At 67.8% G+C, this 92,917-nt stretch carries 78 protein-coding genes; 37 read left to right on the plus strand and 41 right to left on the minus strand.

The window, feature by feature from the left end; translation table 11 throughout:
- Positions 1–244 precede the first annotated feature (244 nt).
- Positions 245–3,271 (plus strand): autotransporter family protein, encoded by a 3,027-nt coding sequence (locus BLS66_RS19460; protein WP_074726587.1) that lies wholly within the window; start codon positions 245–247, stop codon positions 3,269–3,271.
- An 88-nt stretch (positions 3,272–3,359) separates the two neighbouring features.
- Here the strand turns inward: BLS66_RS19460 and BLS66_RS19465 are convergent, their stop codons facing one another.
- Positions 3,360–3,794 carry a hypothetical protein gene (locus BLS66_RS19465; protein WP_049466433.1) on the minus strand — a complete coding sequence of 145 codons (435 nt, stop codon included), beginning with the start codon at positions 3,792–3,794 and terminating at the stop codon, positions 3,360–3,362.
- Between the two features lie 415 nt (positions 3,795–4,209).
- Here BLS66_RS19465 and BLS66_RS19470 point away from each other — a divergent pair, with 415 nt between their 5' ends.
- From BLS66_RS19470 to BLS66_RS19490, 5 genes are all read left to right on the plus strand, one after another.
- Positions 4,210–5,253 (plus strand): S41 family peptidase, encoded by a 1,044-nt coding sequence (locus BLS66_RS19470; protein WP_074726588.1) that lies wholly within the window; start codon positions 4,210–4,212, stop codon positions 5,251–5,253.
- Positions 5,250–5,588, plus strand: a complete 339-nt coding sequence (locus tag BLS66_RS19475; RefSeq protein WP_074726589.1) for a hypothetical protein — start codon at positions 5,250–5,252, stop codon at positions 5,586–5,588. Before BLS66_RS19470 ends, BLS66_RS19475 begins: the two co-directional genes overlap by 4 nt.
- A gap of 49 nt (positions 5,589–5,637) precedes the next feature.
- Positions 5,638–5,940, plus strand: a complete 303-nt coding sequence (locus tag BLS66_RS19480) for a type II toxin-antitoxin system HigB family toxin (protein WP_064239187.1) — start codon at positions 5,638–5,640, stop codon at positions 5,938–5,940.
- Positions 5,937–6,296, plus strand: a complete 360-nt coding sequence (locus BLS66_RS19485; RefSeq protein WP_064239186.1) for a helix-turn-helix domain-containing protein — start codon at positions 5,937–5,939, stop codon at positions 6,294–6,296. Before BLS66_RS19480 ends, BLS66_RS19485 begins: the two co-directional genes overlap by 4 nt.
- An 84-nt stretch (positions 6,297–6,380) precedes the next feature.
- Entirely contained in the window at positions 6,381–6,815 is a 435-nt protein-coding gene (locus BLS66_RS19490) for an SseB family protein (RefSeq protein ID WP_005419309.1), read from the plus strand.
- Positions 6,816–6,894: 79 nt separating this feature from the next.
- On the opposite strand, the gene BLS66_RS19495 is transcribed toward BLS66_RS19490, so the two are convergent.
- Together BLS66_RS19495 and BLS66_RS19500 are read right to left on the minus strand one after the other, a co-directional pair.
- On the minus strand, positions 6,895–8,115 hold the full coding sequence (locus BLS66_RS19495; protein ID WP_074726590.1) for a multifunctional CCA addition/repair protein: 1,221 nt from the start codon (positions 8,113–8,115) through the stop codon (positions 6,895–6,897).
- Positions 8,116–8,321: 206 nt separating this feature from the next.
- A complete protein-coding gene (locus BLS66_RS19500) occupies positions 8,322–10,307 on the minus strand; it encodes a transglycosylase SLT domain-containing protein (protein ID WP_074726591.1) in 1,986 nt (661 codons plus the stop codon).
- A 151-nt stretch (positions 10,308–10,458) separates the two neighbouring features.
- Between BLS66_RS19500 and BLS66_RS19505 the strand changes: the two genes are divergently transcribed.
- The gene (locus tag BLS66_RS19505; RefSeq protein WP_049466446.1) at positions 10,459–10,866 is read left to right on the plus strand and encodes an ExbD/TolR family protein; all 408 of its coding nucleotides are present in this window, start codon (positions 10,459–10,461) and stop codon (positions 10,864–10,866) included.
- Between the two features lie 53 nt (positions 10,867–10,919).
- On the opposite strand, the gene BLS66_RS20685 is transcribed toward BLS66_RS19505, so the two are convergent.
- Complete coding sequence (locus tag BLS66_RS20685) at positions 10,920–11,807, minus strand: hypothetical protein (RefSeq protein WP_130768659.1); 888 nt, start codon at positions 11,805–11,807, stop codon at positions 10,920–10,922.
- Positions 11,808–12,116: 309 nt separating this feature from the next.
- Between BLS66_RS20685 and BLS66_RS19515 the strand changes: the two genes are divergently transcribed.
- Complete coding sequence (locus BLS66_RS19515; RefSeq protein WP_425513298.1) at positions 12,117–14,927, plus strand: TonB-dependent receptor; 2,811 nt, start codon at positions 12,117–12,119, stop codon at positions 14,925–14,927.
- A gap of 103 nt (positions 14,928–15,030) precedes the next feature.
- On the opposite strand, the gene fhuE is transcribed toward BLS66_RS19515, so the two are convergent.
- From fhuE to BLS66_RS19530, 3 genes are all read right to left on the minus strand, one after another.
- Positions 15,031–17,169, minus strand: a complete 2,139-nt coding sequence (gene fhuE / locus BLS66_RS19520; protein WP_074726592.1) for a ferric-rhodotorulic acid/ferric-coprogen receptor FhuE — start codon at positions 17,167–17,169, stop codon at positions 15,031–15,033.
- Between the two features lie 184 nt (positions 17,170–17,353).
- The gene (locus BLS66_RS19525) at positions 17,354–17,911 is read right to left on the minus strand and encodes a M23 family metallopeptidase (RefSeq protein WP_064239180.1); all 558 of its coding nucleotides are present in this window, start codon (positions 17,909–17,911) and stop codon (positions 17,354–17,356) included.
- The gene (locus tag BLS66_RS19530) at positions 17,908–18,381 is read right to left on the minus strand and encodes an Lrp/AsnC family transcriptional regulator (protein WP_053461375.1); all 474 of its coding nucleotides are present in this window, start codon (positions 18,379–18,381) and stop codon (positions 17,908–17,910) included. Before BLS66_RS19530 ends, BLS66_RS19525 begins: the two co-directional genes overlap by 4 nt.
- 72 nt (positions 18,382–18,453) lie before the next feature.
- Here BLS66_RS19530 and BLS66_RS19535 point away from each other — a divergent pair, with 72 nt between their 5' ends.
- Positions 18,454–19,323 carry an EamA family transporter gene (locus BLS66_RS19535; protein ID WP_049466456.1) on the plus strand — a complete coding sequence of 290 codons (870 nt, stop codon included), beginning with the start codon at positions 18,454–18,456 and terminating at the stop codon, positions 19,321–19,323.
- Positions 19,324–19,433: 110 nt separating this feature from the next.
- Here the strand turns inward: BLS66_RS19535 and BLS66_RS19540 are convergent, their stop codons facing one another.
- From BLS66_RS19540 to BLS66_RS19555, 4 genes are all read right to left on the minus strand, one after another.
- Positions 19,434–20,171 (minus strand): endonuclease/exonuclease/phosphatase family protein, encoded by a 738-nt coding sequence (locus tag BLS66_RS19540; RefSeq protein WP_180995892.1) that lies wholly within the window; start codon positions 20,169–20,171, stop codon positions 19,434–19,436.
- 53 nt (positions 20,172–20,224) lie between these two features.
- Complete coding sequence (locus tag BLS66_RS19545) at positions 20,225–21,058, minus strand: thiol:disulfide interchange protein DsbA/DsbL (RefSeq protein ID WP_057495004.1); 834 nt, start codon at positions 21,056–21,058, stop codon at positions 20,225–20,227.
- 106 nt (positions 21,059–21,164) lie between these two features.
- Positions 21,165–21,815, minus strand: a complete 651-nt coding sequence (locus BLS66_RS19550) for a thiol:disulfide interchange protein DsbA/DsbL (protein WP_049466462.1) — start codon at positions 21,813–21,815, stop codon at positions 21,165–21,167.
- A 106-nt stretch (positions 21,816–21,921) separates the two neighbouring features.
- On the minus strand, positions 21,922–22,722 hold the full coding sequence (locus BLS66_RS19555; RefSeq protein ID WP_049466465.1) for a c-type cytochrome: 801 nt from the start codon (positions 22,720–22,722) through the stop codon (positions 21,922–21,924).
- A gap of 157 nt (positions 22,723–22,879) precedes the next feature.
- On the opposite strand from BLS66_RS19555, the gene yihA reads away from it, so the two are divergent.
- Complete coding sequence (yihA, locus tag BLS66_RS19560; protein ID WP_049466467.1) at positions 22,880–23,482, plus strand: ribosome biogenesis GTP-binding protein YihA/YsxC; 603 nt, start codon at positions 22,880–22,882, stop codon at positions 23,480–23,482.
- A 72-nt stretch (positions 23,483–23,554) separates the two neighbouring features.
- Here yihA and BLS66_RS19565 read toward each other — a convergent pair whose 3' ends face one another.
- The 3 genes from BLS66_RS19565 to BLS66_RS19575 form a co-directional block, all read right to left on the minus strand.
- Positions 23,555–24,526, minus strand: coding sequence for an MBL fold metallo-hydrolase (locus BLS66_RS19565; protein ID WP_074726593.1), 972 nt, complete (start codon positions 24,524–24,526; stop codon positions 23,555–23,557).
- Positions 24,527–24,917: 391 nt separating this feature from the next.
- Positions 24,918–25,742 carry a helix-turn-helix transcriptional regulator gene (locus tag BLS66_RS19570; protein WP_049470390.1) on the minus strand — a complete coding sequence of 275 codons (825 nt, stop codon included), beginning with the start codon at positions 25,740–25,742 and terminating at the stop codon, positions 24,918–24,920.
- The gene (locus tag BLS66_RS19575; RefSeq protein ID WP_074726594.1) at positions 25,739–26,443 is read right to left on the minus strand and encodes a VIT1/CCC1 transporter family protein; all 705 of its coding nucleotides are present in this window, start codon (positions 26,441–26,443) and stop codon (positions 25,739–25,741) included. Before BLS66_RS19575 ends, BLS66_RS19570 begins: the two co-directional genes overlap by 4 nt.
- A gap of 151 nt (positions 26,444–26,594) precedes the next feature.
- Between BLS66_RS19575 and BLS66_RS19580 the strand changes: the two genes are divergently transcribed.
- Positions 26,595–27,959 (plus strand): glutamate--cysteine ligase, encoded by a 1,365-nt coding sequence (locus tag BLS66_RS19580; RefSeq protein ID WP_049470395.1) that lies wholly within the window; start codon positions 26,595–26,597, stop codon positions 27,957–27,959.
- A 91-nt stretch (positions 27,960–28,050) separates the two neighbouring features.
- Here BLS66_RS19580 and BLS66_RS19585 read toward each other — a convergent pair whose 3' ends face one another.
- Positions 28,051–29,109, minus strand: a complete 1,059-nt coding sequence (locus BLS66_RS19585) for an NAD(P)-dependent alcohol dehydrogenase (RefSeq protein ID WP_049470398.1) — start codon at positions 29,107–29,109, stop codon at positions 28,051–28,053.
- A gap of 104 nt (positions 29,110–29,213) precedes the next feature.
- Here BLS66_RS19585 and BLS66_RS19590 point away from each other — a divergent pair, with 104 nt between their 5' ends.
- Positions 29,214–30,098 (plus strand): LysR family transcriptional regulator, encoded by an 885-nt coding sequence (locus BLS66_RS19590; RefSeq protein ID WP_049470402.1) that lies wholly within the window; start codon positions 29,214–29,216, stop codon positions 30,096–30,098.
- A 51-nt stretch (positions 30,099–30,149) separates the two neighbouring features.
- Here the strand turns inward: BLS66_RS19590 and BLS66_RS19595 are convergent, their stop codons facing one another.
- Together BLS66_RS19595 and BLS66_RS19600 are read right to left on the minus strand one after the other, a co-directional pair.
- Entirely contained in the window at positions 30,150–30,566 is a 417-nt protein-coding gene (locus BLS66_RS19595; protein ID WP_074726595.1) for a VOC family protein, read from the minus strand.
- 59 nt (positions 30,567–30,625) lie between these two features.
- Entirely contained in the window at positions 30,626–31,729 is a 1,104-nt protein-coding gene (locus BLS66_RS19600; RefSeq protein WP_074726616.1) for an alkene reductase, read from the minus strand.
- Between the two features lie 131 nt (positions 31,730–31,860).
- Between BLS66_RS19600 and BLS66_RS19605 the strand changes: the two genes are divergently transcribed.
- Positions 31,861–32,766 (plus strand): LysR family transcriptional regulator, encoded by a 906-nt coding sequence (locus BLS66_RS19605; protein ID WP_049470409.1) that lies wholly within the window; start codon positions 31,861–31,863, stop codon positions 32,764–32,766.
- On the opposite strand, the gene BLS66_RS19610 is transcribed toward BLS66_RS19605, so the two are convergent.
- Positions 32,748–33,788, minus strand: coding sequence for a hypothetical protein (locus BLS66_RS19610; protein ID WP_049470412.1), 1,041 nt, complete (start codon positions 33,786–33,788; stop codon positions 32,748–32,750). The two genes, BLS66_RS19605 and BLS66_RS19610, sit on opposite strands and share 19 nt — an antisense overlap.
- A 177-nt stretch (positions 33,789–33,965) precedes the next feature.
- Here BLS66_RS19610 and frmR point away from each other — a divergent pair, with 177 nt between their 5' ends.
- The 5 genes from frmR to BLS66_RS19635 all read left to right on the plus strand — a co-directional run bounded on the left by frmR (position 33,966) and on the right by BLS66_RS19635 (position 39,283).
- A complete protein-coding gene (gene frmR / locus BLS66_RS19615) occupies positions 33,966–34,241 on the plus strand; it encodes a formaldehyde-responsive transcriptional repressor FrmR (protein WP_049470415.1) in 276 nt (91 codons plus the stop codon).
- A gap of 58 nt (positions 34,242–34,299) precedes the next feature.
- Entirely contained in the window at positions 34,300–35,409 is a 1,110-nt protein-coding gene (locus BLS66_RS19620) for an S-(hydroxymethyl)glutathione dehydrogenase/class III alcohol dehydrogenase (protein ID WP_074726596.1), read from the plus strand.
- An 8-nt stretch (positions 35,410–35,417) separates the two neighbouring features.
- Positions 35,418–35,798, plus strand: coding sequence for a YqcC family protein (locus tag BLS66_RS19625; protein WP_074726597.1), 381 nt, complete (start codon positions 35,418–35,420; stop codon positions 35,796–35,798).
- Positions 35,785–36,615 carry an S-formylglutathione hydrolase gene (gene fghA, locus BLS66_RS19630; RefSeq protein WP_074726617.1) on the plus strand — a complete coding sequence of 277 codons (831 nt, stop codon included), beginning with the start codon at positions 35,785–35,787 and terminating at the stop codon, positions 36,613–36,615. The genes BLS66_RS19625 and fghA overlap by 14 nt, the downstream gene beginning before the upstream one ends.
- Before the next feature lie 1,222 nt (positions 36,616–37,837).
- The gene (locus BLS66_RS19635; protein ID WP_074726598.1) at positions 37,838–39,283 is read left to right on the plus strand and encodes a GGDEF domain-containing protein; all 1,446 of its coding nucleotides are present in this window, start codon (positions 37,838–37,840) and stop codon (positions 39,281–39,283) included.
- Between the two features lie 277 nt (positions 39,284–39,560).
- Here BLS66_RS19635 and BLS66_RS19640 read toward each other — a convergent pair whose 3' ends face one another.
- The 6 genes from BLS66_RS19640 to BLS66_RS19665 form a co-directional block, all read right to left on the minus strand.
- A complete protein-coding gene (locus tag BLS66_RS19640) occupies positions 39,561–40,127 on the minus strand; it encodes a DUF3916 domain-containing protein (RefSeq protein ID WP_083348187.1) in 567 nt (188 codons plus the stop codon).
- Positions 40,128–40,374: 247 nt separating this feature from the next.
- Positions 40,375–40,713, minus strand: a complete 339-nt coding sequence (locus tag BLS66_RS19645; RefSeq protein WP_049469108.1) for a hypothetical protein — start codon at positions 40,711–40,713, stop codon at positions 40,375–40,377.
- A gap of 77 nt (positions 40,714–40,790) precedes the next feature.
- The gene (locus BLS66_RS19650; RefSeq protein ID WP_074726599.1) at positions 40,791–41,732 is read right to left on the minus strand and encodes a DegV family protein; all 942 of its coding nucleotides are present in this window, start codon (positions 41,730–41,732) and stop codon (positions 40,791–40,793) included.
- A 95-nt stretch (positions 41,733–41,827) separates the two neighbouring features.
- Positions 41,828–42,460, minus strand: a complete 633-nt coding sequence (locus BLS66_RS19655; protein ID WP_074726600.1) for a 2-hydroxychromene-2-carboxylate isomerase — start codon at positions 42,458–42,460, stop codon at positions 41,828–41,830.
- Positions 42,461–42,480: 20 nt separating this feature from the next.
- Positions 42,481–43,764 (minus strand): amidohydrolase family protein, encoded by a 1,284-nt coding sequence (locus tag BLS66_RS19660; protein ID WP_074726601.1) that lies wholly within the window; start codon positions 43,762–43,764, stop codon positions 42,481–42,483.
- On the minus strand, positions 43,764–45,173 hold the full coding sequence (locus BLS66_RS19665; protein WP_074726602.1) for an amidohydrolase: 1,410 nt from the start codon (positions 45,171–45,173) through the stop codon (positions 43,764–43,766). The genes BLS66_RS19660 and BLS66_RS19665 overlap by 1 nt, the downstream gene beginning before the upstream one ends.
- A gap of 152 nt (positions 45,174–45,325) precedes the next feature.
- Between BLS66_RS19665 and BLS66_RS19670 the strand changes: the two genes are divergently transcribed.
- Both BLS66_RS19670 and BLS66_RS19675 read left to right on the plus strand, forming a co-directional pair.
- Positions 45,326–46,102 carry an AMP nucleosidase gene (locus tag BLS66_RS19670; RefSeq protein WP_005419211.1) on the plus strand — a complete coding sequence of 259 codons (777 nt, stop codon included), beginning with the start codon at positions 45,326–45,328 and terminating at the stop codon, positions 46,100–46,102.
- 43 nt (positions 46,103–46,145) lie between these two features.
- Positions 46,146–46,685, plus strand: a complete 540-nt coding sequence (locus tag BLS66_RS19675) for a DUF924 family protein (protein ID WP_049469087.1) — start codon at positions 46,146–46,148, stop codon at positions 46,683–46,685.
- Positions 46,686–46,803: 118 nt separating this feature from the next.
- Here the strand turns inward: BLS66_RS19675 and grxD are convergent, their stop codons facing one another.
- Positions 46,804–47,730 (minus strand): Grx4 family monothiol glutaredoxin, encoded by a 927-nt coding sequence (gene grxD, locus BLS66_RS19680; RefSeq protein WP_074726603.1) that lies wholly within the window; start codon positions 47,728–47,730, stop codon positions 46,804–46,806.
- Positions 47,731–47,789: 59 nt separating this feature from the next.
- Between grxD and BLS66_RS19685 the strand changes: the two genes are divergently transcribed.
- On the plus strand, positions 47,790–48,569 hold the full coding sequence (locus tag BLS66_RS19685) for a polysaccharide deacetylase family protein (RefSeq protein WP_074726604.1): 780 nt from the start codon (positions 47,790–47,792) through the stop codon (positions 48,567–48,569).
- 98 nt (positions 48,570–48,667) lie between these two features.
- On the opposite strand, the gene BLS66_RS19690 is transcribed toward BLS66_RS19685, so the two are convergent.
- From BLS66_RS19690 to BLS66_RS19700, 3 genes are read right to left on the minus strand one after another with little or no spacing between them, the layout of a single operon-like run.
- Entirely contained in the window at positions 48,668–49,387 is a 720-nt protein-coding gene (locus BLS66_RS19690; protein ID WP_074726605.1) for a class I SAM-dependent methyltransferase, read from the minus strand.
- Between the two features lie 4 nt (positions 49,388–49,391).
- Positions 49,392–50,009, minus strand: coding sequence for an SGNH/GDSL hydrolase family protein (locus BLS66_RS19695; RefSeq protein ID WP_074726606.1), 618 nt, complete (start codon positions 50,007–50,009; stop codon positions 49,392–49,394).
- A gap of 3 nt (positions 50,010–50,012) precedes the next feature.
- Positions 50,013–51,287 (minus strand): pyridoxal phosphate-dependent aminotransferase, encoded by a 1,275-nt coding sequence (locus BLS66_RS19700; protein ID WP_049469076.1) that lies wholly within the window; start codon positions 51,285–51,287, stop codon positions 50,013–50,015.
- A 112-nt stretch (positions 51,288–51,399) separates the two neighbouring features.
- On the opposite strand from BLS66_RS19700, the gene rsgA reads away from it, so the two are divergent.
- The gene (gene rsgA / locus BLS66_RS19705; RefSeq protein WP_049469074.1) at positions 51,400–52,509 is read left to right on the plus strand and encodes a ribosome small subunit-dependent GTPase A; all 1,110 of its coding nucleotides are present in this window, start codon (positions 51,400–51,402) and stop codon (positions 52,507–52,509) included.
- Positions 52,510–52,646: 137 nt separating this feature from the next.
- The gene (locus tag BLS66_RS19710; RefSeq protein WP_049469072.1) at positions 52,647–53,900 is read left to right on the plus strand and encodes a flavohemoglobin expression-modulating QEGLA motif protein; all 1,254 of its coding nucleotides are present in this window, start codon (positions 52,647–52,649) and stop codon (positions 53,898–53,900) included.
- 438 nt (positions 53,901–54,338) lie between these two features.
- On the opposite strand, the gene BLS66_RS19715 is transcribed toward BLS66_RS19710, so the two are convergent.
- The 4 genes from BLS66_RS19715 to BLS66_RS19730 form a co-directional block, all read right to left on the minus strand.
- On the minus strand, positions 54,339–56,636 hold the full coding sequence (locus BLS66_RS19715) for a TonB-dependent receptor (RefSeq protein ID WP_074726607.1): 2,298 nt from the start codon (positions 56,634–56,636) through the stop codon (positions 54,339–54,341).
- A gap of 227 nt (positions 56,637–56,863) precedes the next feature.
- The gene (gene phbB, locus BLS66_RS19720) at positions 56,864–57,604 is read right to left on the minus strand and encodes an acetoacetyl-CoA reductase (RefSeq protein WP_005419193.1); all 741 of its coding nucleotides are present in this window, start codon (positions 57,602–57,604) and stop codon (positions 56,864–56,866) included.
- 24 nt (positions 57,605–57,628) lie between these two features.
- Positions 57,629–58,957, minus strand: coding sequence for a CitMHS family transporter (locus tag BLS66_RS19725; RefSeq protein WP_005419191.1), 1,329 nt, complete (start codon positions 58,955–58,957; stop codon positions 57,629–57,631).
- Between the two features lie 75 nt (positions 58,958–59,032).
- Entirely contained in the window at positions 59,033–60,172 is a 1,140-nt protein-coding gene (locus BLS66_RS19730) for an OprO/OprP family phosphate-selective porin (protein ID WP_057494592.1), read from the minus strand.
- A 242-nt stretch (positions 60,173–60,414) separates the two neighbouring features.
- Between BLS66_RS19730 and BLS66_RS19735 the strand changes: the two genes are divergently transcribed.
- Genes BLS66_RS19735 through BLS66_RS19750 form a run of 4 tightly spaced genes read left to right on the plus strand, consistent with a single transcriptional unit; the run spans position 60,415 to position 64,225 of the window.
- Positions 60,415–61,104, plus strand: coding sequence for a response regulator transcription factor (locus BLS66_RS19735; protein ID WP_049469990.1), 690 nt, complete (start codon positions 60,415–60,417; stop codon positions 61,102–61,104).
- Entirely contained in the window at positions 61,079–62,488 is a 1,410-nt protein-coding gene (locus tag BLS66_RS19740; RefSeq protein WP_074726608.1) for a sensor histidine kinase, read from the plus strand. The genes BLS66_RS19735 and BLS66_RS19740 overlap by 26 nt, the downstream gene beginning before the upstream one ends.
- Positions 62,485–63,540 (plus strand): ABC transporter substrate-binding protein, encoded by a 1,056-nt coding sequence (locus BLS66_RS19745; protein ID WP_074726609.1) that lies wholly within the window; start codon positions 62,485–62,487, stop codon positions 63,538–63,540. The genes BLS66_RS19740 and BLS66_RS19745 overlap by 4 nt, the downstream gene beginning before the upstream one ends.
- Positions 63,541–63,568: 28 nt before the next feature.
- Positions 63,569–64,225 carry a response regulator gene (locus BLS66_RS19750; RefSeq protein ID WP_049469997.1) on the plus strand — a complete coding sequence of 219 codons (657 nt, stop codon included), beginning with the start codon at positions 63,569–63,571 and terminating at the stop codon, positions 64,223–64,225.
- Between the two features lie 90 nt (positions 64,226–64,315).
- Here BLS66_RS19750 and BLS66_RS19755 read toward each other — a convergent pair whose 3' ends face one another.
- The 3 genes from BLS66_RS19755 to BLS66_RS19765 all read right to left on the minus strand — a co-directional run bounded on the left by BLS66_RS19755 (position 64,316) and on the right by BLS66_RS19765 (position 68,900).
- Entirely contained in the window at positions 64,316–64,582 is a 267-nt protein-coding gene (locus BLS66_RS19755) for a hypothetical protein (protein WP_141098713.1), read from the minus strand.
- A 433-nt stretch (positions 64,583–65,015) separates the two neighbouring features.
- The gene (locus tag BLS66_RS19760; RefSeq protein ID WP_074726610.1) at positions 65,016–67,664 is read right to left on the minus strand and encodes a hybrid sensor histidine kinase/response regulator; all 2,649 of its coding nucleotides are present in this window, start codon (positions 67,662–67,664) and stop codon (positions 65,016–65,018) included.
- A 66-nt stretch (positions 67,665–67,730) separates the two neighbouring features.
- Positions 67,731–68,900, minus strand: coding sequence for an OprO/OprP family phosphate-selective porin (locus BLS66_RS19765; protein WP_049469977.1), 1,170 nt, complete (start codon positions 68,898–68,900; stop codon positions 67,731–67,733).
- A 331-nt stretch (positions 68,901–69,231) separates the two neighbouring features.
- On the opposite strand from BLS66_RS19765, the gene BLS66_RS19770 reads away from it, so the two are divergent.
- Both BLS66_RS19770 and BLS66_RS19775 read left to right on the plus strand, forming a co-directional pair.
- Complete coding sequence (locus BLS66_RS19770) at positions 69,232–70,575, plus strand: dicarboxylate/amino acid:cation symporter (protein WP_006468434.1); 1,344 nt, start codon at positions 69,232–69,234, stop codon at positions 70,573–70,575.
- Positions 70,576–70,804: 229 nt separating this feature from the next.
- Positions 70,805–73,096: an NADP-dependent malic enzyme gene (locus BLS66_RS19775; protein ID WP_049469974.1), complete on the plus strand. Its 2,292-nt coding sequence runs from the start codon at positions 70,805–70,807 to the stop codon at positions 73,094–73,096.
- Positions 73,097–73,517: 421 nt separating this feature from the next.
- Here BLS66_RS19775 and BLS66_RS19780 read toward each other — a convergent pair whose 3' ends face one another.
- Both BLS66_RS19780 and BLS66_RS19785 read right to left on the minus strand, forming a co-directional pair.
- Positions 73,518–74,261 carry a basic secretory protein-like protein gene (locus BLS66_RS19780; RefSeq protein ID WP_057494590.1) on the minus strand — a complete coding sequence of 248 codons (744 nt, stop codon included), beginning with the start codon at positions 74,259–74,261 and terminating at the stop codon, positions 73,518–73,520.
- A complete protein-coding gene (locus tag BLS66_RS19785) occupies positions 74,258–77,602 on the minus strand; it encodes a GH92 family glycosyl hydrolase (protein WP_074726611.1) in 3,345 nt (1,114 codons plus the stop codon). The genes BLS66_RS19780 and BLS66_RS19785 overlap by 4 nt, the downstream gene beginning before the upstream one ends.
- A 418-nt stretch (positions 77,603–78,020) precedes the next feature.
- On the opposite strand from BLS66_RS19785, the gene BLS66_RS19790 reads away from it, so the two are divergent.
- From BLS66_RS19790 to BLS66_RS19805, 4 genes are all read left to right on the plus strand, one after another.
- A complete protein-coding gene (locus BLS66_RS19790) occupies positions 78,021–78,218 on the plus strand; it encodes a zinc-finger domain-containing protein (protein WP_005410967.1) in 198 nt (65 codons plus the stop codon).
- Between the two features lie 15 nt (positions 78,219–78,233).
- Positions 78,234–79,349 carry a glycosyltransferase gene (locus tag BLS66_RS19795; RefSeq protein WP_049469969.1) on the plus strand — a complete coding sequence of 372 codons (1,116 nt, stop codon included), beginning with the start codon at positions 78,234–78,236 and terminating at the stop codon, positions 79,347–79,349.
- Positions 79,330–80,661 (plus strand): O-antigen ligase family protein, encoded by a 1,332-nt coding sequence (locus BLS66_RS19800; protein WP_057494586.1) that lies wholly within the window; start codon positions 79,330–79,332, stop codon positions 80,659–80,661. Before BLS66_RS19795 ends, BLS66_RS19800 begins: the two co-directional genes overlap by 20 nt.
- A gap of 150 nt (positions 80,662–80,811) precedes the next feature.
- On the plus strand, positions 80,812–81,261 hold the full coding sequence (locus BLS66_RS19805) for an REP-associated tyrosine transposase (RefSeq protein WP_074726612.1): 450 nt from the start codon (positions 80,812–80,814) through the stop codon (positions 81,259–81,261).
- Between the two features lie 74 nt (positions 81,262–81,335).
- Here the strand turns inward: BLS66_RS19805 and BLS66_RS19810 are convergent, their stop codons facing one another.
- Positions 81,336–82,253, minus strand: a complete 918-nt coding sequence (locus BLS66_RS19810) for an LpxL/LpxP family Kdo(2)-lipid IV(A) lauroyl/palmitoleoyl acyltransferase (RefSeq protein WP_049469961.1) — start codon at positions 82,251–82,253, stop codon at positions 81,336–81,338.
- A 60-nt stretch (positions 82,254–82,313) separates the two neighbouring features.
- On the opposite strand from BLS66_RS19810, the gene waaA reads away from it, so the two are divergent.
- Positions 82,314–83,612 (plus strand): lipid IV(A) 3-deoxy-D-manno-octulosonic acid transferase, encoded by a 1,299-nt coding sequence (waaA, locus tag BLS66_RS19815; RefSeq protein ID WP_074726613.1) that lies wholly within the window; start codon positions 82,314–82,316, stop codon positions 83,610–83,612.
- A gap of 223 nt (positions 83,613–83,835) precedes the next feature.
- Positions 83,836–85,080, plus strand: a complete 1,245-nt coding sequence (locus BLS66_RS19820; protein WP_074726614.1) for an amino acid transporter — start codon at positions 83,836–83,838, stop codon at positions 85,078–85,080.
- Between the two features lie 99 nt (positions 85,081–85,179).
- Here BLS66_RS19820 and BLS66_RS19825 read toward each other — a convergent pair whose 3' ends face one another.
- The 3 genes from BLS66_RS19825 to BLS66_RS19835 form a co-directional block, all read right to left on the minus strand.
- Positions 85,180–86,538, minus strand: a complete 1,359-nt coding sequence (locus BLS66_RS19825) for a TolC family outer membrane protein (protein WP_049469956.1) — start codon at positions 86,536–86,538, stop codon at positions 85,180–85,182.
- 16 nt (positions 86,539–86,554) lie between these two features.
- Positions 86,555–87,202: a protein-L-isoaspartate O-methyltransferase family protein gene (locus BLS66_RS19830; RefSeq protein WP_049469955.1), complete on the minus strand. Its 648-nt coding sequence runs from the start codon at positions 87,200–87,202 to the stop codon at positions 86,555–86,557.
- A 140-nt stretch (positions 87,203–87,342) separates the two neighbouring features.
- Positions 87,343–88,020 carry a TetR/AcrR family transcriptional regulator gene (locus BLS66_RS19835; RefSeq protein ID WP_049469953.1) on the minus strand — a complete coding sequence of 226 codons (678 nt, stop codon included), beginning with the start codon at positions 88,018–88,020 and terminating at the stop codon, positions 87,343–87,345.
- 118 nt (positions 88,021–88,138) lie between these two features.
- Between BLS66_RS19835 and BLS66_RS19840 the strand changes: the two genes are divergently transcribed.
- Both BLS66_RS19840 and BLS66_RS19845 read left to right on the plus strand, forming a co-directional pair.
- Positions 88,139–89,266, plus strand: a complete 1,128-nt coding sequence (locus tag BLS66_RS19840; RefSeq protein WP_057494582.1) for an efflux RND transporter periplasmic adaptor subunit — start codon at positions 88,139–88,141, stop codon at positions 89,264–89,266.
- 4 nt (positions 89,267–89,270) lie between these two features.
- The gene (locus tag BLS66_RS19845) at positions 89,271–92,432 is read left to right on the plus strand and encodes an efflux RND transporter permease subunit (protein WP_057494580.1); all 3,162 of its coding nucleotides are present in this window, start codon (positions 89,271–89,273) and stop codon (positions 92,430–92,432) included.
- Positions 92,433–92,917 lie beyond the last annotated feature (485 nt).

A 92,917-nucleotide genomic window follows, 5' to 3' on the forward strand; every position in this document is an offset into this window, starting at 1 on the left:
CCAAGGTGCCAGATCGGCAAGAGATAAGATCCACGCCATGCGTGGATGCTCTCCGCGTGGCGTGTGATTGCCGCAAAAATGAACGATTTCAGGCACGTAGAGGCCAGGTGATGCCCGATCAAGTTCGCATCTGAACTGTGATGAGCGGCACGCAAATTCACCTGACGAAACCATTCACCACGGCGCAGACTGCGCTCGCAGTACCGCATATCCGCAGTTCCTGATCCCTTGCCAGGAGTGCTGTATGTCCCGTGCCGTTCCGCGCGCAGTGCGTATGCGCCGCCTCACTGTTTCCGTACTGCAGGCCATGGCTGTTCCGTCGGTCATGTTGTTGACCGCCAGCGCCGCCTGGGCCGGCTGTGACAGCGTCGCCCCCGTCGCCGGCCAGACGGTCACCTGCGATGCCAACGCGCCGAACCCGCAGACCGTGCCCGTCACCGCCAATGGCGCCGCCGGCATCACCGTCACTGTCGCCAACACGGTACAACTGCAGCAGGGCGGTGGCAGCAGCGCGATTTCGCTTGTCGGGGCCGGTGGGCACCTGCTGTCCAACCTGGGCACGATCAGTTCGGTGGGCGGCGTGGCGGTCCAGCTCGGTGGCGGCAGCCGCGTCGAAAATGCGGGAAGCATCAGTACCGGCAACAACACCGCGCTGCAGTTCGTCGGCGCGGGCGACAGCGTGCTGGTCAACCGCGGAACGATCAGCGGGCGCACCGGCGTGCAGTTCGGTGCCGGCAATGACCGCCTGGACATGCAGGCCGGCAGCATCAGCGGCGGCGTCCTGCAGGGCGATGGCAACGACGTGCTGGTGCTGGGCAACGGTACGATCGACAGCGTCGACCAGGGCAGTGGCGATGACCAGATGACCGTCACCGGTGGCACCGTCACCGGCGTGGTGGCGCAGGGCAGTGGCCGCGATGATTTCGTCATGAGTGGCGGCACGATCGGCGCGCTGCAGCAGGGCGACAACATCGATACCTTCCGCATGAGCGGTGGCCGCATCATCGGTGCGTTCGAGGATGGTGACCAGGCCTGGATGACCGCAGGCCGCATCGGCCGCGTCAACATGAAGCTGGACAAGAACCTGTGGGACCAGTCCGGCGGTACCGTGGATGGCAACGTGGTGACCGGCTTCGACACCGACACCATCATCATTTCTGGCACGGCCTATATCGGCGGCAACATCAGCGTCAGCGGCGGCAACGACAGCGTGACCATCACCGACGGCACCGTGCGCGGGCAGGTGCTGCTCAGTACCGGCGATGACACCTTCAACTGGAATGGCGGTGGCATCGTCTACGGTGCGATCGACATGGGGCCGGACAACGACGTCGCCACCCTCGGCAACCTCAACCAGGGCAACCTGGGGGCGGTGCCGCTGTTCGACGGTGGCAGCGGCATCGACCAGCTCGACCTCAGCAACGTCAAGACGGCGGGCGTGGGCCGTTTCCAGAACTGGGAGACGGTGCGCCTGGCCAACAGCACCGAGCTGACCTTCGATGGCGATCTGGTGCTGGGCGACAGCAGTACCGGCACCGGCACGCTCACGGTGGATGACACGAGCACCGTCTATGCAGGCAGTGGCGGCCATTCTATCCGTCCGTTCAACAGTGGTGCACTGGTGGAGATGGTCAATGCCGGGCGCATCGACCTGACCGGCACCGGCGCAGGCGACGTGTTCACCGTGCGCGGCAATTATCGCGGCGACGGCGGTGGCCTGTACCTGCGCACCGTGCTGGGCGCAGACAATTCCACCAGCGACCGCCTGGTGATCGATGGCGGTTCCGCCACCGGCACCACCGGCATCGGCGTGCTCAATGCGGGCGGCAGCGGTGCCGCCACGCTGGCCGATGGCATCCTGGTGGTGCAGGCCTTGAATGGTGGCCGCACCGCGCCGGGCGCATTCTCGCTGTTTGCGCCGGTCGCGGCCGGTGCCTACGAGTACTTCCTGTTCAAGGGCGGTGTCAGCGCCGGCACCAGCGAGAACTGGTACCTGCGATCGACGCTGGTGACCGGGCCAACGCCGGCACCCAACGGTGATGGCAGCGCCGCGCCACCGCCGCTGACGCCGCCGGTCGCACCGCCGCCGGCGATCACCCCGGCACCGCCGCCGCCACCGGAAGGCGCCACCGATCCTGACCTGACCGCCGGCGAGACCGCGCCGCCACCGCCGCCACCGGAACCGGCGCCGGTGGCGCCGCCCAGCGACCCGGCGGTGCCGGACGTGCCAGTGGCCGGCGGTGCGCTGCCCGGAACCGGTACGCCGCCAACGCCGGGTGCACGCCCTGCCGAAGGCGCGGTGGTGCCGCTGTACCGCGTGGAGACCGCCGCCTACGCGGTGGTGCCACCGCTGCTGCGCGAGACCTCGCTGGCCAGTCTCGGCACGTTCCACGAGCGGCAGGGCGAGCAGCGCCTGCTGTACAACCAGGGCGCATTCCGCACCGCCTGGGGCCGGTTGGTGGGGCAGAGCAGCGAGATCCACTGGAAGGGGGATGCGCAGCCGGGCTTCGATGGCGATGTGATGGGCCTGCAGGCCGGCCTCGACGTGTGGGCTGCGGCGTCTTACAACCACCGCAACCAGATCGGCGTATTCGTTGGCCGCACCCGCGCGCAGGGCAAGACCACCGGCCTGGCCCTGGGCTGGGAGAACGTGCAGGTAGGCCAGAACCGCCTGGATGACAAGCACGTGGGCCTGTACTGGACGTTCACCGACAGCAGTGGCGGCTACATCGACGCCGTGGCGATGCAGAGCCGCTACGACGGCCGCGTGCGTTCCTCGCGTGGGCTCGGCTTCGGCCTGAGCGGCGACGGTACCAGCGTGTCGGTGGAGGCGGGCAAGCCGCTGCTGCACTTCGGGCAGTCCGCATGGTGGCTGGAACCGCAGGTGCAGGTGATCTGGCAGCGCACTTCGCTGGATGACCGTCGCGATGAAGTATCGAGTGTGCGCTTCGACAACGACAACGCCTGGACCGGCCGCATCGGCCTGCGCCTGGTCGGCGACTACCAGCTGGCAGACAACGGCTGGCAGCCGTACTTCAAGCTCAACTACTGGCACGGTGGTTCCGATGAAGACCGTATCCGCTTCGACGACGACGTGATCGTCAATTCGCAGCGCTCACGCGCGCTGGAAGCTGGTCTGGGTGTGGTCGGGCGCTTCAACCGCACCATCAGTGCGTACGCCGTCGCCGACTACACGCGCGAGCTGGGCGGCGACCGCAACGAGAAGCGCCGCATCATCGAAGGCAACATCGGCCTGCGCGCGGACTGGTGACAACCGCAACCTTGGGTAGGTGCCGACCTTGGTCGGCACGAATCCCACCCACGCCATGACCTCTGCGCAGCCGGGCATAGGCGCAGCTCTATAGCAGCGGTGCGCACGCATCCGGTTCCACCAACGCTCCGGCATGATCGGCCAATACCACCACTGCGTGCAGCAAGCCTTCCTCCACCTGCGGCGGACACTGCGCCTGCGCATCATCCATCTCGCGTGCCGACTGCGCCGCCAGCAACACGCCCCCACACGCAGACACTGCCGCCAGGCAGCGCGTTGCCTCCGCCAGGTCCCGGCCGCGCGCCTCGCTGAGTTGCCGCTCGCGCCACGCCTGGCCGTCGGCTGCGTGGCTGTGCGCGATGCCGCGCAACCGGGCAAAGAACGCCGACGGCGGCGCCTGTTCGTTGGCTTCGGCGAGAGCATCTTCCAACGCTTCGGCGACGGCAGTGGACAGCTGCAGGCCGGGCAGTGCAGCGCCGAGCAATGCCTGCAGGCGTGGATAGGTGGGGTGGGGCGTGTTCATGGCGGCAACCTCACGAGGCAAGGCCACCTGCAAAGCGCAAGGTGGCGGGCGGTGCGGGTTGGCGTGCCGGTGAAGCTACCGAAAGGAAACGAAGCCGGCGGATCGGGAGGATCCCCACGCACCGCCCGCCGCAGAACGACAGACGGTGCAGTATTCGAGCCCGCGACATGGCCGCAAGCCCGCCTTTCGGTAGCTTCATTCAGGACGCCAATCCCGGTCAGCGCAGGAAGCGCCGACGGGGCCACCTTGGCGCGTTGTGCGCCGCGATGACATGGGCAAAGTTGCAATGTGTTGACCGCACGTAAGCCGCCTTGCTGCAACCCGCGACCGGGCCGGATACGACAGTTCGCGCGTGGCGCAAGCTATTATGCCCCGGTTATGCTGCGGTCCTGATTCAACGACAAGGAAGCGTCGCATGCAGGTTCGCAAGGGAGTGCGTCGCATCGGCGCGCTGATGCTCGTGTTGCTGGCGACCGGCGCCATGGCCGATACGCCGGGCGCGGTCGAGATGCCCTCGCCGGAGGCCCAGGCCGAGATCCTCAACCTGCTTGAACGCCAGGCGCTGTATCGCGACCGGGTGGACTGGCCCGCCATCCGCATCCGCCTGCAATCGGCGCAGGGGGATCCCGGGCAACGGCTGGCCGTTCTGCGCGAAGTCATTGCGCTCAGCACCGGCCACCATGGTGCGTGGACCACGACCCAGCGTCAGCGCGAATCCCTCGCGCGTGCGCAGCAGGCCGGTGCCGCCGCCGTGGACCGGGCCAAGGCCGCTGATGCGGTGGATGCGCGCATCGGCTGGGTGGTCATCGAGGGCTATGCCTCCTCGCCGGGCGCGACGCCGCAGGAAAAATTCCGCCAGGACATCCAGCGTGCCGCGCGGTGGCAGCAGGTCATCCGCAGCAAGGACGACGGCGCGCGCTGTGGCTGGATCGTCGACCTGCGGGACAACGGTGGCGGCTCCATGTGGCCGATGCTGCTGGGCATGGCACCGCTGCTGCGCACCTCGGTGGTGAACAACGAGGACGTCGGCGCGTTCGAAACCGCGCAAGGACCGCAGCGCTGGACGTTGACGGCGACTGCCGTGCAGCTGGCGGGCAAGCCGCTGCTGGACTTCGGCCAGTCGGGTCACGCGCTGCGGCAGCCTGGTGCGCCGGTGGCGGTGCTGTTCGGGCCCCGCACTGCCAGTTCGGGCGAGGCCTCGGTGCTGGCGTGGCGTGGCCGGCCGCAGGCGCGGAGCTTCGGCCAGCCGACCGCGGGCGTCTCCACCGGCAATGTCGTGCACACGCTTGCCGATGGCAGTCGCCTGCTGCTGACCACCAGCGTGATGCGGGATCGCAATGATCGTGGCGATGGCTTGAAGATCGAGCCCGACCAGCGCGTGGAGGGTGACGCGGCCACCGTCGCCGCCGCCCAGGCTTGGCTGCTGGCCCAGCCCACCTGCCGGGGCAACCGGTCATGATCCTGATCGGCCAACAGGAACGGGTGCTGATCGTCGGCCCCACCGAAGCGCACCACTGCCTGCGCTGCCAGACGGAAACCGAGTTCGCCCCGCAGCTGCGCTACAGGATGGCGCGCATCGACCTGCTGTTCGGGTTCACCTACCAGCGCCGCTACGAACTGGCTTGCACCCGGTGCGAGCACGGCTGGGTGCTCGATACCGAGACCATGGACCAGCAGCTGGGCGGGGTGCCGATCCCGTGGCGGCACCGCTTCGGCCTGCCGTTGATGCTGGTGGGCGTGGCCGGGTTGGCCGCGCTGGGCTGGCTATGGCGGCACGGCTATATCGGCCGCTGATGAAGATGAAACGGTTGCTTATGTCCCATATTGGGACTAGGATGTGCGGATGAAGGTGGTTGCTTTGGCGACGCTGAAACGATTCTGGGAACGTCACCCTGATTCGGAAGCAGTGCTCAGGTCCTGGTACGACGAAGTCAGGCACGCCGTATGGGACACGCCGCACGACGTACGCCAACGTTATGCAAGCGCAAGTTTCGTGGCGAACAGTCGTGTGGTGTTCAACATAAAGGGCAACAGCTACCGGCTCATCGTCGCTGTGAGTTACAGGTTTCAGGTGGTCTACATCAAGTTCATTGGCACCCACGCCGAGTACGACCGGATCGACGCCGACACTGTGGAGCTTCTATGAACATCCAGCCCATCCGTACGGAAAACGACTACGAAAATGCGCTGCGCGAGATTTCGGCCTATGTGGACAACGAGCCGGAGCCGGGCAGCGAGGAGGGCGATCGATTCGAAATTCTCGTAACGCTGGTTGAAGCCTACGAAGCGAAGCACTACCCGATCGAACCGCCAGATCCCATCGACGCAATCCGCTTCCGCATGGAGCAGGGCGGTCTGACCGTGAAGGATCTGGTGCCGTCCATCGGCCAGCTCAACCGTGTCTATGAGGTGTTGAATCGCAAGCGCGGTCTGACTCTGGAAATGATCCGGAAGCTTCACCGCAACCTGGGCATTCCCGCGGAAAGCCTCATCGGCCGCTGAAGCCGGTGTCCCTGCCGAGGCGCTGCCGTGCCTCGTGCCCGGCCTGCTAAAGTTGCAGCCTGCAACCACGTACCGGAACCGACCATGGACCACGACACCCCGTTCGAACCCCTCAACGACCTCGAGGTGCGCCTGCTGCAGGCCCAGGACGGCACGCTGACCGCAGCGCAGTTCCTCGACGGCCTGCTGACCTCGACGGCGTTCGTGCTGCTGGACAAGGCCATTGGTGAGGATGGCGCCTGGGACGAAAGCATCTCGCCGCTGGTGCTGACCAGCGAGAGCGGCGAGCCGATGTTCGCGGTGTTCACTGCCCCCGAGCGTGCCGGCCTGTGGCACGAGCAGCTGCCGCAGTTTGCGCATGCCATGCCGATCGCGGTGCACGCGCTGCTGGCCGGTATCGGCGACGGCGTCGGCCTGGTGCTGAACCCGGGCCTGGACGTGGGCATGGAGATGATTCCCGATGCCGTGGCCCAGCTGAAGCAGCGTGCGGCGGCGATCACCCGCGGCATGGCGCACTGAAGCCAGTGATATAGGGGTGCCGGCCAGCGGCCGGCACTACCCATGGGAGTCGGTGCGCGGCCGCCACGGCGGTTGCGGATCAGCGGGCGGCGGCGATGGCTTTCACCCGCGCCTTGGCCAGTGCTTCACCGATGGCCGGGCCCTTCAGGTGCGTGGTATCCAGGTCCCGCGCCTGCACTGACAGCGCCGCCTGGTGCAGGCGCTTGAGCGTTTCGCCCTGGGGGTAGTCGGCGTCCTCGAAGCCGAGCCGGCCGCGCTTGTCGGCCTCGCAGCACAGTGCGATGCGGACCACGCGTTCCGGCCGGCGCAGCGCATCGCAGCGGCCCAGCAGTTCCAGCACGGTGGCATCGCGCAGTTCGTCGATGCGGTGCACGTTCAAGTGCTCGCGACACACCGCTTCAGCCAGCTGCTGGTGTTCGGCGGGAATCTTCAACCGCGCACACAGTGCCTTCAGCGGCTTGATGCCGCGCTGCTCGTGCATGATGTGGCGCGGCCATTCCTCCGGCGGGGTCAGGCCCTTGCCGAGGTCGTGGGTGAGGGCCGCGAAACCGACCAGGTCGTCGCCCGGCGCCAGCCTGGCAGCCATGTCGCTGACCATTTCCTGGTGGATGCCGGTATCGACCTCGGGGTGGAATTCGGCACGTTGTGGCACGCCATACAGCGCTTCCAGCTCGGGCAGGATCGGGCCCAGTGCATGCGCACCGTGCAATGTGCGCAGGAACGCGGATGGCCGCTCACTGACCAGCGCCTTGCGCAGCTCCTGCCAGACGCGCTCGGGCACCAGCGCGTCCAGCTCGCCACTGGCGGCGACCTCGCGCATCAGTGCCATGGTCTCTTCGGCGACGGTGAAGCCCAGTGGCGCGAAGCGCGCCATGAAGCGCGCCGCGCGCAGCACGCGCAGCGGATCTTCCACGAACGCAGGGCCGACATGGCGCAGCACGCGTTGCTCGATATCGCGCACACCGCCGTAGGGATCGACCAGCGTGCCGGTGTCTTCGTCGCAGGCAATCGCGTTGATGGTGAAGTCGCGGCGCTGCAGGTCCTCCTCCAGCGTCACCGCCGGATCGGCATCGACCACGAAGCCGCGGTAGCCACGACCGGATTTGCGCTCGGTGCGCGCCAGCGCGTATTCCTCGCCGGTCTTCGGGTGCAGGAACACCGGGAAATCGCGGCCAACGGCGGTGTAGCCCTGCGCTTCCATCTGCGCGGGCGTGGCACCGACCACCACCCAGTCGTGGTCGCCGGCAGGTCGCTGCAGCAGGCGGTCACGCACGGCGCCGCCGACAAGATAGATCTTCATGGCGGGAATCATCGCATGCCCGGCGCAGATGCACCGGTAGTGCCGGCCGCTGGCCGGCAACCGCAGTCACCCCGAAGCTGCCGGCCAGCGGCCGGCACTACCGATACAGCGGCCAGCCTGATCCAGGCCAGCAGGCTCATCGTTTCACTCCCCAGGGCGTGGACACCGGGGAATGCCGGCCAGCGGCCGGCAGTACCGTGTTGCGATCAATCGCCGCCCTGCTCGGCGTCGGCCGCGCAGCTGAAGCGCTTGCGCTTGTCCACCAGGCGGCCCATCAGGCGGTCGCTCAGCGGCAGTGCATCACCGTTGAGGCGCCAGTCGTAGATCACGCTGAAGGCCAGCACGCGGGCGACGTACTCGCGGGTTTCCTTGTAGCTGATGGTCTCGATCCACAGATCCGGATCGAAGCCCGGGCGTTGGCCCTGCCAGCGTGCCGTCGGCGTCGGCCCCGCGTTGTACGCGGCGATGGTCACGTACGGCAGGCCATCGTACTTGTTCATCAGCTGGCGCAGGTAGGCGGTGCCGATCGCGATGTTGGTGTCCGGGTCGTACAGGCTGTCGGCGCCGCCGTAGCCGGTCAGGCCGATCGACTTGGCCACGCTGGCACCGGTGGCCGGCAGCACCTGCATCAGGCCCATGGCGTTGGCAGGCGAGCGCGCGCGCGGGGTGAACGTGCTCTCGGCGCGGATCTCCGCCGCCACCCAGGCCGGATCGATCGCGTTGCGTGCCGACTCGCGGCGGATGGTGGCGTCGTGGTGCAGCGGGAAGCGCAGGTCGTACAGGCGCTGTTCCTGCGGCTGCTTGCCGAGCGCGAACACGGCACGGTCGAACCAGCCGTTGTCCTGCGCCACGCGCACGGCGAGGCGGCGCTGGGTGTCATCGAAGCGCGACAGCGCGCTGTTCCATTCGGCCACGGCCCAACCGGCGCGGTCGATCTGGTACAGCGCCATCGCCCGCTGGATGGCCGGGTCGCGCGCGATCACGGCCTGTGCCTGCGCGCTGTCGTTGGGCTTCCACGGGCACAGGGTATAGCCCTGCTGCAGCTTGTCGGCGGCAAGGAAACCGTGGAAGGTCGGTGCGCGTGCGGCTTCGCGGAACAGCGGCTGCGCCTGCTGGGCCTGGCCGGTCTTCTCCAGCATGCGGCCTTCGAAGTAGCGCCAGCGCGGGTCGCTGCGCTGCTTGCTGCCCATCTTGCGGATGGCGGTCAGCGCCGCCGGCCAGTCGCCGCGCGACATCGCTTCGCGCACGCGCCACTCGTGCAGGCGTTCGTCATAGGCCGACTCCGGCACCGCGTTGAGGCGGCGTGCCGAATCGGGCAGGTAGGACGCCACCGTCCACAGCGCGATCTGGTACAGCACCTGGCCCTGCTGGTCGGCACTCAGCCCCAGTGCCTGCGCGTACTGCGGCAGCTGCTGTTCGGTGGCGGCCGGGTCGGCCTTGGCCAGCTTGGCCAGGCCATCGGTGGCGATGCGCCGGCTGCGCTCGTTGCGCGGCCAGTTCAGGGCGCTGGCATTGGGCTTGTCGACGAAGGCGGCGTAAGTGTTGGCCAGTGCCAGATCGGTGGCAGGCAGGCCGCGGGCCGCGCTGCGCATCACGGCGGGCTGCTGCGCGTCGGCGGCGGCATCGATCCGTTCCCAGCGCAGGGCGTCGCTCAGGCCGCCTTGGGCCTGCAGCACGGTGAACACCGCATCGCAGCTGTCCGGCAGCGGCTTGCCGTTCTTGCGCCACAGCTCCTGCGCTTCGCTGATCCACTGCGGATCGACTTTGCCGGTCACCTGGCGCGCGGTCAGTTGCGCACAGCGCAGGCCGGCGTTGTCGGTGGGCGCCCAGTTGGCCAGCAGGGTCGGCCAGTCCTGGCGGCGGGCGAGCGAGGGCAGCCACACGCTGCGGAACGTGCTGGCCACGGCCTGGCCCTCATAGCGCTTGAGGAAGGCCTGTGCCTGCGCGGTATCGACGGTGTCGATGTTGCGGCGCAGGTTGGCGTACTCCAGCCAACCGTACGCCGGGTGGCGACTGAGCGCAGCGGCCTGGCCAGGATCGAACTGGCCGCGTTCGGCGGCCGCGATCGCGGCTTTCAACTGCGCGTTCTGGGCGTCGAGGGACTGGGCATTGGCGCAGCCGATCAGCAGCGTGGTGGCCAAGGGCAGCAGGGACAGGGCGGTCGGAGATCGTCGGGTCATGGCATGCAGCATAGCGGGCGGTGGCTGAATTCAGTTTCGCATTGCGTGCACGCCGGGCGTCGGCAACGACAGCTGAATGAATCCGTAGAAGCCCCTGCCGCAGCGAGTGACAGTCGTCGTAACGTCGGCCTTGGGCGAACGGCCCGGCTGCAGGGAGCGGCACATGGCGTTCAGTAGCGCAGGAAGAAGCGGCCCGCTGGCGGACATCAATGTCACGCCACTGGTGGATGTAATGCTGGTGCTGTTGATCATCTTCATCGTGACCGCGCCGATCGTGGCCCGGCCAATCGCCGTGCAGTTGCCACAGGCCACCGATCGCGTGGTTGACCGTCCCGAACCGCCCCCGCCGATCGAGCTACGCCTGGACGCTGGCAACCAGCTCAGCTGGAATGGCCAGCCGATGGCGATCAGTGAGCTGCAGGCGCGCCTGCAGGCACAGGTGGGCGAACATGCCGGCAACCTGCCGGAGCTGCGCATCGCCACCGATCCGGCGGCCGAGTACGAAGGCATGGCGCGGATATTGGCTGCGGCCGAGGCGACCGGCATGGAGCGGATTGCCTTCGTGCGGTGAGATGGATGGGGCGCTGTTGGGGGGCGGTGTGCCTCAACAGCGTCCACCTTTAGTCAGTATTGCTGGCAATAGACTGTGCGGCCGTCCCAGCTGCAGGAAATCCGACTGCTGGACCCGCGTTGGACCGGCACACCATACATCTGAGCAGTGCGGACCCATTTGTCGACGTCGCCGTCGTGGCGGAAGTAGTACTGTCCAGCGTAAGAAGGAGCCGTGACAGGGTCTGCAATGGTCTCATCTGGGACCTTGTTTCCAGTGCCGTCCCGGCTCTCACCTTTCTGGTATTTGGCCTCTGCTACGTTATCAGGGGTGATTCGATAGAGGGTTTTTGATCCGTCTCTCCAAGTAATTACTATATTGACTGATCCGCCCCCTTTTATGCTTGCCCAGTTGAGCGAAAATTGCTGTATGGAAAGCGCGAAGCTGTTCCACGCTGGGTTGCTTGTATTGGCCCCTGCGATTTCTAGGGCCAAATACTGGCCTAGTCGCGTCCTCATGGTCGCCGAGCTGACGATCTCGAACGCGTCGGACGATTTGTATGACTCTGGAAATCGCATCCCATTGGAATTCCCCGGATTGTCGGGGTGGAGGGGAACCATTGCGCCTCCCCCCGCATCTGGAAAAGCGTGGCTCGGCTGATCACTAACGCCAGATACGCTTTCCACAATCCGGAGAAATGCCATTTGGATCTGGCTGGGTACGGGGGTTGGAAGGGCTCTCCATTTTCTCATTTCCCGATCATATTCAACATCGAATGCAGTCAGTTGTGCTTTTTCGAAGTCAATTATCACTGTGAGTCCAGATCCAGACTGTAGAGCGACGGATTTGGGCGATACGCAATTGTTGCATTCGATGAGGCCGCCTGCTTCGGATTCACCTGCAAATGAAAAGAAGACAAGTGCGATGATCGCTGCTTGCAGTCTGGCAGTAGTTGCTTTCACGATTGGACCTCGCTTTGAGTGTCGGAGGTCCCAGTCTCTGCCCGATTCGTGGTTCAAGCTGGCAAAAGTCTGGAATTTAAAATAATTCCTAGATATTGAACCAATTGCGGATGCCGATGGTTCATTCGTCAGGGTTGCGTGAAAAGGTGTCGCCGGTCACGTCGCGATTTTTACCACTTGTTTACAAAGGAGACGCTGCCGCCATGCAGGGGGGAGCGCGGCAGTCCATGTCCCGACATTCCTTTGGAGAGAGAGCGAATGAATCACCTGCACCACCGCCCGTTGGCGGTTGCCGTCGCGCTGTGCGTGATGGCCCTGGCCCCGTTGGGTGCCGCTGCACAATCCACCACCAACCTGGATGCGGTGGAAGTCACCGGTACCCGCATCAAGCGCGCTGAAGTCGAGGGCCAGGTCCCGATCCAGACCCTGACCCGCGGTGACATCGAACGCACCGGCCTGAACTCGATCAGCGAGGTGCTGCAGCAACTGACCGGCTCGGGTTCGGCGCTCAATGCCAAGTTCAATTCGTCCGGCAACTTCGGCTTCCCGCCGGATGGCAGCGGCGTGGGTGCCGGCTCGGCGCAGGTCGACCTGCGCCACCTCGGTGCCAAACGCGTGCTGGTGCTGGTCGACGGCATCCGCTGGGTCAACGAGTCGTCCGCATCGGGTGTGGGTGCCGCCACCGACCTCAACACCATCCCGCTGGCCATCGTCGAACGCATCGAGGTGCTGGAAGACGGCGCATCGTCGCTGTACGGCTCCGATGCCATCGCCGGCGTGGTCAACATCATCACCCGCCGCGACTTCGACGGCGGCCAGGTGACGCTGAACTATGGTGAGTACAGCAAGGGCGACGGCACGCAGAAGGGCGTGGATCTGGCCTGGGGCAAGAGCGGCGACCGCTTCAGCCTGTTCCTGGGCGCCAGCTGGACCAAGCAGGATCCGGTGTTCGCCAAGGACCGCGAACAGTCGCGCTTCCCGATTCCCGGCACCGGCCTGGCTTTCGGCAGCGGTGGCATCCCGCAGGGCCGCTTCATGTTCACCGATCCGAACACCGGCGCGGTGCAGAACATCGTGCCCAACAGCGGTGTCAGCAATCCACGGTACGACGGCAGCGCCGGCTGCAACCGCAGCGATGACTACCATTGCTTCACCACCGCCGACCGCTTCAACTTCGCCGAATACAACATGGTACTCACGCCGTCGGAGCGCAAAGGCCTGTTCGGCCAGTTCCGTTTCGACATCACCGACAACGTGCAGTGGTACATCAAGGCGCTGGGCAACCGCCGCGAGTCGACCAACCAGGCCGGACCGGAGCCGTTGTTCTTCGGTCCTGACGGCGCCACCGGCAACCCGCTGGCCGACAACATCGTGGTCTCGCGCCTGAACCCGTACAACCCGTTCGGTTTCGATCTGGTGTCCGGCGACAACATGAGCCTGATCGGCCGCCGTCCGGTGGAGGGCGGGGCACGCGTGTTCAAGCAGGAGGTCAACACCACCTACGTGGCCACCGGCCTGGTCGGCAACTTCCATGCCGCCGACCGCAGCTGGTACTGGGACGTCAACGGCATGTACAGCAAGAACAAGGCCGAACAGACCAACTACGGCAGCTACAACATCTACAACGTCAACCTGGCATTGGGCGATCCGGCGGTGTGTGCGGCAACCCCGGGCTGCGTGCCGCTGAACATCTTCGGTGGCGCCGGCTCGATCACCCCGGACATGCTGAAGTGGATCCAGCCGGTGGTGCGCGACCGCAGCCAGAACGAGCTGAGCCTGTTCACCGCCAACCTGTCCAGCGACCTGTTCACCCTGCCGGCGGGTCCGGTATCGTTCGCCAGCGGCTACGAATATCGCAAGTACAAGGGCTGGTACCAGCCCGACCCGCTGACGGTGATCGGCCACTACAACGGTGTGCCGTCGCAGCCGACGTCCGGTTCGTATGACGTCAACGAAGCGTATCTGGAGTTGAGCGTTCCGATCTTCGCCGACTCGCCGCTGGGCAAGAAGCTGGACCTGAGCCTGGCCGGCCGCTACTCGGACTACTCCACCTTCGGTGGCGAGTTCACCCCGAAGTACGGCCTGCGCTGGCAGGTGACCGACGACTTCGTGCTGCGCACCACCTACGCCGAGGGCTTCCGGGCGCCATCGATCGGCGAGCTGTACGGCTCGGCCGCACGCGCCGACCTGCAGCTGTTCGATCCGTGCTCGGTGGGCCTCGGCGGTACGCCGCCGCGCGGCAGCGCCGCCAACTGCGCCGCGCTGGGCGTCCCGGCCGGCTTCCAGCAGGCCAACTCGCAGATCTCGGTGACCACCGGCGGTAACCGCGAGCTGGAACCGGAGCGCTCGCGCAGCTTCAGCGCCGGCTTCGTGTGGAGTCCGTGGTTCGGCAACAACGCGTCCTGGTCGGAGCGCTTCGATGTGGAAGTGACCTTCTACCGCCATGCCATCGATGGTGCGATCCAGGCCATCAACGCCCAGACCCAGCTGGACCTGTGCGTGGACACGCTTGACCCGCTGTATTGCGGTGGCATCACCCGCGCCAGCACCGGCGCGGTCAGCAGCTTCAACAACCGCCTGACCAACCTGGGCTCGATCAAGACCGATGGCTGGGACGTGGACCTGTTCTGGACCTTGCCGCAGACCTCGGTCGGCCAGTTCAAGCTGGCCTGGAAGAACACCTTCGTCGGTCGATACGAAGCCACCGGCGCGGCCGGGCAGAAGCAGCCGCAGAAGCCGGGCGTGGAAGTGGCCGACAGCTCCATTCCAGAGTGGACCAGCAACGCCAGCATCGGCTGGACGCTGGACCGCTGGAGTGCGAACTGGACGGTGCGGCACATCTCCGAGCTGACCGAGAACTGTGGCGATGCGGTGGCATTCCCGGTCTGCAGCAACCAGGCCGCCGGTACCAACACGCTCTCGGCCACCACCTTCCACGACGTGCAGGTGGGCTACAAGATCGACTGGATGAAGGGGCTGCAGCTGACCGCGGGCCTGAACAACGTGTTCGACAAGGATCCGCCGATCTGCCTGTCGTGTTCGTTGAACGGGTATGACGCCTCGACCTACGACATCCCGCGTGGCCGCTACTGGTACCTGCGCGCGGACCTGCGGTTCTGATGTGACGGTGGCAGCGCCGGTCAGTTCCGGCGCTGCCTTGCGGGCGTAGAGCCGAGCCCGCGCTCGGCTCAACAGGCGCGGGGTGGTCGTACCCCGCGTCTGATCAGAACGCCCAGGTGAACGTCAGCGAGCCATTGCGGCCATCGCCGTACGCACCGTAGCCGGTGATCTGCGAGTAGTACTTCTTGTCCAGCAGGTTGTTGAGGTTGGCCTGCACGCTGAACTCCGGCGAGATGCGGTAGCGCACGAAGGCGCTGACCAGTGCGTAACCTTCCTGCTCGAAGCGACCCACCACCGGCGCGGCGTAATAGATGCGGTTCTGCCAGTTGGCACCGCCACCGACGGTCAGTTCCTGCAGCGACTGCGGGGTGTAGCTGGTGAACAGCTTCAATGCGGTCTGCGGCAGGTTGGTGTTGATGTCGGCACCGTTGATGTCCTTGGCCACATAGCGCGAAGCGCCGAAGGTCGCGTTCCAGCCCGGTGCCAGTTCGCCGTTCACTTCGAATTCGAAGCCACGGCTGACGGTGCCGCGTGCGGCGATCGAGGCGAACTCACCCGGACGGCCGATGATCGGCTCGCTGGTGATCTGGGCGACGTTGTCCTGCTCGATGCGGAACACCGCCAGCGAGGCGTTCAGCCGGTTGTCGAACCAGGCACCCTTGACGCCCACCTCGTAGCTCTTGCCGTCGACCGGGTCGAGATAACGGTCGTTGCGGTCGCGGGCGGTCTGCGGCTGGAAGATCTCGGTGTAGCTGGCGTACGCGGAGTAGGTATCGTTGATGTCATACACTAGGCCGGCGTACGGGGTGGTCACCTTGTGTTCGCGGTCGTCGTTCTCGCCTTCGCTCTTCCAGTTGGTGTAGCGCGCACCGAGGATCAGCTTCAGCGGATCAGCCAGCGACAGACGGGTGGCGGCATAGCCGGCCTTCTGGGTGATGGTGCCCTGGCTGGCCAGCGCCAGCGGGTTCCAGTTCGGCTGGGCGATGTTGCCGGTCCAGTCGAGATAGGAGCTGAAGGGATTCCAGCCGGTGCCGGGGCCACCCATCTGGAAGTCACCGTAGTTGGCGAATTCGCGTTTGTTGTAGCTCAGGCCGGCCATGAACTGGTGCTCGCGGCCGAACAGCTGGAACGGGCCGTCGATGTAGCCATCGATGCCATCGACCTTGCGCTCGGTGTTGTAGAAGCCGGCCATCGGCGTGACGCCGGTGCCGGTGGCCTTGTCGAACGCGGTGTAGGACGGATAGAACAGCTTGTCGTCGGCGTTGGTGCGGTCGTGGGTGGCGCCGATCCTGAACTTCCAGCCGTTGCTGAAGGCGTGCTGCAGGGTGGCGAACGCACGCTTGCTGGTAGTGTCCCAGTAGGTCCAGTCCGGCGACGGATTGAACGAGGTCGGGTAGTTGGTCGGGCTGCCATCGGCGTACCACATCGGGAAACCGCCCCAGGTCGCACCATTGGCGCGCTTCTGCTGGTAGTCGTAGCCCACGCTCAGCTGGGTGTCCGGAGTCAGGTCGGCATCGATGACCGCATAGCCCAGCGTCTTGCGCTGGTTGTAGCGGTCCATCTGGCCATCGGTATCCAGATAGCTGCCGATCACGCGCCCACGCACGCTGCCGCTGGCATTGAGCGCGCTGCCCACATCCACGGTGGTGCGGGTGCGGCCCCAGCTGCCCACGTTCACCGACACGCTGCCGGCCAGCTCGGCGCTGTCGGCGTGCTTGCGGATCAGGTTCACCGACGCGGACGGGTTGCCGGCGCCGCTGAGCAGGCCGGTGGCACCTCGCACCACTTCCACACGGTCATACAGCGCCAGGTCCAGCCCGGAGTCACCGTAGCTCCAGTTCTGCACCATCTGCGTGGGCAGGCCATCGAACTGGTAGGCATCGATGTAGAAGCCACGCGCGTAGAACTCGGTGCGCTCGCTGTCGGACTGGGTGCTGGTCACGCCGGTGGTGTTGGCCAGCACGTCGATGATGTCGTCCAGCTTCTGATCTTCGATGCGCTGGTGGCTGATGATGCTGAGCGACTGCGGGATCTCGCGCGGCGCCAGGTCGAAGCGGGTACCGGCCGAGGTGCGGCGCACCGAATAGCCTTCGGCGCGTTCGCCCTTGACCACGACCTTGTCCAGCGTGGTCGGGTCGGCGGCGGTGTCGGCGAAGGCGGCCGGGGCCACGCTGCAGAGCACGGCGAGCACGGCAACGGACAGCCGCTGCGGCTGCGGGATACGGAGGGCGGAACGGGTCATGGAGGTCCTGGGCGAGCACGCGCGCTCGGCCGGCATCCAGGAGGCGAGGCGCTACGGGTAGGGGAAGGGCGGGCAGGCCGTCCTGGCACCACCGGAAACGAAAGAAATGTTAATACGAACTATTCCTATTTACAAATCCTGAACGAGGAAGGCGCTTGGGCAGGGCCCGACGCAACAGTTGGGGTCAGCGCAGCAGTGGCAGCGGATCGCGGGCACCGTCGGTGCCGTAGACGCCCCAGTGCAGGTGCGGGGGCGTGCCCTTGGCATTGCCGCTGTCGCCGACGTGGCCGAGCAGGTCGCCGGCCTGGACCACCTGGCCGCGCGCCAGGCCCTCAGCCCAGTCTTCGAGATGCGCGTAGTAGTAGCGTTCGCGACCGGGCCCGATCACCCACACCTGGCGCCCGCCGAGGCCACCCTCACGGACGTCGGCGATGACGCCAGGCGTGGCGCTGCGCACCGGGGTGCCACGCCTGGCGAAGATGTCGATGCCGGCGTGGGAGCGGTCGCGACCGCGCGGTGCGCCGAACGTATCGGCGATCTGCCCGGGTCTGACGCCGTCCACGGGCACCGGCAGTCCGGTGGCCGGCGGCATCCGCGAGAGTGTCCACAGCATCTTCGGTGCGGCCGCCCACGGGCTGTTCCACACCGCCATCACCGCAACAAGGGCCACGGCCAGCCACAGGCCGCGCAGCAGCCAGCGGCGCAGGCGGCGGGCCGCGGAAGGGGAATCAGCGGATGTCATGCCAGCGGCACCTCGAAACTGCGCTTCAACGTGCCCAGCGCCACCGATGTGCGGAAGCGCTCGATGTTGTCATCTGCGCTGAACAGCCGCTCGGTGATCGCCTCGTACTCTTCCATCGACGCGGCCGACACCAGCAGCAGGAAATCGCCATCGCCGGTGATCGAGTAGCACTGCTGCACCGCCGGGTCGTCCTGCACGCGGCGCTTGAACGGTGCCACGCGGTCGCGCTGCTCGCTGACCACGCGCACCTCGACGATGATGGTCAGCGGTCGCCCGACCCTGGCCGCGTCGACCACCGCCACGTTGGCGGCGATCACGCCGCCGTCCTGCAGGCGCTTGATGCGGCGCTGCACGGCCGGCGCGGACAGGTGCACAGCCTCGGCGATTTCGCGTTGCGGCAGGGTGTTGTCCCGCTGCAGCAGGTCGAGGATGGCGCGGTCGAAGCTGTCGAGCACGGGGGCGGTGGCCATGGCGAGCAGAAGTTGCACGAACGGGCCGTCAATTGAGCCAAGTGCTCGGCGCCGGCGCAATAGACTTTGCCCATGCAGACCCCACGACTCGCGCCGATGTTACCGGCGCTGGCGGTGCTTGGCTCGGTCACCTCGCTGGCCATCGGCACCTCCTATGCAAAAAACCTGTTCCCGCTGATCGGCGCGCAGGGCACCAGCGCGCTGCGCGTGGGCTTCTCGGCCCTGTTGCTGCTGCTGTTCTGGCGGCCGTGGCGCTGGAAGACCGGCCGCGCGGATGCGATCACCATCCTGCGCTACGGGCTCACCCTGGGCCTGATGAACCTGCTGTTCTACATGGCCCTGCGTACGATTCCCTTCGGCATCGCGGTGGCCATCGAGTTCACCGGGCCGCTGACGGTGGCGATGCTGTCGTCACGACGACCGATCGATTTCCTCTGGGTGGGCTGTGCGGCGGTGGGATTGCTGTTGCTGCTGCCGATCGGCGGCGGCCCGGCGCTGGATCCGGCCGGCGTGCTGTATGCGATGGGTGCTGCGGCGTGCTGGGGCCTGTACATCGTGTTCGGCAAGCGTGCCGGGCACCTGCACGCCGGGCATTCGGTGTCGCTGGGGCTGCTGGCGGCGTCGCTGGTGGTGGTGCCGGTGGGCGTGGTGCACGCCGGCGCGGCGCTGCTGGACCCGAAGATCCTGGCCGCCGGCCTGCTGGTGGCGCTGGTCTCCAGCGCGATCCCGATGTCGCTGGAAATGATGGCGCTCAAGCGCCTGCCGAAGGAGACGTTCGGCATCCTGATCAGCATGGAGCCGGCGGTGGCCGCACTGTGGGCGATGCTGCTGCTGCACGAACACCTGCATGGGCTGCAGTGGCTGGCGATCGGCTGCACGGTGCTGGCCTCGGTGGGCAGCACGATGACCGCGCGGCGCCTGAAGGCACCCGTCACCGCCTGAAAAAAGGGGACGGAGGGGATTAAGTCGTTTATGCCCTGATTTAGGGGGCGCCCGGCGGCGGCCGGCGCGAAGCGTGCGGACCAACGGTCCGCACCTACCAGGGCGGCGGTTCAGCGCAGGGCGTCAGTCGGGACGTCGATCTGCATCGCCAGGGCGAGGTGATCGGAGAACGCGGCCGGTACGGCTTCCACGGTGCGGGTCAGCAGTCCGCTGCTGACCAGGATGTGGTCGATGGCGCGATCGGGGCGCCAGCTGGGGAAGGTCGGCACGATGCAGTCGGGCGGCTGCAGCCGGGTCTTCTGGTACAGCACCTGCATTTCCGGGCGTTCGGCCAGGCAGTTGAAGTCGCCCATCAGCACCGCGTTGGGGTGGTCGGACAGCAGTTCGGCGATGAAGCCCAGCTGCGACATCCGCGAGCCCGCACCCAATGACAGATGCGCCACCGCCACCGCCAGGCCATCGGTACCGTCGCCGAACTTGGCCAGCAGCACGCCACGCCCGCCGATGCGGCCGGGCAGGGCATGGTCCTGCACTTCCACCGGTTCCAGCTTGCTCAGCAGGCCATTGGCACTGGACGCCACGCCGCCCATGCGCCGGTTCGGCTGGTGGCTCCAGTAGTTGAAGCCGGCGCGCTGGGCCAGGTAGTGGGTCTGGTTGGTGAAGCCCGAGCGCAGGCTGCCCGGGTCGGCCTCCTGCAGGCCGACGATGTCATGGTCGCGCGCCAGGGTGGCGATCGCGTCCAGGCTGCTGCGCTTGCGACCCGCCGGCAGCGCATGTGACCAGCTGCGGGTCACATAGTCGCTGTAGCGGCGGGTACTTGAGCCGGCCTGGATGTTGGCCGTCAGCAAGCGCAGGGTCCGTGTACGGGGGGAATTCACGGCCGGGAAATGCGTCTCTTGGATCAGTGAGCCTGGGCCGCACCGCGTTCGCGGGCGATCAGGTGGTCGGCGATGCGCAGCATGTCCGGGAAGCTCTTCCCCTTCACCAGGTACTTGCCGTTGACGATGATCGACGGGGTGCCGCTGATCTGGCTGCGCTGGGCGAACTGCTTGGCCGAGTTGGTCTTGGCGTTCACTGCGAAGCTGCCCATGGTGGCGGCGAACTGCTTCGGATCCACGCCATAGGCGGCGTAGAACTTGGCGATGTCTTCCACCGAATCACGGCCGCGCTCACCCTTCAGGGTCTTCTGCGAGTGGATGGCGGCATACAGCGCTTCGTGGGTCTTTTCCTGCACGCCCAGGGTCTGCGCGGCGTAGAACGCACGGGCATAGTCATCCCAGGTGCCGCCGAACATGGCCGGCACGTAGACGAAGTTGACGTCGCTCGGCAGGCCGGCCTTCCACGGGCCGACCAGCGGCTGGAACGCGGCGCAGGCCGGGCAGACGTAGCCGAAGATCTCGGTCACTTCGATCTTGCCGGCGGCCGGCTGGAACGGCTGGCCGTTCGGGATCACCTGGTAATCGGCGCCTTCCACCGGGGCCGGACCGGTCAGCGCGGCGGTGGTCGGGGCCGGCGCGGCGGCCGGAGTCGCTTCGGCCGGGGCCTTGTCGCCTTCGGCGGCAGCCGGCGCGGCGCCTTCGCTGCCCGCCGCCGGCGCAGCGGCCGGTTCGGGGGTGGCCGGGGCGGCGGCCGGTGCGGCCGGGGCCGCGGTGGTGTTGGTGCTGCCGTCATCAGCCTTGCAGGCAGCCAGGATCGGCAGCAGCGCTGCGAGGGCGAGGGCGTAACGGATCTTCATGGAAACGTCTCCAGCATCTGGAAAGGTGGGGCCGGCGCCAGGCGCCAGCCAGGGGGAAATGATGACATGCGGCGGCGACAGCGCCGTGTCGAGGGTGGGCGTTGGTTCAGCGGCCGCGGGCGGCGCGGGCCTGGGCGATCAGCGCCGAGGCGATGCGCAGCTGGTCGTCGAAGCTGTTGCCGCGCACCAGGTACTGGCCGTTGATGATGATGGCCGGGGTGCCCGGCACCTTGGTGCGCTGGGCGAACGCGCGCGCGGCCTCGACCTTCTTCTGCACGGCATCGCCGCGCAGCGCCTGGAGGTAGCGGTCCGGGGTCACGCCGTAGGCCTTGTAGAACGTGGCGAGCTCATCGGCCGAGACGTTCTGCATCGGCAGCGATCCCTGCTCGTGCAGGGCCTTGAACACGGCAGCGTGGCTGCGCTTGGCCACGCCGACTTCGTCGGCGGCGTAGTAGGCCAGTGCCCAGGCATCCCAGGCGCCACCGAAGGCCGCCGGGACCGGCGTGAAGCGCACGTCGGCCGGCAGCTTGGCCGCCCAGGCTTCCAGCTGCGGTTCGAAATGGGCGCAGTGCGGGCAGGTGTAGCCGAAGACCTCGACCACCTCGATCTTGCCGGCCAGCGGCTGGAACGGGCCCGGCTGGGCGATGCGCTCGTAGTCTTTGCCCTCGACCAGCGGGGCATTGGCGGGGGTGGCGGCGCAGGCTGCCAGCGGCAGCAGCACCAGCACGGACAACAGCAGGCGGGAAATCAACCTCATCGACACGCATCTCCGTTGAAAAAAGCAACGCCGGCGCAGCCGCCGGCGTGAAGGAAACATACCGCAGCCGTGGGCCGACGTCGCGGCCCCGGCCGACCAGTGGTGCTCAGGGGGCGGCAGCCGGTTGTGTCGGCGCGGCCGCAGCGGCCACATCGTCGGCCTTGTTGTGCAGGCCCTGCAGGTAGCTCGACAGGGCCTGCACCTCCTGCTCGCTGAGCTTCTGCGCGACCGTGGCCATGATCTGGAAGTGCGCCTTGTCGGTCTCGTTGGTCTGGCCGGCCTGGTACTCCTGCAGGCGGCGCGCGACATAGCTGGCGTGCTGCCCACCCAGGTGTGGATAGGCCGGGCCGGGATTGCCGGCACCGCTGGGGCCGTGGCAGGCCATGCAGGCCGGCAGGCCACGCTTGGCATCGCCGCCACGGTAGAGCTGCTGGCCGATCTCGTAGAACTTCATGCCCTTGTAGGGGCCGTCGGTGACCGCCGTGTCATCGGCGATGCCCGCGTTGGCCTTCTGCGTGGCGAAGTAGGCGCCGATATCGCGCATGTCCTGCGGGGTGAGGTTCTGCACGAACGGCACCATCGCCACCGCGGCGCCGGAACTGCGCTGGCCATTGGCGATCAGGGCCATCTGCTGGGCCACGTAGCGTTCGCTCTGGCCGGCGATGGACGGATACATCTCCACCGTGGAGTTGCCGTCGGCGCCATGGCAGGCCGCACAGGCCGTCGCCTTGGTCTGGCCGGCCTTGGCATCACCCCAGTGGGTCTTGCTGAAGTCCACCTCCAGCGACGCGGTGCGGATCGGCCCGTTGTCGGGCAGCGGAGTCAACGTGGTCTGCGCGAACGCAGCGGCGGCAACGACTACGGCAGTGGCAAGGGCGGATACGGCAAGAACGCGAGCGTGGCGCATGCTGAAGCTCCGTATGGACCGGGCCGGGCGATGGCGGCCGGCATCGCCCGGATTATCAACGCCGTTTCCGCGCACGGTCAACGCAGCAGTGCAGCAAAAATGCCGGCACGGGCCGCCGGCACGGGCGCGCGGCGCCGCAACATGCGATCCTAGGCATATGTCATTGCTCATCGAACGCGCCCGTTACCACCTCTCGGCCCACAATGTGCGGCAGCTGCCGCCCGATGAAGGGGCCGAAGTGGCCTTCGCCGGCCGCTCCAACGCCGGCAAGTCCAGTGCGCTCAACGCGCTGACCCGCCAGAACGCCCTGGCCCGTGTCTCCAAGACTCCCGGCCGCACCCAGCAGCTGGTGTTCTTCCAGATCACTCCGGACGCGCACCTGGTCGATCTGCCCGGTTATGGCTACGCCAAGGTGCCGCTGGACCTGCAGGCGCACTGGCAGGCCTTCATCGACAGGTATTTCCGCACCCGGGAGGCCCTGAAGGGGCTGGTGGTGGTGATGGACATCCGCCATCCGCTGAAGGACTACGACCGGCAGATGCTGGCTTATGCCGTGCAGCGCGGCCTGCCGGCGCACGCGCTGCTGACCAAGGCCGACAAGCTCAGCCGCAGCCAGCAGATGCAGACGCTGCAGAAGGTGCGCAAGGAGCTGCACTCGGCCTATGGCGACAGCGTCAGCGTGCAGGTGTTCTCCGGCGAAGACCGCACCGGCGTGGACGAAGCCCGCGGCGTGATCGGCGGCTGGCTGGGGCTGGAATAAGGCTCTCCGGTCGCCCGGCTGGCAGCCGGGCGCTACCCGATCGGGTGGGTGCCGACCTTGGTCGGCACACCCTCACAACGGCGAATACTCCGCCGGCACCCACGCATAGGCCTGGCCTTCGCTGCGCACGTGGCCCAGGCCCGGGAACGGCAGGTGTGCACCGGCCACCCACCAGCCGCGGGTGGTGGCCTGCTGCAGCAGGCTCCGGCGGCTGGCGATGGCCGCCTTGCGGTCCGAGTCGGCCTCGAACGCCGCCTCCGGATGCGCGAACTGCACCGCGTGGAAGTGCAGCACATCGCCCCACACCAGCAGTGACTGGCCCTGGCTGTCGAACCGGTAGGAGACATGGCCGGGGGTATGGCCATGGGTATCCATCGCTACCGCGCCACCGGGCAGGGCATCGCCGGGGCTGAAGGTGCGCAGGTGGCCGCTGGCCTGATACGGCGCCACCGCGTTGCGTGCCAGCGGGAAGGCGAAGCGCACGCCCTTCGGCGCGGTGGCCTCGCTGGCCGGGTTGAGCCAGTAATCGGCATCCGCCTTGGACAACCACACCGTGGCATTCGGGTAGGCCGGCTTGCCCTGTGCGTCGAGTACGCCGCACAGGTGGTCCGGATGGGCGTGGGTCAGCAGCACCTCATCCACCTCGGACGGGTCCACGCCGGAGGCACGCAGATTGCCCAGCACCTGGCCCAGGCCGGGGCCGAAGCACTGCGCCGTGCCGGTGTCGACCAGGGTGAGGTGGTTGCCCTGACGCACCAGGAAGGCGTTGATCGCGGTCTGCAGGCCTTTCTTGTCTTCCGGTACGTAGCGGCCTTCCAGCAGGCGGCTGACCAGCGTCGCTGGCACATCCACCACTTCCTGGCGGCCCAGCGCGACCACGCCATCGAACAGCGCGGTGACCTGCAAGGTGCCGACGCGCTGGTGGTAGACGCCGGGTACCTGCTGGGTGGGCGCGGGCGAGGTGGCTTCGGCCAGCGCAGCCAGCGGCAGGGAGGACAGGGCCAGCAGCAGGGCGCCGCGCAGCGGCAGGGGGTGCAGGGTCATGGCGGTTCTCGGTGAACGGGTGATTCCGTGGTGCCAGCGTGCCGTGACGGGCGTATGCGCGGCGCTCAATCCGCTGCGCGGAATGCTCAGGGAAGGGGTGTTGTCTGCAGGGCTGCGCCCTGCACCCGCAGAGGCAACGGCAATGGCCGAAGCAACAGCAACAGCAACAGCGGGCTATCCGTGGGATGGCGGGGTGGGTCCGGTTGCGGGGGACGCCGCAAGTCCCACTCCGGGGCCCAGCCGCCAGCGGCTGGGCCGGACCGCGGAGCGGGGTTTACGGCGTGTCCTGCCCACCCACACCTCCCCGCCATCCCACGGAATGCACGCTGTTGCTGTTGCCGGCCAGCGGCCGGCACTACCGAAGCAGGGCTGCAAGCCCTGCCGAACCCCCTCAAATGTCGGTCGGAGCCAGTCCGTACTGCTCGGCGAAGCGCTTGCTGAAACTCGCCGCAGACCGGTAACCCGCGCGTGCGGCGACGGTCTTCAGTGGCAGGTCGGTGGTGTAGAGCAGCTGCATGCCATGCGCCAACCGCGCCTCGGTGAGCAGCTGGCGCAGGCTGGTGGCTTCGGCGGCGAGGCGGCGGCGCAGGGTGGCGCCGCTCAGCGCGAACTGCGCTTCCACATCACGTGATTGCCAGTCGCGTGCCGGTTCGGCGGCGATGCGGTCGCGGATCTGTTCGCTCAGGCTCGGCGCCTGCGGCAGCAGCAGGTTGCCATGACCCTGGCGGCACAGGGTCAGCACCAGCGAGGCCAGGGCCAGTCGCGCTTCGCTGTAACGCCCGTCCTGCAGTGATTGCCGCCACTGGCGCAGCACCACGGCATGTTCGATCAACGGCAGCCGCGCCATCGCCGGACCCTGCGCGGGAAGCTCTTCGTTCCAGAGCGTACGCGCCGCCGCCAGCACTTCGGCGCAGAGTGGCACGATGGCACTGAGGTAGCGGCCGCTGCAGGGATCAGGGGTGTTGACCACGTCGATGCGGCACCGCTGGGTCAGCAGCAGGATGTCGCCGGGAACGAACGTCAGCGACTGGTGTGCAGTGCGCACCTGCTTGCGGCCTTCCAGCAGGATCGCGAACTGCGGCTGCGGAACCTCTACCGAACTGGCGCCATGCTCGCGGCGCGCGGTGATGCAGGCGTAGCCCTCGGCGCGCCCGCAGCCGGCCAGACTGGCCATCTCGGCCAGCACTGCGGTGGCCGGTGGCAGCATGCCGGTCATGACACCTGGGCACCGAACAGGCGACCGACGCCGGCCGCCGCAGCCATCGCCAACGCGCCCCAGAACATCACCCGGATCGCGCCGCGCACAGGCGGTGCACCCCCGGCCCGGGCTGCCACCGCGCCGGTCAGGCACAGGCCGAGCAGGGTGCTGGCAGTGGTCATCAATGCGACCTTGTCGACCGGCGCCAGCAGGGCGGTCAGCACCGGCAGTGCTGCTCCGCAGGTGAACGCACCGGCCGAGGCCAGCGCCGCCTGCAGCGCGCGCGCGCGCAGGGTGTCGGTGATGCCCAGCTCATCGCGGGCGTGGGCACCCAGTGCATCGTGGGCGGTCAGCTGTTCGGCCACCTGCCGGGCCAATGCAGGCTCCAGGCCGCGGTGGCGATAGATCGCAGCCAGTTCCTCCAGCTCGCTGTGCGGGTCTTCGCGCAGTTCGCGCGTTTCCATGGCCAGGTCGGCCGCTTCGGTGTCGGCCTGGGTCTGCACCGAGACATACTCGCCGGCGGCCATCGACATCGCGCCGGCCACGGTGCCGGCCACGCCGGTGGCGAGGAGGGTGGCAGCGGAGGCGCCGCTGGCCGCCACGCCGACCACCAGGCCGGCCACCGAGACGATGCCATCGTTGGCGCCCAGCACGGCGGCACGCAGCCAGCCGACGCGCTCGGAGCGGTGCAGTTCGGGGTGTCGCGAATGGCGGCTCATGCGCTGAGTGTACGAGGGTCAAGAGGGCGTCGGTAGGATGCTGAAACCCGTCACCGTCGCATGACGCAACGGGGTGCCACGCTATAGTGCGCCCTTGCGATGGAAGGCCGCGAGCCCCACATCCCCCGCCACCGTCCAGCGAGCCTTCCCCTTGTCGAGCCCCAGCCACGTCGCCGATACCCCCATTACCGACCGCTCGCAGCTGGTGGAGGTGATCGCCTCCGGCGAGAAGCCCCGCGCGCAGTGGCGCATCGGCACCGAGCACGAGAAGTTCGGGTTCCGCCTGGATGACCTGCGCCCGCCCACGTTCGAGGGCGAGCGCGGCATCGAAGCGTTGCTCAACGGTTTGGTCCGCTTCGGCTGGGAGCCGGTGCAGGAAAACGGCAACACGATCGCGCTGCTGCGCGACGGTGCCTCGGTGACGCTGGAACCGGCCGGACAGCTGGAACTGTCCGGCGCGGCGCTGGAGACCATCCACCAGACCTGCGTGGAGACCGGCACCCACCTCAACGAAGTGGCACAGGTGGCCGGCGAACTGCAGCTGGGTTTCCTCGGCATGGGCTTCCAGCCGAAGTGGAAGCGCGATGAAATGCCGTGGATGCCGAAGGGGCGCTACAAGATCATGCGCTCGTACATGCCCAAGGTCGGCTCGCTGGGCCTGGACATGATGACCCGCACCTGCACCGTGCAGGTGAACCTGGACTACGCCACCGAAGCGGACATGGTAAAGAAGTTCCGCGTGTCGCTGGCGCTGCAGCCGATCGCCACCGCGCTGTTCGCCGACTCGCCGTTCACCGAAGGCAAGCCGAACGGCTACCTGAGCTACCGCTCGCACATCTGGACCGACACCGACGCCGACCGCACCGGCATGCTCGACTTCGTGTTCGAGGATGGCTTCGGTTACGAGCGCTATGTCGACTACCTGCTCGACGTGCCGATGTATTTCTCCTACCGCGATGGCATCTACCACGACGCCAGCGGGCAGAGCTTCCGCGACTTCATGCAGGGCAGGCTGCCGGTGTTGCCGGGTGCGCTGCCGACCCTGCGCGACTGGTCGGACCACATGACCACCGCGTTCCCCGAAGTGCGCCTGAAGAAGTACCTGGAAATGCGTGGCGCCGATGGCGGCCCGTGGAGCCGCCTGTGTGCGCTGCCCGCGTTCTGGGTCGGCCTGCTGTACGACGACACCGCACTCGATGCTGCCTGGGACCTGGTGCATGACTTCACCCTGGCCGAGCGCCATGCGCTGCGCGATGGCGTGCCCAAGCATGCGATGAACCTGCCGTTCCGCAATGGCACGGTTCGCGACCTGGCCCGGGAAGCGGTGAAGATTTCGGTGGAAGGCCTCAGGCGCCGCGCGGCGCGCAATGCCGACGGCCAGGACGAGAGCAAGTTCCTGGACGTGCTGCAGGAGATCGTCGAATCCGGCCTGACCCCGGCCGAGCGCAAGCTGGCGCTGTTCCATGGCCGCTGGCACGGCGACGTCGATCCGGTGTTCCGCGAATTCGCGTACTGATCGCCATGCGGGGGTGCCGGCCAGCGGCCGGCACTACCAGAAGAAAAACCCCGGCATTGCCGGGGTTTTTCATTTCCACATCTGTGTTGGATCAGGCGGCGTCCTTCATCGTCGCCATGTCGATCACGAAGCGGTAGCGCACATCGTTCTTCGCCATGCGTTCCCAGGCCTCGTTGACGTTCTTGATGTCGATGATCTCGACATCGCTGACGATGCCGTGCTCGGCGCAGAAGTCCATCATTTCCTGGGTTTCGGCCATGCCGCCGATCGCCGAGCCGGTCAGGTGCTTGCGGCCGAAGATCACGCTGCCACCGGTCAGCGGCGGGTCCAGTTCGGTCAGTACGCCGACCAGGCACATGGTGGCCTCGCGCTTGAGCAGGCCCATGTACGGGTTGGTGTCATGGCCGACCGGGATGGTGTTGAGCAGGAAGTCGAAGCTGCCGGCGTGCGCCTTCATCTGCGCGGCATCGCGCGAGACCAGTACCTCATCGGCGCCCAGGCGCTTGGCATCGGCACCCTTTTCCGGCGTGGTGGTGATCATCACCACGTGCGCGCCCAGTGCCTTGGCGAACTTCACGCCCATGTGGCCGAGGCCACCGAGACCGATCACGCCCACCTTCTGCCCCGGACCGACCTTCCAGTGGCGCAGCGGCGACCAGGTGGTGATGCCGGCGCACAGCAGCGGTGCGGCCGCCTTCAGGTCGAGGGTGTCGGACACCTTCACCACGAAGCGCTGCTCGACCACCACGTGGTCGGAATAGCCGCCGTAGGTCGGCGCGCCGGTTTCGCGTTCACGGCCGTTGTAGGTCCAGGTCGCACCCTCGGCGCAGTACTGCTCCAGGTCGTGCTGGCAGGCGTCGCAGTGGCGGCAGGAATCGACCATGCAGCCGACGCCGGCGTGGTCGCCGACCTTGAAGCGGGTGACGTTGCTGCCGACTTCGGTCACCCGGCCGATGATCTCGTGGCCCGGCACCATCGGGTAGATCGAGCCACCCCAGTCATCGCGGGCCTGGTGCAGGTCGGAGTGGCAGATGCCGCTGTAGAGGATCTCGATGCGCACGTCGTCTGGGCCGACCGCGCGACGTTCGAACGCGTAGGGCACCAGCGGGGCGGTATGTGAATGGGCGGCGTAACCACGGGCGAGGGACATGGGGAATCCTTGGCAGGGTTTATCGAAAGGCGCTTTACAATACGCCCCATGCCCAGTGGCAAGAAGCGCGGATATCGGCATGATTCATCAAGTGAAACTGCACAATGGCCACTGACAACCTGACCCATCTGGCCGCGTTCGCCGCAGTTGCCCGCCATCGCAGCTTCCGCCGCGCCGGTGCCGAACTGGCATTGTCGACCTCGGCGGTGAGCTATGCGATCCGCGCGCTGGAGGAGCGGCTGGGCGTGGGCCTGTTCCATCGCACCACCCGCAGCGTGGCCCTGACCGAAGCCGGGCAGCGCCTGCTGGAGCGCTTGCAGCCGGCGTTGGGGCAAGTGCACGACGCACTGGAAGAAATGAACCACTTCCGCGCCGCCCCGGCCGGCTTGCTGCGCATCAACGCCACCCGCGCGGCGGTGCCGACCCAGTTGGGGCCGCGGCTGGCGCGCTTCCTGCACGCCCATCCCGACGTGCGGGTGGAGCTGACCGAGAACGATGGCCTGGTCGACATAGTCGCCGAAGGCTACGACGCCGGTGTGCGCCTGCACGAGTTCGTACCCGAGGACATGGTGGCGGTGCCGATGGGCCCACCGCTGCGTGGCTTGATTGTCGGCTCGCCGGACTACCTGCGGCGGCGCCCGGCGCCACAGCATCCGCGCGACCTGGCCGCGCACGAATGTATCCGCTTCCGCTTCGCCAGCGGGCACCTGTACAAGTGGCAGTTCGAGCGCGGTGGGCAGGCGCTGGAGATCGATGTACCGGGGCGGCTGACCCTGTGCGAGCAGGGCACGATCGTGCGCGCCGTTCTGGATGGCATCGGCCTGGCGTACGTGCTGGAAGACACGGCAAGGCCGTACATCGACTCGGGGCAGATGGTGGCAGTGCTTGAAGACTGGAGCGAACCGTTCGCCGGATTCGCGCTGTACTACCCGAAGCAGCGGCAGATGCCGGGCGCGCTTCGGGCGTTCGTGGATATGCTGCGGGCGTAGTGGCGGTAAGGGATGCAGTGCCGACCCACGGCCGGCACCCACCCCAATCGCTCATGTCACCAGCGCGTCGTAGCCTTCGCCACTGAACTGGATCAGGCAGAAGCCGTGCCCGAACGGATCGGCCAGCACGGCGATGTGCCCCCAGCGGCGTTCGCGCACCGGCTGTTCAACGGTTGCCCCGGCTGCAACCGCACGTGCCAGCGCGGCTTCGATGTCATCCACCACCCAGTCGAGGTGCAGCGGCGTCCAATGGCGCTCGTAGTCGCGCACGTCGCCGTCTTCGGTGGCGGCGCTGCCGGCGTCGTTGTGCAGCAGGTAGAGCGGCGTGGGTCCACCGAGCAGTTCCACCGCGCCCGGGCCGAGACGGCGGCCGGTGCGCAGGCCGAAGGCTTCCGTGTAGAAGGCTTCGGCGGCGGCGAGATCGGGGACGTCGAGGTTGACGATGAATGATGCGGTGGGCGTATCCATGGGCAGATCCGGTGGATGCGGGCGGGCAGTGTACGCCCGCATCCATGCGGGGCGTGGATCTATCGTGCGCGCGGGTAGTCGAGGTAACCCGCTTCGCCGCCCCCGTAGTAGGTGGTGCGGTCCGGAGTGGCCAACGCAATGTCGCGCTGCAGGCGCTCGACCAGGTCCGGGTTGGCGATGAACGGTTGGCCGAACGCGGCCAGGTCGATGGTGCCCGCCTCGACCAGCTGCAGCGCGCGTTCGCGGGTCATGCCACCGGCCACGATCAGGGTGTCGCCGTAGGCCTGCTTGAACTGCTGCAGGAAGGCCTCGCCCAGCACCGACTGGCCCGCCTGCAGGTTGTCGTTGAGATGCACGTAGGCCAGGCCGCGTTTGCCCAGTTCCCCGGCCAGGTACAGATAGGTGGCTTCGTTGTCGGGGTAGAACGGCATGTCGAAGGTGAGGTTGTTCGGTGCCAGGCGCACGCCGATACGGTGGGCACCGATGCGCTGCGCCATCGCATCGACGGTGTCCAGGATCAGGCGCGCACGATTGGGCAGCGAGCCGCCATACCGGTCCTCACGCTGGTTGATGAGCGGGTTGAGGAACTGTTCGAACAGGTAGCCGTTGGCAGCATGCAGCTCGATGCCGTCGAAGCCGGCCGCGATGGCGTTCTCCGCGCCGCGCACGAAGTCGTCGACGATGCCGGGGATCTCTTCGGTGGCCAGCGCACGCGCCGAAGTGGGATCGGCATGGCCGCGGCTGCCGTCGTCCAGGTAGACGAACGAGGTGTTCTTCGGTGCGCTGGCGACCGGGCGAGTGCCAGCGCTGACCGGTTGTCCGCCATCGGGCTGCAGCGAGGAATGCGACATGCGGCCCACATGCCAGAGCTGGGCGAAGATCGTGCCCTGTTCGGCATGCACGGCCTCGGTCACCTGCTTCCAGCCCGCCACCTGCTCGGCCGACCAGATGCCCGGCACGTCGATGTACCCCTGGCCCTGCGGCGAGACCGGGGTGCCTTCACTGATGATCAGGCCAGCGCTGGCGCGTTGCTGGTAGTACTGCGCGGTGAGCGCATTGGCGACCGAGCCGGGGTTGCGGGCACGGGTCATCGGGGCCATCACGATGCGATTGCGCAGGAGGGTGCCTGACAGGTCGAAGGGGCGGAACAGAGTGGCGGTCATGTCGGTCATCTCGGTGCGGGGGGAGGAGCGCCAGCGGCGCGATGCCCACAGGATGGAGTTGACATGCGGGCGCATAAAGCGCTTCGATCTCCCTGAGTGTGGGACTATTTGTCCCCAATGTGGGGGAAAGAATGCTGCCGCTGGAATCATTGAATGGCCTGGTGACCTTCGTTACCGCGGCCCGCTCGGGCAGCTTCACCGAAGCGGCCGATGCACTGGGCGTCTCACGCTCGGCGGTGGGCAAGGCCATCGCCCGGCTGGAAACGCGGCTGGGCGTGCGCCTGTTCCACCGCACCACGCGCCGCATCGCGCTGACCACCGACGGCGAGGCGTACTACGCGTCGTGTGCGGCGGCGCTGGAAGAAATCTCCGCCGCCGAGGCCTGCCTGGGTTCGGCCGGCCTGCCCAGCGGGCGGCTGCGCATCGACATGCCGTCCTCGTTCGGGCGGCTGGTGGTGTTGCCGGTGCTGCTGCGGTTGTGCCGGCAGTACCCGGACCTGCAGCTGACGATGACCTTCACCGATCACTTCGTTGATCCGGTCGAAGAGGGCATCGACCTGCTGATCCGTTTCGGTGGGCTGCACCACGCAGAGCACCTGGTCGCGCGCCGGCTGGGTCGCCAGCGCCTGGTCACCTGTGCATCGCCGGAGTACCTGCAGGCGCATGGTGTGCCTGCGACCGTGGAGGAACTGGCACAGCACCGCAGCATCGTCGGCTTCCGCCACGGGCAACCGGTGGCGTGGCGGATTGGCAGTGATGATGCCGAAGGAACGTTCATCCCGAATGCGGCCTACCAGCTCAACGACGGCGATGCAGTGATCGACGGCGCCATTGCTGGGCTGGGTATCTGCCAGATGCCGGAGTCACTGGTGCGCCGGCACCTGGAATCCGGCGCGCTGCAATCGGTGCTGGATGCGCACATGCAGCGGCATATCGACATCCATGCGCTGTGGCCGCCAACCCGCCACCTGCGGCCGAAGGTGCGTTATGTGGTGGATGAGCTGGCGCGGCTGGCGGCTCAGGGATTGTTTGACTGAGCCGGGGCTGCCACGTCGGGTGCGCCATCGAGCGTGTTGCGGGGCGGGAACGCCATCATCCCTGCCAACTGGCAGTACGCGGCAGCATCCAGGAAGGTGGTGGGCACATGGTCCTCAAGCTGGCGGACTTTGCGCAGTCCTTCGATCGGTTCGAGGATGGCCGGAAAATTCTTGTCCTGCTCGTCCAGGACGCGGTCAAGCCGGTCTTTCAGCGGGCTCTTGTAGAAGAAGTCCGGCAGCACGATGCACATCTGGGTGCCGGGCCGCGAGGCGATCTCGCGCATCGCCGTTTCGAATGCGTCGGCATGTTCGGCATCGTCGATGCGCAGCTGCAGGTCCTCCGCCTCGCCGACCGGGCGGTAGTACACGCTGCCCGGGCGGAACAGGAAGGTATACAGATGCGTTCCTTCCACCTTGTACGTCTTTGGTGAGCGTTGCCGCTGCAACTCGGTGGGGAGTGGCACTGAGCGCCCGTCGGCCAGCAGCAGCCTGGCGTTCATGCCGCAACTGCTGCCGTCGGTACCGAACGATACTTCGTAGTCCAGGCCGGGTTCCGGCGTCAGCAGGAGCGAGGGCGGCAGCGTGAAGCGCAGGTCGCGAACCCTTTCGCCCGCGGGAACGCAGCGGCGATTGCCCTCGAAGTTGGCCATCACATTGACCAGCTGGCCCGGCACCAGTGCGAATTCGCGATAGAAGGGCTTGCGGATACCGCCCAGCGTACCGGTGGCGAATGACTCGGGCATGCCGATCGAGGTGCTTTCATTGCCGGTGGCCAACGAGGCGAGCGTGCTGAACACACCCTTGGACGCCTTGCTCTCCACCCTGACCACCTCGGCTTCGGCGCCGCTGCGCGTGTGGTTCTTGCGCATCGCCAGATACTGGCCATTGGCACTGAACAGGCGGATGCGCGCCGGTTGCTGCAGATCCACCTGGGCCGTCGCGTCAGTGGGGGCCTGCTCGGCCAGTGCGGGGAATGCCAAGGCCATGGCCAGGCAGGCGGGCAGCAGGAGGCGCACCATCATCAGAACTCCGTGTCATTGCCGGCGACTCATTCGCCATCAGGCACCGGGTAGCGGCTGCGTGGCGGCGTTCTTTAGCCCGGCTCTGCCGGCGGATCACGATGACGGCAGGGCGCGTCGGTGACACTGGCAGGGTGGCCGTGTATACTATCCCCCAGTATAGTTCCGAAGTGGCCCGCCATGCCGCACTCCCCCGAAGAGAAGAAGAAGGTCCTGGCCCGCGTGCGCCGCATCCGCGGCCAGTGCGATGCGCTGGATCGCGCGCTCGAAGCTGGCGCCGACTGCGGGCCGGTGCTGCAGCAGATCGCCGCCATCCGTGGCGCGGTCAACGGCCTGATGTCCGAGGTGATGGAAGCCCATCTGCGCGAGGAGTTCGGCCAGCCCGCCGCCTCCGACGCACAACGCGCCGAACGCGTGCGCGACATGAGCGCGTTGATCCGCTCGTACCTGAAATAAACGACGGCGCAACAGTGCGCCGCCCATCCTGTTACTGCCTGCCCTTGGAGAAGCCACCATGAAGTCCCGTGCCGCCGTCGCCTTTGGTCCCGGCCAGCCGCTGCAGATCGTCGAGATCGACGTCGCCCCGCCGAAGAAGGGCGAAGTGCTGGTGAAGATCACCCATACCGGTGTCTGCCACACCGATGCGTTCACGCTGTCCGGCGATGACCCGGAAGGCCTGTTCCCGGTGGTGCTGGGCCATGAAGGCGCCGGCATCGTGGTTGAAGTGGGCGAGGGCGTGACCAGCGTCAAGCCGGGCGACCACGTGATTCCGCTGTACACCGCCGAGTGCGGCGAGTGCCTGTTCTGCAAGAGCGGCAAGACCAACCTGTGCGTGTCGGTGCGCGCCACCCAGGGCAAGGGCGTGATGCCCGATGGCACCAGCCGCTTCAGCTACAACGGCGAGCCGCTGTACCACTACATGGGTTGCTCGACCTTCAGCGAGTACACCGTGGTGGCCGAAGTCTCGCTGGCCAAGATCAACCCGGACGCCAACCCGGAGCACGTCTGCCTGCTCGGCTGCGGCGTCACCACCGGCATCGGCGCGGTGCATAACACCGCCAAGGTGCAGGAGGGCGACAGCGTAGCGGTGTTCGGCCTGGGGGGCATCGGCCTGGCGGTGATCCAGGGTGCGCGCCAGGCCAAGGCCGGCCGCATCATCGCGGTGGACACCAATCCGTCCAAGTTCGAACTGGCGCGCGAATTCGGCGCCACCGACTGCATCAACCCGAAGGACTTCGACACGCCGATCCAGCAGGTCATCGTTGAAATGACCACCTGGGGCGTAGACCACAGCTTCGAGTGCATCGGCAACGTCAACGTGATGCGCGCGGCGCTGGAATGCGCGCACCGTGGCTGGGGCCAGAGCGTGGTGATCGGCGTGGCCGGTGCCGGGCAGGAGATCTCCACCCGCCCGTTCCAGCTGGTGACCGGCCGCAAGTGGATGGGCACTGCCTTCGGCGGCGTGAAGGGCCGCAGCCAGCTGCCGGGCATGGTCGAAGACGCGATGAAGGGTGATATCGAACTGGCGCCGTTCGTCTCCCACACCATGGACCTGGACAAGATCAACGATGCCTTCGACCTGATGCATGAAGGCAAGTCGATCCGTTCGGTGGTCCATTACTGAGCCGCGTCATGGGCTGGCTGGATGCCCTGCGCCGGCCGCGTGCGGAAGACCCGCGCGCGGCCCTGGTCGACCCGATCGAGCAGGCGCTGCGCGCGCTGGGCTGGGTCGACGGCGACGTGGGGCCACCGCGTGCGGTGGATTCACCTTTCGGTATCGACGAGATGCCGTTCGAGCACTGGCTGGCACAGGTGTTCCTGCCGCGCCTGCACGAAGCCCGCGCCGACGGCCAGTGGCCACCGCGCAGCGACGTGGCGGTGGCGGCGTACCGCAACCTCGACGGCCAGCCCGGTGTCGAGCCGCTTCTGCACCTGCTTTCGCAGCTGGATGAACTGATCAATAGACGTGCCGGCCGAGGCCGGTGCGCAGGAGAGCCTGATGGAACGCATTGAACACCGCGCCTGTTTCGGTGGCTGGCAGGACGTCTACCGCCATCATTCGACCACGCTGGGCTGCGACATGCAGTTCGCCGTGTACCTGCCGCCGCAGGCGGAAACGCAGACGCTGCCGGTGCTGTACTGGCTGAGTGGGCTGACCTGCACCGAGCAGAATTTCATCACCAAGGCGGGCGCGCAGCGTTATGCGGCCGAACACGGCGTGATCATCGTCGCGCCGGATACCAGCCCGCGCGGTGATGACGTGGCCGATGCCGAAGGCTACGACCTCGGCAAGGGCGCGGGGTTCTACCTCAACGCCGCCCGCGCGCCCTGGGCGAAGCACTACCACATGCATGACTACGTAGTGCACGAGCTGCCGGCGCTGATCGAAGCGGAGTTCCCGGCGACCCGCGCACGCGCCATCAGCGGTCACTCGATGGGCGGCCACGGTGCGTTGGTGATCGCGCTGCGCAACCCGGGGCGCTACCGCAGCGTGTCGGCGTTCTCGCCGATCGTCGCGCCCAGCCATGTCCCGTGGGGGCAGAAGGCGTTCACTGCCTATCTGGGTGACAACCCGGCCGACTGGGCGCAATGGGACGCCTGCGCACTGATTGCCGCGGCCAGCGAGCGGCTGCCGTTGTTGGTCGACCAGGGTGAGGCGGACGAATTCCTGCAGACCCAGCTGCAGCCGCAGCGCCTGCAGGAGGCCTGCGCGTCGGCCGGCCATCCGCTGACCCTGCGCCTGCAGCCGGGCTACGACCACAGCTACTACTTCATCGCCAGCTTCATCGGCGAGCACATCGCCCACCACGCCCGCGCCCTGCACGGCTGACGCCTTGCCGGTAGTGCCGGCCGCTGGCCGGCAACCTGCCGGCCCGTGATTCCCTCGGATGCCCGCCAGCGGCCGGCACTACCGTGGCGGTGCCCGCGGCGTGTTGTTTTGCCGCAGTGGATCACGCCGCTGTGGCGTGCCGGCCCATCACGCCTACGCGCTCGACGCCTGGGGGCCTTTCCGGTAGTGCCGGCCGCTGGCCGGCAACCCCCCGCCGCCCCGTGATTTCCTCGGATGCCGGCCAGCGGCCGGCACTACCCTTGCGGTGCACGCGGCGTGTTGTTTTGCCGCAGTGGATCACAGTGGTGGCATGCCAGCCCCACCACTCCCACGCGCTCCGCGCCCGGGGGGCCTTCCGGTAGTGCCGGCCGCTGGCCGGCAAACTGCCGCCGCGTGATTCCCTCGGATGCCGGCCAGCGGCCGGCACTACCGTGGCGGTCCACGCGGAGCGTCGTTTCGCCGCAGTGGATCACGCGGTGGTGGCGTGCCAGCCCCACCACGCCCACACGCTGCACGCCTGAGGGTTTTCCGGTAGTGCCGGCCGCTGGCCGGCAACCTGCCGCCCCGTGATTCCCTCGGATGCCGGCCAGCGGCCGGCACGACCTTGGCGGTGCACGCGGAGTATCGTTTTACCGCAGTGGATCACGCCGCTGTGGCGTACCGGTCCATCACCCCCACGCGCTCCACGCCTGAGGCCTTTCCGGTAGTGCCGGCCGCTGGCCGGCAACCTGCCGCCGCGTGATTCCCTCGGATGCCGGCCAGCGGCCGGCACGACCGTGGCGGTGCACGCGGCGTGTTGTTTTGCCGCAGTGGATCACGCCGCTGTGGCGTACCGGCCCATCACCCCCACGCGCTGCACGCCTGGGGGCCTTCCGGTAGTGCCGGCCGCTGGCCGGCAACCTGCCGCCGCGTGATTCCCTCGAATGCCGGCCAGCGGCCGGCACTACCCTGGCGGTGCCCGCGGCGTGTTGTTTTGCCTCAGTGGATCACGCCGCCGTGGCGTGCCGACCCATCACACCCACACGCTGTACGCCTGAGGGCTTTCGGTAGTGCCGGCCGCTGGCCGGCAACCTGCCGCCGCGTGATTCCCCCGGATGCCGGCCAGCGGCCGGCACTACCGTGGCGGTGCGCGCAGCGTGTTGTTTTGCCGCAGTGGATCACGCCGCTGTGGCGTGCCGGCGCGCTATCGTGCGCCCATACGGCCTTGCGGATGGGGGAAGGCATGCCGGTAGTGCTGGCGCTGCTGTATGTGCTGTGCCATGGGCTGGTGCTGGCCCTGTGGCCCGGTCCCGCCGGGGCGGGTTCCTTCGTTTTCCTGACCGGCGCCCCGCTGCTGGCTGCGATCGCCTGCCTGTGGCGGGCCCGCCGCGACCGCGCGGCACTGGGGTGGCGCGCCACGGCGCTGGCCCTGCTGCTGTGGGCCGGCGGCATGGCGTTCAACATGATTGACGCCCTGGGCGCCGGGCGTGCCGATTTCACCCCGCGCGCAAGCCTGTTCCTTTATGTGCTTTACGGTGTGCCCCTGGTGTTCATCCTGGCCCGGGCGCGCCGGGAACGGGTCAGCATCAGCCTGATCGATGCGGCGATGGCGGCGCTGCTGGGCGTGCTGTTCTTCGTGCACGCGCAGTCGTTTGCCGCCCGCGTTGACATCGACGACCACGCGCTGGCCAACATGCAACGCATGTTCGATATCCAGAACCTGTGCATCGCTGTGTTCGCGGTGGTGCGCTGGCTGGCCGGCGACGTTCCCGAGCGGCGCACCTTTTTCCGCGCGCTGGCGATGTATGCGGTGACCTACCTGTTGGTGGCGTACTACATCAACCACTACACCTCCGGCGATGCGTTCGGTGCCTATGCCGACCTGCTGATCGATCTGCCGTTCCTGCTGCTGGCGCTGCTCGCACTCAGCCAGGCACCGGCGCGGGTCCTGGCGCCGCATCCGCGGATGGCGCGCACGGTGCAGGCGGCCGGCCCGATGATCCTGCCGCTGCTGCTGCTGGTGGTAGGCACGCTGGTGGTCGACCACGCCCGGCCTCTGGCCGTGAGCGGGTTCGTGGTGGCGACGCTGGGGTTCGGCCTGCGCAGCATCCTGCTGCAGGTGGACCTGATGGAACGGCAGGCCTCGCTGGACCAGTTGGCGCGCCAGGATGGCCTGACCGGCGTGGCCAACCGGCGCGAGTTCGACGCGCTGCTGCTGGCCGAGTGGAACCGCGCACGGCGCAGTGGCACCGAGCTGGGCCTGCTGCTGTTGGATATCGATCATTTCAAGGCCTTCAACGACCGCCACGGCCATCCCGCCGGCGACCGCTGCCTGCAGGCCGTGGCAGCGGTCCTGAAGGCGAGCGCCGGCCGCGCCGGTGACCGTGTTGCGCGCTACGGCGGCGAGGAATTCGCGGTGATCGTGCCCGGAACCGCGCTGTCGGGCGTGCTGGCACTGGCCGAGCGCCTGCGCGAGGCGGTGGCGGCGCTGCCGCTGCCGGAAGGGGCGGTCAGCATCAGCATCGGCGTGGGCTATTTGCATCCGCCAGCGATGGCCAGCGCCGATCAGCTGCTGGCCGACGCCGATGCCGGCCTGTATGCCGCCAAGCGTGCCGGCCGCAACCAGGTGGTCCTGCATGCGCACGTGCTGGATGACGAGGGCAACGCGCACGGAACCATGGACTGTTGAGCGGACCAGCCCGTCACGCGCTGCTGCCCGTCGCCGCCAAACCGCCTCATCCTGTTCGGCCAGGCCAATCCGGCTCGCCGCTGGTCGTACAGAACCAGCCTGTTTGGGGTTCCGGCCATCCAAGGACATCGCGCTGTACAGTCAGGCCGGGGCTGCGATCGTGCGCATAGCGCTGTACCGCGCGCTGGGTAGCGGCCGCCACTACCCGGCGGTTCGGTAGTTGCCAACCTTGGTTGGCAGCGCTTCCCGGAAGCGCCGACCGAGCTTGCGTCCTCGTTCACCAACGCCTGTCGGCGACCTCGCCGTAAAACCAGTATTCCTGTTCCAGACCGTCATCGTGGTCGGTGGGAGGAATGCTGACCTGCACACCTCGCTCCTCAACGCCTCGAGGTAGGACGAGCTGCCATTCGGCGGAAAGGCTGCGCGAGGTGATGGCGGTGACCTGGCCATCCGCTGTCGAGGCGACGTGGCCCTGGAAGTACGCTTCGTCCAGGTAAAGGCAAATCTCGCTGGAGAACATCCCCGGCTGGGCGATGCAGCAGGTTACCCGCACAGTAGCCTGTGAAGCGGGCCGCGACTGGATTAGATTTGCGCAGGCGCTGATGAGCGATTGGGCGCAGGCACGCTGGATTCTCAGGGTGGTGGCCGGGCCTTCGATCAGACCTGCTCGGGTCGGAACCTTGTAGTTCCAGTAGCGAGCTTGACTGCCCAGCTCCTCCGACGAGGGAAACGCACCGCTGAAGCAGTCAGCCCAATGCTGCAGGTCGCGTAGTCGGCGTGGGGCATCGCGCAGCTTCTTCTCGCCGCGCGTACCCGGCCGGGTGATGGCATCTCTGTTTCTCATTCCCATAGTGTGCCAGCCACATACGCGGCGGGTTGGAAAGCGCCAACCAAGGTTGGCGCCTACCGGAGCAGGCTTCAGTAGCGCCGGGCCATGTCCGACGGTGCATCAGTAATTGCCACCCTTGGTTGGCAGTCGTTTGTGCAAGCGCCGCACAAGGTTGGCGTCCACCCAAGCATGGTCATCGGCACCGGGTCGATCACGACACGGGCACGTTAGCGCCGCGCCGTGCCCGGCGGGGTAGGGTGCCTCAACGCACGTCGCGCAGTTCCCAGTGGCTGCCGGCCAGCAGGCGCAGGCGCTGCTTGAACACATCGCTGTCGATGCGGGTGGTGGCCACCAGGTTGATGCGCAGGTCCTTCTGCTCACCGGTCACGGTGGCCTCGGGATCGGTTGCGCCCCACTGCGGCTCCACTGCATCCGGGTCGGGCTGCTTGGCCTTCCAGCGTTCGAACAACGTGCCGCTGCGCAGGGCATCCTGCAGCTCCTCGGCGAAGCCGGCGGCGCCCTGCGAATGGAAGGACAGGTCAGGGTCGTTGCCGCGTGCCTTGGACGGGTCGGGCAGGCTGATGTGGTACTGCGCAGGCATGGTGTTCTCCTTGAAGTGCGGCAAGGCTGGCACAACCGCGGTGGAATCGATGTGCAGAGTTCCGTGGGGGTTGGCCTTCATTCAAACCGATGCGGTCCATCGGCAAAGCCCACGGTGACCGCGCCCTTGCCGACGTTGACCATGCCGGTCAGGCTCATCACCGTTTCGTACACGGTTACGCCGTGGCCGGCGCAGACGTCCTTCATCTGGGCGTAGCCGGGCAGGGCGCGCAGTTCGTCCAGTTCACCGCCGTAGCTGATGCACACCGTCGGCGTCATCAGCCCGGCGCGCACGCGCTGGCCGACCACCGCAAACAGCTTCTGCACGGCGTTGTCAAAACCCTTGATCTTGGCCACCGGCCCGGTCTCGCCGCGGTAACCGTGCAGCACCGGCTTGATGTCCAGCGCACTGCCCAGCGCCGCGCTGAGCAGGCCGACACTGCGGTCACCCTTGTGCCGCGCACGTGCGCGCATGTAGTACAGGTCGCGGGTGACCATGTAGCCGTGCACGTTGCCGGCCAGTTCTTCCAGGCGTTCGCGGATCTGCTGCACGCTGGCGCCACTGGCGCGCAGGCATACCGCTTCCACCGCAGTCACCGCCTGCGCGGCGAACAGGTTCTGGGTGTCGAGCACGCGCAGCGCGAACGGCGAGTTGTGGCCGGCCGCCTGCCGCACCGGCTTGTAGTCGTTGAGGATGGCGAAGCTGGCCTGCAGCGCGTTGTCGTGGATCGGGCTGCGGGTCTTGGTGATGGTCATGCAGAACACGTGGTCGTAGTCGATCACCAGTTGCTGCAGGAACAGGTCGCGGATCTGGTTGACGCTGAAGGGAATGGTCTCCGCCTCGGCGCCGTGCTCGGCCACGTGCGCGTGCAGGAAGCTCAGGGTGGCCTGCTCATCGCGATGATCGGCCAGCACGGCTTCGCCGATCCGCACGGTGATCGGCAGCAGCACGATGTTGTGCTCGGCAATGAAGTCCTGCGGCAGGTCGCAGGCCGAGTCGACGACGATTCCGATGCGCATCCGCGGCTCCCCCTCCAGGGCGGTTGTAGGTTCGGAAACGTGAAATCTATCTCAAAATCTGGCGTGGCGCGCGCGGCAAATGCGCCACGCCCTGTTCAGCGACTGCGCTGCACCGCCACCGGAAGCTCGGCCAGGCGCTGCCATTCGGGCTGCCGCAGCAGGTCCGGGTCGGCCAGCACCGCCGCCATCAGCGGGTGGGCATCGTTGCCCCAGAACAACTCGCTATCGATGGCCAGGGTGGGGACGCCGAACACGCCGGTGGCAATGGCGGCCTCGGTGTTGCGGCGCAGCTGCTCCTTGACCGCCGGCGCGGCGATGGCACTGGCGACATCCTCGATCCCCAGCCGCGCAGCCGGTTCGCGCAGGGCCTCGGCACTGTCGCCCGCGTGCCCCTCGCGCCAGATCCAGTCGAACAGTACGTCCACCGCTTGCGTGCCGGCGCCAGCAGCCAGGCACAGCCGCAGGGCGGACAGCGGGTTGAACGGATGGCCCGGCGGGAAGTGCAGCGGCGTGCCCTCGGCCTGCGCGGTCCACAGCAGCTGGCGGTACATGAAGCGGCGCTTGGCCGGAATCTCGGCCGGCCCGAGATTGCCCAGGTGGTGCAGCACGGCGCCAAAGGCGATCGGCACCGGCTGGATCCGCGGGAACTGGGGCAGCTGCTTCAGCTTTTGCCAATGCAGGTAGGAGTACGGCGAAACGAAGTCGAAATACCAGCGCAGGGTGGCCATGGTGGTGTCCTTCAATGCGGTCAGGGCTGCGCGTTGCGCTGCAGGTAGCGGTCACGCAGTTCGGTCTGGCGCGAGCGCATCGGCATCGCCCGGCCGCCCAGCCAGACGTGTTCGGCATAGTGCGCCACGTCCAGCGGGTCGCCCTCCCACAGCACCAGGTCGGCACGCTTGCCCGGCTCGATGCTGCCGATCTGGTCGGCCACGCCGAACGCCTGCGCCGGCACCCGGGTCAGCCCGGCCAGGCCGTCGGCCCAGGGCAAGCCGTTGGCCACGGCATTTCCGGCCAGCTGGCGCATCTTGCGTGCGTTGTGCGAAGCATCACCACGCTGCACGAACGACACGGCCACGCCGGCCCGTTGCAGGCGTGCCGCGTTTTCCAGCGTGGCGCCGATCTGGTCGAAGCTGGCCGGCAGGTTGGACAGCACGTCGACGAATACCGGCACCTGCGCGGCTGCCAGCTCCGGTGCCAGCTGCCAGGCTTCGCTGCCACCGGCAATGGCGATCTTCACCTTTTCGCGGGACGCCCAACGCAGCAGCTGGCGGATGTCCGCGGCGCGGTCCACCTCCACCACGATGCGGCCCTGGCCGGCCAGGTAACGGCCCAGCGTGCGGCGCCCGGCCGGCGTCAGCAGCGCGTGCGGCGAGTCGGCGGCAACCTGGCCGCGCGCCTCGTCCACCATCTGCTGCAGCAGCATCCACTGCGCAGCGCGCGAGTGTCCGGTCAACTCCACCGCAGCCGACCCCAGGCGCAGGAACAGCGCGCGCGGGCCGAGCGGGTCGGCGCCGCCGTCCAGCCGCATCACACCGCCCTGGCCAGCAACGAAGCCGCCACCGGTGGCGGCCCCCAGCGCAGTGAAGCCGATGCCATCCAGGCGCGCCACCGGGATCAGCACCGAGGCCGGGTTGTAGGCCAGGGTGACATCGAATTCGGGGCGCAACGGTTGTTCGCCGATCTTCAGCGTGCTGTCGACCGTGCTCGCTTCGCCGGAGACTTCTTCGATGCCGATCTCGGTGATGCCCCCGAACAGCGCCGGCGTCAGCGGACGCCCATCGGCGTCGACCACGGTTGTGCCGGCCGGGGCGGACAGGCCGCGGCCGACCGCGCGGATGATGCCGCCCTGCACCAGTACGTCCGCGCCCTGCAGGCTGCCGCGCGCGCTGGCCGTGTGCACGGTCGCGTTGCGCACCAGCAGGTCCTGCGCCTGTGCGGATGCGGAGAGGCAGGCCAGCACCATGACCGTCGCGCCGAGCCATGCCCGGCGGCCCTTCGCCGCAGACCGCACCAACTGCTTGAGCGCCACCATCAGTGCACCTCCTGGCCAAGCTGGAAATCGGAACGTGGCGTGGCCGCAGGTACGCTGCGGTCGTACAGCCGGCGGCCGTCGATGAAGACCTGCTCGGCCAGCGCGTAGGAGCTGAAGGGGTTGCCGTTCCACACCACCACGTCGGCCATCTTGCCGGCCTCCAGGGTGCCGGTCTGGCCTTCGATGCCCAGCGCCTTGGCGGCGTTGGCGGTCATCCAGGTGATGGCGTGTTCGGGGGCGATCTCCGGCATGTGCGCACGGCGCGCGGCCGCGATCACCTTGGCCGCTTCCTGGTTCAGCCGCTGGATGCCTTCGGGTGAATCGGAATGGACGATGGCGCAGCTGTTCTTCGGCCGGTCGACCAGTGCGATGTTCTCCGGGATGCCATCGAAGGCTTCCATCTTGAAGCCCCACCAGTCGGCCCACAGCGCACCGCAGACGCCGTCGGCGGCCAGCCGGTCGGCCAGCTTGTAGGCCTCCACGCCGTGGTGGAAGGCCGACACCTTGAAGCCGAATTCCTTGGCCAGGTCGAGCATGGTGGCCATCTCGTCGGCGCGGTAGCAGTGGATGTGCACGCGGATGTCGCCTTCGATCGCGCCGGCCAGCGTGTCCAGCTTGAGATCGCGCTTGCCGCCGGCATCACCGGCGCTGTCGCCCTTGTCGCTGCCGAACCAGCCCTTGCGCTTGGCCGGCTTCGGTTTGTTCTTGGCGATGTAGTCGGCGGCATCGATGAAGGCGGCACGATAGCCGGCGACGTTGCCCATCCGCGTGGCCGGGGTCACGCCCTTGCCTTCGCCGTAGACCCGCTTGGGGTTCTCGCCACAGGCCATCTTCAGTCCCCACGGTGCGCCGGGAAACTTCATCGCCTGGTAGGTGATGGCGGGGACGTTCTTCAGGGTCACGCCGCGGCCACCGACCAGGTTGGCCGAGCCCGGCAGCACCTGCATGCTGGTCACGCCGCCGGCCAGCGCGGTGGCAAAACCCGGGTCCTGCGGCCAGACCGAGTGCTCGGCCCAGACGTTGGCGGTGACCGGCGCGGTCATCTCGTTGCCGTCGCTGTGCGCGCCGACGCCCGGGCTGGGGTACACGCCCAGGTGCGAGTGCACGTCGATCAGGCCGGGGGTGACCCACTTGCCCTGCGCATCGATGCGGGTGACGCCGGCGTCGGCCTGCAGCTGGCGGCCCACGGCGGCGATCCGGCCCTCGCGCAGCAGCACGTCGGCGTTGTCCAGGCGCTGGCCGGTGCCGGTCAGCACGGTGGCGTTCTGGATCAGCACCGGCGCATCGGGATGCGCCTGGTAGGTGCTGGGGTAGGGATCGGCGACGAAGCGCGAGGCACCTGTCGCGGGTGCGGTTGCCAGTGAGAGCAGCGCCAGCCCCAGGCTGGTGCGCAACAACGGTGATGCCATGCAGTTCCCCTCGCAGCGTGATCCAGCCGCCGACGCTAGCCGGGCGATGGCGGGCTTGCCAAGTGACCTTCTTCACAGGCCTGCCGACGGTCGCTCGACGGCACCGGCCGGGTGGCTGAAACTATGCGGTCCCCCGCCGTACCGGACTGCCCATGAAGAGCAAGCAGGAAATCGTCGACAACTGGCTGCCGCGTTACACCGGCGTGCCGCTGGACCAGTTCGGCCAGCACATCCTGCTGACCAATTTCGGCGGCTACCTGCACACCTTCTCCGCGCTGACCGGGGCCCCGGTCATCGGGCTGGACCGGCCGATGGCCAGCGCCACCATCGATGGCATCACCATGATCAACTTCGGCATGGGCAGCCCCAATGCCGCGATCATCATGGACCTGCTGTCGGCGGTGATGCCCAAGGCGGTGCTGTTCCTGGGCAAGTGCGGTGGCCTGAAGCGCAAGAACCAGCTGGGTGACCTGGTGCTGCCGATCGCGGCGATCCGCGGCGAGGGTACTTCGGGTGACTACCTGCCGCCGGAAGTGCCGGCGCTGCCCGCCTTCGCGCTGCAGCGTGCGGTCTCGACCATGATCCGCGACCTTGGCCACGACTACTGGACCGGTACCGTCTACACCACCAACCGCCGGGTCTGGGAGCACGACGAGGCCTTCAAGGAGCGGCTGCGGGCGATGCGCTGCATGGCCATCGACATGGAAACCGCCACCGTGTTCGCCGCTGGCTTCGCCAACCACATTCCCAGCGGCGCACTGCTGCTGGTGTCGGACCAGCCGATGATCCCCGACGGGGTCAAGACCGAGGCCTCCGATGCCAAGGTCAGCTCCCAGTTCGTGGAAAACCATATCCAGATCGGTATCGAGGCGCTTAAGCTTATCCGGCGCAACGGCAAGTCGGTCCGCCACCTGCGCTTCGACGAATGATGATGATGGCCTGGCGCGGCGCGCGGGCCCTGGGGAGTAGGTAATGGACGTTGCCGCGCACGTGGTGGAATTCTGGAAAGAGGCGGGCCCTGCGAAGTGGTTCGCCCGCGACGACGCGTTCGACGCGCAGTTCCGCCAGTTGTTCCTGGATGAGCATTACGCTGCGGCATCGCGCGCGCGCGAGCATTGGCTGGGCAGTGCCGAGGGCGCGCTGGCGCTGATGCTGCTGCTGGACCAGTTCCCGCGCAACTGCTTCCGCGGTACCGCCCACTCCTACGCCACCGATGGCCTGGCCCGGCACTACGCCATGCGCGCCATCGAGGAAGGCCTGGACCTGCAGCTGGTGCCGAAGCTGCGCGCCTTCATCTACCTGCCGTTCGAGCATTCCGAGGACCCGCTGGACCAGGACCGCTCGGTGGCGATGTTCGACGTGCTGGGCGACAAGGAATACCTGCAGTACGCCGAACTGCACCGCGACATCATCCGCCGCTTCGGTCGCTTCCCGCACCGCAACGCCGTGCTGGGGCGCATCCCCTCGCCGGAGGAACTGGACTACCTGGCCGAGGGCGGATTCGCCGGCTGAAAAAAGGGGACGGAGGGGATTAAGTCGTTTATGCCACAAACGACTTAATCCCCTCCGTCCCCTTTTTAGGGGTCAGATCGCCTTTCCGCAGGAAAGGGCTCTGACCCCGGGCCTTCAATCAGTACTTCGGCACGCCGTTGTCGACGTCTTCCGACCAGGCGTTGATGCCGCCGGTGACGTTGAACACCTTGGTGAAGCCCAGGGCGCGGAACTGCTCGGCGGCCTGCGCGCTACGGCCACCGTGGTGGCACAGGAAGGCCAGCGCGGTGTCCTTGGGCAGGGCCTCCAGCGCGGCGCGGCCGTTGCCGTCGAAGGTCTTGAACGGCACGCCCACGGCAGCGATCTCGCGCTCATCGGCCGGGCGCACGTCCACCAGGATGATGGTGCCGGCGCGCACCAGGTCGTCGGCATCGCGCACGCTGATTTCCTGCACCGGCTTGGGCGCATTCGGGTTGTCGATGGCCAGGCCCTTGCCGCGGATGTCGTCCACCCAGTCGATGGTGATGCCGTTGGCGCGACGGGCGCTGGCCAGGTCGAACTGCACGCGCAGGCCGTTGGACTCGGCGGCAATGGCGCCTTCGTCGTGCGGGGCCAGCTGGAAGTTCGGCTGGAAGCGCGCGTCGATGGTCAGCTGCAGCGCAGCGCCCGGGGCATCGGCGAGCGCGCCCTTGAGCATTTCCACGGCGGCCGGGGTGACGGTGATGCTCGGCGGGGTGCGATCCGGCGCGGCCAGGCCGAGCACGCTGCTCAGCTCGCCGCTGGCGGCCATCTGCAGCACGATGTCGCTGCCACCGACCAGTTCGCCGTCGATGTACAGCTGCGGGATGGTCGGCCAGTCGCCATAGGCCTTGATGCCTTCGCGGATTTCCTGGTCGGCCAGCACGTTGACGTGGGCGAACTCGACGCCGAGGTCCTGCAGGGCGCCCACGGCCTTGGCCGAGAAACCACACTGCGGCATCGACGGCTGGCCCTTCATGAACAGCACGACGCGGTTGGCGTTGAGGATGGATTCGATGCGCGAACGCAGGGCGGGATCGAGGGACATGGACGTCGGGGTTCCGGGAATTCGAATCATCAATTCTACCCCTCATGGCATCATGGGGGATGAGCAACGCAGGAACATTGCATCGCATCCCGACCCGGCCCTGGCGCTGGCTGCCCTGGCTGGTAGCGTCGCAGCTGGCGGTGATCCTGGTCTGGGCCCTGGCCGGCTGGCGCTGGGGGCTGCCCGTGATGGTGGCCAGCCACGCACTGTTCCTGGTGCCGGTATTCCTGCCCAACAGCCGCTTCTACGCGCCGGTGCTGAGCCGGTTGCCGGACGCCGGCAACAGCGTCTGGTTGACCATCGATGACGGTCCCGGCCCGGAAACCCGCGCCGTGCTCGACCTGCTGGACCAGCACCAGGCCCGCGCCACCTTCTTCCTGGTGGGCGAGCGCGCGCTGGCGCAGCCGGAACTGGTGCAGGAGATCCTGCGCCGCGGCCACGACCTGGGCAACCACAGCCACAGTCATCCACAGGCGCGCTTCTGGCGGCTGGGCCCGGCAGCGATGCGTGCCGAGATCGAGGGCTGCCAGCATGCGCTGCAGGCGGTGGGCGGTCGTCCGGTGCGCTGGTACCGCTCGGTGGTCGGCATGACCAATCCATTCGTGGCGCCGGTGCTGAAGACGCTGGGACTGGTGCGCGTGGGCTGGAGCGCCCGTGGCTACGACGGTGTCGGCTGCACGCCGGAGGGCGTGCTGTCACGGCTGTTGCCGGACCTGCGCCCGGGCGCCATCGTACTGCTGCATGAGGGCGCCGCCCACGGCCACAACCTGGCGATCATCGCGCGCGTGCTGCAGGTGCTGGACGAGCGTGGGCTGAAGGCGCGGCTGCCGGTCCCGTAACGCCAGCCTGGTGATATAGAGCAGCCGAGCATGGGCTCGGCGCTGCAAGGGTTGGCGATCATCCTGTAGTGCAGCGCCGCCACATGCTGTGCTCGGCGCTACGACGCGGGGCGTTCGGCCACCAGCAACCAGCTGTTGAACGGCGTGCGCCCGTGCAGGGCGCGCGGTGCCGTCACCGTCAATCCGGCCTCGGCCAGTGTCGCCTGCAGCACCTGCGGGTCGGGGTAATGGCGCGGTCGCGTGCCCATCCAGCCGACCAGCCAAGCCAGCCGGTCCGCCACCCGCGTGGTGCGGTCGCGGCCATCGCCGGTGGCCAGCGGCGTGCGCAGCAGCAGGCGACCACCGCGGGCGACCCGGGCACTGGCCGCGCGCAGCAGCGCCTGCTGTGGGCCCGCATCCAGGTACTGCAGCACATCCAGCAGCAGCACGTGCCCGGCCTGCGCAGGCAGCGGTGCCTGCACGTCCAGGCAGTCGAAACGCACAGCGGGCAGGCCGGCGGCGGCACGCTGCGCACGCGCAATCTTGCCGGCGTCCACGTCCACGCCCAGGTAGGGCTGGAAGCCACCGCGCTGGCGCAGCACGTGGGCGAACAGGCCCAGCCCGCAGCCCAGGTCCAGCACCGGTTGCCCGTCGCCAGGCAGGTGCTGCAGCACGCCGTCATACAGCGGGTCGCTGCCCAGCTTGCTGCGGGTGTAGTAGTAGTCGCGGCGGCTGGCCCAGGCGTGCGCGGGGCGGAATGCCTCGGCGATCGCACGGGCCTGCGGTGCGGCCAGGGGAGTGCAGGGCAGGGGCGAGCCGTTCCGTGGCGTGCCGTCCATCGCCTCAGTCCGTTCCGCCAAGCAGGTGCGCGGCGACCGGCAGTGCGCGAGCGCTCCACAGTGCGTACATCCGGGCCGACGGGTGCAGGCCATCGTCGGCGATCATCGCCGGATTGCCTCCCTGGTCACGGCTGATGTCGGTGATGTCGACGAAGGCCACGCCCTGCTGGGTGCAGATCACTTCGGCGGCCGCGTTGAATTCGTCGGTCTCGATCTCGATCGCGGCCAGGTCACGGCCGCTGCCGATACCGAACGGGGTTGCGCCCCAATCGGGGAAGGACAGCACCAGCACGCGCCCGGGACGACCACCGGCCAAGCCGATCGCCCGCTGCAGCAGGGCCTGGAACTGCACGCGGTACTCGTCCAGCGGGCGGCCGCGGTACTGGTTGTTGACGCCGATCAGCAGGCTGACGACATCGAACGGGCCCTGCGGCGCGGCCGCATCGATGCCGGCGTCCAGCTCGTCGGTGGTCCAGCCGGTGGTGGCGATGGTCTGCGGGTCCGCCAGCGCCACATCCTGCGCACGCAGTGCGGCGGCCAGCTGGTGCGGCCAGCGGCCTTCGACCGCAACCGCTTCACCGATGGTGTACGAGTCGCCCAGCGCCAGGTAGGACAGCGCCACGGCTCAGGCCACCGAGCGGCGCGGCTTCAGCGGCACGACCTTGGTCGCGTCCTCGGCACGGCGGGCCAGCACGCGGTCGATGCGGGCAAACACATCGCGCATCACCGACGCTTCCGGCAGCAGGGTCACGCGGAAATGATGGCGGTACGGCACATTGAAGCTGGAACCCGGCACCACCAGCACGCCTTCGTTGTTCATCAGGTCCAGTGCGAAATTGTGGTCGTCGAAGCCCTTGGCGGCGGCACCGACCACGGCCGGGAATGCGTACAGCGCACCGGCCGGCGCGACCAGCGACAGGTGTTCGCTGGCTGCGCAGGCCTCGATCACGGCGCGGCGGGTTTCATACAGCCGCCCGCCCGGGGTGCACAGTTCGGAGATGGTGTCCGGGCCGTTCACTGCGGCCTCGATGGCGTACTGGCCCGGCACGTTGGCGCACAGGCGCAGTGCGCCCAGCAGGTCCAGTGCAGCGCGGAAATCGCCCAGGCGCGCATCATCGCCACTGAGGTGGGCCCAGCCCACGCGCCAGCCACAGGCGCGGTGCACCTTGCTCAGGCCACTGAAGGTCAGGCACGGATGGTCGCCGGCCAGCGGCGCGACCGGCTGGAACACCGCATCGTCGTACAGGATCTGGTCGTAGATCTCATCGACCAGCAGCAGCAGGTTGTGGCGGCGCGCGATCTCGACCACGCGCTCCAGCAGTTCGCGCGGGTAGCTGGCGCCGCTGGGGTTGTTCGGGTTGATCAGCACGATGGCGCGGGTGCGCGAGGACACCAGCGTCTCGATCTCGCTCGGGTCCGGCTGGAAGCCGTTCTCGGCGGCGCAGCGGTAGTACACCGGACGGCCATCGTTGAGGATGGTCGAGGCCGACCACAGCGGGTAGTCGGGTGAAGGCACCAGCACTTCGTCGCCCGGGTTGAGCAGGGCGCGCAGCGACAGGTCGATCAGTTCACTGACGCCGTTGCCGACGAACACACGGTCAGGATGCGCATCCGGCGCGCCACGGCGGGCGTAGTACGCGGCGATGGCTTCGCGTGCCACCGGCAGGCCCTGCTGGTGGGTGTACGGGTCGGTGCGGCCCATGTCATCGGCGATCGCGCGCTGCAGGTGTTCGGGTGCACGGAAACCGAAGTTGCCCGGGTTGCCGATGTTGAGCTTGATCAGCTTGCGGCCCTGCGCTTCCAGCTCCCGGGCTCGCCGCGCCAGTTCTCCGCGGATTTCGTAGCGCACTTCGGAAAGGCGCTCGCGGATGGCCAGGGGCTTGGGCGAGGGGGTGGACATGGGGCTGGGCCGTCAGTGGCGTGGGGTTTCCATCCTACCGGAATTGCTGCAGCGCATGGCAAGGGCGCCGGGCTTGTCATTGCTGGGCTGGCAGGGGGCTGGCACAGGTAGAATGGCGGCGATGACCCAGACCCCCGATTTCATCGCCCTGCAGACCATCGGTTGGCCCTGGCCGGGCCCGGCGCAGCAGGCCGACTGGCAGGCCGTGATGGCCACGCACCCGCAGGCCCGCCCGGCCCGGGTGATCGAACAGCACCGCACCCACTACGTGGTGGCCGATGGCCCGGATGCGTCGATCAAGGCCGAATCGCTGCCGGAATGGCAGCGCCCGCGCTTCCCCAGCCACGAGCGGCCTGCAGTGGGCGACTGGGTGCTGCTCGACGGCATACGCATCGTTGCGCTGCTGCCGCGCCGTACCGCGATCAAGCGTGGCGCCGCCGGCGAGCACTACCACCAGCAGGTGATCGCGGCCAACATCGATACGGTGTTCATCGTCTGCGGCCTGGATGCCGACTTCAATCCGCGCCGCATCGAGCGCTACCTGCTGCTGGTCGGCGGTGGCGGTGCCGAACCGGTGGTGGTGCTGACCAAGGCTGACCAGACCGAGTACAGCGAGGATGCGCTGGCGGTGCTGGAAGAGCTGGAAATGCAGGGCATCGCGCTGCATGCGATCAATGGGCTGGATGCCGACAGCGTGGCGGTGCTGCAGCCATGGCTGGGCCCGGGCCGCACCGTGGTGCTGGTCGGTTCCTCCGGTGCCGGCAAATCCACGTTGACCAACACCCTGCTCGGCGAGCAGCGCATGAAGACCAATGCGGTGCGTGCCAATGATTCGCGCGGTCGCCACACCACCACGCACCGTGCGCTGATGCCGCTGCCGACCGGCGCGTGCCTGATCGATACGCCGGGCATGCGCGAGCTGAAGCCGACCGGCGAAGAGACGCTGTCCGAAGGGGGCTTCGCCGATATTGAAGCGCTGGCCGAACAGTGCCGGTTCCGCGACTGCTCGCATCACCAGGAACCGGGCTGTGCGGTACGGGCGGCGATCGAGGCCGGCGAGATCGAAGAGAGCCGGCTGCTGAATTACTTCAAGCTGAAGGAAGAAGTGGCGGCCGCTGCCGCCAAGCTGGCGGTACGCCAGGCCGAAACCGCGCAGGAGCGCGGCGGCAGGAAGGGCAAGGGCCAGCAGTTCCGCCCGGCAGGCAAACCGCGCCGGCGTTGATCGGTGTCGCGGGGTCGGATCCCATTGCACTGCAACGGGCTCTGATCCCTGCAATGAATCTGCGTCTGCCTGCTTCGGGTGGGTGCCAACCACGGTTGGCACCTACCAACGCGCGGGCAGGGCGTTATAGTCCGCGCATGGAACCGACCGCGACGCTGGACCGTGAGGTGGCCCACCATGCAGCGCTCGATGCGCGCCTGGTCGAGGCCGTGGGCGGCATCCGCCTGCTGGGGCTGACCAGCTGGCCGGCCACGGTGCAGGCACCGTTCCTGGACAGCGTGGCGCGCGGCCAGCCGGTGCTGCCGAAAGTGGATTACCCCCGGCTCGACTTCAGCGAAGAGCGCCGTGCGCTGGCCGCGATCGCTGCCGACTGCGATGACAGCCACCCGCTGGGCCACTATGTGCAGCAGTCGGCGCAGAGCTGGGACCTGGCCGCGCAGCTGCTGGAAGGGCTGGGCACTGCCGCCGTCGATACCTGCTCGGTGCAGCTGTTCGGTGCCCCCGAGCAGCCGCTGCCGGGCAATGGCCCGAGTACGCGCGACGCGGCGCGCCACTTCATCCAGATCGCCGCCGAACTGGACCACGAGCTGCTGGCGCCCGAAGAGCAGGTGCCGGTCTCGGCCATTGCCCTGCAACTGCAGCTGCAGAACGATCTGGATGCGTTCTTCGAATCGCGCATCATCCAGGTGCAGCTGGATCCGGAACTCGTTTCCAAGGCCGCCGCCGGCCCGACCCGCATCCGCCTGCGCACCAGTGCGCGCTTCAGCGCCTACGACCGCGCGCAGCTGTTCCACCATGAAGCGCTGGTGCACTCGCTGACCGCATTGAATGGCCGCGGCCAGCCGGTACTGCCGAGCCTGGCGTTGTCCTCGCCACGGGTGACGGCGACCCAGGAAGGGCTGGCCACGTTCGCCGAGCAGATCACCGGCAGCATCGACATCGAGCGCCTGAAGCGGATCAGCCTGCGCACCGAAGCGATCGCGATGGCACGCGAAGGCGCCGACTTCATCGAAGTGTTCCGCTACTTCTGCGATGCCGGGCAGAACCCGGAGGAGAGTTTCGCCTCGGCACAGCGCGTGTTCCGCGGGGTGCCGCCCAGCGGCGGCCTGGCGTTCACCAAGGATACGGTGTACCTGCGCGGGCTGGTGTCGGTGCATACCTTCTTCCGCCACATGCTGGCCGAGGATCGCCTGCAGGTCTGCCGCTGGTTGTTCGCCGGCAAGATGAGCCTGGCCGATGCGATCGCGTTCGCGCCGTTGTTCGAGGCGGGGGTGTTGAAGCCGCCGCGCTGGCTGCCGCACTGGGTGAGCCGGGCGAACGGCCTGGCCGGGATGCTGGCGTTCTCGCTGTTTGCCAACCGCATACGGATGGACCAGCTGGCGCCGGAATGAAATGCGTTGGCGGGATGATGCGCTGGCGCCTCGATGGATATCGCTGGGCGGCGGTGGGGCACCCTGGCCAGGACACGCCGTAAACCCATCCATGGGGGCTCGATCGGCGCATCCATGCGCCTCACGGTCCTGGCCAGGGTGCCCCACCGCCGCCAGACAGTTTCCCGCGCGGGCGGCAGCACATCACCGCGCCGAAGGGATTGCGCTTGAAAAGCAAAGAGCCGGGCAATGCCCGGCTCTTTGCTTTTGCTCTTCTTTGCCTTCCGCACCGTGGCGCGGGAAGCCGTCGAGCAGGGTCGGATGGGCCGGCGCAGGACCGTTGGCGCCATGGATGGCGCCATCGAGCCCCCATGGATGGGTTTACGGCGTGTCCTGCGCCGGCCCATCCGGCTCTGCCCCGCGATGATAATCAAGACGCCGCGGAGCAACGCTTTCGACTTAGAACTCCGCCGCCACCGTCATGAACAGTTGCCGCGGTGCGCTCGCGTGGATCGCATAGCGCGTGCCGTTCGGGTCGGTCGGTGCGAACGAGCTCAGCTGGCCCGCGTAGCGCTTGTTGGTCAGGTTGGTCGCGTTCAACGACACCCGCACGTTGCGCAGGCCCAGCCCCGGGCCGAAGTCGTAGCCGGCACCGGCGTCGAAGGTGGTCACGCCCGGCACCGACTGGTCGTTGGTGTAGGTGTAGTAGCGCTTGCCGGTGTACTTGGCACGCAGGCTGGCGAAGAAGCCATCACGGTTCCAGCTGATCTCGCTGGAGGCCATGCGCTGCGGCGTGTCCACCGTGATCTTGCCGGCCACCGGCACCACCGCACCGCCGGACAGATAGTCGTCCTCGTAGGTGGTCTTGTTCCAGGACAGCGCGTTGTACCACTGCAGGCCATCGATCGGCTTGAGGATGAAGGTCAGTTCCGCGCCATGGCTCTTCACCGAACCGACGTTGATGAAGCGCGTCACGCACTCCGGGCGCGTGCCGACCTCGATGCTCGAGCACGGGTTCAGCGACAGCAGGCGGTTGTCGAACGTGACGTTGTATGCGGCGATCGACGCCTGGTACTTCTCGCCGAAGGTACGGAAGCCGGCTTCCAGGCTCTTGGACTTCTCCGGCTCCAGCCCGGCGCTGGCCGCGAACGATTCGGGCGACACCTGCAGCGGGCCGCCGCTGCCACCGCCAACGAAGGCGGCGATGTTCTCGGCGTAGGAGGCGAACAGCTCATTGTTGGCGTTGAGCTTGAAACCCACGCCCACCTGCGGCAGCACCGATTCCTTGGCGGTCAGCGTGCCCGAGGCGATGCGGGTCTCGACACCGGGCTGCGCGGTGGCGCGCATGCGGGTGTTGGGGCTCTTGATGCCCACGTCCACGGTCAGGCGCTGGTCCAGAAAGCGCATGCGGTCCTGCACGTAGAACTGGCGCGTGCGGATGTCGAAGTCCTGGTTGAACAGCAGGCGGTCGGGGTTCTTCAGGTACAGGTCGTCCAGGAACGGGCCGCTGATGTAGTAGAAGTTGCGCGACACGTTATGGTCGTTCTGCTCGTACCACAGGCCGGCTTCCAGCTCGTGGATGCCCACCGTCCACGACAGCGCGGCGGTCAGGCCATCGCGGTTGATCGTGTAGTTGGTGCTGCGGATCGAGATCGGCAGCATCCTGTCGGTACCCGGGTAGGACGGCTGGCCCGGCGCCCACCAGTGGCCCTGGCCACGGTTGTCGTGGTGGTAGGCCAGCAGCTTCAGGCGACCCTGCTCGCCCAGGCGCAGGTCGGCATCGATCGAGTACAGGTTGTCGTCACGCAGCGCACGGCTCTGGTAGTACGCATCGTCGATGCTGTTGACGCCGCCGCTGAACTTGCAGCGCGCCTTGTTGTAGGTGCCCGGCGCGCAGTACGCGGCGGCGACGGCGCGATCCCAGTCCGGCGCGTAGATGTTCCAGTCATAGCCCAGTCCGCGTGCCAGCATGTCCTTGGACAGGTAGGCGTAGTTGGCCTGGCTGGCGCGCGAGGTCGCCACGAACGCACCGAAACGGTGGTCGCCGACATTCCACACTGCCTTGGCATTGAACTGGCGGGTGGTCTGGTTCTGGTACGGCGCGGCCCACATGTCCTGGTCCTGGTGCACGCCGGACACGTAGGCCGAGAAGCCGTTGAGGTCGCCGGTGTCCACGCGCAGGTAGCCACGGCGCTGGTTGTTGTCGCCGACGGTGACGCTGGCGCGGCCACCGAACTCGGTGGACGGGTCCATCGAGAAATACTGGATGGTGCCGCCGAGGTTGCTGGTCGAGGCCACGCCCAGCGAACCGATGCCCTGCGACAGTTCGGCGCCGGCCAGGTTCTCGGCGATGATCGCGCGGGCAATGCTCAGCCCGTTGTAGTTGCCGTAGCTGTTGTCGCCCAGCGGGATGCCGTCCAGCGTGTAGCCCAGGCGGCTCTTGTCGAAGCCGCGCAGGCTGATGGTCTGCGATTCCTCGTTGGCACCGAAGGCATCGTTGGACTGCACCGACACACCCGGCAGGCGGTCGAGGATCTTCTGGCCACTGGTACCCGGCGGCAGCACCTGCTTGTCCACGGCAGTGATGCGCTGCACCTGGCGGGTCTCGCCTTGGCCGATCACAGAGACGGTATCCAGCGTCTGCGCGCTCAGCGCGGCATCGGTGCTGGCGCCGGTATCGGCGGTGGTGGCGGCATGGGCGCTGGCAGCGGCGAAGAGCGCGATCGCTACGGCGATCGTCAGGTGTCGGGTCTGCATGGTGGTCCGTTGCATGGGGAGTGATCACCGGCACGCGTGCGCGGTGCAGGGCCACTATGCGAACGGAACATGAAACCTTCTTTACGGAAAACCAACGAACGGTGCAGGGCACCCGCGCAGGTCCGGCAGCCGGATGAAAAAGGGGCCGGATTCCCTTCGCAAGCGAAGGTTCACCGGCCCCGCGCACTCCGTGGGGGAGGCGGTCCACGCGCTGCGTGGAGGAGGGCTCAACCCATGTACAGGCCACCGTTGACCGGATAGTCGGCGCCGGTCACGTACGAGGCTTCATCCGAGGCCAGCCACGCGCACAGGCCGGCCACTTCCTCGGGGCGACCCAGGCGGCGTACCGGCACCGAGGCTGCCAGCCGGTCCAGTACATCCGGCGGGAAGCTGCTGATCGCCTGGCTGGCGATGTAGCCCGGCGACAGCGTGTTGACGGTGACGCCGCGCGAAGCCACTTCGGCGGCCAGCGCACGGCTGAAGCCATGCATCGCGGCCTTGGCGGTGGCGTAGTTCACCTGGCCGATCTGGCCCTTGTGGGCGCTGACCGAGCCGATGTTGATGATGCGGCCCCAGCCGCGCGTGGCCATGCCGTCGACCACCTGCTTGGTCAGGTTGAACAGCGCATTGAGGTTGGAGGCGATCACCGCGTTCCAGTCCTCCACCGTCATCTGCCGGAACAGCAGGTCGCGGCTGCCGCCGGAGTTGTTGACCAGTACATCGACCTCACCGACTTCGGCGCGGACCTTGGCGAACGCCGCGCTGGTCGAGGCCCAGTCGGTCGCGTTGCCTTCGGAGGCGATGAAGTCGAAGCCCTGTTCGCGCTGCTCGCGCAGCCAGTTGGCCTTGCGCGGCGAGTTCGGCGCGCAGCCGGCAACCACGGTGTGGCCGCTGCGGGCCAGGCTCTGGCAGATGGCAGTGCCGACACTGCCCATTCCACTGGTGACGTAAGCGATTCGAAGCGTCATTGCAGAAGGCTCCTTGGCAAAGGGTCAGGCGGCGAGGGGATACAGGCCGAACAGCAGGCTGCCGATCATCAGCAGCATCGAGATGGCGATGGCCCACTTCAGGGTGAACTTCTGGTGGTCGGCGAATTCGACCTTGGCCAGGCCCACCAGCAGGTAGGTGGACGGCACCAGCGGGCTGAGCAGGTGCACCGGCTGGCCGGCCAGCGAGGCGCGCGCCATTTCCACCGGGGTGATGCCGTAGTTGCCGGCGGCCTCGGACAGGATCGGCAGCACGCCGAAGTAGAACGCGTCGTTGGACATGAAGAAGGTGAACGGCATCGACGCCACAGCCGTGATCACCGCCAGGTACGGGCCCCACGATTCCGGAATCACCGCCAGGAAGCTGTGCGACATCGCTTCGACCATGCCGGTGTTGTTGAGGATGCCGGTGAAGATGCCTGCGGCGAAGATCAGCGACACCACCGACAGCACGTTACCGGCATGGTTGACCACGCGGCGACGCTGCTCGGCCAGGTTCGGGTAGTTGATCACCAGTGCGATGGCAAAGCCGACCATGAACAGCACCGGCATCGGCAGCACGCCGATGATCAGCGCGGTCATCAGCGCCACGGTCAGCGCCAGGTTGACCCACAGCAGCTTCGGGCGCTTGATGTCTTCGGCGTCTTCCACGGTCGGCAGCGGATTGCTGTCATCGGACACGCTGTTGTCCATCCAGCTGCCGCCCTTGGGCAGGGTCACCACGCCGAGGCGACGACGTTCCTTCAGGCCCAGGTACCAGGCCAGCAGCAGTACGCCGGCACAGGCGATCACCATCGACGGGATCAGCGGCACGAACACATCGGCCGGGTCTACGTGCAGCGCGGTGGCCGCGCGTGCGGTCGGGCCGCCCCACGGGGTCAGGTTCATCACGCCGCCGGCGAGGATGGTCACGCAGGTCATGTTCAGTGCGTTCATGCCCAACCGCTGGTACAGCGGCAGCATCGCCGAGACGGTGATCATGTAGGTGGTCGAACCGTCGCCATCGAGCGAGATCAGCATCGCCAGCACCGCGGTGCCAAGCACGATCTTCATCGGGTCGCCCTTGACGAAGCGCAGGATCACCCGCACCAGGGGATCGAACAGGCCAGCGTCGATCATCACCCCGAAGTAGAGGATGGCGAACATCAGCATCACGCCGGTCGGCGCGATCTTCTTGATGCCCTCCAGCATCATCTCGTCGATGCCGGCACCGAAGCCACCGATCAGCGCGAACAGGATGGGAATGGTGATCAGGGCGACGAGCGGCGACAGGCGCTTGCTCATGATCAAGTACATGAACGTAATGACCATGCCAAAGCCGAGGATGCTCAGCATCATCTGCGGACTCCTTGCGAAAACAGGACGTGGGGAGTGGAAGGGGCCGGGCGCCGCGCGCCCGGAATGTCAGGTCTAGAAGTCGTACTGCAGGCGGCCGGTGACCGCGCGCGTGCGGTCCACCGTGACTCCGGCCAGGCGGTCGCGGTTGCGGCTTTCGATCACGTTGAGCATGAAGCGCAGGTTGTCGCGCAGGTACCAGTTGCCACCCAGCGTCCACGCCTCAGTGCTGCCACGGCGCAGGTCCGGCGCGCCGTCGAGGTGCTGTGCGCCCCACATCTGGTCGTAGCGCAGCGCCACTTCGAAGGCCCCGGCCTTGTGGCGGATGTCCTTCACCCGCGCGAAGCGGCCGGTCTTGCGGTCGTAGGCGCGGCTTTCGCCGGTGACGAACCAGCTGAGCATGCCGTAGGCAGCCATCACGTCGCCGCGCTGGGCGCCGTCATCGAAGGTGGCGCCGCTGAACTCGCCCTGCCACGACAGCGGGCCGCGCACCTGCGCGTATTCCAGCGACCACTTGTTGACGTCGGTATCGCGGCCGGCGGAGAAGTCGACCAGGGTCAGGCGGCTCTCGTCGGACAGGTGCCCGGCCGGGCGCGGGCGGATGCGCAGGCCGGGCACGCCATTGGCGCCAGGGTTGTCATACGCCTCGCGGGCCAGCGACAGGCCCAGGTGCAGTACGTCCCCGTCGCTGGGCGAGGGCGACCAGGTGACGCGGCCACCGGCCGCACGGCCCTTCACCTGCCAGGCGTCGATGCTCTCCAGGCTGTAGACGCTGGCTGCCCAGGTGAAGTCACCGGGGTTGGCCTGCCACGAGGCACCCAGGCGGTACAGCGGTGCCAGCGTGGTGCCGGCGTTGCCGCGCTCCAGGAAGGTGCCGTAGTTGGAACTGGTACGGTCATCCAGCGAGAAGAACTGCTTGAACTGGCCCACGGTCAGCTTGCCGGCCTTGCCGAAGCTGCGGGCCAGGTACACGTCCTTGGCCTCGACGCGGTCGCCGGAGAAGTCGGCTTCCAGCTTGTAGTCGACCACGAAGAACTTGCCCGACACATCGACCCAGGCACGGCGGATCTCGGTGTCGTCCTTGTTCGGGGTACCGCGGTTGTCGTTGTCGAAGCTGGCAAAGTCCAGGTGCAGGCGGCCACCGAGGGTGGCGGTGACCGGACGGTCGTCTTCGGCAGCGAAGGCCGGCGCCGACAGGGCAGCCAGCGCCATCATGGCGACAGGACGCCGCCAGGCAAACGTGAATTCCACAAACCCTCCCAGGTGCGCGCCAGGCGCGCGGCAATCGTGGGCACCGGACGGTGCGCGGCCGCAGTCTGGGTCGGGCAAGCTGTCATCGTCCTGTCAACGGTTTGTGCGGTGCAGCGTAAAACCGGCCGCTGCGCTCATTGGGCCACGCCCGGCAAGCGCGATGGCGGCATGCGGTAGCATTCGTTTCCCCTCCCACACCTGTGCCCATGCGCCTGCTGCTGGTCGAAGACAATCCGGACCTGGCCGATGCGATCATCCGCCGGATGCGCCGCAGTGGGCACGCGGTGGACTGGCAGGCCGACGGACTGGCCGCGGCCAGCGTGCTGCGCTACCAGAACTTCGACCTGGTGGTGCTGGATATCGGCCTGCCCAAGCTCGACGGCCTGCGCGTGCTGGCCGGCATGCGCGAGCGTGGCGACAGCACGCCGGTGCTGATGCTGACCGCGCGTGACGGCATCGAGGATCGCGTGCAGGCGCTGGATGTCGGCGCCGACGACTATCTGGGCAAGCCCTTCGATTTCCGCGAGTTCGAAGCGCGCTGCCGCGTGCTGCTGCGGCGCGCGCGTGGCCAGGCCAGCGAAGTGGTGCAGATCGGCGGCTTCCAGTTCGACAATGCGGCGCACCGGGTCAGCCTCGACGGTGAGCCGATCGAACTGCCCAACCGCGAGTACCGCCTGCTGGAGATCCTGGTGGGTCGCCTTGGCCAGGTGGTGGGCAAGGACGAGATCGGCAACGGCCTGTTCGGCTTCGACGACGAGGCCGGACCGAATGCGATCGAGCTGTATGTGGGGCGGCTGCGCAGGAAGCTGGCAGGCGCGCCGCTGCGCATTACCACCGTGCGCGGCGTGGGGTATCTGCTGGAAGCCAGTGATGGCGTTGCCGATGCAGACGGCTGACACGCGCGCCGCCAACATGGCGCCGGGGTCGTTGCGGCGTACCCTGCTGCTCTACCTCGGCGCGCTGCTGGCCGTGTTCGCGGTGGCGCTGCTGTTTGCCGCACGCGATTATGGCCAGCGTGCCGCCAACCGATCCTACGATCACCTGCTGGTGTCCTCGGCACTGTCCATCGCCGATTCGGTGGCCCTGGTCGATGGCCACTGGCAGGTCGACCTGCCGTACGCAGCGTTGGACCTGCTGGCAATGGCCCCGGAAGACCGCGTGTTCTATCGGGTCGCCGACAGCCGCGGCACGCTGATCACCGGCTACGGCGACCTGCCGGCGCCGCCGCGCCGGCCCGGTACGCAGCCGCAGCTGTTCGATGCAGCTTACAGCGGTGAAACCGTGCGCTTCGTGGTGGTCGGCCGCAGCTTCGCCGCAGCCTCGGCGCAGGGCGAGGTACAGGTGCAGGTCGGCCAGACCCGGCGCGCGCGTGAAGCCGTCGCGCAGGACATGGTCAACCGCGCGTTGCTGGCGATCGGCGTGCTGTCCGGGCTGCTGCTGGCACTGGTGGCGTTCGGCGTGCATCGCGCATTCCGGCCGCTGGTGCGGGTGGAGCGCGAGCTGTCGCGCCGCGAGCCCTCCGACCTGAAGCCGCTGGACGCCCGCGTGCCGCGCGAGATGGACCAGATGGTGGCCGCGTTGAACCGCTTCATGGAACGCCTGTCCAGCAGCAACGAGACACTGCGCGCCTTCATGGCCGAGGCCGCACACCAGATGCGCACGCCGCTGGCCGCGCTGCGCGCGCAGGCGCAGCTGGCGCTGGATGACGATGATCCAGAGGACATGCGGCGCAGCCTGCAGGCGATCGAGCGCAACGCCACGCACATGAGCCGCCTGCTCAACCAGCTGCTCAGCGATGCCAGCGTGATCCATCGTTCGCACCTGCAGCGCTTTGCGGCGGTGGACCTGGCCGAGACAGTGCACCAGGCGTTGCATGAAGCACTGCCGCAGGCCGGCCCGGCACCGCGCGTGCAGTTGGCGATGACCGCCGAGCCGGTGCAGGTGCACGGTGATGCGCTGCTGCTGCGCGAGGCGATCAAGAACCTGGTGGACAACGCACTGAAGTATGGCGGCGACGGCCCGTTGCAGATCGCGTTGACCGTCGAGGGCGGGCAGGCCGTGCTGACCATCGCCGACCATGGCGCTGGCATCGCCGCGGCCGATGCCGAGCGCGTGTTCGAGCGCTTCGCGCGTGGCGAGGGCGCGCCGTCCGGCGGTGCCGGGCTTGGCCTGGCCATCGTCAAGCGCGTGGTCGACAGCCATGGCGGCCGCATCGACCTCAGCAACCGCCCGCAGGGTGGACTGATCGCCACCATCCGCCTGCCCCGGAGCCGCGCATGATCCGCCTGTTCGCCATCGCCGTTGCCCTGCTGCTGGCCCTGCCGGTGCTGGCCGCGCCGGGTGAGGTGCGCCGCTTCCCGGCACAGGCAAGGACCACCGCGCAGCTGCGCATCCACGGTACGACCGATATCGAAGTGTTCGCAGTGGTCATCGCCGACTACCAGCGCCTGCACCCGGGTACCGAGGTGGTGTACGAGGACATCATCACCCAGGACCTGTACGCGCGGTACCTGCACGACCGTACGGGACCGGCCTCGCCGGACCTGCTGATCTCCAGCGGCATGGACCTGCAGACCAAGCTGGTCAACGATGGCCACGCGCTGCCGCACCGCTCGGCGCAGACCGCCGTGTTGCCGGCTTGGGCGCAGTGGCGCAGCGAGGCGTTCGGGATCAGCTATGAGCCGGTGGTGATGGTGTACAACACCCGCGCGCTGCCGGCGGCGCAGGTACCGCACACGCGCCGCCAGCTGCTCGACCGGCTGCGCGCCGAGGGCGCACCGCTGCGCGGCAAGGTCGGCACCTATGACATCGAGCGCAGCAGTGTCGGCTACCTGCTGGCGACACAGGATGCGCAGCGCGGCAGCATTGCCGGTGCGCTGCTGGGCGCACTCGGCGACAACGATGTGGTGCGCGAGGAGCGCACCGGCGTGCTGCTGGACAGGGTGGCCAGCGGCCAGCTGTCGCTGGCCTACAACGTGCTTGGCTCCTACGCACAGGCCCGCATCGACGCAGGCGCGCCCCTGGGCATCATCGAACCCGAGGACTACACGCTGGTGGTGCTGCGCACCGCGGTGATTCCGCGTACCGGCCCGCATCCGGAGGAGGCGCGGCGTTTCCTCGACTACCTGCTGTCGCCGCGTGGCCAGCAGGTGCTGTCGCGGGAAGCGCGCCTGATGCCGATCGTGACCGGTAATGCGCGTGGCGACCATGCGCCTGGGCGCAGCCGCCGCCCGATCCAGCTGGGCCCAGGCCTGCTGGTGTACCTGGATGCGCTCAAGCGCCGCCAGTTCCTCGATGCCTGGCGCAGCAGCGTCGAGCCGGCCGGGCGCTGACGCGGCGACCTGCCCGTACAATGGCGGCATGAGCGAATACACCATCCTGATCGCCGATGACCACCCGCTGCTGCGTTCGGCGGTGGTGCAGTCACTGCGGCAGAGCCTGCCGCTGGCGCAGGTGCGCGAGGTGGCCAGTGCCGATGCGTTGGCCGAGGCGCTCGACGCACAGCCGGACGTGGACCTGGTGCTGCTCGACCTGACCATGCCTGGCGCCCATGGTTTTTCCGCGCTGCTGCACGTGCGTGGCTCGCATCCGGACATCCCGGTGGTGATCCTCTCGTCCAACGACCACCCGCGGGTAATCCGCCGCGCCCAGCAGTTCGGCGCGGCCGGTTTCATCCCGAAGTCGGCCCCTGCCGAAACCATCGGCGAGGCCGTGCAGGCAGTGCTCGACGGCGGCCTGTGGTTCCCGGCGATGGCCGCCGAGCGCTCGGAGGCCGACGCGTTGCTGGCCAGCCGCCTGGCCCAGCTGACCCCGCAGCAGTTCCGCGTGCTGCTGTGCCTGGCCGATGGCCTGCTCAACAAGCAGATCGCCTACGAGCTGGGCCTGGCGGAGAACACGGTGAAGGTGCACGTCACTGCCATCCTGAAGAAACTCGAATGCCATAGCCGCACGCAGGCGGCGGTGCTGGTGAAGGCGCTGGAACCGGAAGGCGACGCGCGGGCAGGGATGGACGGCTGACCCGGGTGGGCCGCACGGCCCCGCAGTGGTGTCCGGAACCTTCGGAGTGGTTGAATCAACGGCGCCGGGGCGAAAACGGAATGTGGCGTGTCAGTTGCCGCTGATCGCGCGCAGTGCCGGATCGGTCGAAAAGATGAATCTGTTCTCGTATCCCATCCTGGAATCCTCAGACGCGTCAGCGTAGCTGTAGGTGGGGGCGGCTGCATCCGACGCAAACCTGCGGCTCCATGTTTCATGACCGGCGAGGCTTCCGCTCCGGACGAGACCGATGCAGATGCTCAGGCCGCATGAAAAACCTTCAAGTACACCTTCCTGAGCCATCGCACGTTCAAGTGCTGACCGATAGTGGCGGGTCAAGTCCTGCACCTCGGAGCTGGATGCCGCCTCCTCTGACAGGCGTTTGATGTCGGGCGCTGAAGGTCTGTCAGCGATGCACCCCGCGCAGCACAGGCAGAAGAGCAGCGCTGTGATGTGATGGCGGCCTCGGAGGAGCGCGATGGATGGGTAAGGGCAGGGCATGCGGAATCCTCGGCCGTAGGCTGTGGCTGTCTTCAGTACGGTCTGTCGATCAGCCGAATGCGGGAATCTTCCGTTCCTCGGTGGCGCTGGTCAGTCAGGAGACTGCCCTTTCTCTGCTCGGACTCTCCCCTTGCGTGCCTATCGACGCGGGGCATTCCGTTCCTTCCCACCCAGAGATGGTGTGCGAAGACGTCTGGGGTTCGGCAGGGCATCTGCGAAGGGCACCGCCTCTCGCGCCGTGGCACGGCGGCGCGCGCGTGGTGGAGTCGTCCTATCCCCGATGCCGCAACAGCAACTGCGTCATCAGGGCCCGCAACGCAGGCGGTCGCACGGGCTTGTGCAGGAAGCCCCAGCCGTGTTCGGCGGCATGCGCCTTCAGGGCCTCATCACGCTCGGCGGTCACCAGGATCACCGGCGGCCGTGCCTTCCACAGCGTGCACAGCGCTTCATACAGGTCCGGCCCGTGCCATTGCCCCATGCGCACGTCCAGCAGCAGCAACTGCGGCACGTTCAAGGCGCTGGCGATTTCCAGGGCGCCCTGCGGGCCGTCGGCGAGCTCCACCTGGCAACCCCAGCGTTCCAGCAACGCGCGGGTCGCTGCACAGACGTGGGGATCGTCGTCGATGCTCCACACCCGGCATTGGCGCAGCGGGCTGTCGTCGGCGGGTTCGCTCGCCACGACCGGCGCTGCGGTGGTTGCCACCACATCGTCGGCGCGCCCGAGTGCCACGCTCACGGCGAACACGCTGCCCCTGCCCAGGGTCGAGCGCAGGCTGATGCGGTGGCCGAGCAGGCGGCCGATGCGTTCGACGATGGCCAGGCCCAGGCCGGCGCCACGTTCCTGTTCCACGCCATCATTCAGGCGACGGAACTCTTCGAAGATCTCTCCCTGCAGGCTTTCCGGAATGCCGGGCCCTTGGTCGTGCACTTCGATGCGCAGCTGGTCGCCTGCGCGACGGCAGCCGATCAGCACGCGCCCACGTGGCGTGTAGCGCAGCGCGTTGGAGAGGAAGTTCTGCAGGATACGGCGCAGCAGCGCTTCATCGCTGACCACCACCGCGCGGGTGTCCACCCAGTCCAGTTGCAGGCCGCGGCTCTGAGCAGCGATACCGAACTCGCGTGCCAGGGTTTCCAGCAGCGGTGAAATCGCGAACGCGCGCACGCGGACCTGCAGCGATCCTGATTCCAGGCGCGAGATATCCAGCAGGCTGTTGAGGATCGCATCCTGCGCGGCCAACGCAGCGTCGATATGGTCGGCGGTCTGCTGCTGCGCCGGGTCGCCCAGCTTGCCGCGCAGTACCGAGACGAACATGCGCGCTGCATTGAGCGGCTGCAGCAGGTCGTGCACGGCGGAGGCGACGAATCGCGTCTTGTAGCGGTTCGCCTGCTCGGCCTCGCGGCGAGCTTCGTCCAGGTCGCGGGTGCGCTCGGCGATGCGGTGTTCCAGCGCATCGGCCAGCGAGCGCAGTTCACGCGCGGCGTTCTTGTAGCTGGTGATGTCGGCATAGCTGGTGACGAAGCCGCCGTCGGGCAGCGGGTTGCCGCGGATTTCCAGCACCGTGCCGTCGTCTTTTTCGCTCTCGCGCATGTGTGGGCGGCCGCTGCGCAGGTGATTCAGGCGGCGCTCGATGGCTTCGTCCACCGGGCCGGGACCGAGCAGGCCGCGACGGGCGTTGAAGCGGAACAGTTCTTCGATCGGGCGGCCGACCCGAACCAGCTCCGGCGGAAACCGGAACAGTTCCAGATAGCGCGAGTTCCACGCGACCAGGCGCAGTTCCCGGTCGATCACCACCACGCCCTGCGGCAGGTGCTCGAGGCTGCGGCTGAGGCCGCTGTCGGCCTCGGTGGCCGCCTGCAGCAGGCCATCCTGCGCGGTGCGCAGTTCCTGTGCATGTTGCTTGAGCAGGGTTTCCAGCTCGCGGCGGCTGCGCAGGCGATGTTTGGCCAGGCGCCGCCGCTGCTGCACGAACAGCGTCAGGAAGCCCAGCGCAAGCCAGGCTGCGCCGCCGGCCAGCGCGGCATCGCGTCCTGCACCGCTGGCCGCCCCTGCGTCGTGCAGCAGGTGCAGGTTCCAGCCTTCGACGGGCAGCGGCAGGGTCTGCCACAGCATGGGCTGCGCCAGCGCCGGGTCCAGCAGCCGCACCATGCGCCCGCCGTCGGCCAGCAGGTCTTCGGTGCGCGCGCGCAGCGGTTGCAGTGATCGATCGGCGTACTGGCGGCTGTCGAGCATTTCGCGGCGCTCGATGTCCCCGAGCGGGCGCAGCAGCCGGTAGCGCCAGTTGTCACGGTTGGCGAGGAAGACCACGTCGTGGTCGTCGCTGGCCAGCACCACGTCCGGACTGCTCAACCATTCCTGCTCCAGTGCGGACAGTTCGACCTTGATCACCACCACCCCGAGCCGCTTGCCGCCTTCCTCGATCGCCTGGGACAGGTAGTAGCCGGGCACGCCGGTGGTCATGCCGATGCCGTAGAAGCGTCCACGGCCCTGGGCCAGGGCCTGGCGGTAATAGGGCCGGTAGCTGTAGTTCTCGCCAACGTTGCTGGTCGGCTGGTCCCAGTTGCTGGCGGCCACCGCCACGCCGTCGTGGCCGACCAGGGTCAGTGTGGACGTGCGGGTGACTTCGTTGGCGCGCTGCAGCTTGAGGTTCAGCCGCTGCCGTTCGGCGGGGGAAGGGGGCACGCGCAGCGCCTGCAGCAGGTCCGGATCCAGCGCGAGCACCTGCGGCAGGGTGCCGAAACGGTCGATGCGCTGTTGCAGGCCCTGGCCATACAGCTGCAGCTGGCGCTGCACCTGGGCGCTTTCACTGGCCAGCGCCTGGCGCCACGCATAGTGGCCGGCTGCAATCGCGCACAGCAGGGTGCCACCGACCATCACCAGCAGGGTCAGCAGCAGCATCCGGTGGCGTCTGAGCCAGTACATGGCGGCAGTCTACGCAGGGCCGGCGGGCGTGGCGTGCACGCCCGCCGGGGTCTGACGTGGAAGGGGTCAGAAGTGCATCTGCGCGCGCAGTTCGAAGATCTCCGGCGTGCTGTGCACGCCACGACGGCTGGCGTCGACCTTCACGTAGTTGGCCTGGAACTTGAAGTGGCTGGTCAGGTACCAGTTCGCGCCCAGCGTCAGGTCGTGCTGGCGGCCGCCGAGGATGCTGCCATCGTCCAGGTCGAGACGGCTGTATCGGGCCAGCAGTTCGACCGCGCCGTAGTTGTGCGCCGGCTTGATGTTGGCCACCGCGCCAGCGTTGTACGGGCGCGACTCGCCGGTCAGCACCCAGCTGGCCATCGCGTACTGGCCGCTGCCGGTGTAGTCCGGCTTGCCGTCATGGCGGGTGACCGTGGCGCGCAGCGCTTCGGCCTGCAACGAGAACGGGCCACGGATCCAGATGCCTTCCAGGCCGGTGCGGCGGATCTGGTCGGCGGTGACCAGCGCGCCGGAGTCGACGTAGCGGATGTCGGTCAGGCCGGCTTCCGGGCGCGCACGCAGGCGCGCGCTGGCCTCATGGTGCACGTCGCGGCCATCGCTGTAGCCACGCGGGTTTTCCTGCGAGTAGGCCAGGCCCAGGTGGATCACATCACCCGGTGCCTTGACCGGCGTCCACACCGCACGCACGGCCTGGGTCGTGCCGGGATTGTCGCCCTGCAGGTCCTTGCCACCATAGGCGCCGGCCTGCAGCAGGTACTGCGGCCGTTCCAGCACCCACTCCACACCGGTACGGCGGCCTTCGTAGAAGGCCTGCACCGGCAGCGAGGTCTCCAGGAAGCTGCCGGCACGCGAGGAGGTGTTCGCATCCAGGCCAACCGGGGTCTTCATGTAGCCGAAGCGGAAGCGGCCGACGTCACGGCCGAACAAGGCCTTGCTTTCGAAGCGCACGAACACGTCCAGCCAGGTGTCGGCCTGGAAGTCGTAGTACACCATCGCGTCGTAGACGCCCTTCTTTTTCAGCGTCGCGCCGAATTCCTTGCGGCGCACGGCATCGTCGTCTTCCAGGCCACTGGCCGAGGAGAAGTCGTTGTAGTCGTAGGCGATGTTGGCGGTGGCCGCCAGCTCGGTGCCATCGCCGAAGGTGTACTTGGTCGGCCAGTTGTCGAAGTCGGCAGCGGAGGCGAAGGCGGGAAGGGCGGCCAGCGACAGGGCCAGCAGGGTGGGATTCGGGCGCATGTTGGGTGCGGCTCTCTCGGATTGCAGGTGGACAGGACATCAACGGCCGCGAGGGCCGGAACTTTCGCAAAGACATGCCCAGCGGTTCAGCCCGGGCCACCAGGCTCCCCGGGATCGGGCGGTGCGGCGCCAGTGTAGGCACCCGTGCCACCTGAACCGGGGGGCTAGTACCAATAGGTTATCTGCGCTGGCGTGCCCGGCGCGTACAAAGGCGTCCATTGGTCTCAGCGTTGCGCGTGCCGTGCAGGCGCTGCGATCAGTTTCCACGGTAACGGTTCCCGTGCAGTCCCGGGGCCGTACGTGCCTGAAAACGCCCCTTCCGGAGTCCGCCATGCACATCCCGACCGCAGCCCCGGCGCCTGCAAAGCCGTTGCCGATCTATCGCCAGCTGTACTTCCAGGTGATCGTGGCGATCGTCCTGGGCGCCATCCTCGGCCATTACGAACCGCTGATCGGCGAAAAGATGAAGCCGCTGGGCGATGCCTTCATCAACCTGGTGAAAATGATCATCGCGCCGGTGATCTTCCTCACCATCGTCACCGGCATCGCCAGCATGACCCACCTGCGCACGGTGGGCCGGGTGTTCGCCAAGGCGATGGCGTACTTCCTGTTCTTCTCCACGCTGGCGCTGATCGTCGGCATGATCGTGGCGCACGTGGTGCAGCCCGGCGCCGGCATGAACATCAACCCGGCCGAGCTGGACCAGACCGCGGTGCACAGCTACGTCGAGAAGTCGCACGACCTGACCCTGGTCGGGTTCCTGATGGACATCATCCCGAAGACGCTGCTCAGCGCCTTCGTCGACGGCAACATCCTGCAGGTGCTGTTCGTGGCCGTGCTGTTCGGCATCGCGCTGGCGATGGTGGGCGAGAAGGGCAAGCCGGTGCTCAACTTCCTGGAGGCGCTGGTCGCCCCGGTGTTCAAGCTGGTGCACATCCTGATGAAGGCGGCCCCGATCGGCGCCTTTGGTGCGATCGCCTTCACCATCGGCAAGTACGGCGTCGGTTCGCTGATCAACCTGGCCTGGCTGGTGGGCTCGTTCTACCTCACCGCGTTCCTGTTCGTGGCGGTGATCCTGGGCCTGGTCTGCCGCCTGTGCGGATTCTCGGTGTTCAAGCTGGCCCGTTACCTGAAGGCCGAACTGCTGCTGGTGCTGGGCACCTCCTCCTCGGAGTCGGCGCTGCCGTCGCTGATGGAGAAGATGGAACGCGCCGGCTGCAGCAAGTCGGTGGTGGGCCTGGTGGTGCCGACCGGTTACTCGTTCAACCTGGACGGTACCAACATCTACATGACCCTGGCGGCGCTGTTCATCGCCCAGGCCACCAATACCGAACTGACCCTGGGCCACCAGATCGCCCTGCTGCTGGTCGCCATGCTCAGCTCCAAGGGCGCGGCCGGCGTCACCGGTGCCGGCTTCATCACCCTGGCCGCCACCCTGGCGGTGGTGCCGGAAGTGCCGGTGGCCGGCATGGCGCTGATCCTGGGCGTGGACCGCTTCATGAGCGAATGCCGCTCGCTCACCAACTTCATCGGCAATGCCGTGGCCACCGTGGTGGTCTCGCGCTGGGAAGGCGCGCTGGACCGCAACCGCCTGCAGCTGGCGCTGGATGGCCGCGAAAGCGAGCTGCCGCCGCCGGTCGATGCACTGCCCGAGGCGCTGCCGGCCAAGGGCTGATCCAGGTGTGTGGTACCGCGGGGCCGGCCACGACAGTGGGGCGGCCCCGCGGCGTTTCAGGGCGTCCCATGGCTGTCATGGGCAGCGCCGATGCTGGTCTGGGCTCCGGTCGCATACGGCACGGAATTGTGCGGTCGCAGCATGGTTGCGACAGGATAGCGACAGGTCCAGACGCTCCAACGGGGGTATGATCCCCTGTCCCTTCTGCCCATTCATGTAACCCACATCGATGTCCAACGAAGATTTCAAACAGGCCGCCCTCGATTACCACCGGATGTCCCCGCCGGGAAAGATCAAGGTTTCCGCTACCAAGCCCATGCTGACCCAGCGCGACCTGTCGCTGGCGTATTCGCCGGGCGTGGCGTATGCCTGTGAAGCGATCAAGGCCGACCCGCAGCAGGCCAGCGAGCTGACCGCCCGCGGCAACCTGGTGGCGGTGATCTCCAACGGCACCGCGGTGCTGGGCCTGGGCAACATCGGCGCGCTGGCCGGCAAGCCGGTGATGGAAGGCAAGGGCGTGCTGTTCCAGAAGTTCGCCGGCATCGATGTGTTCGACATCGAAGTGGATGAAACCGACCCGGACAAGCTGGTCGACATCATCGCCTCGCTGGAGCCGACCTTCGGCGGCATCAACCTGGAAGACATCAAGGCGCCGGAGTGCTTCGTGGTCGAGCGCAAGCTGCGCGAGCGCATGAAGATCCCGGTGTTCCATGACGACCAGCACGGCACGGCGATCATCGTCGGCGCGGCGGTGCTCAACGCGATGGCGATCACCGGCAAGAAGATCGAGGAAGTGAAGCTGGCGACCACGGGCATGGGCGCGGCCGGCATTTCCTGCGTGAACATGCTGGTGCAGCTGGGCCTGAAGCCGGAGAACATCCTGGCCTTCGACCGCGAGGGCGTGATCCACACCGGCCGTACCGACCTGGACCCGGAAAAGCAGCGCTATGCGCGCGACACCGACAAGCGCACCCTGGCCGAGATCGTCGACGGCGCGGACATCTTCCTCGGCCTGTCGGCGCCGGGCATCCTGACCGCCGAGATGGTCAAGACCATGGCGCCGGACCCGGTGATCTTCGCCCTGGCCAACCCGACCCCGGAAATCATGCCGGAGGTGGCGCGCGCCGCGCGTCCGGACGCGATCATCGGCACTGGCCGTTCGGATTACCCGAACCAGGTCAACAACGTGCTGTGCTTCCCGTACCTGTTCCGTGGCGCGCTGGACGTGGGCGCCACCGCGATCAACGAGGAAATGAAGATCGCCTGCGTGCGTGCGATCGCCGCGCTGGCCCGCCGTGCCGCCACCGACATGGGCTCGGCCTACGGTGGCGAGACGCCGAGCTTCGGCCGTGAATACCTGATCCCGCGCCCGTTCGACCGCCGCCTGCTGGTGGAACTGTCGGCCGCCGTGGCCCAGGCCGCGATGGACTCGGGCGTGGCCTCGCGCCCGATCGACGACATGGGCGCCTACCGCGACAAGCTGGCCCAGTTCGTCTACCGCACCAGCCTGATGATGAAGCCGGTCTACGACCGCGCGCGCAGCGACAAGCAGCGCGTGGTGTACGCCGAAGGCGAAGAGGAAGTGGTGCTGCAGGCGGTGCAGAACGTGGTCGATGACGGCCTGGCGCACCCGATCCTGATCGGCCGCCCGGAAGTGATCGAGTCGCGCATCGAGCGCCTCGGCCTGCGCCTGAAGATCGGCGAGAACGTTGAAGTCACCAACATCAACGATGACCCGCGTTTCAACGAATACTGGCAGTACTACCACGGCCTGACCGGCCGCCGCGGCGTGACCGTGGCCGCGGCGAAGAACCTGATGCGTTCGCGCCCGACCCTGATCGCCGCAGTGATGGTCGCCCGTGGCGAAGCCGATGCGATGCTGACCGGCATCGTCGGCCGCTTCCACAAGAAGCTGGGCTACGTGCGCAGCGTGTTGCCGCTGGAGCCGAAGGTCACCTCGACCTCGGCGATGACCGGCGTGATCAACCAGCAGGGCGTGTTCTTCTTCGTCGATACCCACGTGCAGGAAGACCCCACCGCCGAGCAGCTGTGCGAAGCGACCCTGCAGGCGGCCTACCGCATGAAGCTGTTCGGCATCGAGCCGAAGGTGGCGCTGCTGTCGCACTCCAACTTCGGCAGCCATGATTCGAAGGATGCGCTGAAGATGCGCCAGGTGCGTGAACTGCTGCTCAAGCGCAACCCGCGTCTGAACGTGGATGGCGAAATGCAGGGTGACACCGCGTGGGATGAAGCGCTGCGCCAGAAGCTGCTGCCGGGCTCGACCCTGCAGGGCCGCGCCAACCTGTTCGTGCTGCCGAACCTGGAAGCGGCCAATATCGCCTACAACCTGGTGCGCGTGTTCACCGATGGCGTGGCGATCGGCCCGATCCTGATGGGCGTGAACAAGCCGGTGCACATCCTGACCACCAGCGCGACCTCGCGCCGGATCCTGAACATGACCGCGATTGCCGCAGTCGATGCGCAGATCAGGAAGCAGCTGGAAGCGGAAAAGAAGGCATAAGCCTTCTTTCCGGTTCGATCTGCAGAACGCGCCCTACGGGGCGCGTTTCTGTTTGCGCAAAGCGGACACGGGTAGTGCCGGCCGCTGGCCGGCAACCGCAATGATGTCCAGGCACACGACGGCAGCCGGCCAGCGGCCGGCTCTACCCCGGTCTGTGCCACACGCGCTACGCCGCCCGGTCATTTCCCTGCAACGCCGTTGCGGCCCAATACGCCCACGCGGCCCGGCCGTGGGAAGGGACCGGACCGGCCTTCCCACCCTGGGCCCGACCAACTTCTCATGGGCGAGGGTGTCATGCGCAATCGACTGACGCGGCGGTACTTCCAGCAGCTGTTCGCGCTGTACGCCGGTTTCGTGCAGTCGCGCTGAGGCGTAGACGACGGCGCCGGGCAATGCCCGGCGAACCGGTGGTACGTGGGCGTCAGCGCCGCTTGCCGCGGCGTGCAGGCGCCGGCGGCGGTGCATCCGAACGCGGCTTGGCGTACTGCGCCCACAGCGCCGGCAGCGCCTTGCCGGTGTGCTTCTGCCACAGTGCCGGTGCATAGCGACCGTCGCGCAGGGCCGTGTCCAGTGCCAGCACCAGGCCCGGGTGTTCGGCGTCGGCCCACTTCAGGAACGCGCCGGTGACCCGGTAGCCGCTGTCGAAGTTCTGCCCTTTCTCGACCTTGCCCGGCAGTGCCCATCCGGCAGCGGCGTTGTCCATGCCGTAGCGGTCGCGCGCGTAGTCGGCGATGCCTTCCACCAGCCAGCCCGGCACCCGCGCATCGCCATAGCCCGGGTAGCCCTGCACGATGTGCATGGCTTCATGGGTGACCAGGTCGATGTCGTTGGGATGCTGCGCCAACCAGCCGGGGTTGATGGTGATCGTCGCCGCCTGGTCCTTGTCACCGACGAAGGCGATGCCGGTGTAGGCCGGATCGATCACGATGCGCACCATCGCCGGCGCGGCCGGGTGGAAGTCCGCACGTTCGCGCAGGTAGGCGAAGTAGAACGTATCGATGATCCGCTTGCGCTGCGGCGCGGCCAGGGCACCCCGGGCGTCCTGGTAGTTCAGCGTGACACCGTCGCGGGTCAGCTGCGCGTCGAAGGCCTGGGTCTGGCCGAAGCTGGGGAAGGAAAAGGCAACAAGGGCCAGGGGCAACAGACGGTAGCGCATGGGGTTCATTGTACGGCGCTGGGCGCCAACAGTTCGATCTCCGCCAGCGGCAGCGGGCCGGGTGCGTCCAGGCGCAGCCGGTACGCGTCGTAGCGGCCTGGCCGGGCGATGCGGAACGGACGGGTCTGGCGGGCAGACTCGAAGGCTTCGCCGCTGCGCTGGTCGAGCACGGTCCAGCGGCCGTTGCCGTTGCGCGCTTCCAGCGTCCATTCACCGCCCTGGATGCGGCCGTCACCGCTGGTGAGGGTGTACATCGTCGGCGCGCCGTCGCCCAGGCCGGTCAGCGTGATCGTTGCGCCGCCACCCAGGCCCACGCTGGTGGCCGCATCGTCATCGACCAGCGCCGGCAGCGCGCGGCCATCGGCCAACGCCGCCTTCGCGCCGCTGCCGAGCAGGTCGTGCAGCAGTTGCGGGCGCTGGCCGCGCGCGGTCAACGAGCGCGGCACGTCATCGGCGCCGCTGCCCCAGCGCGACGGTTGCGGGCCCATCTCGAAGTCCAGCGTCGCGCCCTTGGCGATCAGCTCGTGCGGCACCCAGGTCTTCGTCCACGGCGTGCCGTTGATCTTCAGTGACTGCACGTAGACGTTCTCGCGCGAGTTGTTGGCCGCGTTCACGGTCAGCACCGCGCCGCCCTGCAGCTCCACCCGCGCGTGGCGGAAGGCCGGCGATCCGATCACGTACTCCGGGGCGCCCATGCGCAGCGGGTACAGGCCCAGCGACGCCAGCACGTACCACGCCGAGGTCTCGCCGTTGTCCTCGTCGCCCGGGTAGCCCTGGCCGATCTCGCTGCCGACGTACAGCCGCGACAGGATCTCGCGCACGTGCTGCTGGGTCTTCCATGGCTGCCCGGCGTACAGGTACATCCACGGGATGTGGTGCGCCGGCTGGTTGCTGTGCGCGTACATGCCCATGCGCACATCGCGCGCTTCGGTCATTTCGTGGATGGTGCCGCCGTAGGACCCGGCGAACGCGGGGTCGGCGGTTTCCGGCGTGGCAAAGAAGGTATCCAGCTTCGCCGCCAGCTTGTCGCGGCCACCGTACAGCGCGGCCAGGCCTTCGCCATCGTGGGCGGCGGTGAAGGCGAAGGTCCAGCCGTTGGATTCGGTGTAGTCATGGCCCCACACGCGCGGGTCGTAGTCCTTGGCGTCCACGCGCCACTGGCCATCGGCGTTGCGGCCCTGGAAGAAGCCGGCGGCCGGATCGAACATCGTCGCGTAGCTGGCGGCGCGATAGCGGAAGTACTCAGCCTCGGTGCGGTAGCGCTCGCGTGCGGCCGGCGTGGCCGCGCGCCTGGCCAGCGCATCGGCCATGTTGGCGATACCGAAGTCATTGAGCGCGCCTTCCATCGTCCACGACATGCCTTCGTGCACGTCCGCGCTGGCGTAGCCACGGAAGGTCGAACGGTCCATGCCCTTGCGGCCGACATGGCGATCGGGCGGGACCACGGTCGCGTTCTTCAGCGCGGCGGCGTAGGCTTCGGCCGGATCGAAGCCACCGATGCCCTTCAGCCAGGCATCGGCGAAGGCCACGTCCGAGCTGGTGCCGACCATCAGGTCGGCGTAGCCCGGCGACGACCAGCGCGCGATCCAGCCGCCGGCGCGGTACTGCTCGATGAAGCCCTGCACCATCTGCCCGGCATCGTCGGGCGTGAACAGGGCATACGCCGGCCAGGTGGTGCGGAAGGTGTCCCAGAAGCCGTTGTTGACGAACACCTTGCCATCGCGCACGCCGGTGAAGCTGCGGTTCGCGCTGCCCTCGGTGTTGTCGTCGCTGGCGCTGGCCTGGTTGGCGTAACGCCAGTCCGGCGCGGCCGCGCTGCCGGCGTTCTCATGCCCGGAATTGGGATACAGGTACAGCCGGTACAGGCTGGAGTACAGCGTGGTCTTCTGGTCGTCGCTGGCATCGCCGATGTCGAAGCGGGCCAGGCGTGCGTCCCACGCATCCTGCGCGCGTCCGGCCACGCTCTCCAGCGTGTCGGTTGAAGCGATTTCCAGCGCCAGGTTGTGCCGCGCCTGCTCCACCGAGATCAGCGAGGTGGCGATGCGCATCGTCACCCGCCGGTCGCTGCCGGCATCGAACTTGATGTAGCCGGTCGGGCGCCCGGTGTCGATGCGACCGCTGCTGCGCCAGGGCCTGTCGAAGCTGGCCACCACGTACATGCGGCTGGCGCCGTTGGACAGGCCGCTGCGCGTATCGGTGTAGCCGCTGAGGGTCTGCGTCGCCGGGTCCAGGCTCAGGCCACCGCGCGCATCGACATTGTCGAACAGCAGGTTGGCATCGCCACCCTCGGGAAACTCGAAACGGAACAGCGCGGCATGATCGGTCGGCGCGATGGCAGCAGCGATGCCATTGTCGAAGCGCACGTCATAGCGATACGGGCGCGCGCTTTCATGGCGGCGGTCGAACGACAGAGCGCGCTTGCGGCGGTCGGCGTCCGGCACGCCACGGCTGGCCGAAGGCATCACCTGGAAGGTCTGGCGGTCGCCCATCCACGGGCTGGGCTGGTGGCTCAGCGCAAGCGCCTGCAGCTGCGGGCGGTTCTGTGCATCGTTCTGCTCGTTCCAGCGGTACAGCCAGTTCAACGCGCCGGCGTCGGTCACCGGGGTCCAGAAGTTGAACCCGTGCGGCACCGCCGTGGCCGGGAAATTGTTGCCGCGCGAGAACGTGCCATTGGCCTGGGTGCCGCGGGTGGTCAGCACCCAGTCGGAGACGCGCTGTGGCTGCTGCCTCGGCACTGCGTCCAGGCGTACGTCGTCGATCCAGCCGGAGACCGGTGCACCTTCGGCACTGGCCACCTCCAGCTCGATCGCCACCACGCGGCGGTCTTTCAGTGCGGGCACCTCGCCCAGCCGCACCGCCTTGCGTGCCCACTGCTGCGGGTACAGCGTCTTCGACTCGCCCTGCGCACGCGCGCCGATCGCCACGCCATGCTGGTCGCGCGCTGCACCGGCCGATACGCGGCTGCCGTCGTCCAGCAGCAGGTCCAGCGAGACATACGTCGAGGCCACGCTGTCGCCGCCGACGATTTCCGGCAGCACCAGCCACGACAGCGTGGTATCGGCCTCGATCGGCAGGTCGGTCCTGAACAGTTCGCGCCGCGCGCTGCCGCCCTCGCTGCTGTAGTGCAGCGCATGCAGGCCGCTGTAGCCGGCGTTGCGCTTGGCGGTGTAGGGCGCGGCCGGCCCATTGCCGATCGCGACCTGCAGTGCGCCGGCAGCCTGCGTCGGGGCCGGTTCGCCCGGTTCGAACGAGGTCTGCAGCCCCTGTGCCAGCACCGGCATCGCAGTGGTCGCACAGGCCAGGGCCAGGGCGAGCGGAAGCAGGGCGCGGCGTGGATCGGACAGGGTCATGCAAGGGTCTCCCGGAAGGGCTGGCGGCGGGTAGCACCCGCATCGGCGGACACCACGGGCAGCATCGCTCCGCCCGCCAGGATGGCAGTGGAAGAGGCGATGCCGGTCCGGTGGGGGCGGGCCATGCGATCGGGTCGGAGTGAGCAGGTCGGTGGTGACCTGGGCCGATCCTGCAACAGCCGCCGCGCGCTGACAAGTGCCATTTAGTTCGATCCAAATGCGGGAAATATCGTCGGGACCGATTCTGGCCGGCGAACCTGCCGCAACCCCCGCGTGAATCGAGCGGGTACAGCGGCCCGGCGCGCAGGGGGCGCTGCGAAGGACCGCCCGCCGCGCGCAATGGCCCGTTGCGGCGCAATGTCGGCGCGGCCCAGATGCTAGAATCACAGGCCTCGCAACCCGTTCATCGACATCCGCCATGAGCCATACCGCCACCGCGCCCGCCAACGCCGAGAAGCGCTACACCGTGCACCGCAGCGATCTGCCGCTGAGCTGCCCGACCCCGGAAATGGCGCTGTGGAACTCGCATCCGCGGGTGTACCTGCCGATCGAAGACGAACCCAACGGCGAAGCGCAGTGCCCCTACTGCGGTTCCGTGTTCGTGCTGGCCGACTAAACGGCGGCCCTTTCGATGCGCCGATTGACCGTGGTGCAGTTGCTGCCGGCGCTGCACTCCGGCGGTGTCGAGCGCTCGACCCTGGAAATCGCTGCGGCCCTGGTCGCCGCAGGCCATCGCGCGCTGGTGGTGTCTGCCGGCGGCCGCCTGGTGCAGCCGCTGCTGGACAGCGGTGCCGAGCACCTCACCCTGGACATTGGCCGCAAGTCGCTCCTGACCCTGCGCCATCTGCCGACCCTGCGTCGGCTGTTTGCCGAGGTGGGCGCGGATATCGTGCATGCCCGATCGCGGCTGCCGGCGTGGCTGGGCCTGTATGCGATCCGTGCCCTGCCTGCCGCGCAGCGCCCGCATTGGGTGACCACCGTGCACGGGTTGAATTCGCCCAGCCGCTACAGCGCGGTGATGACCAGCGGCGAACGCGTGATCTGCGTGTCCAATACCGTGCGCGCCTACGTGCAGCGCCACTACCCGACGGTGCCGGAAGACAACCTGCAGGTCATACCGCGGGGTGTGGATGTCGGCCAGTTCCCGCGCGTGGCGCGCGCCGACCGCCGCCCGCGGCTGGCCCTGGCGGCCGATTACCCCTGGCTGGCGCAGGTGCACGGCCCGCTGCTGCTGCTGCCGGGGCGCGGCACCCGGCTGAAGGGCCACGCCCACGCGTTGCAGCTGCTGGCCGATGTGCGTGCCGCCGGCGTGCCTGCCCAGCTGTGGATGCTGGGCACCGACGAACCCGGGCGCGAGGCCTACGTGGCCGACCTGCGCCGCCAGGCTGCGGCCCTGGGCGTAACCGAGGCGCTGCACATCAGCACGCCAACCGCACGTATCGCCCAGGCCTACGCCGCCAGCGATCTGGTGCTGCAGCTGTCGGACAAACCGGAAGCGTTTGGCCGCACCGTGGTCGAGGCGCTGTCGGTCGGCCGCCCGGTGCTGGGCTGGAACCACGGCGGCGTCGGCGAACTGCTGCAGCAGCTGCAGCCCAGCGGTGCGGTACCGCTCGGCGACGCGCGCGCACTGGGTGAACGTGCGCTGGCCCTGCTGGCGCAGCCGCCGTCCTTGCCGACCCGTATCCCGTTTACCCTGCAGGCCATGCAGCGCGATACGCTCCGCCTCTATGCCGACCTCGCCGGCTGACCCTTCCGTCCTGGTGCGCGACGACCGCGCCGGGCGCTGGGCACCCTGGTGGGTGCTCGCGTACGTGGCGATGTGGCCGTTGCCGGGCATCGCCGAAACTGTGCTCGGACTGGGCGCGCTGTACGCTGCCGCGCGCATGGTGATGCGCCGGCTGCAGCGCCGCCCGCACCTGTTGAGCACGGCAGCCTGGGCGCTGACCTCGATCCTGTTCCTCGGCTACTGGCTGCCGCAGGCGTTCTCGGCCTTCGACGCCATCGATCCTTCCGCTTCGTGGACCAAGGCCGCCGCTGGCCTGCGCTACCTGCCCTTCATGTGGCTGGTGGCGATCGCAGTGGCCACACCGGAGCGGCGGCGGCTGACCTTTGGCGGGCTGGCGCTGATCACCGGCGCGTGGACGCTGGACGCGCTGGTGCAGGCGCTGGCCGGCACCAGCCCCTGGTTCTGGTCGCTGGAACACCTGAAGCTGGCCGTGAGTGGCCACGCGCTGTGCCCGGCCGACGAAGCCGCGCTGGCCGACCGCCTCAGTGGCGCGCTCGGGCCGTGCAACCTGAAGTTCGGCCAGGTGTTGGCCAGCCTGTCACCGTTCCTGCTGCTGCCGATGGCACGGCGGTTTGGCAATGCGGGTTGGCTGCTGGCTGCCGCCGCACTGGGGTGCGTGCTGCTGCTGGCCGGTTCGCGTGCCTCGTGGATCACCTTTGTGCTGGTGCTGGCCTACAGCGGCGTGCGCCAGTTCGGCGGGAAGCGGCTGCTGCTGCTGGCCCTGCTGGCGGCGCTGGGCGCTGCGGCGCTGACCGCGGGCGCGCCGCAGCTGCGCGAACGGGTTGCGCGTACGGCGCAGGCCTGGAACGAAGATGGGCAGGGGGTCGACCAGGCACTCTCGGGGCGTGCCCGCATCTGGAAGGCGGCCGTGTGCATGATCGAGGAACATCCGGTCAACGGCGTCGGTGCGCGTGGCTTCCGCGATGCATATCCGGCGTGCGTCGCCGAGGATGGCCCGGCAGTGTGGGGCCATCAACCGGCATTGCACGCCCACCAGATCGTGCTGGAAATCCTTGCCGAGACCGGCGTGCTGGGCCTGCTGCTGTGGTTGGCGGCGGTGGCGCAGGCCTGGCGGGCCTGGCGGTACGCTCCGGCAGCCGCGCGCGACCGCGCCCGGCCGGCGATGCTGGCGCTGGCGGTGACGGTGTTCCCGCTCAATACGCACCTGGCGTTCTACTCCGCGTTCTGGGGGGGGCTGACCGTGCTGCTGGCTGCATTGTTTGCCGGCAGCCTGCTGGCGCGGGACGCGGACGACACGCCGACGGTGGTGTGATCGTCTATCCACGCGTGGCGTGGCGCTACTGCCCGTACCGAACGGAGCATGCTTGGGTAGATCCACGCCCTGCGTGGATGGCGCTTTCCCGACGCAACTGCCGGTCAACCACCACTACCGGCGTTTCCCTGCGTATCGCACGCTGGAGGCATGGCCAGCCCCAGACTTCGCTACGGTCGGTATTCCCAATCCGGCAACGTGTACTCATTGACCACAGCAACCCTCGGCCGCGAACCGTTGTTCGCCGATGCGGCAAACGTGGCGATCCTGATCGACACACTGCGCTTCGTAGAGCGCAAGGGCTTCAGCCACAGCCTGGCCTGGGTGGTCATGCCCGACCATCTGCACTGGCTGATGGAGCTGCACGGAGGAACCCTGGCCGAGTGCATGGCCCTGCTCAAATCACGCAGCAGCCGTCTGTTGAACCGGCGATTGGAGCGACAAGGGCCGCTGTGGCAGCACGGTTACCACGATCACGCCGTACGCAGCGATGAATCCCTTCATGAGAAGGCGATGTACATCCTGGCCAATCCGGTCCGTGCGGGCCTGGCCAGCACGTTGGGTGAGTACCCGCACGCCTGGTGCCGTTGGCCGTTGTAGGTGCCGGCACCCGGATGTAGAGCATCCACGCATGGCGTGGATCAAGCTGCACATGAAACCATCCCGCCCCACCGTTATTTGTAGAAATCACTCCGGCCGCCGGGCTGGCGCTTGAAGCGGCGGTGGATCCACAGGTACTGGTCGGGAGCCTCGCGCACCATCGCTTCGATGGCCTGGTTGACCCGGGTGGTATCGGCCTCCACATCCTCGCTGGGGAAGTTCTCCAGCGGTGCGCCGATCTTCAGGAAGTACTTCCCGCCTTCGCGGCGGTGGAAGTACGGAATCACCGCACAGCCGGTCATGCGTGCCAGCTGATGGGTGGCGGTGATGGTTGAAGCGGTGTGGCCGAAGAACGGCACGAACACGGTGTCCTTGCCCCGCATGTCCTGGTCTGGCGCGTACCACAGGAAGCCGCCTTTCTTCAGGTGGCGCACGGTCGCGCGGATGTCCTCGTTGGCGAACATCGCCTTGGCATAGCGCAGGCGGCCGAACTTCACCGCCCACTCGTACACCGGGTTCTTGTGCTTGCGGTACATGCCGGAAAGATCGACGTAGTCGCACAGCAGGCGTCCGCACATCTCCAGGGTCATGAAGTGGCCGGACACCAGCAGCACGCCGCGGCCCTCGGCCTGCATCTGCCGCAGGTGTTCCAGGCCTTCGATCCGCACCTGCGGGCGGATGCGGTCGATGCTGCCCCACCAGGCACGGATGCACTCGAACACGCCCACGCCCAGCGCGTCGAAACTGTCGCGCACCAGGCGCTGGCGCCACGCTTCGTCCTTCTCGGGGAAGCACAGCTGCAGGTTGACCTCGGCGGCGCGGCGGCGGCTGCCGAGCAGGCGCCAGGTGATCCAGCCGACGCCCCGGCCGAGCGCGCGCTGCAGCAGCCACGGCAGGCGGGCGATGGCGAAGGCGCCGAACATGGCGGCGAACATCGGCCAGTTGCGCGGATCGCGCAGCGACGGGCGGACGGCGGTGGTGGCATCGGACATTGCGGCATTCTACCAAGGCCGCCGCGTGTCTTTCCCGGGGGGCTCCCGTATCCTTGCCGCATGCGCAAAGACCCTGTCGAGTGGATCCTGCGCGGCCTGTACTCGGTCGTGCTCTACATCCTGCTGCCGATCACCGTGTACCACCTGGTCTGGCGCGGCTTCCGGGTCCGTGAGTACTTCCGGCGCTGGGACGAACGCTATGCCTCCTATCCGCAGCCGACCGGCCAGCCGCGGGTGTGGCTGCACGCGGTCTCGGTGGGCGAGGTCAATGCCGCCGCGCCGCTGGTCAACGCACTGCGCCAGCGGCGCCCGGACATCCGCTGGGTCATCACCACCATCACCCCGACCGGCTCCGAGCGCGTGCGCGCGCTGTGGGGCGACGCGCTGGACCACGTCTACCTGCCATACGACGTGCCGGGCAGCGTCAACCGCTTCCTCGGCCATTTCCAGCCCAGCCTGGCGCTGATCCTGGAAACCGAACTGTGGCCGAACATGCTGTTCGGCTGCCGCGACCGCGGCATTCCGGTCTACATCCTCAATGCCCGCCTGTCCGCCCGCTCGCTGCGTGGCTACCGGCTGCTGGCGGCATTGATCCGCCGTGCGCTGCGCACCGTCACCTGCGTGGCGGCGCAGTCGCAGGACGATGCCGAGCGCTTCGTGCAGCTGGGGGCCGAGCCCCGCCAGGTGCAGGCCCTGGGCAACCTGAAGTTCGACATCGCCACGCCGGACGTGCAGGGCTTCGTCGAACAGTTCCATGCGCGGGTACCGGCCGCACGCCCGGTGTGGATCGCCGCCAGTACCCACGATGGCGAGGAGCAGGCGGTGATCGACCTGCACCGCCGCCTGCGCGCGCAGCATCCGGATCTGCTGCTGCTGTGGGCGCCGCGCCATCCCGAGCGGTTCCCCAAGGTGGAAGCGCTGGCACGCGAACAGGGCTGGCGCGTGGCGACCCGCCGCGTGGACCAGTGGCCGCACGCGGCCACCGACGTGTTCGTCATCGATACGCTCGGCGAGCTGATGCCGTTCTATGCCTGCGCGCAGGTCGCCTTCGTCGGCGGCAGCCTGCAGGCCATCGGTGGCCACAACCTGCTGGAGCCCGCGGCGATGGGAACGGCGGCGGTGACGGGCCCACACCTGCACAACTTCGCGGAAATCTCCCGGCGCATGCGCGAGGCCGGCGCGCTGCTGATCGGCGAGGACGCGCAGGCGGTGGGCGATCTGCTGCAGCACCTGCTCGACGATGCGCAGGCGCGCGAAGACATGGCCCGCGCGGGCTGCACGCTGGTCAGCAATGGCCGGGGCGCGCTGCAGCGCACGCTGGCCCTGGTCGCGCCGCACCTGCCGCCGCCGCGCGGGTGATCCCGGCGCAGCGGCGTCGGCGCCGCTGCAAGCCATTGTCGTGATCAACTTCATCAATTCTGCTTAGCGACGATTTTTCTGTCGCTGCCGGACCGACCCCGCTGATGACAGCGTGCCTGCGATCACAACGCAGCGCGCACGGCACCGATTCCGATTCCGCAGGGCGACGCAGGCTGCCAGCCTGCTGTCGACCGCGCTTGGGCGGATATCAAGGGAACTTGCGATGGACGGCGACAGCGGCAGGGACGGCACCGGTGGGGCCCGGCTGGGAATGGACCATCTGGCGGTGGTGGCGCTGACGCTGCTGGTGGGGGGCAGCGTGATCGCGCTGGTGGGCCAGCACACGGCCGCACAGGCGGGCCCGGCCATCGTGCTGAGCCTGGTGCTGGCTGCATTGGGGGCAGGCCTGGTGCTGTGCTGCCTGCAGGAGCTGGTAGTGCGGTGGCCGGCGGCCGAGGGCCTGCACGGCTTGCTGGCCGCCAGCTGGGGCTCCCGCGTGGCGGACGTGCTCGGCCTGGCCTTGCTGCTGGAACTGGTGGCGACCACGGCGGGGGTGACCCAATCGATGGTCCACCACGCGCATGCGGCGCTGGCTGCGGCAGGCCTGCAGGCCAGCGACCCGCTGCCGACGCTGGCGGCGGCAGGCGTGGGCCTGCTGCTGGCTGTGTTGGCGCTGCTGCCGCCCCGGCGCGTGGCCCTGGTGGTGTGCGCCCTGCTGACGGTGAAGATCGGCGTGGGGTTGCTGCTGCTGGCCCTGGCGGCACGCCACGTGCACTACGCGCACTGGATTCCCTGGCTGCCACCGGCAACCGCCCCGTATCGGTTCGGGCTGGGCGGGGTGCTGGCGGCTGCGGTGCCGCTGCTGGGGATATTTGCCAGCGTCGGCCTGGCCCTGGGCTTTCCTGCGCTGCGCCGGCAGGGCGCGGCCTGGCAGCCGGCGTTGCTGGCGCTGGTTTCGTTGCTGGCGATGCTGCTGTTGATCGTGCTCGCGGCACTGCAGGCCGGGCTGGTCGAATTTTCCGCATTGGCCAGCTCCCGGCCACTGTCGGTGGCGTTGCAGGTGCATCCGCAGCTGCAATGGATGCAGCCGTTGCTGCCCTTGGGCGGTGCGGCGGGACTGGCGGCGCTGCTGCTGGTGCTGCTGATGCTGGCCGTGCGGCTGGCGACGTCGTTGTGGCCACGCCTGCCGGCCGCAGCAGGACGTCCGGGCGCGGGCCCGGTCACGGTGGCGATCGGGTTGCTGGTGGTGATGCTGGCGCTGTGGCTGCCCCCGGGCAGCCTGCCGGCGCTGCCGGGCAGCGCAACCCTGCTGGTGATGGCGGCCCTGTGCCTGGCGGTACTGCGGCCACGGACCGGAGCGCGGCAGGATGCAGCCGCGCGCGGGCTGCTGATGCCGTTGCTGGCGCCGCTGGCGGTCGCGCTGTGCCTGCTTGCAGCGCTGGAACGCCTGCGGGCGTGGCCGCTCTGACCGCCGCCGGGACCCTGCCGCGGCTGGGCGCGCACGGAAGCATGCCCACAAAAAAGCCACCCTCGCGGGTGGCTTCTTCGTTGCCGGCCAGGCGAAACCTCAGTGCGTGGTCGTGGCCGGGTTGCCTGCGTCCTGGGTCAGCAGCCGGTTGACGTCCTGCAGTTCGGCCACGTCCAGCGCACCCAGCGACTGGCTCAGCAGCAGGCGGTTCTGCAGGAAGGTGTAGCGGGCCTGCGCATAGTCCAGCTGCGCCGAGAACAGGATGCGCTGGTTCTGGATCACGTCCAGCACGGTACGGGTACCGACTTCCAGGCCAACCTGCGAGGCGTCATAGGCGCTCTGTGCCGAAACCACCGCCAGGCGGCGGGCTTCCACTTCGCTGATGCCCTGCACCAGGGTCTGGTACGCATTGCGGGTGTTGCGGTCCAGGGCGCGCTTCTGCTGCTCGTAGCCGTCCTGGGCGATGTCACGCTGGGCCAGTGCCTGGCGCACGCCGGACTGGGTGGCGCCACCGGCGAAGATCGGCACGCTCAGGGTCAGGCCGATGCTGTTGGTGCGGGCATCCGGCGACAGCGAGCCGGCGCCGGTGCTGTCACCCCACGTTGCACTCTTGCCCCAGCTGCCGCCCAGCGACAGGGTCGGGTAGTGGCCGCCGCGGGCGGCCTGCACGCCGGCTTCGGCGGCACTGACCTTCAGTTCCTGCGCCTTCAGCGCCGGATTCTGGGTGGTGGCCTGCTGCACCAGCTCATCGATGTTGCCGCGGTTGGCCGGCACTTCCGGGCGGAAGTCGGCCGGCAGCCCACGCAGGTTGGTCACCGGCTGGCCGGTCAGTTCGGTCAGGGCCTGGTAGTTATCGGCGAGGGTGTTCTGCGCAACGATGGTGTTGGCACGCGCCTGGTCGTACTGGGCGCGTGCTTCGTGCACGTCGGTGATCGGCGCCAGGCCCACTTCCAGGCGCTTGTCGGCGAAGTCGAACTGCTTCTTCGCGGCCGCTTCGTTGGTCTGTGCGGCGTTCAGCGATTCGATCGCCACCAGCACGTTGAAGTAGGCCGCCGAGGTGCGCACGATCAGGCTGTCGTTGGCCGAATCGAGGGTGAAATCCGCCGCCTTGCTCAGCTCACGCTGCGAGCGCAGGTTGTTGATCTGGGTCCAGTTGAACAGCGTCTGGCTACCGTCGATCGTGTAGGTGCGGCGCTTGTTGGTGAACGAGCCGGAATTGGCGTCCGCGTTCGGCTCGCTGCGCGTGCGGTTCAGCGTGGCCTGGCCGTTGATCTGCGGCAGCAGGGCGGCACGCGCCTGCACGGCGCCTTCCTTGTCGTACAGCCGGGTCGATTCGGCGGCCGACAGCTGCGGATCGCCATTGCGGGCCATTTCGTAGACCTGCAGCAGGTCGGCGGCATGGGCGGACAACGGCAGCAGGGCAGTGGCCAGCGCAACAGCGAGGGATCGGCGGATCATTGCGGCTTCCTTGGACTCAGAGGTGGAACTGGGGGGCCGGGGCGGCACCACGCAGGTAATCGATATCGGTCTCGAACAGGGACTCGCTGCTGCCGTCGGCCTTGACCAGCAGGGCCTCCATCGCCGGCGAACGGCCGTGGATCACGAACAGCCGACCGCCCGGACGCAGCCACGAAGCGAACTGTGACGGCACCACGTCGACCGCACCAGTGACACAGATCACGTCAAAGCGGCGTTCGGTCTGCCAGGACAGGGCGTCGGCCACTTCCACACGGACATTGGTGCCCAGGCCGGAGGCGTCCAGGCGCGCGCGCGCGGCGGCGGCCAGCTCCGGGTCGATTTCCAGGCTCAGCACGTCGCGCGCCAGCGCGCCGATGCAGGCCGACAGGAAGCCGCTGCCGGTGCCGATTTCCAGCACTTCGTCACCCGGCTGCAGGTCCAGCGCCTGCAGGGTACGGCCCTCGATGACCGGCTTCATCATCTTCTGGCCATTGCCGATCGGCAGTTCGACATCGGCGTAGGCCAGTGCCCGGTGCGCGTCGGCGACGAAGGCCTCGCGCGGCAGGCGGGCCAGGACGTCGAGCACCTTGATGTCCAGCACGTCCCAGGGACGGATCTGCTGTTCCACCATCAGTTCGCGGGCGTGGGCGTAATCAATCGTCATGAGGTTCAAATCCAGCGCAGTGGGCCGGCCATTTTACCGGTGCCGGAGGCCGGCGGCGCGCCCAGAGCATCAGCTGCCGGGGGGCCGGGGTCGCAGTGCCGGAAGTCATCGCGACCTCCGGTTCATTCAGGTTTGCCGTTTCAGCCGGTTCCGGCCCCTCGCGGCGCATACGCGCGCAGGAAGAAGTCGACGCTGGCGGTGACGTGGACCAGAGGGTCGCACTCCACCGGTGACAGTGGCATGCCGCACATCATATGCATGTGCACTTCGCCCTTGACCAGGGTCAGGAACTGTTCGCCCGCCAGTGCATAGTCGGCGATCTCCAGTTCGCCACGCTCGGCGCGCGCGCGAAGGAAGTCCGCCAGGGCCTCGCAGGTACGCTCCGGGCCGGCTTTCCAGAACAGCTCGCGCAGGCGCTCGTCGGTCTCCGGCGACATCATCATGCGCTGGATCGAGATCGCCGCGTCGGAGGTGATCAGCTGGAAGAACGCCAGGCCGATGCCGATCAGCTGGTCGCGCAGCGGGCCATCCGCATCGGCCACGAACAGCGCGTCGGGCAGCATTTCAATGCACTTGGACTGCACGGCCTCGGAGAACAGGGTCTCCTTGTCGCCGAAATGGCTGTACACGGTCAGCTTCGAGACACCGGCCTGGGCGGCGATGGTGTCCATGCTCACGCCGGTATAGCCCTGTTCGATGAACAGGGCCTTGGCGGCATCCAGGATCGCTGCGCGCTTGCCGAGGTCCTTGGGACGCCCGGGTCCGGCGGCCTTGGCAGCAGGCTTGGCCGACGGCTTTCGGGAAGTGGGAGAACTCATCGCGCTAATACTAGACCAAGCGGTTCGATATTTATACTATACCGGCCGGTTTATTAAATTGGGCCGGCAGTCGCGGCTCCCCCTTAGTTGCAACCCTGCGTTTTCAGGACGTTGACCGATGAAGATCGTGCGCTGGATGGGCGGTATGGTGTGGGTGGCTGCGCTGGCAGCCTGTTCTGGGCAGGAACAGGCGCCACAGGCGGCCGTGCCGGTGCTGGTGGTCCATCCCGGGGAGCAGGCCGGGCAGGCGCCGGCGGCGTTCCCTGGAACGGTACGTGCGCGGCAGGAGAGCCCCTTGTCGTTCCGCGTCGGCGGCAACCTGGTCAAGCGCCACGTCGATGCCGGGCAACGGGTGAAGAAGGGCGATGTGCTGGCCGAGCTGGACGTGGCCGACTTCGCGCTGCAGGCCCGTGCCTCGCAGGCACAGCTGGCTGCGGCCGAAGCCGATCTGGTGCGTGCCCGTGATGACCTCAAGCGCTACCAGGTGCTGGCCGACCAGCAACTGGTCAGCCGCTCGCAGCTGGACCAGCAGTCGGCTGCGTTCAAGGCCGCGCAGGGCCAGGCCAACGCCGCCCGCGCCAACCTCGATGTGCTGCGCAACCAGGCCGGCTACGCGCAGCTGCGCGCCCCGGCCGACGGCGTGATCGCCAGCCGCGAGGCCGAAGCCGGGCAAGTGGTGTCGGCGGGCCAGACCATCTTCAACCTGGCCGCCGACGGTGCACGCGAAGTGCTGATCGACCTGCCCGAGGCCACCCTCCGTGACTACGCGGTCGGCCAGCCGGTCGAGGTGGAATTGTGGAACCGCCCGGGCCAGCGCCTGCCGGGCACGATCCGCGAGATCGCGGCCGCCGCCGACCCGCAGGCCCGCACCTATGCGACCCGGGTCAGCCTGGCGGCCGATGCGCTGGCCGATGTCGAACTGGGCCAGAGCGCGCGCGTCTACAGCAGTGCCGGCCGCCACGGCACCCTGCAGCTGCCGCTGGGCGCGCTGCAGCGCGGTGCCAATGGTGCTGCCAGCGTGTGGGTGGTCGATCCGGCCAACAGCACGTTGAAGGCCGCCGCGGTCACCACCGGTGCCTACGGCAGCGAGACGGTGCCGGTGCTGTCCGGCGTGGGGGCCGGTGACTGGGTGGTCGCCGCAGGCGGCCACCTGCTGCGTGCCGGCCAGCCGGTGATCGCCGTGGACCGGCAGAACCGGCCGGTGCTGAAGCCGGCCACGCCGGCCGCCGCCAAGGCCAGGGAGTAAGCCGGTGCGCCGCTTCAATCTTTCCGAGTGGGCGTTGTCCAATCGCCCGCTGGTGCTGTTCGCGATGCTGGCCTTCGCGCTGATCGGCGCGTGGTCGTACAAGCATCTGGGCCAGTCCGAGGACCCGCCATTCACGTTCAAGGCGATGGTGGTGCGCACGCTTTGGCCGGGCGCCACCGCCGAACAGGTCTCGCGCCAGGTGACCGAGCCGATCGAGAAGGCGCTGATGAACACCGGCGAGTACGAGTTCATCCGCTCGTATTCGCGCCCGGGCGAATCGCAGGTCATCTTCATGGCGCGCGACAGCCTGCGTTCCAGGCAGATCCCGGACCTGTGGTACCAGGTGCGCAAGCGCGTGGGTGACATCCGCCCGACGCTGCCGCGCGAGATCGTCGGCCCGTTCTTCAACGATGAGTTCGGCGACACCTACGGCAACATCTACGCCTTGACCGGCAAGGGCTTCGACTACGCGGTGATGCGCGACTACGCCGACCGCATCCAGCTGGAACTGCAGCGCGTGCCCGACGTCGGCAAGATCGACCTGGTCGGCCTGCAGGACGAGAAGGTCTGGATCGAGCTGTCCAACACCCGCCTGGCCACGCTGGGCGTGTCGATGCAGCAGGTGCAGCAGGCGCTGGCGGACCAGAACGCGGTCACCGGCACCAGCTTCTTCGAGACCGCCACCGACCGCGTGCAGTTGCGCGTGACCGGCCAGTTCAACGACATCGACGCGATCCGGCAGTTCCCGATCCGTGCTGGCGACCGCACCGTGCACCTGGGTGACATCGCCGAGGTCAAGCGCGGCTTCGCCGATCCGGCGTCGCCGAAGATGCGCTTCATGGGCGAAGAGGCGATCGGCCTTGCGGTGGCGATGAAGGATGGCGGTGACATCCTCAAGCTCGGTGCCAACCTTGATGCCGAGTTCCAACGGCTGCAGAAGACCCTGCCGGCCGGCATGCAGCTGCGCAAGGTCTCCGACCAGCCGCAATCGGTGGAAGAGTCGGTCGGCGAGTTCGTGCAGGTGCTGACCGAGGCGGTGGTGATCGTGCTGCTGGTCAGCTTCTTCTCGCTGGGCCTGCGTACCGGCCTGGTGGTGGGCGTCACCATTCCGCTGGTGCTGGCGATGACCTTCTTCGTCATGCACTACTTCGACATCGGCCTGCACAAGATCTCGCTGGGCGCGCTGGTGCTGGCGCTGGGCCTGCTGGTGGACGATGCGATCATCGCGGTGGAGATGATGGCCACCAAGATGGAGCAGGGCTTCGATCGCCTGCGTGCGGCCAGTTTCGCCTGGGAATCCACGGCGTTCCCGATGTTGACCGGCACCCTGATCACCGCGGCCGGCTTCCTGCCGATCGCCACGGCGGCATCGAGTACCGGTGAATACACCCGTTCGCTGTTCCAGGTGGTGACCATCGCGCTGGTGGTGTCGTGGATCGCTGCGGTGCTGTTCATCCCGTACCTGGGCGACAAGATGCTGCCGGACCTGTTCAACCCGCAGCCGCCGAAGCCCGGCAGCCTGTCCGCGCGCTGGCGGGCCAGGCGCCAGCAGTGGGCCGATCGCTATCCGGCGCTGGCCAACCTGATCGCACCGCCGCAGCACGGGCATGACCACGATCCCTACCAGCGCCCGTTCTACCGCAGCTTCCGTCGCTTCCTCGACGCCTGCCTGCGCCGCCGCTGGTGGGTGATCGCCGCAACCATCGCCCTGTTCGTGTTCTCGCTGATGATGTTCCGCTTCGTGCCGCAGCAGTTCTTCCCGGATTCGACCCGGCCGGAGCTGATGGTGGACATCGAGCTGGCCGAGGGCGCATCGCTGCGTTCGACCCAGGCCCAGGCCGAGAAGCTGGAGAAGCTGCTGTCCGGCCGCGAGGGCATCGCCAACTACGTGTCCTACGTGGGCACCGGTTCGCCGCGCTTCTACCTGCCGCTGGACCAGCAGCTGCCGGCGACCAACTTCGCCCAGTTCGTGGTGCTGGCCAAGGACATCAAATCGCGCGAAAGCACCCGTGACTGGCTGCTGCACGAAGTGATCCCGAAGTTCCCGGATGTGCAGATGCGCGTGACCCGGCTGGAGAACGGCCCGCCGGTCGGCTACCCGGTGCAGATGCGCATCTCCGGCGAGCACATCGAGAAGGTGCAGGCGATCGCGCGCCAGGTCGAGGCCAAGGTGCGTGAGAACCCGCACGTGATGAACGTGAACCTGGACTGGAGCGAGCCGAGCAAGGTGGTGCGGCTGGTGATCGACCAGGAGCGGGCCCGCGCGCTGGGCGTGAGCAGTGCCCAGGTCAGCCAGTTCCTGGCCAGTTCGCTGGCCGGCCAGTCGGTGAGCGTGTATCGCGAAGGCAACCGCCAGATCGAGATGCTGCTGCGCGGGCCGGCCGATGAGCGCAACCAGCTGGAACTGCTGTCCAGCCTGTCGATGCCGACCGCCAATGGCGGCAGCATCACGCTCTCGCAGGTGGCGACGATGGAGTACGGTTTCGAGGACGGCATCATCTGGCACCGCAACCGGTTGCCGACCGTGACCGTGCGCGCCGACATCAGCGATGGCATGCAGGCGCTGGACGTGGTGCACCAGATCGTGCCCACGCTGGACGGCATCCGCGCCGAGCTGCCCAGCGGCTACCTGCTGGAAACCGGCGGTACCGTGGAGGATTCGGCGCGTGGCCAGAACTCGATCAAGGCCGGCATGCCGCTGTTCCTGGTGGTGGTGGCCACGCTGCTGATGCTGCAGCTGCGCAGCTTCTCGCGAGCAGCGATGGTGCTGGTGACCGCACCGCTGGGCATCATCGGTGCGACCCTGTTCCTGCTGCTGTTCCGCGCGCCGTTCGGCTTCGTGGCGCTGCTGGGCACGATCGCCCTGGCCGGCATGATCATGCGCAACTCGGTGATCCTGATCGACCAGATCCAGCAGGACATCGATGCCGGGCACGACCGCTGGCATTCGATCATCGATGCCACGGTGCGCCGCTTCCGCCCGATCGTGCTGACCGCGCTGGCGGCGGTGCTGGCGATGATTCCGCTGTCGCGCAGTGCGTTCTACGGCTCGATGGCGATCTCGATCATGGGCGGCCTGATCGTCGGCACGGTGCTGACGCTGGTGTTCCTGCCGGCGCTGTATGCGGCGTGGTTCCGGGTGAAGCCGGACGAATCCGGGGCGTAATGCCCCGGGTTCTGCGGCCGCGGCCCTTGGTAGGTGCCAACCCTGGTTGGCACATCTCCCAGTAGAGCCACCCCATGGGTGGCTGCTGATTTCCAGACTCCGTCATCCACGCATGGCGTGGATCTACCGCAGCGGGTCTTTGCCCTGGTGGGTGCAGACCTTGGTTGGCACTGACGCATGCATCCACGCATGGCGTGGATCTTATCTCTTGCCGATCTGGCACCTTGGGTGCCGAGAGCCCGGCGTGGGCGACCGTGTGGATCCAGGTCTTGCGACCGAGAAGTAGCTTGGGTCCCCACGCCGGATTCTCCCTGAACCGCCCGAACAGTTGGTTGAGTTGGCGCTCGAACTGATAAGACTGGGCAAGCGGGGAGAGCTCTCGACCCTGTCAGCCTAGCGGAGTTCTGCCATGTTTGGGATCGGGATTGATGTGAGCAAAGCCACGCTGGATGTGGCCGTCCATGGAGAGCAGTTTCGCCAATTCA

It is taken from the genome of Stenotrophomonas pavanii (assembly GCF_900101175.1).
Classification (GTDB): domain Bacteria; phylum Pseudomonadota; class Gammaproteobacteria; order Xanthomonadales; family Xanthomonadaceae; genus Stenotrophomonas; species Stenotrophomonas pavanii.

Coding starts and splice junctions, on each gene's coding strand:
- BLS66_RS19490 (WP_005419309.1), top strand. CDS start 6,381: ATGGACCACGACACCCCGTTCGAACCCCTCAACGACCTCGAGGTGCGC.
- BLS66_RS19585 (WP_049470398.1), bottom strand. CDS start 29,109: ATGTCCCTCGCCCGTGGTTACGCCGCCCATTCACATACCGCCCCGCTG.
- BLS66_RS19735 (WP_049469990.1), top strand. CDS start 60,415: ATGCGCCTGCTGCTGGTCGAAGACAATCCGGACCTGGCCGATGCGATC.
- BLS66_RS19605 (WP_049470409.1), top strand. CDS start 31,861: ATGCTGCCGCTGGAATCATTGAATGGCCTGGTGACCTTCGTTACCGCG.
- BLS66_RS19600 (WP_074726616.1), bottom strand. CDS start 31,729: ATGACCGCCACTCTGTTCCGCCCCTTCGACCTGTCAGGCACCCTCCTG.
- fghA (WP_074726617.1), top strand. CDS start 35,785: ATGGAACGCATTGAACACCGCGCCTGTTTCGGTGGCTGGCAGGACGTC.
- rsgA (WP_049469074.1), top strand. CDS start 51,400: ATGGCGGCGATGACCCAGACCCCCGATTTCATCGCCCTGCAGACCATC.
- waaA (WP_074726613.1), top strand. CDS start 82,314: ATGCGCAAAGACCCTGTCGAGTGGATCCTGCGCGGCCTGTACTCGGTC.
- BLS66_RS19710 (WP_049469072.1), top strand. CDS start 52,647: ATGGAACCGACCGCGACGCTGGACCGTGAGGTGGCCCACCATGCAGCG.
- BLS66_RS19785 (WP_074726611.1), bottom strand. CDS start 77,602: ATGACCCTGTCCGATCCACGCCGCGCCCTGCTTCCGCTCGCCCTGGCC.
- BLS66_RS19730 (WP_057494592.1), bottom strand. CDS start 60,172: ATGATGGCGCTGGCTGCCCTGTCGGCGCCGGCCTTCGCTGCCGAAGAC.
- BLS66_RS19590 (WP_049470402.1), top strand. CDS start 29,214: ATGGCCACTGACAACCTGACCCATCTGGCCGCGTTCGCCGCAGTTGCC.
- BLS66_RS19750 (WP_049469997.1), top strand. CDS start 63,569: ATGAGCGAATACACCATCCTGATCGCCGATGACCACCCGCTGCTGCGT.
- BLS66_RS19645 (WP_049469108.1), bottom strand. CDS start 40,713: ATGCCTGCGCAGTACCACATCAGCCTGCCCGACCCGTCCAAGGCACGC.
- BLS66_RS19545 (WP_057495004.1), bottom strand. CDS start 21,058: ATGAAGATCCGTTACGCCCTCGCCCTCGCAGCGCTGCTGCCGATCCTG.
- BLS66_RS19495 (WP_074726590.1), bottom strand. CDS start 8,115: ATGAAGATCTATCTTGTCGGCGGCGCCGTGCGTGACCGCCTGCTGCAG.
- BLS66_RS19840 (WP_057494582.1), top strand. CDS start 88,139: ATGAAGATCGTGCGCTGGATGGGCGGTATGGTGTGGGTGGCTGCGCTG.
- BLS66_RS19565 (WP_074726593.1), bottom strand. CDS start 24,526: ATGACCCTGCACCCCCTGCCGCTGCGCGGCGCCCTGCTGCTGGCCCTG.
- BLS66_RS19770 (WP_006468434.1), top strand. CDS start 69,232: ATGCACATCCCGACCGCAGCCCCGGCGCCTGCAAAGCCGTTGCCGATC.
- BLS66_RS19505 (WP_049466446.1), top strand. CDS start 10,459: ATGGCGTTCAGTAGCGCAGGAAGAAGCGGCCCGCTGGCGGACATCAAT.
- BLS66_RS19775 (WP_049469974.1), top strand. CDS start 70,805: ATGTCCAACGAAGATTTCAAACAGGCCGCCCTCGATTACCACCGGATG.
- yihA (WP_049466467.1), top strand. CDS start 22,880: ATGTCATTGCTCATCGAACGCGCCCGTTACCACCTCTCGGCCCACAAT.
- BLS66_RS19655 (WP_074726600.1), bottom strand. CDS start 42,460: ATGGCCACCCTGCGCTGGTATTTCGACTTCGTTTCGCCGTACTCCTAC.
- BLS66_RS19460 (WP_074726587.1), top strand. CDS start 245: ATGTCCCGTGCCGTTCCGCGCGCAGTGCGTATGCGCCGCCTCACTGTT.
- BLS66_RS19740 (WP_074726608.1), top strand. CDS start 61,079: ATGGCGTTGCCGATGCAGACGGCTGACACGCGCGCCGCCAACATGGCG.
- BLS66_RS19620 (WP_074726596.1), top strand. CDS start 34,300: ATGAAGTCCCGTGCCGCCGTCGCCTTTGGTCCCGGCCAGCCGCTGCAG.
- BLS66_RS19830 (WP_049469955.1), bottom strand. CDS start 87,202: ATGACGATTGATTACGCCCACGCCCGCGAACTGATGGTGGAACAGCAG.
- BLS66_RS19595 (WP_074726595.1), bottom strand. CDS start 30,566: ATGGATACGCCCACCGCATCATTCATCGTCAACCTCGACGTCCCCGAT.
- fhuE (WP_074726592.1), bottom strand. CDS start 17,169: ATGACCCGTTCCGCCCTCCGTATCCCGCAGCCGCAGCGGCTGTCCGTT.
- BLS66_RS19795 (WP_049469969.1), top strand. CDS start 78,234: ATGCGCCGATTGACCGTGGTGCAGTTGCTGCCGGCGCTGCACTCCGGC.
- BLS66_RS19475 (WP_074726589.1), top strand. CDS start 5,250: ATGATCCTGATCGGCCAACAGGAACGGGTGCTGATCGTCGGCCCCACC.
- BLS66_RS19660 (WP_074726601.1), bottom strand. CDS start 43,764: ATGGTGGCGCTCAAGCAGTTGGTGCGGTCTGCGGCGAAGGGCCGCCGG.
- BLS66_RS19810 (WP_049469961.1), bottom strand. CDS start 82,253: ATGTCCGATGCCACCACCGCCGTCCGCCCGTCGCTGCGCGATCCGCGC.
- BLS66_RS19635 (WP_074726598.1), top strand. CDS start 37,838: ATGCCGGTAGTGCTGGCGCTGCTGTATGTGCTGTGCCATGGGCTGGTG.
- BLS66_RS19800 (WP_057494586.1), top strand. CDS start 79,330: ATGCCGACCTCGCCGGCTGACCCTTCCGTCCTGGTGCGCGACGACCGC.
- BLS66_RS19555 (WP_049466465.1), bottom strand. CDS start 22,722: ATGCGCCACGCTCGCGTTCTTGCCGTATCCGCCCTTGCCACTGCCGTA.
- BLS66_RS19665 (WP_074726602.1), bottom strand. CDS start 45,173: ATGGCATCACCGTTGTTGCGCACCAGCCTGGGGCTGGCGCTGCTCTCA.
- BLS66_RS19550 (WP_049466462.1), bottom strand. CDS start 21,815: ATGAGGTTGATTTCCCGCCTGCTGTTGTCCGTGCTGGTGCTGCTGCCG.
- BLS66_RS19500 (WP_074726591.1), bottom strand. CDS start 10,307: ATGCTGCATGCCATGACCCGACGATCTCCGACCGCCCTGTCCCTGCTG.
- BLS66_RS19670 (WP_005419211.1), top strand. CDS start 45,326: ATGAAGAGCAAGCAGGAAATCGTCGACAACTGGCTGCCGCGTTACACC.
- BLS66_RS19470 (WP_074726588.1), top strand. CDS start 4,210: ATGCAGGTTCGCAAGGGAGTGCGTCGCATCGGCGCGCTGATGCTCGTG.
- BLS66_RS19780 (WP_057494590.1), bottom strand. CDS start 74,261: ATGAACCCCATGCGCTACCGTCTGTTGCCCCTGGCCCTTGTTGCCTTT.
- BLS66_RS19805 (WP_074726612.1), top strand. CDS start 80,812: ATGGCCAGCCCCAGACTTCGCTACGGTCGGTATTCCCAATCCGGCAAC.
- BLS66_RS19650 (WP_074726599.1), bottom strand. CDS start 41,732: ATGCGCATCGGAATCGTCGTCGACTCGGCCTGCGACCTGCCGCAGGAC.
- BLS66_RS19625 (WP_074726597.1), top strand. CDS start 35,418: ATGGGCTGGCTGGATGCCCTGCGCCGGCCGCGTGCGGAAGACCCGCGC.
- BLS66_RS19835 (WP_049469953.1), bottom strand. CDS start 88,020: ATGAGTTCTCCCACTTCCCGAAAGCCGTCGGCCAAGCCTGCTGCCAAG.
- BLS66_RS19825 (WP_049469956.1), bottom strand. CDS start 86,538: ATGATCCGCCGATCCCTCGCTGTTGCGCTGGCCACTGCCCTGCTGCCG.
- BLS66_RS19700 (WP_049469076.1), bottom strand. CDS start 51,287: ATGTCCACCCCCTCGCCCAAGCCCCTGGCCATCCGCGAGCGCCTTTCC.
- BLS66_RS19790 (WP_005410967.1), top strand. CDS start 78,021: ATGAGCCATACCGCCACCGCGCCCGCCAACGCCGAGAAGCGCTACACC.
- BLS66_RS19640 (WP_083348187.1), bottom strand. CDS start 40,127: ATGAGAAACAGAGATGCCATCACCCGGCCGGGTACGCGCGGCGAGAAG.
- BLS66_RS19530 (WP_053461375.1), bottom strand. CDS start 18,381: ATGGCCACCGCCCCCGTGCTCGACAGCTTCGACCGCGCCATCCTCGAC.
- BLS66_RS19685 (WP_074726604.1), top strand. CDS start 47,790: ATGAGCAACGCAGGAACATTGCATCGCATCCCGACCCGGCCCTGGCGC.
- BLS66_RS19515 (WP_425513298.1), top strand. CDS start 12,117: ATGGCCCTGGCCCCGTTGGGTGCCGCTGCACAATCCACCACCAACCTG.
- BLS66_RS19745 (WP_074726609.1), top strand. CDS start 62,485: ATGATCCGCCTGTTCGCCATCGCCGTTGCCCTGCTGCTGGCCCTGCCG.
- BLS66_RS19690 (WP_074726605.1), bottom strand. CDS start 49,387: ATGGACGGCACGCCACGGAACGGCTCGCCCCTGCCCTGCACTCCCCTG.
- BLS66_RS19575 (WP_074726594.1), bottom strand. CDS start 26,443: ATGAGCCGCCATTCGCGACACCCCGAACTGCACCGCTCCGAGCGCGTC.
- grxD (WP_074726603.1), bottom strand. CDS start 47,730: ATGTCCCTCGATCCCGCCCTGCGTTCGCGCATCGAATCCATCCTCAAC.
- BLS66_RS19480 (WP_064239187.1), top strand. CDS start 5,638: ATGAAGGTGGTTGCTTTGGCGACGCTGAAACGATTCTGGGAACGTCAC.
- phbB (WP_005419193.1), bottom strand. CDS start 57,604: ATGACGCTTCGAATCGCTTACGTCACCAGTGGAATGGGCAGTGTCGGC.
- BLS66_RS19535 (WP_049466456.1), top strand. CDS start 18,454: ATGCAGACCCCACGACTCGCGCCGATGTTACCGGCGCTGGCGGTGCTT.
- BLS66_RS19525 (WP_064239180.1), bottom strand. CDS start 17,911: ATGACATCCGCTGATTCCCCTTCCGCGGCCCGCCGCCTGCGCCGCTGG.
- BLS66_RS19715 (WP_074726607.1), bottom strand. CDS start 56,636: ATGCAGACCCGACACCTGACGATCGCCGTAGCGATCGCGCTCTTCGCC.
- BLS66_RS19465 (WP_049466433.1), bottom strand. CDS start 3,794: ATGAACACGCCCCACCCCACCTATCCACGCCTGCAGGCATTGCTCGGC.
- BLS66_RS19485 (WP_064239186.1), top strand. CDS start 5,937: ATGAACATCCAGCCCATCCGTACGGAAAACGACTACGAAAATGCGCTG.
- BLS66_RS19760 (WP_074726610.1), bottom strand. CDS start 67,664: ATGTACTGGCTCAGACGCCACCGGATGCTGCTGCTGACCCTGCTGGTG.
- BLS66_RS19610 (WP_049470412.1), bottom strand. CDS start 33,788: ATGATGGTGCGCCTCCTGCTGCCCGCCTGCCTGGCCATGGCCTTGGCA.
- BLS66_RS19725 (WP_005419191.1), bottom strand. CDS start 58,957: ATGCTGAGCATCCTCGGCTTTGGCATGGTCATTACGTTCATGTACTTG.
- BLS66_RS19765 (WP_049469977.1), bottom strand. CDS start 68,900: ATGCGCCCGAATCCCACCCTGCTGGCCCTGTCGCTGGCCGCCCTTCCC.
- frmR (WP_049470415.1), top strand. CDS start 33,966: ATGCCGCACTCCCCCGAAGAGAAGAAGAAGGTCCTGGCCCGCGTGCGC.
- BLS66_RS19820 (WP_074726614.1), top strand. CDS start 83,836: ATGGACGGCGACAGCGGCAGGGACGGCACCGGTGGGGCCCGGCTGGGA.
- BLS66_RS19570 (WP_049470390.1), bottom strand. CDS start 25,742: ATGACCGGCATGCTGCCACCGGCCACCGCAGTGCTGGCCGAGATGGCC.
- BLS66_RS19675 (WP_049469087.1), top strand. CDS start 46,146: ATGGACGTTGCCGCGCACGTGGTGGAATTCTGGAAAGAGGCGGGCCCT.